Raw genomic sequence first — 115343 nt, forward strand, 5'->3', positions numbered from 1 at the left:
GGCCGTTCCGGGTCGAGCCCGTCGGTCACCGCCCGGTACGGGTCGACCAGGCCGGCTCCGTACGCGGTGCTGTGCCGCCCGCCGCGGGCCGGGTCCGCCGTCGCGACCAGCCGTCGGGCGACCTCGGGCGCGGTGAGCCGCGGCCAGGCGGCGCGCACGAGCGCCGCCGTCGCGGACACGAACGGCACGGCGAAGCTGGTGCCGTCCACGTAGGTGTGGCCGTCGACCCTGGTGGCGGCCAGCACCTTGGCCCCCGGCGCGACGATGTCCACGTACCGGCCGACCTGGGAGCCGGACATCCGCGCGCCGTCGATGTCCACCGCGCCGACCCCGAGCACGCCGTCGTACGCCGCCGGGTAGGACGGCAGCTCGACGGCGTCGTCCCGCTGGCCGTTGCCCGCGGCGGCCACCACCAGCGCGTCCTTGGCCACGGCGTACGCCACCGCGTCCCGGACGGCGGGCTGGTCGTCGTAGCCCGCGAGCGACAGGTTGACCACCTTCGCGCCCTCGTCCACCGCGTAGCGGATGCCGTCGGCGAGCACCTGCGGGTCGATCCGCAGCGACTCGCCCCGGTCGCCGACGTCCCGTTCGCTGATCCGCACCGGCAGGATCGCCGCGTCCGGCGCGATGCCGTGGAAACCGACGTCGGGCACGGGGTCGGCGGCGATGATGCCCGCCACGCCGGTGCCGTGCGACACGCAGTCGAACGCGCCCGGCGACCCACCGGGCCGCACGAAGTCCCGGCCCCCGCGCACCTTCCCGGCCCGGCCGAGCTGCGGGTGGTCGGCGTCCACCCCGGAGTCCACCACCGCGACCAGCACGCCCGCGCCCTTGCTGCGCGGCCACACCCGCCGCGGGTCCAGGAGTTGTTGCGCCCACGGTTCCTCGTGCACCCTCGGGTGTGCGGGCAGCGGGTCGTGGCATGCGCCGGCGGGCGGCGCGGCGTTCGCCGTGCCGATGACCTGGAAAGCCGTCGCGGCCAGCACGGCGGCGACCGCGAACGCGCGATGTCGTCTCATCGCCCGCCATCCTCCGACGGACCCGAGAGCCCAGCGCCCGGGTGGCCGCAAGTGGCCACGCCATGTCGTCGGGCGGGCGTGAAGTGGCGTGCATGGGCCGGAAGGCGCCTTGTCCCGTCGGACGGGCGTGAGGTGGCGTGCAACGGCCGGAGGCGTCGGCGGGCGTGAGGTGGCGTGTGTCGGCCGGAAGGCGTCCTGTCCGGCTCGTGGCGGGTGGACGTACCGTACGGCGCATGTCGACGCGTTCCCGGCTGCTGTGGGCTGCCGCCGCCCTGGTGCTGGTCGTGTCGGCGGTAGTCGTGCTGTCCCGGCTGAATGAGCCCGACCTGATCCCCGTCGACCCGTCGGCGGGTGACGTGACCATCGCCGGCCGTCTCTCCGTCGAACCCGCCACGCCCGCCGCCGGCGGCAAGGTCGTCGTCCGCGCCACGATCAGCGCGGACCGGGTCGTGGTCCTGCCCAGGTTGGCGGTCCGGGTCCGCGACGAGGCGGGCACGTTCCACGACTTCCCCGAACTGGTGGACGTCGAACTCGGCACGGCGCCCCGGGAGGTCGAGTCGTCGCGCCGGTTCCCCGCGCCCGGCTCCTACACCTACTACCTGGCCTACCAGCTCGACGGCGGGTGGGTCGACCTGCCGCCGTGGCAACGGTTCACGGTGCGCTGACCGGCAGGGTCAGCTCGAAGATCGCGCCGCCTTCGTCGGCGTTGTAGACGGCGAGCCTGCCGCCGTGCGCCTGGGCCACCCAGCGGACGATGGACAGCCCGAGCCCGGAGGACCCGCCGGTGCTGGAGAACCGGTCGAACGCGTTTTCGGCGAGGGTGGCGTCGATGCCGGGTCCGTGGTCGGCCACGGTGACGGTGCCGCCGGCCACGGTGATGTGCACGATCGCCTGCTCGCCGGGCAGCCGCCCGTACCGCAGGGCGTTGCCGAGCAGGTTCCCGATGGCCCGCTGGAGCAGGGCCGGGTCGGCGTGCACCTTGGTCGGCGCGGCGGTCACGGTGACCTGCGCGCCCTCGGTCGGCGTCTCCTCGACGACCCCGGTCACCAACTGGTCGAGCCACACCGGCTGGATGGCGAGCTGTTCGACGCCCGCCGCGAGCCGGGCGCGGACCAGCAGCCCGTCGATGATCCCGCCCATCCGGGCCGCCAGCCGCACCGTGCGCGGCAGCAGGTCGGCCCGTTGGGTGGGGTTGTCCAGCGCGGTCTCGGCGAGGGCGCGCAGTGCGGCCACCGGGGTGCGCAGGTCGTGCGCGGTCTCCGCGAGCAGCACTTCCTGCTGTTGCAACGCGGCCGTCGCGGGCCGGATCGCGCGGCCGGACAACACGTGACCGGCCACGCCCAGGCCGCCGACCAGCACCACGCAGCCGCCGATCACCAGCAGCACCAGGCGGTTGTGCTCCCGCTGCCGGGGGCCGGTGTCGGCGACCGCGACCACCGCGCCGATGTGCTTTCGGTCCCGGTTGAGCAGGGGCTCCACCCGCACCCGGACGAGTTGGCCGCCGGCGCCCCGCTGGTAGCCGGTGACGATCCGGTCGCCGCGCACGGCGGCCGAGGCCAGCGCGCTGAGCACCGCGTTGTCCATCGGCACGCAGGTCCGCCTGGACACGTGCGCCTGGAACGCGGGCGCGCCGCCGGGCATGATCGCGAACTGCGGGCAGCCGTCGTTCAGCTCGTCGGTGTTGACCAGGCTGAAGTTCACGACCTCCTCGTAGCTCACCAGCCTGCTCACCGCCGACGTGACGCGGTGCAGCTCGGCGTCGGTGCGCGCCAGGGCCTGCTCGGCGTCGTCCTGGACCACCCACCACGCGAAGGCCACCAGCGCGATGGTGTTGGTGACGGTGAACAGCGCGGTCAGCACCCAGCGCAGCCTGCGCAGCCGGTCGGCGGAGGAGGAGCCGGTCACGGCGTGCCCAGCAGGTAGCCGCGCCCGCGCAGGGTGTGGATCAGCTCCGGCTCGCGCAGCTTGCGGCGCAGCCGCTTGACCACCACGTCCACCACGTTGGACATGGGGTCGGCGCCGGAGTCCCAGCAGTGCTCGATCAGCTCCGCCCGCCCCACCGCGTGGTCGGCGCGGGCCAAGAGGTACTCCAACACCGCGAACTCCTTGTCCGACAAGGTGAGCAGCACGCCGTCCCGGCGCACCTCGCGCCGGGCGCAGTCCATCTCCAGGTCCGCGTGCCGAAGCACCGACGGCCGCCCGCCGGACCGGCGGCACAGGTTCGCCACCCGGGCCGACAGCTCGGCCACCGAGAACGGCTTGACCAGGTAGTCGTCTCCGCCGTGCTCGAACCCGGCCACCCGGTCGGCGAGGCTGTCCCGCGCGGTGAGGAACAGCACCGGCACGCCCCAGCCCTGGAGGCGGCGGGCGCGCACGTAGTCGATCGCGTCGCCGTCGGGCAGCATCCGGTCGAACACCACGCAGTCGTAGTGGCCGCCGCGCAGCGCGTCGTCGGCGGTCGCGATGTCGTGCGCGGCGTCGACCCGCAGGCCCTCGGCGCGCAGCTTCGCGGCCACCGCCACCCGCAGGTCCTCGTCGTCCTCGACGACCATCACCCGTGTCATCGAAACCTCATGTGTGCCGGCGGACAGTTGGCTCGTGTCGTTGCTGTTCCCGGTCGGTCGGAGTGCTCCGGCGGTGGGCCTGCTGCTGGACGCTAACGCGCCGGTGAGCATAAACCACGTGATCGGCGGGATCTGGCAGGAACCGGCCGCGCGGTGCGCGGTCTGTCCACTGTGGACGTTGTTGGAGGGGGTAGTGGTGATGGACACGCGGCAATCCGGCAGGCTGAGCCTGGTCAAGGGCGGGAACCGGGACGCGGGGGACGCGGGGGTCGACGCGCTCCTCGCGTCGGCGGCCCGGGAGGTGCTGGTGCTGTGCTCCGGCGGGGGCGTCGGGCCGATCGGCGCGTTCAGCCGGATCGACCGCGCCAACCTGCGGCGCGGGGTGCGGTACCGCGTGCTGTTCCCCGACTCGGCGCGCCTGTCCGGCCGGCTCACCGGCCTGTCGCTGGCCGGCGCGGAGGTGCGCACCGAGACCGAGGTCCCGATGGACGCCGTGGTGGTCGACGGGACCACCGCGCTGCTGCCGGCGGTCCGGGACGGCGTGGCGTTGTTCCGGCTGCCCAGCGTGGTTGCCGCGACGACCGCGCTGTTCGAGCGGATCTGGCCCGCGGCGGTGCCTTTGACGCCTGCGGAGCCGTCCGACGACGAGCACGCCTCGCCGCTCAGCCGCCGGGAACGCGACCTGCTCGCCCTGCTCTGCTCGGGCAGCACCGACGAGTCGGCCGCCGCGCGGTTGGGCATCTCGGTCCGCACGGTTCGGCGGACGGTCGCCGACATCATGAACCGGCTCGGCGCGCGCAGCAGGTTCCAGGCCGGGGTCAAGGCGGCGGACCGGGGCTGGCTGATGGACCGGGCGAGCTGACGCCACCGCGGACGCCCCGAACCCCGCGGCGCGCACTAACGTTCGGCGGTGTGCGGGTGTTGATGACCGAGGACGACGAGAACCTCCGAGTGGCGCTGGAAGCCGCCTTGCGGGCGGCCGGGTTCGCGGTGGACACGGTGGGGGATCTGCCGGCTGCCGACGAGGCGTTGTTCGTGAACTCTTACGACTGCGCGGTCTTCGACCGGATGCTGCCCGCCGGTGACGCCTTGCGGTACGTGCACGCGCGGCGGCAGGATGGGTGGCAGGTTCCGGTGCTGTTCCTGACCGCTCGGGACAGTGAGGCGGATCGGGTCGACGGGTTGCGGCTCGGCGGTGACGACTACCTCGTGAAGCCCTTCGCCGTGCCGGAGTTGGTGGCCCGGGTGCGCAGTCTGTGCCGGCGCAGTGCGGTCGGGCGGCCGGCGGTGTTGCGCTGCGCCGATGTCGAGTTGGACGGCGGTCGGCACCGGGTTACCCGGGCCGGGGTGTTGCTCACGTTGGCGCGCAAGGAGCTGCTGGTCCTGGAGCGGCTGATGTCCACGCCCGGCCTGCCGGTGTCCCGGCAGGAGTTGCTGTCCTACGCCTGGGACGAGATGGCGGATCCGGCTTCCAACGTGCTGGATGTCGTGATCGCCCAGTTGCGTCGCAAGCTGCACGATCCGCCGCTGATCCATACCGTGCGCGGGGTCGGGTACCTGATCAGCGGTTAGCGGGCGCCGATCGGCAGCGTGGCGGCCAAGCCGTCGGTGTGCTCGCCGTCCAGGCGTTCCAGGTCGACACCGCGTTCACGGGCCAGTCGTGCCAGCTCGGTTGCGGCGTTCTCCAGTGCCACCGGGTGTGCGGTCGCGATGCGCAGCACGGCCTCCACCTGGGAGCCGGCGGGCGTTCGCCGGGCGGTGACGGACACGGTCACGGCGGCCTGGGGTGCGGCGGTGAGCAGCCGGCGCAGCAGTTGCGGCGCCACCGCTGTCGGCAGCCGGTCCCAGCCGTCCAGCCGGAACGTCGCCTGGGTGATCGGCCCGCTCCACCAGTGGCGCCACTGCTCGCGGACGCGGTGCCGGCCGGCGTTGACGTGGGCGAGTGCCGCGAGGGTGCCCAGGGTCTCGTGTTCGGTGAGCGGCCTGGTCGGCAGGCCCTCCCGGCGGAGCCTGCGTCGCACCCGGCGGACGGCGTTGCCGAGTGCCCGTCGGACGTCGTCGTCCCGGTGCAGTTCGACGGTGCGCAGCACCTGGAGGGCGATCCAGACCCGGGGTGGACGGGTCCGGTCCAGGCCGGCTTGGTGGACGACCTGCACGGCCAGTGCCAGTGCTCGTTCGTCGGGTGCGGGCAGCAGTTCCTGAGGAGCGGGCATCGACTTGGTCAGGTCGCGGGTCGTGGACGACGGGTGCAGCACGGCGGTGATGCCGGCCGCGCGGCTGACCATGCACACCGGCTCGTCGTTGACGTCGGTGGTGCCGGCGGTCGCTTCCGGAGAGATCAGGCTGAGCAGTGCCTGGCCGGGGTGGTCGCCGGGCAGGCTCCGGTCCCGGTTGCGCAGCAGGTACTTCGCCGACAGGACCGCCCATTCGGACAGCCATCGGCTGCGGACGCGCACGGCGGTGAACGCCACCACCACGACGGCCGCCGTCGCCACCGCGGTGATCGTGGGCCAGGGCTCGTCCAGGACCAGGATCACGGCGACCAGGGCCAGTTGCCAGCAGGTGATCCGGGGCACGCCGACCCCGCGGAGTGGGCGGCGGACCGGTTTCGGCGCGGGCGGTGGTGGCTTCCACGGCTGTCGTCGGGCGGCGGTGAGGATCGGGGTGGTTGCGGCGAAGGGCGCGGCGGTCGGGCGGGTGTCCCACGTCGGCGGTGTGGTCGGGCGGGTGTCCCACGTCGGCGGTGCGGTCGGTGCGGCGACTGGGCCGTCGGGTCGGGGCACGCCGAAACTGGTCACCGTGGTGTCCTCCTCGCCGGGGTCGTCCGGCCGGAGTCTTCCCGGCGCACATGAGGTTTCGATGACACGTCGGGTGATCGCTCCGCCGGGTGCGCTCCGCCGGGTGGATGATTCCCGGCAGGATGCGGTCAAGGCCGCCATGGCGGCATCGGCGGGTGCTAGCGTCCCGAATTATGGGTCTCATCCGGATGATGGACGCAATCCCGGCTGCCCGCAGGCCGGGTCGGACGGCTTCCCGCGGCCCGGTCAGGAGTGCGGTGTGACCACGAACCCGGTCGGCGCGAGGCCGTCCCGCGGGCCCGCGCTCAGCGCCGTGTCCCGGACGCGGGTGATGATCGCCGCGCTCGTGGCGGGCTGTGTCGGGCTCGTCGGCGTGGCCGTGGCCGGGCAGGGTCCGATCGCGCCCGGCCTCCAGTTCATCCAGGTGGGCCACTGGGTCTACAGCACCGCGTTCCAGTCCGCGTACCACGTCGACGGGTCGACCGGCCAGGTGGACGCGCGGGTCGCGCTGCCCGGTGTCGAGCAGGGCAGCCAGGTCGTGCAGGGTGAGAAGTCCGGTTACGTGGTCGAGCGCTCGCGCATCACGGTGTTCGGCAAGTCCACCCTCAGCGTCGAGAACACCGTGACGCCCCCCGCCACCGAACACCCGGTCGTGCTGGAGGTCGCGGGCGGCCCGTACCTGGTCTACCGCAACGCGGGCCAGGTGGTCCGGCTCGGCGACCCGATGGCGACGGTGCCGGCGGGAGGTCCGCTGTCCGAGCCGACCGCGACCGCCGACGGAAGCGTGTGGCTGCACCGGATCGACACCGGCTCGCTGTGCGAGCTGCCCCGCGACGCCACCCGCATGTCCTGCCCCGCGCAGCTCGAACCGGGCCACACCGGTTCGCTGACCGTCGTGGACGACCGGCCCGTGCTGGTCGACACCACCACGGACTCGTTGCGCACGTTCGGCGAGGACGGGTTCGGCGAGTCGGTCGCCCTCGGGCTCGACCTGCCGGCGTCCGCCCAGGTCGCGAGCAGCACCGCGGACGGGCGGCTGGCCGTGGTGGACCCGGACCGCAAGCGGCTGCACCTGGTCGACACCGCCGGGCTGCGCAAGCGCCCGGTGGCCAAGCCGGTCGAGGTCGAGCTGCCCGCGGAGGGCCGATTCGCGGGGCCGGTCGCCGTCGCGCAGGTCGTCACGCTGGTCGACCAGAACCGCGACGAGCTGCTGACCTACGACAGCAGCGGCTCGCGCAAGAGCGTCACGAAGGTGCCGGGCGCCGGCGGACCGCCGAGGCTCGCCCGCGGCGAGGACGAGCGGGTCTACGTCGAGCGGCCGGACGGTTCGCACGTCCTGGTCGTGGACGGCCGGCAGGGTTCGGTGGCCCACGTGGAAGTCGGGAAGGACCTGGCCGAGTCCGCCTCGCAGTCCGCGAGCGCCACGTCGACCACGGCCTCGACCACCGCGTCGACCACAATCTCGACCACGGTGCCACCGCCGACCGGCGAGCAACCACCCGCGGACGACGAGACGAGGTCCCCGCGCACGTTGGCCACGAAGCCCGCCGCGCCGCCGGTCGCCGCCGCGACCCCGCCCGGCGCGCCCGGCGACGTCGGCGCGGTCGCGGGGGACGGCTCCGCCGCGGTGACGTGGTCGCCCGCCGCCGCGAACGGTGCCCCGGTCACCGCGTACCACCTGCTCTGGTCCGGCGGGTCCACCAGCGTGGACGGGTCGGCGGTCAGCGCCACCGTGCACGGCCTGGCGAACGGCGTCGCGGTCGCCGTCACCGTGGTCGCCGAGAACAGCGCGGGCCGCGGTCCCGGCGCGAGCGCGCCGCCGGTCATCCCGCTGCGCGCCGCCGCCGCGCCCGAGGTCACCGCCACCACCGGCCCCGGCGGGAACGTCGACGTGACGTGGAACCAGCCGGACCTCGGCGGCGGCACGCTCGTCCACTACCTGGTGAGCGCGGCCGGCCAGGCGGACCGCGAGGTCACCGGCACGTCGACCCAGTTCTGGGCGGTCGGCGGCATCACCGGCCTGGTCACCGTCCGCGCGATCACCAGGTTCGGCCCGCCCGGCTCGCCGACCGTCACCGGACTGCCGGGCACCGACGTGATTCCGACCCCGTTCGGCTACCCGATCGTGAAGATCCTCAAGGTCACGCGGACCGGCCCGGAGTCGGTGACCGCGACCGTCGACGTCAACACCAGCGGCACGGACACCACCTGCGAGGCGAGCATCTTCAACCTCGGCGGCGTGCCCACCACCACGGTCCCGTGCGCCGGGGTGCAGGACATCGTCGTGCACGGCGCCCCCACCGACCCGGCGGCCCAGGTCCAGGTCATGGTGTACGCCCGCAACGCCACCGGGCAGGGCCAGCCGGCCACCTGGATGGACGTGCCCGCACCGGCCTCCGGGCCGACCGGGGGAGCCGGGGGAGCACCGCCGCGTCGGACGGGGCTGTTCGGCGCGATGGCGGCACGGTGACGCGACGGCATTCGGATCCGAGGAAAGGCAGCACGTCATGACGCCCACGCCCGGCGCGGCGTACGACCTCATCGCGGACAACGTGCAGCTTGTCGTGCGCGGCAAGCCGGACACCGTCCGCCTCGCCGTGGCGGCCCTGTTCGCGGAGGGCCACCTGCTGATCGAGGACGTGCCGGGGGTCGGCAAGACGACCCTCGCGCGGTGCGTCGCCGCCAGCGTCGGCGGCCGGTGGCAGCGCATCCAGTTCACGCCGGACCTGCTGCCCGGCGACATCACCGGCGTGATGGTCTACCACCAGGGCGCGGAGGCGTTCCGCTTCCACCCCGGCGGGATCTTCGCCAACGTGGTGCTCGCCGACGAGATCAACCGGGGCACGCCGAAGACCCAGTCCGCGCTGCTGGAGGTGATGGAGGAGCGCCGGGTGACGGTCGACTCGGTGAGCCACGACGTGCCGCGGCCGTTCCTGGTGGTGGCGACGCAGAACCCGATCGAGATGGAGGGCACCTACCGGCTGCCCGAGGCGCAGCTCGACCGGTTCCTGATGCGGCTGTCCGTCGGCTACCCCGACCACGACGCCGAGGTGATGGTGGTGCTGGGCGACCGCGCCGGGGTGAGCCCGGACGAGCTGCGCCCGGTGCTCGACCTCGCCGACCTGCAACAGGTGATCGCCGAGGTGCGCAAGTGCCGGGTGGCCCCGGAGATCGTGTCCTATGCGGTGCGGCTGGCGGCGTCGAGCCGGCGCCACCCGGCGGTCCGGCACGGCGTCAGCCCGCGCGGCAGCATCGCCCTGATCCGGGCGGCGCAGGCGTTCGCCGCCACGCACGGCCGTGACTACGTGGTGCCGGACGACGTGAAGGACGTGGCCCACCCGGTGATGTGCCACCGCCTGGTGCTCACCCCCGACGCGGAGCTGGGCAGGCGGCAGACCGGCCACGTGGTGGACGAGCTGCTGGCGGACACCGCCGCGCCCACGGCCGCGATCGGGGGATGAGCGTGCGGCTCACCCGCCGCGGCGTCGCCGTGCTCGCCGGGGCCGTCTGCTGCTACGCGTTCGGCGTGACGGCCGGCTACCCGTTCTTCCTCGTGCTGGCCGGTGGCGCGGTCGGCAGCGTGCTCGCCGCCGCGGTGACCACGACGGTCCGGCCGAAGGTCGAGATCAGCCGCACCGTCCACCCCGACCGGGTGGAGCGCGGCAAGCCCGCCCTCGCCTCGCTGGTGGTCCGCAACACCACCGCGCGCCGGCAGCCCGGCTTCACCGCCGGCGACCGGGTCGGCGTGGATGTCCGGACGGTCGGGGTCCGGCCGTTCGGGTCCGGCGTGGACGTCCGGACGGTGCGGGTTCGGCCGCTCGCGCCCGGCGCGGAGGCCACCTACCACTACGAGCTGCCGACCTCCGTGCGCGGCCGGCTGCGGGTGGGGCCGTTCGCGGTGCACCGGTTCGACCCGTTCGACCTCGTGCGCGGGCACCCGACGGTGGGCGACTCCCGGAGCCTGTGGGTGCACCCGCGCACGCACCCGGCGCGGCTGGCGCAGGTCGGGCACCCCCGGCACCACTACGACGGGCCGCTGTCCGATCCGCCGCTGCACGGCTCGTCGGACCTGCGTGCGGTGCGCGAGTACGTGATCGGCGACGAGGTGCGCCACCTGCACTGGAAGGCGACCGCCAAGACCGGGCGGCTGATGGTGCGCGAGTACGTCGACCCGGCCCGGACCAGGTGCGCCGTGGTGCTCGACACCAGGCGGTCCGCGATGGGGCCGGCGGTGTTCGAGGAGGCCGTGGAAGTGGCGGCCTCGCTGGTGTACGCGTCGGCGTCGGCCGGTCAGCAGCTCCGGCTGATCACGCCCGGCGGCGACACCCCGGTCGACGGCGGCCTGCGCGCGGCCCGGCCGCTGCTGGACGAGCTGTGCCTGATCGGGCAGGACGCGGCGGACGACGTGCCGTTGACGCCGAAGTCCGTGACGGCCCGGCCGGGCGGCGCGCTGGTCGTGATCACGGGACCGGTCGCCGACCTCGGCGCGGTCGGCGGGTGGCGGCCGGACGCGGTGATCCGGCTCGGCGGCACCGGTCCGTCGTCCGCCGGGCTGATCGTCGCGGCGGACGCGGTCGAGGCCGTGGCCCGCTGGAACGCGCTGCGGGACGGCCGCTCGTGACCGCGCCCGTCGATCGGCTGGCGGTGGTCGGCCTGCTGGGCTCGACAGCCGTCGCGGGCCTGCTGTTCGCGCCGGTCTTCGGCTTGGCCGCCTTGCTGGTGCCGGTCCTGGTGGTGGTCCTCGTGGGGTACGGCTGTGTCGAGCTGTGCGCGCGTCGGCCGCGGTTGACGCCGTACCGGCCGGTCCTGCTGCTGTTCACGGGTGTGCTCGGGCTGATCGAGGCGGTGCTGTTCCCGACGACCGTCGCGGGGCTGCCCACGGCGGCGTCGCTGCGCGGCATCCAGCGCGGGCTGACCGAGGGCTGGCTGCTCACCCTCCAGTCCACGTGGCCCGCGCGCCCGGATCCCGACCAGCTCCTGTTCGTCCCGCTGGCGGTGCTGCTCGCGACGGTGCTCGGCGTCGAGATCCTGCTCCGGCTGCGCACCCCGGCGGTGGCGTTGCTGCCCGGTCTGGCGGTGGCCGGGCTCGCGCAGGCCTACCAGGCGTCGACCGGTGGCACGGCGCTGCTGGCGGCGGCCTGCTACGCGGGGCCCGCCGCACTGCTGCTGTGGGCGGACCGCCCGAGCCGGACCGGTCCGCGCGGCACCGGCACGAGGCCCGGCCTCCCGAGTCCGACCGGCTCAGGTGACACCGGCCCGAGATCCGGCCGCCCGGGTCCGACCGGTCCGCGCGGCACCGGTCGGCGATTGTCCGATGTGGACATTCGGTCGGCGTCGGCCACGGTGGTCGCGGTCGTGGTGTGCGGGATCGTGGTGGGCGGCTTCGACCCGGTCGGGCGGGAGCCGTACCGCGTCAAGGACGACCAGGCCGTGCCGTTGCGGCAGCAGCGGGTCGGCAACCCGTTGCAGGAGATCGCGCAGCGGCTGGCCGATCCGGAGCGGGAGGTGTTCCGGTACCGCGCCGACGCGCCGGTGGACCGGTGGAGCCTGGTCGTGCTGGACGGGTTCGACGGCGTGAACTGGTCCGCCGACACGAGGTTGAGCCGGCTGGGCGCGCGTCGGGACGGGGCGGCGGGCAGCGTCACCCGGACGGCCGACGTGGTGGTGGAGGACCTGCCGGGCCCGTGGCTGCCGAGCCAGGCGATCCCGTTGGGCGTGGACGGGCTCGCCCCGCTCGTGGACCAGTCCGACGGCACCCTCCTGCTGGCCGGGCCGGGGGACCGGCGGTACCGGCTGACCTGGTCGGAGCCCGAGATCGACGCCGCGGCGCTCGGCGTCGGCCCGGTCGACCCGGAGGCGGGCGGGCTGGACGGGCTCGGCGTCGTGCCCGCCGAGATCGGCCCACTGGCCCGCGACGCGGTGCGCGGCCTGCGCCCGACGTTCCAGTCCGCCCTGCAACTGGAGCGCTACCTCGCCCGGAACTACCGGCTGGCGGTCGGCGACGACCTCCCGACCGGGCACGGGTGGCCGCAGCTACGGCACTTCCTGACCGAGAGCAGGCGCGGCACGAGCGAGCAGTTCGCCGCCGCGTACGTGGCGCTGGCGAGGATGAACGGCATCCCGGCCCGGCTGGTCGTCGGCTATCGGGGCGGCGTCGCACGGGACGGCTCCTACGTGGTGCGCAACCGCGACGTGCTGGCGTGGCCGGAAGTGGCGGTGGCCGGCGTGGGCTGGGTGCCGATGGACCCGACGGCGGCGGCCGGGGAAGGCCGGTCCGGTCCCGCGCCGTCCGGACTCGCGAAGGCCGCCGCGCAGGCCCGTGAGCAACTGCCGCCCGAGCACGAGCTGCGCCCGCCGGAGCAGCCGAAGCGGGCGTCCTCGGAGACCCCGGCGGCCGATGTCGACCTGTGGTTCGCGGCCGTGGCGGCGGCCGTGGCGCTGCTGGGGCTGCTGATCTGCTGGCTGGTCGGCGTGCCGGTGGCGAAGGCACTCCGGGCCGGGCGGCGTCGTCGGCGGACCGGGGCCGAGGGCGTGATCGCGGCCTGGGCGGAGCTGTGCGACCGGCTGCGGGCCCACGGCGTGCCGTTCCGGATCGGGATGACGCCGCGCGACCTGGCCGAGTCGGCGGCCCCGGTGATCGGCGAGCCGGCCGCGCAGGCGATTGCCCGGCTCGGGCGGGTGCTGGACATGGCGCTGTGGTCCGGCGTGCCGGTGGCGGACGGTTCCGTGCGGCGCGCTTGGGAAGAGGAGCGCGCGGTCCGTCGCGGTCTGGCGGGACGGCCGTTGTCCGCTCGACTGCGCGCGGCGGTGGATCCGCGCCCGCTGTTGCGCCCGTCCGTGGACCCGCGCTCGTTGCTGTTGCTGGTGAGCCGCGTGTCCTGATCAGAGTCCGCATTCCGCGCCGCGGACGGGCACCGGCTCGCTGGTGTAGATGTGGCGGCCGTCCGTGGCGCGGACCTGGAAGCAGTAGCGGCGGGTCGGGTCCACCGGCACCCGCAGGTTGTGCTGCCGGTGGGCGGTCAACACCATGGTGTCGATGAACTCGCCCGCGACGACGACGGCGAAGTCCAGGTCGCCGTCCGCGCGCCAGGACAGCTCGACGTGGCTGCCCCGGTCGGTGGGCGGGTCCAGCACGAGGTTGATCCGGCCGGGTGCGGCCGAGAGCGTCCCCGGTGGTGGCTGGGGTTCTTCGGCGGCGGTGGCGGGGCTGGTGGGTTGCGTCTGGCCGTCCTGCCCGATGACCAGCGGCACGGTGATCAAGCCTGCTACGAATGCTGCGCCTAGACCCGTCCACACGGCGGTTCGTCGGCGGGTGGACCGGGTGGTCGGTGCGGTCGCGTCCGTGCTGTGGACGAGGGTGCGGCCGGTGGCCGGCGTCGGCGGCTTGGGCTGCGAGGCGAAAGCGTCGAAGTCGAAGTCGCCGGGATCGCTCGTGTCGGAGTCGTCCGTCTCGGGAGCAGCTCCCTGCACTGGCACGGATTCGTGAGTCGGTGCCGGGGCGGGGACCGGTGGGAGCGGCGCGGTCGGCGGCACCGCGTGCGGGTTCGTCATCCGGAGCAGGTGTTCGAACAGGCGCGCCACGCCGTCCGCGTCCGGAGGTCTGGCCGCCGGGTCCTTGGCGAGCAGCCGACCGACCACATCGGACAGTTCGGCCGGCACGCCCGCGCCCCGGACCGGTGGCACCTGCTCGCGCAGCACCCGCAGGATCCGCTCACCGGGCGGCTCACCGGTGCGTCGGGGGAACGGCGGCGCGCCCGTCAACGCGGCGTGCAGCACCGCGCCCAGCCCGTACAGGTCGGACGCCGCGGACCGGGTGTCGTCGCGGAGGGTTTCGGGCGAGGTGTACTCCAGCGCGTGCGTCGGGTCGCGGGGGAACGGCTCGCGCAGCGCCAGGCCGAAGTCCGCGACGACCAGTTCGCCGGACCGCCGGTACAGCACGTTGTGCGGGGTCACGCCGCCGTGCACGACGCCCGCCCGATGTGCCGCCGCGAGCGCCCCGGCGATCACCCACCCGATGCCGAACACGTCGCGCACGGTGGGCTTCCCGACCGCGAGCGCCTGGGCGAGCGAGCCCCGGCACAGCTCCATCCGCACGCCCGACCGGCCGTCCGGCAGGTCCACCAGGCCGTCGACGGGCAGGATCGTCCGCACCGGCACGGCGGCCAGCGCCTGGCGTTCCCGGTCGAGCCACGCGGTGGTGTCGCGGTCGAACCGGTCGGCGAACACCTTCACCGCGATCTCGGCTCCGGTGGCCGCCAGCCGGGCCGCGTACACCGTGGCGACGGGACCGGCGGCGAGCACCCTCGGGTCGACGACCGCGCCACCCGCGTCCACGCCCATGAGCCCATACCCCCGCCCGCGGGTGTCCGCGGTCTCCGCCGTCGGCAGTCGCACGCGCCCAGCGTAGGAACGCCGGTCGGCCGCCGGCGCCGTGCGGCAGGTTCCTGCCTGTGCGGCCCGCGGCCGGGCGGGCCGGCCGAAACTCGTCCCATGCAGATTACCGGCCTGGTCAGGATCACCGTGGCCACTCCGCACCGGCGGATCGACATGGCGCTGCCGGAACACGCCGCAGTCGCCGAGGTGCTGCCCGGCCTGCTGGCGCGGGCGGGTGAGGGCTTGGCCGACGACGGCGTGGCGGACGGCGGCTGGCTGCTCCGCCGCGCCGACGGGACGGCGTTCGAACCGGACCGCACGCTGGCCTCGCACCGGGTGCGCGACGGGGAGATCCTGCACCTCACCCCGCGCCACCTGGACTGGCCGGAACTGGAGTACGACGACCTGGTGGACGCCATCGCCACCGGCTCCGGTCGGGCCGGCCGGGCGTGGGGGCCGCGCCACACCCGGCGGGCCGGGCTCGCGGCGGGCGGCGCGGCGCTGCTGCTCGGCCTGGTCGCCGTGCTGCGGGCCGGGCCTCCGTGGACGACGCCCGCGCTGTGGGCCCTCGGCGTGGCGGCGGTCCTGCTGGTCGTCGCCGTGGTGCTGGCCCGTGCGGTCGGCGACGCGGGTGCGGGTGCGGTGCTCGCGGCGGTCGCGCTGCCGTTCGCCTTCGCCGGCGGCGGCCTGCTGCTCGCGGGCGACCGGCCGCTGAACCTGGCCGGCCTGCTCTCCGCCGGCGACCGGTCGCCGACGCCAGGCGGGCTGCCCTCCGGCGACCGGTCGCCGACCCCTGGTGGCCTGCTGCCCGGCGAGGACGGGCTGCCGGCCGGTCACCTGCTGCCGGTCGGCGAACACGCGCTGTCCGCCGGTCACCTGCTGCTCGCCGGGGCGGTGCTGCTGCTGGTCGCGCTGGTCGGCCACCTCGGGGTGACGGCCGCTCCCGCGCTGTCCGCCGGCGCGGTCACGGTCGGCGCGCTGTGCGTGATCGGCGGCTGGCTGGGGACGGGCGCGTGGGCGGCCCACGAGTCGGCGGCCGTCGTGAGCGGAGGTCTGCTGGTCCTGTCGACGGCGTTCGCCCCACTGGCGTTGCGGCTCGGCCGGGTGCCGATGCCGGTGCTGCCCCGTTCCACCGCCGACCTGCTCCGCGACGAGCCGCAACCGCCGCTCGCGCTGGTGCACGCGGCGGTGGTCCGGGCGGACGCCCTGCTCACCGGGATGCTCGCCGGGTCGTCCGTGGTGGTCATGTGCTGCCAGGTGGTGCTGGTGCGCAGCGACAGCACGGCGGCGGTGGTGCTGGTCGCGGTGCTCTCCGCGGGCTTGCTGTTGCGCGCCAGGCTCTACCCGATCCTGCGTCAACGGCTGCCGCTGCTGGTGGCGGGCGTGTTCGGGGTCGGCTGCCTGGTCGCGGGGCCGGCCATGGCCGACCGGGACGCGCTGCTGGTGGTCACCGGGCCGGTGTTGCTCGTGGTGGCGGCCGGTGCGATCGCGGCCGGCATCGTGTCGAGCACCCGGGCGCCCAACCCGTACCTGGGCCGGTTCGCCGAGTACGCCGAGATCCTGGTGATGCTCGCCGTCGTGCCGGTGGTGTGCTGGGCGCTCGGCCTGTTCGGCTACGTGCGCGGACTGGGGGGCTGACCCCGTGGCGTCCAAGCGCGATCAGCTCCAGGCGTACCAATTCTCCGTCCAGCGGGCGACGTCGGCGCTGGTCACCGGGGAGACCGATCCGGAGCAGCCGCCGTTCCGCCGCCCGGTAGGGGCGTCCTTCGCCGGCGTCGCACTGGCGCTCGTCGCGCTCGCCTGCGTAGGCGTCTACGGGATGGTCGTGCCGGGCGGCAACAACGCCTGGCGCAAGGACGACGCGGTGATCGTGGAGAAGGAGACCGGCACCCGGTACGTCTACTTGAACGAACGCCTGCACCCTGTCGCCAACTACGCGTCCGCCCTGCTCCTGATCGGCGGGCACGGCCGTACCGAGCGGGTGTCGCGGGACTCGCTGGTCGGCGTCCCGCGCGGTCCCCGGCTGGGCATCGCGGACGCGCCCGACGCGCTGCCCGGCCCCGACCGGCTGCTGTCCGGGTCGTGGTCGCTGTGCTCGGCCCCGGCGGGCGACGCGGCCGGCCACCGGGTCGAGGAGTCGGTGCTGCTGGTCGGCGTGGCGCCCGGACACGGCGTCGGGCTCGGCGAGCGGGCCCTGCTGGTGGAGTCGACGCCGACCGGCGAGCGGTTCCTCGTCTGGCGCGGCCACCGGCACCGGATCGAGGACTACGGCGCGGTGGGCACCGGCTTGGCGCTGACCACGCAGCCGTGGGCCAAGGTGGGCCGGTCGTGGCTGGACGTGCTGCCGGACGGAGCGCCGATCGGGCCGATCGGGGTGCCCCGCGCCGGGGAGCCGTCCACGGCGGTGCCCGGCCGGCCCGACCTGCTTGTCGGGACGCTGCTGGTGGTGCGCACCTCGGGCGGCGGGCTCCAGCACTACCTGGCCGAGCCGGAGTCGTTGCGGCCGATCACCGAATTGCAGTACGACATCCAGCGGGCGTACGCGCCGAGCCTGGCCGCCTACCCCGGCGGCGAGCCGTCGGCGGTTCCGCTGGCACCGGCGTTGGCCGCCGGGGCACGGCGGCAGGAGCCCGCCGCCGCCGAGCACGCCGCTCCCGCCGCCCGGCCCGGTATCGCCCGGCTGCCGGACCGGGAGGTCGCGGTGTGCGCCACGGTCGAGCCGGGGCAGGCGGTGCCGCACCTGGTCGTCGGGGCCACGCTGCCGCCGGCGGACCCGCTGACCACGACCACCCGCCGGGACGAGCGGGGCACGCCGCTCGCGGACCGCGTGCACGTGCCGCCGGGTTGGGCCGCCGTGGTGGAGGCGATGCCGTCGGCGGACGCCCCGGTGGGCACCTTCACCGTGGTCACCGACCTGGGCCGGCGCTATCCGGTGGCGCGGCCCGAGGTGCTGGGGATGCTCGGCTACGCCGCGGCACGTCCGGTGCGGCTGCCCGCCGGGCTGGTCGTGCGGCTGCCGGAAGGCCCCGGACTCGACCCGGACGCCGCCGCACGCCAGCCGTCGGGCGGGTGACGGCGGCGTCCCCGCGCGGTGTCACGACGGCGACAGGGCGTCCATGACGAGCGTGACGATGTCGCCGTACAGGTCGGTGCGGACGATGCCCGGCTCCATCACGTGCTGGAGCGCCAGACCGAGGAAGATGCCGTTCAGCCCCAGCGCCATGTCCTCGGCCGACATGTCGGACCGGAACGTGCCGCTGTCCAACTCGTGCTGCATGAGCGCGGCCATCATCGCGCGGATCGTGCGCGCCCCTTCGGAGAATCGGGCGCGGATCTCGGGATCGCGGGCGGCGGCGAACAGGAACTCCATGTGCAGCAGGAACCACTCGGGGTGCTCCCGCAGGTCGACCATCGACCACTCGGTGACCGCCCGCATCCGCTCCCGCAGCGAACCCTCGGCGGCGACGAACACCCCGGCGATCGCCTCGGCCCGCCGGCTCGTGGTCCGCTCGTACAGCGCGAAGTACAGGTCCTGCTTGTTGCGGAACTGCGAGTAGACCGCGCCGTGGGTGTACCCGGCCTCCTCCGCGATGTCGCCGACCGACGCCCCGGAGTACCCCTTGCGCGCGAACACCCGTGCCGCGGCCTCCAGCAGCTCGTCACGCGTCTGCGCGGCCCGTTCCGCACGGGTCGGACGGTTCGGTGGCACTACGTTCCAAATCTGGCTTGTGGACGCGATCCGGGCGAGTGGTGGCTACACGATAACCCAACCCCGACACCGCGTCGCGTGATCGCGCGACCGTCGCCGGCGGTGCGCGACGCGGTCGGGTGCAACATTCTCGGAGGGGCCGGCGATGTGAGACGCGAGTGGCGGTCGTCGTCGGGACGACCTCCTCGTTCGGGAGGCGTTGATGGGCGTGCGAGCCGGGGCCGCTTCCGACGTCGGCCTGGTGCGGCTGTCCAACGAGGACAGTCTGCTGGTCGGCTCCGCGCTGTTCGCCGTCTCGGACGGGATGGGCGGGCACGCCGCCGGCGAGGTGGCCAGCGCCATGGCCGTCGACCACCTCCGGGCGCTCGACGAGCGGGCGGACTTGCGGCCGGACGACATCCGGGCGACGTTGTGGGAGGCCAACACCGCCATTCGCGGCGCCGGGGCGGCGAACCCCGAGCAGGCCGGGATGGGCGCGACGGTCACCGGGATCGGGTTGGTGCAGTTCGCCGGGTCGCCGCGGTGGGTGGTGTTCAACCTCGGCGACTCGCGGGTCTACCGGTACGCCGACGGCGTGCTCACGCTGCTGACGGTGGACCACTCCGAGGCGGCCGAGCTGGTGGCGTCCGGCACGCTGACCGTCGAAGAGGCGCGGTACTCGCGGTACCGGAACGTGATCACCCGGGCGTTGGGCGTCCACCCGGCGGTCGATCCCGACCAGTGGGTGTTCCCGCCGGTCGCGGGCGAGCGGTTCGTGATCTGCTCGGACGGGTTGACGGGCGAGTTGGAGGACGTGGAGATCGCCGACGTGCTGCGGGACGTGTCCGATGCGGAGCCCGCCGCCGCGGAACTGGTGCGGCGGGCCGTCGCCGCCGGCGGGCGGGACAATGTCACCGTGGTGGTGGTGGATTACGGCGTGGGTGACGTCGAGCTGGAGGAAACCTTGTCGCGGAGTGCCCGGTGACCGTTTACACGCCCGGTGCGGCGGTTGCCGTGGTGGCCGACGGGACTTGGCTGTTGCTCGGTGTCGCGCCCGGATCGGGTGTGGTTCGGCGGTGTTGGGCACTCGTGCGCGACGGGGCCGGGTTGGATGACGTGGTTCGCGTCATCGCGGAGGAGGGCGACCGCGCGGTCGGGAGTTTCGCGCTCGTGCGGTGGAGCGAGGCCGAGCGGCGGGTGGTGCTGCGGGGCGACGCGGTGGTCGGCGTGGTCGGGCCGGACGGCGTGCTGCTCGAACTGAGGGACGACCGGGTGGCCGCGTGGGTCGACACCGGGCTGCCGGACGTGGTCGCCGAGCTTCGGCTGGCGGTCGGCGTCGGCGGGGGCGCCGAGCTGCCGGTGGAGCGCGGAGTGGTGCTGGCCTGCCGACTGGCGGCGCGGTTGGCGGACGTACCGGCGGTGGTCTCGCCAGTGCTCGCCGAGCCGGTGCTCGCCGAGGCGGTGGCGGTGGCGGTCGATCCGGTGCCGGCGGTGGTCGAGCCGGTGTCTGTGCCGGTGGTGGTGCCGGAGCCGGTGGCGGTTGAGCCGGTGTCCGTGGTGGCCGAGGGCGTGACGGCGGTGATCGCGATGCCCTCGCCTGCGGAAGGTGTGACGACGGTGATTTCCGTGCCCTCGCCGGAAGTCGACGAGACGATGCTCCGCCGCAACTCCTCGCCCGAGGACACGCGGCACGTCACGGCGGGCACGCCGAAGGTGCGGGCGATCGCCTGTCCGGCAAGGCACCTCAACCCCGAGCACGCCGTCGCCTGCCGCGTCTGCGGACAACGCCTTGCCCCACAAGAAGCCTTCGTCGCGCCACGCCCGCTGCTCGGCATCCTGCGGCTGTCCACGGGCGAGGTGGTCCCGCTGGACCGCGGCGTCGTCCTCGGCCGCGACCCCCAAGTGGCCGACCGCGGTCTGCGTGCCATCCGCTTCGCCAACCACGGCAACGACATCTCCCGCAGCCACGTCGAAGTCCGCCTGAACGGCTGGGACGTCCTGGTGGTCGACCTCGGCTCCAAGAACGGCACGACGGTCATCGCGCCGGGCTGGTCGCCGCAGGCGCTGGCGGGGCTCATCCCGGCCATCCTCGCGCCCGGCTCCCGGGTGATGCTCGGCGAGGGAGCGTTCTTCACCTACGACGTGACCGCCTGACACCGGACAGGGCGGCTGCCGACCTGGATGAGTCGACAGCCGCCCCGTCAGGCGATCAGGTGTTCAGGTGATCAGCAGGCGCCCTGGTCCGCCCACACGGCCCAGGAGCCGGGTGCGCCCGGCTCCGCGCCGGTCGAGTACCAGGTGGACTTCCACTTGTGCGAGTTGTACGAGACCTCGTCGTTCGGCACGTAGGCCGTGGTCGCGCTCCACTCGGGAACGCCACCGCAGCCGCCACCGCCGTCACCGGTCACCGTCAGGGTGTAGGTGGCGGTGTGGTTGGTGTCCGTGCCGGTGGCCGTCACCGTGATGGTGTAGGTGCCTTCCGGCGTGGTCGCCGACGTGGCGATGGCCAGCGTGGACGACTCGCCGGACTCCACCGACAGCGGGGTGAAGGTGGCCGTCGCGCCGTCCGGCAGGCCGGACGCCGCGAAGTGCACCTTGTGCGGCGAACCGGCGGTGGTCCGGGTGCTCAGCGTCGTCGTCGCCGAGCTGCCCGCCTGGACGCTGCCGCTCTCCGGGCTCAGGGTCACCGCGAAGTCGTTCGCCGGGGGCTCCCCGCCGACCCGCAACGTGTACGTCGCCGAGTGCGTCGCGTCCCCTCCGGTGCCGGTGACGGTCACCGTGTAGCTGCCGGCCGGGGTCGAGGCGGAGGTGGCGAGAGTCAGCTTCGAGGACTCGCCGGCCGCCAGGGTGGACGGGTCGAACGTCGCCGTCGTGCCCGTGGGCAGGCCGGACGCGGTGAGCGAGACCTTCTGCGACTCACCGGACGTGACGGTCGTGCCGACGGTGGTCGTCAGCGTGCCGCCGGGGTTCGTGTCGCCGCTGTTGGGGTTCAGGGCGAGGGAGAAGTCGTTGGCCGGCGGCTGGCTGCCGACGGTCAGGTTGTACGTCACCGTGTGCGTGGCGGTGCCCGTGCCCCGCACGGTGATCGGGTAGGTGCCCGGCGCGACACCGGCCGTGGTGGACACGGTCAGCGTGGACGACTGGCCCGAGGTGACCGACTCCGGGCTGAACCGGACGGTCACGCCGGCCGGCTGGCCGGTCGCGGTCAGCGCCACGGCGTGCGGGCTGCCGCTCACCGTGGTGGTGGTGATGGACGTGGTCGCCTGGCCGCCCGCCTGGACGGTGCCCGAGGCCGGGTTCAGCTCCAGGCTGAAGTCGTTGGCCGGGGTGTTGGTGCAGGTCGGCTCGCCGGACTGGGCCGGGAGGCTGATCGCCTGCCAGGCCGCCTTCACCGCGTTGAACTGCGCGCACGTCGGGTCGAGCGCCTTCGCCGCCGTCAGGGTCGCGATGCGGTACTTGAAGTGCGTCATACCGGACGTCTTGAGCAGCATGGCGTTGTAGAACACGCGGCCCGCCGCCTGGATGCCGATGCCGCGCACGGTCGAGCCGTCGCAGGTCGGGCTGGCCGCCGAGCCTTCGGCGAGCAGGTAGAACCAGTGGTTGAGCGGACCGGCCGCCGCGTGCACCTCGGTGCCCGGGATGGCGCTGGACCAGCAGTTCGGGTGTCCGCTGACCGCCTGCGGGTTGGCCATGTTCCGGATCGGGCCGCGCCCGACCAGGTTGACCGACTCGCCGACGAGGTAGTCCGGGGTGTCGAACGGGGCCGGCTCGTTGGCGTACGCCTCGGTCAGCGCGCCCATGATGTCGCCGGTGGCCTCGCCCAGACCGGCCTCACGACCGGCGCCGCCGGGGGTGTACTGGTCGAGGGCGTGCCCGTGCTCGTGGCCGACCACGTCCATGGACGCGATCCACTGGTTGGCGTTGTTGCGGCCGATCTCGATGTGCTGGCCGGTCCAGTACGCGTTGACCCGGTCCAGGCCGACCTTGACCGTGACGCCGCGGCCGTTGCCGTCGATGCCGTTGCGGCCCAGCCAGTTCTTCAGCATGTCCCACTGCTTCTGCGTCGACCACAGGGTGTCGGCGCAGCCGGTCTCCTTGCTGGTGGCCTTGCCCGTGCCGAACGAGTTGGACGGCTTGCTGAACGGCTGGTTGGTCGCGTAGTCCACGCACCGCAGGCCGGGCCGGGTGTCGTCCACCGTGCTGTTGTTGCTGGTGTCGATGGACAGCGGGTTCGGGCCGTTCCACTCGCTGTTGCCGGTGCCCGCCTTCACGTCGTCCACGAGGTCCTCGACCACGCCGGTCTGCGCGTTCACGTAGACGTGCAGCCGGCTCGGGTCGCCGGCGCGCTGACCGGTGACGATCACCTCGTACACGAGCTTGCCGTGCTCTTCGGCGAGCACGGACAGCGTGCCGCCCTCGACCTTGTCCACAGTGGTCATCTGGGCGCGCGCGATGGACTTCGCCCGCTGGACGCCGATTCTGGCCCTGGTGTCGACCGCGAGGCCGCCTTCGTTGGCGGCGACGGTCTCCAGGACCTTGCCGGCCGAGTCGGTGGCCACGACCGCGTCGCCGCCGATGACCGGGAGGCCCTTGTAGGTGCGGTCGTAGGAGACGTAGAAGAGGTCCTTTCTGCCCGGGATGCCGCCGGTGTAGACGGCCTTCCGGTGGAACTGCTCGTCGGGGCCCTTGGCCAGGGCGTCCAGGCCGGACGCTGCGGCCTGGTCGGCCGCGTTGGTGGCCAAGGTGATCGGACTGGCCGGCGCGGCCGGCGCCGCTTGCGCGACGCTTGACGCGGTCTGGACCGACAGGGCGGCCAGGCACGCGGCCAGGTAGACGCCGATACTGCGTTTCATGCCAGCTCCTCAGGCACGCAGGGAATACCGAGGACTCGGACGAGAATGTCCCAGTCACGAAGTGGGCGGCCTCGTTTTAAGCAGTCCCTGTGTAACGCGCATGGCGTAACCCATCGAGGATTAACCGTTGCCAGAACCTTCCGGTTGATCTGTTCGGGTCAATGCCCATGACCAGGCGACGGCCTGGTCATACGACCTGATCTATGGGTTTTCGATATACCTCCGAATGGTCGCACGCAGTTGCCTCGAATTCACTTCGCGACGGCACCGGCCGACGGTATCGGTATTTGTCCGGATCACGACACCGCCCGCTCGGGCCGAGTCCGCCGCGGGCGCCTGACGGCCATGCCGTGCCCGGTGCGTCCGCACCCCTCGTGCCGGGTCGGTGAACCGCGGGTCGCGGTGGGGTCACGACCTCTTGTGCTCGTTGTCCACGGCTTGTATACATCTCGTCCATGAGCAGTTCACAACTGTCCGGCGGGTCCGCCCAGGACACCACCTACCGGTGGCTCAAGCAGCACATCGCCACGCTGCCGCCGGACGACGGGACGTTCCTCACCGAGTCCGGCGTGGCACAGGCGGCGGGCACGTCGCGCACGCCGGTCCGGGAGGCGCTGCTGCGCCTGGAGGCCGAGGGCTTCCTGCGGATCATGCCCAAGAAGGGCGCGTTCGTGCCGCCGATCTCGGACGCCGAGGTGCGCGCGGTGATGGAGGCGCGGGCGTTGGTGGAGGACTGGTGCGTGCGCCGGGCCGTGCCCGCCGAGGAGTCGTTCACCGCCGAGCTGGACCAACTCGTGGCCGACCAGGAGGCCGCGATCACCGACCCGCTCGGGTTCATCGAGCGGGACCGCGTGTTCCACCGCACCATCGTGCGGCGGGCGGGCAACCCGGTGCTCGCCGACTTCTACGAGACGCTGCGCGAGCGCCAGGTCCGGATGGGCCTGCGGGCGGTGTCCACCAGCGCCGACCGGTCCCGCCGGGTGCTGGACGAGCACGCCGCGATAGTGGCCGCCCTGCGCACCGGAGACCCCGAGGAGGCGGGCCGCGCGGTGGCCGCCCACCTGATGAGCACGTTGACCGCGCTGCACCTGTCCGACGCTAGGAGCACGTGATGCGCACTGGAGCCGAATACCTGGCCTCGTTGAAGGACAACCGTCGGGTCTACGTGGACGGTGTGGCGGTGGACGACGTCGCGCACCACCCGGCGTTCGCGCCGGTCGCGAAGACCATCGCCGAGCTGTTCGACCTCGTCGACGAGCGGTTCGCGGTGGGCGGGGTGAACCGGCTGTTCGTCCCGCCCCGCAGCCGGGAGGACCTGACCGCGTTCCGCGCCGCCGCGACGGTGTGGGCCGAGCACACGCACGGCTGGGTCGGTCGGAGCCCGGATCACGTGGGCGCGTTCGCCGCCGCGTTCGCCGCGCACCCGGAGGCGTTCTCCGAGAACCTGGCGACGAACGTGGTCGCGTTCCAGCGTCGTATCGCCGAGCAGAGCCTGTACGTCTCGTACGCGATCATCCCGCCGCAGGTGTCCCGTGCGACGACCGCGCACGAGTGGGACGGTGAGTTCGTCCAGGTCGGCGTCGTGGAGGAACGCGCCGACGGGATCGTGGTCCGGGGTGCGCAGATGTTGGCGACCGGTGGTGCGGTGGCGGATGAGATCCTGGTGTCCTGCATCAAGCCGCTGACCGCCGAGGACGCGGACTTCGCGATCAGTTTCGCGGTGCCGGTGGGTGCGGAGGGGCTGAAGTTGTTGTGTCGCAGGCCTTATGCGCCGGCCGCGACGAGTCGGTACGACTACCCGCTCACGACCAGGTTCGATGAGACGGACGCCTTGCTGGTGTTCGATGACGTGTTCATCCCGTGGGAGCGGGTGTTCGTCTATCGCGATGTGGCGGGTCTTCGGCGTCAGTTTTTCGACACCGGTGCGCATGTGCTGGGGAACTGGCAGGCGCAGATCAGGTTCGCGGTGAAGTTGCGGTTCCTGGCCGGTCTGGCGCGGAAGGTCGCGGCGGTCAACGGCGTCGACAAGTTCCCTGGTGTCGTGGAGAAGCTGGGGGAGCTGGCGTCACTGACATCGCTGGTCGAGTCGGCGGTGCTGGCCGCCGAGTACGCCGCGAAGCCCGATGCCCAGGGGATGTGGCGGCCGGATGCCCAGGCGCTGTACGGCGTGATGGGGTTGCAGGCCGAGTTGTACCCGAGGGTGTTGGCGATCCTGCGGGACTTGGTCGGTGGGGGTGTGCTGCAAGTGCCGTCGAGCGTGGCGGACATGACCAGTCCTGAGACTCGGCCGGATATCGATCGGTACGTGCACAGTCCCGGTGTGTCCGCCGAAGAACGCGTGAAGCTGTTCAAGTTGGTGTGGGACGCGGTGGGCAGCGAGTTCGCCGGTCGTCACCACCAGTACGAGATGTTCTACGCCGGAGCGCCGTTCGTGGCCAAGGGCCACGCGTTCCGCAACTACGACTTCGACACCGCGCTCGCGGAGGTCGATGCGTTCCTCGCCTCCTACGGCATGGAGTCACCGTGAGCAAACCCGAACACGAGTTCTTCCCGGTCACCGAGGTCGGCTTCACCGTCTGCCCCGGCGACGACCCCGCCATCACCGAACGGGTCCTGGCCCGCGACGACGAAACCGGTGTGGCGACCAGGATCCTGCGCTACGAGCCGGGCGCCGACTCGTCCGCGATGGGCGTGCAGCGGCACGACTTCTGGGAGGAGGTCTACATCCTGGAGGGCTCGTTCACCGACCTGACGCTGGGGCGGACCTTCACCAAGGGCATGTACGCCTGCCGCCCGCCGGGCATGCCGCACGGGCCGTGGCGCACCGACGAGGGGGTCCTGACATTCGAGGTCCGCTACCGGACCTGAGCACCCTGGAGGATCGGATGATCCCGGCAACCACACCCGTCGAACCGTCGACCATGCGCCGCACGATGGGCCGCTTCGCCACCGGCGTGGCCGTGGTGACCACCCGCGCCGCCGACGGCGCGCCGCACGGCATGACCGTCAACTCGCTCACCTCCGTCTCGCTCGAACCGCCCCTCCTGCTGGTGTGCCTCACCATCGGCGCGCGCAGCACCGAGGCCGTGATCTCGGCCGGCCGGTTCGCCGTCAACATCCTGTCCAGCCGCCAGGAACACCTGGCGCTGCGCTTCGCCCGCCGGGGCGAGGACCACTTCGCGGGCCTCGACGTGACCCACGGCCGGCACCGCGTCCCGGTGATCCCGGACGCCTTCGCCCACCTCGAATGCGATGTCGAGCGCCACTTCACCGCGGGCGACCACATCGTCGTCATCGGGCACGTGCGGGACGTGTGCGAGCGCGACGGCGAGCCGTTGGGCTTCCTGCGCGGCCGGTTCAGCGACGTGCTGGACCGGGGCCACGCGCCGGCGCCCTGGATCTCCTGACCTGGACCGGCGATGCGCCCTGGATCTCCTGACCCGGACCGGGGATGCGCCCTGGATCTCCTGACCTGGATCTGACCTGGACCGGGACAACGCCCTCGATCGCCTGACCCCAGGTCTCCCCGGACTCCCCTCGAAGCGAGGTTTCTTCGCCATGCCCGAAAACCCGAACCTGCCGCCGCCCCAGCGGCTCGACATCCCGATGAGCGACGGCGCGGTGCTGTCCGCGCTGCGCTATCCGGGCGGCGCGACGCCGTCCCCGGTCGTCGTCACGATCACGCCGTACCGCAAGGAAGCCGCCCAGAACGCCGACCTCGTCGCGGCCGTGCTGGACGCCGGCTACGACGTGGTGGTCGCCGACGTGCGCGGATTCGGCGGCTCGACCGGCCCGTACCACGGCGTGCTGTCCGAACGCGAGGCGCAGGACAGCGCCGAGCTGCTGGAGTGGTTGGCGGACCAGGACTTCTGCGACGGCCGCACGGCCATGGTCGGCGGGTCGTACTGCGGGATCAACCAGTTGCTGGCCGCTGTGCGACGGCCGCGCGGACTCCGTTGCATCGCACCGTGGATCGCGCCGACCGACACCTACCGGGACATGTGGAAGCGCGGTGGCATCCCCTCGCACACCGCGTGGGGCGCCCGGACGTTCCTCAACTCCTCGCGCGAGCAGACCCGCCGGGACGGGTTGCGGCACTTCTACTCCGAGCTGGTGGACGAGCCGTTCGACACGGAGTTGTTCCACCGCGCCGACTTCACGGCCCTGGACGTGCCCGCCCTGTTCATCGGCGGCTGGCAGGACTACTTCCTGCGCGGCACGGTGCGCGGCTTCCGGCAGGCCGCCGGTCCGAAGCGCCTGCTGGTCGGCAACTGGAGCCACGAGCCGTTCCTGGGCCCGGAGCTGCGCGCCGAACTCGTCGGCTGGCTGGACCTCTGGTTGCGGGACCAGGGCGACCACTCCGCGGACAACGTGCGGCTGGCGGTCTTCGGCGCCGACGAGTGGACCTCGCACCGGGGTTGGCCCGAGCCGTCCTGGACCCGCTGGGAGCCGGTGGCCGAGCCCACGACCGTCGACGTCGCCGCGAGCCTGCTCAGCGTGCCGCCCGCGCCGCCCACGCCGGTGAACGTGCTGGTGGACCTGGCCACCGAGTCCGGGATGCGGCTGTGGGGCGAGTCCGCGACCTTCGACCTGCCGGTCGACCGGCCGACCGAGCTGCTGGGCAACGTGGGCCTGACGGCCGTGCTGTCCGTGGCGGGCTGCGCCGACGTCGACCTGCACGCGCGGATCTCGGTGGTCCGGGCCGGCGGTGAGGTCCAGCAGGTCACCGAAGGCCGGTTGCGCGCGTCGCACCGGGCCGTGGACGCCGAGCGCAGCGAGCCCGCCGCGCCGTGGCACCCGCACGACCGGGCGGAAGAGCTGCCGCAGGGCGAGCCCGTCACGCTCGACGTGGAGGTCTACCCCGTGCACCTGCGCCTGGCGCCGGGTGACGCGGTGCGGCTGGGCGTGACCGTGACCCGGGCCGACGAGTCGGGGTCGCCCGCTACCGTGACGTTCCTGCCCGGCACGACCGTGCTGCTACCCGGGACGCGGTGATGCTCCGCCTGGTCGGCGGCCGGCTGCTGTGGTCGGTCCCGCTGCTGGTCGTCCTGTCCGCCTTGACGTTCCTGCTGGCGTGGCTGACGCCCGGCGACGCCGCGCGGGTGGTCCTGGGCACGAACACCGATCCCGCCGCGTACGAGCAGGTCCGGTCCCAGCTCGGGCTGGACCGGCCGCTGCCGGAGCAGTACGGGACGTGGCTGTCCGGCGCGGTGCGCGGCGACCTCGGCCGCTCGCTGTTCACCGGCGAGTCCGTGTCGGCGATCGTCGACTCGCGGCTGGCGGTGAGCCTGTCGCTGCTCCTGTTGTCCGCCTTGGTGATCGCCGTCGTGGGCGTCGCGCTCGGGATGTTCGGCGCGCTGCGCGGCGGGGTCGCGGGGCGGGTGCTGGACGGCCTGTCGGTGGTCGCGATGAGCGTGCCGACGCCGTGGCTCGGGCTGGTGCTGGTGGTGGTGTTCGCGGTGAACCTGGCGTGGTTCCCGGTCACCGGGTACGTGCCGGCGGCGCAGTCGCCGGACGGGTGGGCGTTGTCGCTCGCGCTGCCGGTGGTGTGCCTGGCGGTGGGCGGGATCGCGGTGATCGCCAAGCAGGTGCGGGGCGCGGTGGTGGAGGTGCTGGGGCGGCCCTACGTCCGGGCGTTGCGCGCCAACGGGTTGCCCGCGCGGCGGATCATCTTCCGGCACGTCGCCAAGAACGCCGCCCTTCCCGTGGTCGCGGTGTTCGGCGTGGTGCTGATCGGTCTGCTCGGCGGGTCGGTCGTGGTGGAGCAGCTATTCGCGCTGCCGGGCCTCGGCCAGCTCACCGTCACCGCCGCGGCGCAGCACGACCTGCCGGTCCTGCAAGGGGTCGTGCTGTGCTTCACGGTCCTGGTGGTGATCGTCAACCTGCTGGTCGACCTGGTCACCGGCTGGCTGAGCCCGAACGCGGTGACCCGGTGAACGCGTGGCGCGCGGTCGTGAGCCGACCGCTCGGCGCGACCTGCCTGGCGTGGCTGGGACTGGTCGTCCTGGCCTGCGTGTCGGCCGACCTCATCGCGCCTTACGACCCGCAGGAGCAAGACCTCGCTTCTGTCTACAGTGGACCGACGTGGGCGCACTGGCTGGGCACCGACCAGCTTGGCCGGGACATCCTCAGCCGCGTGCTGCACGGCGGGCAGGTGAGCCTGCTGGTGGTGGGCCAGGCGCTGGCCGCGTACCTGCTGCTGGGCTGCGCGGCGGGCGTGCTCGCGGGCTACCGGCGCGGCCTGCTGGACCGGATCGTGCTGCGGGTGAGCGATCTGGCGCTCGCCATGCCCGCCGTGGTGATTCTGCTGGTCGTGCTGGCGATCTTCCCGCACGACGAGTCCGCCGCCATGATCACGCTCGGCGTGCTGTCCGCCGCCGGCCTGGCCAGGGTGGTGCGGGCGTCCACGGTCGCGGTGCGCGACGAGCCGTTCGTCGCCGCCGCCCGGGTCGCGGGCCTGACCACGCCCCGAATCCTCGGTCGGCACGTGCTGCCCTCGGTCATCGGCCCGGTCATCTCGCTGGTCGCCCTGGTCGCCGGCTCGGCGCTGCTGGTGGAGGCCTCACTGGGGTTCCTCGGCCTGGGCGTGCAGCCGCCCGAGCCGAGCTGGGGCGGGCTGATCGCCGAGGCGTCCCAGGCGATCTACCGGCAACCGTGGCTGCTGGTGCCCAGCGGTGGCGTGGTGGCGTCGACGGCCATCGCGTGCGCGGTCCTCGGTGACGTCGTGCGTGCCGCCACCGACGACCGCACGAGCCGGGAACCGTTGTCCTGGAGGCGGATGCGCACGAGCGTCACCCGGAAGGCGGGTGCGCCGCCGGACGACACGGCGGTGCTGTCGGTGCGCGGGCTGTCCGTGCGGCTGGACGACGGCACGACCCTCGTCGACGACGTGAGCTTCGACCTGCACCCCGGCTCCGCACTGGGACTGGTCGGGGAATCGGGCTGTGGCAAGACGATGACCGTGTCCGCCGTGCTGCGCCTGCTGCCGCCCGGCGCGGTGGTCGACGCGGCCGAGGTGCGGTTCGCCGGGCAGGACCTGCTGTCGCTGGACGAACGCGGCATGGCCCTGGTGCGGGGCGGCGGCATCGCCTACATCGCCCAGGACCCGGTGGCCAGCCTGGACCCGCTGTTCACGGTGGGCGACCAGCTCACCGAGGCGGTGCGCCACCACCACCGGGGCGCGACCCGGGCGGAGGTGCTGCGGCGGGCGGTCGAGCTGTTGGAGTCCGTCCACCTGCCCGACCCGCCCGGTGTGCTGGCCAAGTACCCGCACCAGCTATCCGGCGGGATGGCGCAACGGGTGGCGATCGCGCGTGCGCTCGCGGGCGAGCCGCGGGTGCTGATCGCGGACGAGCCGACGACCGCGCTCGACGTGACCGTGCAGGCCGAGATCCTGGACCTGTTGCGGGAGTTGCGGGACGGCACCGGCATGGCCCTGGTCCTGGTCACCCACGACTGGGGTGTCGTCGCCGACACCTGCGACACGGCCGTGGTCATGTACGCCGGCCAGGTCGTGGAGCAGACCGACGTGCGACGGGTGTTCGACGCGCCCCGGCACCCGTACACGGAGGCGTTGCTGGCCGCCGATCCGAGCGCGGCGCCACCAGGTGCCCGACTGCCCGTGCTACCCGGCTCCGTGCCCTCACCCGGCCACTGGCCCGACGGCTGCCGCTTCGCGCCGCGCTGCGCGTTCGCGACCGCGGAGTGCGCGGCTCCGGTGGCCGTCACCGCCGAGCCGGCCCGCGGCAGCTACCGCTGTGTCCATCCCCGGCACGGCACGACGACGGGAGTCGGGCGATGAGGGCGTTGGTCGGCACGACGGGAGCAGGGCGATGAAGGCGTTGTTCTGCAGAGCGACGGGAGTCGGACGATGAGGGCGTTGCTCGACATCGCGGACCTCGATGTGCGGTACGGCGACCAGGTCGCGCTCACCGACGTCTCGCTGACCGTCCAGCCCGGCCAGACCGTCGGCCTGGTGGGCGAGTCCGGCTCCGGCAAGACGACCCTCGGCAAGGCCGTGCTCGGCCTCGTGCCGGTGTCCGGCGGCACGATCCGCCTGGACGGCCGGGAGATCACCGACCTGCGGCCGAAGGAGCGCCGTGCGCTGAGCGGCCGGCTCCAGGTGGTGTTCCAGAACCCCTACCTGTCGTTCAACCCCCGCCGCACCATCGGCCAGGCCGTCGCGGAGACCCTGCCGCCCGGCACCGGCCGGGACGAGGCACGGGACCGGGTGGGCGCGATGCTCGACCGCGTGGGTGTCGACCGGGGCGCCGCGGGCCGCTATCCCGGCCAGTTCTCCGGCGGCCAGCTCCAGCGGATCGCCATCGCCCGTGCCCTGATGCCCGACCCGAGCCTGCTGATCTGTGACGAGGCGGTCAGCGCGCTGGACCTGTCCGTGCAGGCCCACGTGCTGAACCTGCTCGCCGACCTGCGGGCCGAGCGCGGCCTGTCCTACCTGTTCATCACCCACGACCTCGCTGTGGTCCGGCACCTCGCGGACCGCGTCGTGGTGCTGCGCCGCGGCCGGGTCGTGGAGGCGGGCCGCGTGGACGACGTCTGCGAGACCCCGCGCCACCCGTACACGCGGGCACTGCTCGCCGCCGCGCCCGTGCCGGACCCGTCCGCACAGGCCCGCCGACGGGCCGAACGCCGTGCCCTCGCCTGAGAAAGGACCTGTCGGATGAGACGACTCCCAGCCCTGCTGGCGGCGTTCGCGCTGCTGGCCGCCGGCTGTGCCGGCACCTCGGCCGCCGCCGACGACACCCTCGTCATCGCGCTGCCCGCCCCACCGGAAAGCCTCGACCCCGCGCAGAACGGTTCCGGTGTCCAGGGCATCGTGCACTGGCTGACCTACGAGCCGCTGATCCGGGCCAACTCGGACGGCACGTTCAGCGCGGCGATCGCGTCGGACTGGAAGTACGTCGGCCCCGGCAACACGCGGTTCGAGATGACCATCCGGCCGGACGTGCGCTTCGCCGACGGCACCCCGGTCGACCCGGCGGCCGTGGTCGCGACGCTCAAGTACTACCTCGCCAGTCCCGGCCCGATGAAGCCGTTCCTGACCGGGATCAGCGACGTGACCAGCGAGGGCCCGATCGTCCGGGTCGAGCTGACCACGCCGAACCCGATCCTGCCGTACGTGTTCAGCCAACTGGTGAACTGGGGCGACGTGATCAGCCCCGCCGGCCTCGCCCAGCCCGACAAGCTGACGGCCAAGACGTTCGGCGCGGGCGCGTACATGCTCGACACGTCGGCCACGATCGCGGGCGACCACTACACGTTCGTCAAGAACCCCAACTACTACCGGCCCGAGTCGCAGCGGTTCACCAAGGTCGAGGTGCGCGTGATCCCCGACCCGAACTCGGCGGTGCAGGCGTTGGCGAGCGGCCAGGTCGACGTGAACCTCAACGCCACGGCCACATCGGCCGACCAGGCACGGGCGAGCGGCGCGTCGGTGCTGGAGGGCAACCCCGGAGTGCTGGCGCTGTACCTGATCGACCGGGCCGGCCAGACCACACCCGCGATGGGCGACGTCCGGGTGCGGCAGGCGCTCAACCACGCCGTGGACCGTGACGCGATCGCCAAGGCGCTGGGCGCGGGGTACCAGGCGGTGGGCCAACTCGCCGCCGCCGGCACCGACGGCCACGACCAGTCGCTGGAAGCGGTCTACCCGTACGACCCGGAGAAGGCCCGGCGGCTGCTCGCCGAGGCCGGCTACCAGAACGGTTTCTCGTTCGAGCTGGTGGACCTGCTGACGTTCGGCATGAACACGACATCGCAGGCGGTGGCCGCGCAATTGGCGAAGGTCGGCGTGACGGCGACCATCCAAACGGACGGCAACGACCTCAACCGGTACGTCGCCGACCTGACGTCGCGAAGGTTCTCCGCCACCACGTTCCGGCTCAACACGCCGTTGTTCGCGAGCGCGCTGTTCAACATCACCGGGGCGACCTCACCGCTGAACCCGTTCCAGAGCACGGACCCCGACATCGACCGGGCATTCGGAACCCTGGCCGCCGCCTCGGAGACGGAGCAGGACGGGGCCGCGAAGGCGTTCCACCGCACGGTGGTGGACGAGGCGTGGTTCCTGCCGGTGGCGACGATCCAGAACTACGTGTTCGCCAAGGGCGTCGCCGACCTGGGCGCATTCGCCCCGAACGGCGCACTGGACGTGCTCTCCTGGGCACCACAGGGAAAGCCGTGAAACCGTGCTCCAGGCCGGAAGAGAAAAATTTCAGCTCTTTACGCAGCTTGACGGCAGAAGAGTGACCACAACGGCGGGGTGACCAGAACCTACGCAGGTCTGGGCTCAAGCTGGGAACAGCACGCAACGGGACCACATCATCGGTAGCCCTAAAGGCTGCCTGGGGACCGGTGTCAGCGCAACACGCCGCCCGCAGAGCAACCCGCCCAGCCAACCGACTCGCGTACTCAAAAGCAGAACGCGACCTGGCAGCCGCAAGTGCGCGTTCCGTAGCGCGCGTGGCGTTCCAGCCGTCCCTGGCGGCTTCAGGGGCTTATCGATGATGTGGTGCCGCTGCTTAGCGTTCCCGGCTTGAGACCAGACCTGCGTAGGTACTGGTCGCCTTGCGTTGTGGTTCCTCTGCGGTGGTGCAGTTTTTTAATGATTGGGGAATCGCATGAAGATCGCACTGGTTCAAGTGGCCAGCCCTCCTGAGGAAACACCTGATGCACGCCGTGCGCGTGTTGGTCGGATGGTCGCTGAAGCAAGCGGCGCGGATCTGGTGGTATTGCCTGAACTGTGGGCGGCTGGCTACTTCGCGTTCGACACCTACTCGGAGCGCTCCGAGCCCTTGCACGGGCCGACCGTCGAGGCGGCGCGTCAGTGGGCCGTCGACCTGGGTGCGCACGTCCACTTGGGCAGCATTGTCGAGCGCGATGATCAGGGTCGGCTGTTCAACACCGCCGTGATCATCGCGCCGGACGGGCGGATCGTGCACACCTACCGCAAGGTGCACGTGTTCGGTTACGCCTCAAGGGAAGCCTCGCTGCTCACGCCGGGCGACAAGCTGGACGTGGCGGACACCGCGCTGGGGCCGGTCGGCGCGACCACGTGCTACGACCTCAGGTTCCCGGAACTCTGGCGAGGCCTGGTGGACCGGGGCGCGGAGACGGTCATCGTGCCGGCGGCCTGGCCTGCCGCACGGAGCCGGCACTGGCGGCTGTTCACCGAATGCCGGGCGGTCGAGGAGCAGGTGTTGCTGGTCGCGTGCAACGCGGTCGGCGTGCAGGACGGGGTCGAGCTGGCCGGTGGGAGCCGGGTGGTGGACCCGTGGGGGACGGTGTTGGCCGAGGCCGGCGCCGATGAAGGCGTCACGGTCTGCGAGTACGACCTGGCGGCCGTGGCGAAGGCGCGTGCCGAGTTCCCCGTGCTCGCCGACCGGCGCTGGGGGCGGTCATGACGCTGACGCTGCATGTCACGGGCTCGAAAGAGCAGTTGACGCTGACGCCGGCACGGCTGGTCGTCGCCGGGTACACGGCGCGGGACATCGCCTCGGTCGAGGCGCACATCGAGGAGTTGGCCGCGATCGGGGTGCCGCGCCCGGCGAGCGTGCCGGCGTTCTACGACCTCGATCCGGCCCTGCTGACCACGGACGCGATCGTGGAGGTCGGGGGACCGGCGACGTCCGGTGAGGTCGAACCGGTGGTGATCCGGTCGGGTGGGCGGCACTTCCTGGGCGTCGGCTCCGACCACACCGACCGGGACCTGGAGCGCGCCGACATCGCGGCGTCCAAGGCCGCGTGCCCCAAACCGCTGGGGGCGCAGGTGGTGGAGATCGACCTCGCCGACCTCGGATGGGACAACCTGATCGCCGAGTCCAGTGTGGACGGATGGCAGTACCAACGAGGTCGGGTGGCCACCCTGCGGCACCCGGTCGACACCTTGGACCGGATGGCACGGGCGCTCGGTGACGTCGAGGGCGATCTCGTGCTGTTCTGCGGCACGTTGCCATTGTTGGCGGGGGAGTTCAGCTACGGCAGCTACTGGCGGGTGCACCTCGAAGTGCCCGGTGGCCCGCTGCTGACCCACGCCTACGAAACCAAGCAGAGGAGCACGTGATGCGGACTGGAGCCGAGTACCTGGCCTCCTTGAAGGACAATCGTCGGGTCTACGTGGACGGTGTGGTGGTGGACGACGTCGCGCACCACCCGGCGTTCGCGCCGGTCGCGAAGACGATCGCGGAACTGTTCGACATCGCCGCTGATCCCTCGTCCGGAATGACGATCGAACAAGGCGGCCGGACGGTGAACCGGCTGTTCACCACCCCGCGCAGCCGGGAGGACCTGACCGCGTTCCGTGCCGCCGCTAAGGTGTGGGCCGAACACACGCATGGGTGGGTGGGCCGCAGCCCGGATCACGTGGGCGCGTTCGTCGCCGCGTTCGCCGCGCACCCGGAGGCGTTCGCCGACAATCTGGCAACGAACGTGGTGGCGTTCCAGCAACGCGTGCAAACAGAGAACCTGTATGTCTCGTACGCGATCATCCCGCCGCAGGTGTCCCGTGCGACGACCGCGCACGAGTGGGACGGCGACTTCGTCCAGGTCGGTGTCGCTGAAGAGCGGCCCGACGGCATCGTCGTGCGGGGCGCGCAGATGTTGGCGACCGGTGGTGCGGTGGCGGATGAGATCCTGGTGTCCTGCATCAAGCCGCTGAGCCCGGACGACACGGATTTCGCGATCAGTTTCGCGGTGCCAGTAGGTGCCGAGGGGCTGAAGCTGTTGTGCCGCCGGCCTTATGCGCCGGCCGCGACGAGTCGGTACGACTACCCGCTCACGACCAGGTTCGATGAGACGGACGCCTTGCTGGTGTTCGATGACGTGTTCATCCCGTGGGAGCGGGTGTTCGTCTATCGCGATGTGGCGGGTCTCCGGCGTCAGTTCTTTGATACCGGTGCGCATGTGCTGGGGAACTGGCAGGCGCAGCTCAGGTTCGCGGTGAAGTTGCGGTTCCTGGCCGGTCTGGCGAGGAAGGTCGCAGCGGTCAACGGGGTGGACAAGTTCCCCGGTGTGGTCGAGAAGCTGGGGGAGCTGGCGTCACTGACGTCGCTGGTCGAGTCGGCGGTGCTGGCGGCCGAGCACACGGCGGAACCGGACGCGCAAGGCCTGTGGCGACCGGGCGCGCGAGCCCTGTACGGCGTGATGGGGCTGCAATCCGAGTTGTACCCGAGGGTGTTGGCGATCCTCCGAGACCTGGTCGGCGGTGGTGTGCTGCAAGTGCCGTCGAGCGTGGCGGACATGACCAGTACTGAGACTCGGCCGGATATCGATCGGTATGTGCACAGTCCGGGTGTGTCCGCCGAGGAGCGGGTGAAGTTGTTCAAGTTGGTGTGGGACGCGGTGGGCAGCGAGTTCGCCGGTCGTCACCACCAGTACGAGATGTTCTACGCCGGAGCGCCGTTCGTGGCCAAGGGCTACGCGTTCCGCAACTACGGCTTCGAGCAGGCGACCGCCGCCGTCGAGTCCTTCCTCAGCAGCTACGAACTCTGATCCACGGAGGTCGACGATGACCGACACCGTCTCCCCGCAACGGAAAACGCACAAGAGCCTGCCGCTGATCGCCGGATCGAGCCTCGCCGGCACCGCTGTGGAGTGGTACGACTTCTTCCTCTACGGCACCGCTTCGGCGTTGGTGTTCAACAAGCTGTTCTTCCCGGACTCCGACCCGCTGGTCGGCACCATGCTGGCGTTCGCGACCTACGCGGTGGGCTTCATCGCCCGCCCGGTCGGGGCCGTCGTGCTGGGCCACTACGGCGACCGGAAAGGCCGCCGTGCCACGCTGATCGCCAGCCTGGTGCTGATGGGCGCGTCGACGTGCCTGATCGCCCTGATCCCGCCGTACGCGATGATCGGCGCGGCGGCCCCGGCGCTGCTGGTGCTGCTCCGCCTGGTGCAGGGCTTCGCGCTCGGCGGCGAGTGGGGCGGTGCGGTGCTGCTGGTGTCCGAGCACGGCGACAGCTCGCGGCGCGCGTTCTGGTCGTCGTGGCCGAACGTGGGGCCACCGCTGGGGAACCTGCTCGCGGCGGCGGCGCTGGCCGGGCTCGGCGCGGTGATGTCACCCGAGGCGTTCCTGTCCTGGGGCTGGCGGATCGCGTTCGGGCTGTCGGCGGTGCTGGTGCTGATCGGCCTGTGGCTGCGGCTCCACGTCGCCGAGACACCGCTGTTCGAGCAGGCCAAGGCGCCGGTCGGGCTGCCCGCCGGCGTGGTCGTCCGGCGGCACTGGCGGAAGGTCGTGCTGGCCGCCGCGACCCGGTTCGGGGAGAACGCCGGCTTCTACATCTACTCGCTGCTGGTCATCACGTACGTGACGAAGATGCTGGGGTTGAGCCAATCCGTGGCGCTCACCGCCGTGATGGTCGGCCAGGGCGTCGCCGTGCTCACCATCCCGCTGTTCGCGATCCTCGCCGACCGGATCGGCCGCCGGCCGATCTACCTGGCGGCGTCGGCGGCGACGATCGTGTGGGCGTTCGTGTTCTTCGGCCTGCTGGACACCGGGAACACGTTCGCGATCATCCTCGCCGTGTCCGGCGGCCTGCTGATCTTCGCCGCGTACAGCTCGGTCATCGGCGCGTTCTTCTCCGAGTTGTTCCCGACCGAGATCCGGTACTCCGGGGTGTCCCTGGCGTACAACCTCGCGTCGGTGCTGGCCGGATCGCTCGCGCCGATCATCGCCATCGGCCTGTACGCGAAGTTCGGCACGGGCTACGCGATCGCCGCGTACCTGGCGGGGATGGGCGCGGTGTCCCTGGTGGCGGCCCTGATCGCCAAGGAGACGCGGACGGTCGACCTCGCGGGTGTCCGGTAGGTTCTGGTCACGGTGAGGTCACGGATGCACTACGGTCGCCTTCGTCAGCGTTGATCAGTGACGGGGGAGTGTGCATTGAGGCTGCTCAAAAGCAGGATGTCGACCTTCACGGTGGTGGCGGCCGTGGCCGGTGCGATGGCGACCGCGCCCGGCACGGCCGCCGCCGGCCCCGCCGAACGGCTCGCCGAGGCCGTGCGGCAGGCGATCGTGGCGCAGGACTTCAAGAACGTGATCGACCTGACGCCGCCGGAGGGTCCGGCGGTGTCCCGGTCCGGCGCGGCGGAGAAGTACGACGCGACACCCGTGGAACTGGCGGAACGGGTCACGCTCGCGGCGGGCAAGCCGCTGCACCAGACGCCGAACATGGACGTCGCGGTGATCGAGCTGGACCGGGCGGGGCGGCCGGTCGCGATGGCCGACGTGCTGCTCAGCCCGCAGTACCCGGACGGCCTCGTGGTGCCCGTGAACCGCAGGACGCTGTCCACCGACCAGATCCGCTACCGGTGGTGGGACGACACCGAGTGGGACGTCAACGGGGGCCGGGGAACCCGGGACGTGCTGGCCGGTCGGGAGAACGCGCCGATCGACTTCTCGTCGCCCTACCCGGCGTCGGTGCTCAAGCTGATGGTGGGCTTCGGCGTGCTGCGCCTGGTCGACCAGGGCCGGGTGGCGCTGGACGGGAACTACGCCTACCAGCCGGTGACGCCGCACCCGGTGTGCGGCGGGCCGTCCACCAAGACCGTGCGGCGGTACTTCGACGAGATGATCACGAAGTCGCAGAACGAGTCCACCTGCGCGCTGATCAAGATGCTGCACGACCTGAACGCGATGGACGAGCTGAACCGGTCGTTCGTGGACCTGGGCCTGCCGACGCTGATGATCACCGGCACCAACCCCGGCAACGGCGGCCGGTGGATCGGCTCCAACATGAGCGGCATCGACACCGCGAAGCTGCTGCTGCTGGTGAACGGCGGTCCCGGCCCGCTGTGGACCACGGACACCGGCAAGCACGTCACGCGGGACGTGCTCAGCCACCCGTCCCGCCGGTTCTTCCTGAAGACCCTGGGCGACCAGGGCCACAACGAGATGCTGTCCACCACCAACTGGTGCGGGCGCGCCTACCCCGCGCCGGGCATCCCGCAGGTCACGCCTCCGCGTTGGGTGAACCCGGCGGACGGCACGGTGACCGTCGGCGGCGCGGTGTACGGGCAGGACGTTCGCCCGTGCGACGAGGCGGCCGAGGTCACCTACGCGCACAAGAACGGCTGGGTCGACACCACCGGCAGCGACGCCGGCATCGTGCACTCCCTGCCGGGCAAGGAGAAGCGGAACTACATCGTGGTGGTGTTCTGCAACCTGGGCACCGACTACATCGACGTGAACCGCCCGGCCGACCCGCCCGGCGTGTACCCCGTGCCGTACACCGAGAAGTACGGCAAGCTCGGCGCGGCCATCGACAAGATCGTCACCGGCCTGCGTTGACCGTCGATCGCCGGCTGGTCCTCGAAACGCGCTTCCCTCCTTGGGCAGAATGGAAGGTTGTGCGAGGGGGGAGTGGATGGAAGTCAGGCTGTTCGATCCCGAACGGGATGATGTTTCTGGGTTTGCGCACGTCAGTGTGGCTGCGCGAGGGGATGGGCGACCCTACTGGCCGGAGGTTACCGAAGAGGTTGTCCGGTTTCGGTTGCGGCATCCGTTTGTTGGGCTTGGGCCGGCGGTGTACTGGGCGGCGTATCTCGACGGTCGGATTGTCGGACATGCGTACGCCCAGTTTCCCGAGTCGGAGAGCGCCCACTTGGCCCTGAGCGAGGTCACGGTGCATCCCGACGTGCGTCGCCGGGGGCGTGGGGCCATCAACGACGTGGGAGGGGGCTCGGAGTGGCGATGAAGGCTTACATGCTGGGGTGGGTGGTGGCCGAGCGGCCGGAGTTGTCACGTGTTCTCACCATGACGGCGGCGGACAACGTTCACATGATCCGGGTCAACCACGCGCTCGGGTACGCCACCGTCGAGTCGATGGTCGGGGTAGCCGGGAGTGTGGACTTGCTGGCGTCCCGGATCGGGGGGACGCGGTGAGTCCGGCGGGGTTGGAAGTGGTGGCGCTCGATCCGCACCGTGCCTCGCGGGACTCGTTGGCGGAGTACGTGCGGATTCGGCAGGCCGAGGTCGATCCCGAGGATGAGCCGGTCGACTTCGACAGCGTGGTCGAGCGGATGCGGAATCCGTTTCCCGGGCTTGGCGAGGCGGCGTACCGGTTGGTGCGCACTGCCGAGGACGGTGTGGTCGGTGTCGTCTACCTGCGGTTCCCCGAGGACGAGAACAGCCACCTCGTGTTGACCGAAGTGGTGGTTCACCCGGACCATCGGCGGCGGGGGATCGGCACCGCTGTGTTGCGGTCCTTGTTGCCTTCGTTGCGGGCACGTGGGCGGCGGGTGATCGAGGGTTGGTTGGTGGTCGAGGGCGGGCCCGGTGATCTCTGGGCCAAGTCGCTCGGCTCCCGGACCGTGCGGTCGGTTGTCCGGCTGGGTTTGTCGTTCGCGTCCGCCGACCGGTCGTTGTGGGACGTTCCGGCTGGAGCGGTGGGTCGGGGCGGCTCCCGAGGAGTTGTTGGCGTCGTACGCCGAGGCGCGCAGCGCGATCCACGACGCGCCCACCGGGCAGACCGAGTTCCGGCAGCCGGACTGGACGCCGGCGCGGGTTCGGGAAGTCGAGGCGGAGGCCCGTGCGGACGGGGTCGACCAGCGGGTCGTGGTGGCGGTGCACGGGGACACCGTGGTCGGGTTGACCGAGGTCATCCGGTTGCCCCGGCGTCCGGACGAGTACTACCAAGGGGACACGGCCGTGCTCTCCGCGCACCGGGGGCGGCGGATCGGGTGGTGGCTCAAGGGGGAGATGGCGCGGTGGCTGGTCGATGACCAGCCTGGGCTCGTGCGCATCACGACCGCGACCAACAGCGACAACGACCACATGATCCGGGTCAACCGGGAGATGGGGTTCCAGCCGATGAAGACCGCGTTGGTGGTCGCGCACGACATCGCGGCGTTGGCCGGGGAGTAGCCGACCGCGCGGGCGGTGTGGGGACCGCCCGCGCGATCGCTCCGGTCAGTCCAACCGGCCCGGGAGAGGAGCCAGTTTGTAGACCTTCCAGAAGAACGCGTCCGCCGCGTGCTGGTCGGCGGCGAAGTTGACGGCCTCCACGATCTTCCGGTGGCGGATGCGGAAGGCCAGGGTCCACAGGATGTCGAGGCCGTTCGGCTGGGTGCTCCAGCCCCGGTGCAGGTCGACCACCCACTCGCCGTCGGCGGCGAGGAAGATCGGCTCGGCGCGGAAGCCCGCCTTGTTCAGCTCGCGGAAGAACGCGAGCACCTCCTCCACGCCCTGCTTGGCGCCCGACAGCGGGTGGTGGCCGGGGATGGTCCACTTGATGTCGTGCGCGAAGAAGCGCCGCAGCTTGGCCGGGTTCCCTTCGCCGTAAGTGGCGTAGTAGTCCTTGATCAGGCGGACGTTCGGGTGCTCCGGTGAGCCTTGCGCCTGCGCCGTCGCCGTGCCGCCACCCAGCAGCGTGCCGGTGGCGGCCACGGCCGCGGTCAGTCCCAGGCCGCGCAGCACATCCGATCGGGACACGCCTGCCTGGTCTTCAGAGGTCGTCATGCTCACTCCTGGTTGAGGGTCGCGGATCGCCTGGGCAAGGTCGGTGGCGGGAATCCGTCGGCACCCCCGAACGTATTGTCGCCGAGCGTGACAGGTCCAATACTTGCCGCGATTACCTATCGGCATTGGTTTCGGGCATAAGCCACAGGACGCCCATAGGGGGCAGGCTCAGGCCGGCGGACGCGGGCCTGCCGTGGAAGCTCTGGTCCTCGGCGATGACCTCGCCCTGGTTTCCCACGCCGGAACCGTGGTACGCCGTGCTGTCGGTGTTGATCACCTCCCGCCACGTGCCGGCGTGGGGCAGGCCGATCCGGTAGTCGTGCCGAGGGGTGGCGCTGAAGTTCGCCACACAGGCGAGCGTTCCCCGTTCGCCGTGCCGCAGGAACGCCAGGACACTGCCGGTCGCGTCGATCCAGTCGAAACCGTCCGGCGTGGTGTCCTTGTCGTGCAACGCGTTGGTGGTGCGGTAGCGGTGGTTCAGGTCGGCGACGAGTCGCTGGACGCCCGCGTGCGCCGGGTTGTCCAGCAGGTGCCAGTCCAAGCCGAACTCCGACCACTCGGCCTGCTGGCCGAACTCGTCCCCCATGAACAGGAGCTGTTTGCCGGGGTGCGCCCACATGAAGGCCAGGAGCGCCCGTAGGCCCGCTGCTTTCCGCCAGTCGTCGCCGGGCATCCGCTGCCACAGCGATCCCTTGCCGTGCACCACTTCGTCGTGGGAGAGGGGAAGGACGTAGTTCTCGCTCCAGGCGTAACCGAGGGAGAACGTGATCTCCCCCGTCCACGGTTCCCGCTCGTCGCGCCCGAAGTAGCGCAGGGTGTCGTGCATCCAGCCCATGTTCCACTTGAAGCCGAAGCCCAGGCCGCCGTCGTGCGTCGGCCTGGTGACGCCCGGCCAGGTGGTGGACTCCTCGGCGATCATCAGGACGCCGGGGTGGTGCTTGTACGTGGTGGCGTTGAGTTCCTGGAGGAAGCGCACGGCGTCCAGGTTCTCCCGACCGCCGTGGACGTTCGGGGTCCACTGGCCGTCCGGGCGCGAGTAGTCCAGGTAGAGCATCGACGCCACGGCGTCCACCCGCAGGCCGTCGACGTGGTACTCCTCAAGCCAGAACAGCGCGTTGGCCACCAGGAAGTTCCGCACCTCGGGGCGGCCGAAGTCGAAGATCAGCGTGCCCCAGTCGGGGTGTTCGCCCCGGTGCGGGTCGGCGTGCTCGTAGAGCGGGCCGCCGTCGAACTTCGCCAAAGCCCAGTCGTCCTTGGGGAAGTGCGCCGGAACCCAGTCGACCAGGACGCCGATGCCCTTGCCGTGCAGCACGTCCACGAAGTGGCGGAACTCGTCGGGTGAGCCGAACCGGGCGGTGGGGGCGTAGTACGACGTGACCTGGTAGCCCCACGATCCGCCGTACGGGTGCTCGGCCACCGGCAGCAGTTCGACGTGCGTGAACCCCTGCCTGGTGACGTAGTCGCCGAGCTGTTCGGCCAGTTGCCGGTAGTCCAGGCCGGGACGCCAGGAACCGAGGTGGACCTCGTAGACGCTGACCGGGGCACGGCTCCAGTCCGTGGCGTCCCTGGTGGCCACCCACGCTTCGTCGTGCCAGACGTGATCCGACTCGTGCACCACGGAGGCCGGCAGCGCGGTCGCGAACGCCATCGGGTCCGCCTTCTCCCGCCACTGGCCGTCCTCGCCGAGAATCCGGAACCGGTAACGGGTTCCGGGGGCCACGCCGGGCACGAAGAGTTCCCACACGCCGGCGTCGAGCAGTCGCATCGGCAGCCCCAGCACCTGGACGGCCCGCGCTTTCGGCGCCCAGACGGTGAAGGACGTGCCGGAGACGTCCCCGACCCGGCGGGGATGCGCGCCCAGCACCTCCCACAGCCGCTCGTGACGGCCCTCGCCGATCAGGTACAGGTCCAGCTCGCCGATGGTCGGCAGCCAGCGGTACGGGTCGTCCACCAGTTCGGTGCGGTCCGGGTAGCCGACCTCGAACCGGTAGTCCGTCAGCCGCAACGGGACCACGCCGGAGAACAGCCCGCCCCGGACCGCGGACAGCTCGAAGCGGCCGTCCGCTGTCACGACCGCCACGGTGTCCGCGCCCGGCTTCATCGCGCGCACCACCGCGCCGCTCGGCCGGGGATGGCTGCCCAGCACCTGGTGCGGGTTGCGGTGCGTGCCCGACAGCAGGCGGTCGACCTGGACATCGTGTGGTGCGCCGGTATCCACAATGGACAGTGTCATGACTCTCCCACCAGCCGCCGCACGGCCCGCAGCGGAATGTCCACCCAGTCGGGCCGGTTGCGGGTCTCGTACACGGTCTCGTAAACCGCCTTCTCCAGTTCGAACGCGGTCAGCAACGCCTGCTGTGCCGAGGGGTCGAAGCCCGCGACCTCGGCGTACCCGGCGCAGAACGCGGCCCGGTTGTGCGCGGCCCACTGGCGTGCCCGCCGCCATAGCTGCCCGGACGGGCCGGTGAACAGCCGCACCTGGTGCTGTGCGGCGTAGTCGAACGACCGCAGCATCCCCGCCACGTCCCGCAACGGTGACTGGAGCGCGATCCGTTCCGCGATCGGCGCGGCCGGCTCGCCCTCGAAGTCGATCAGCAGCCACGTTCTCGGTGTCCGCAACACCTGCCCGAGGTGCAGGTCGCCGTGGATCCGCTGCACGGGAACCCGGCCTTCGAGGGCCCGAAGCGCGGCCCGCACGCGGTCGGCGTAGGGCGCGAGCGCCGGCACGGTGGTGAGCGAGGCGTCCAGACGTGCCACCATGTCCGCGCTCAGGTCGCGGGCGTCCACCTGCCCGGTGCCCAGTTCCCGCGCCAGGTCCGCGTGCACGGCCGCCACCGCGTTGCCGAGCCGACGTGCCTCGGCCGCGAAGTCCGCGCCCGCCGTGTCCGGTGCGGTATCGGGCGCCGCGAACAGGTCTCGGACGCTGGTCAGCGCCATCTCCCAGCCTTCGGCCGAGCCGGCGGCGAAGGACTGCAACATGCCGAAGGTGGCGGGCGCGTCACCCAGAGTTCCCTCCACCGCGCCCAACAAGGCCGCGATGTGCGGGGACCGTGCCCGCCGCAGTGCGCGATGGGCGTCCAGGTCCGGGTTCACGCCCTCGGCGATCCGGCGGTACAGCTTGAGGATGTACCGGTCGCCGAACACGATGGACGTGTTGGACTGCTCGACCCCGATGGTCCGCCCGACCAGGCCGCGCCGGCTCGCGCCGCTGAACCCGCTGCCCGGCTCCGGGACGAAGTGCAGGGTGTCCCGGTGCGCGTGCTGCCCGATCAGCCGCAGCAGCAACGAGTTCAGCTCGGTGTCGCCGGTCGCGTCGTACACCACGCATCCGTCGAAGCCGGCGAGTACGGCTGGGGCGAGTCGGTCGGGCAGGGTGGTGCGCACGCCGACGGGGACCTGGTAGCGCTCGATGCCGCCGTCCGTGAATCGCACCTCGGCGACGGTGAGCAGGCCCAAGGGTCCGCCGGAGGCGCGTTGGTCGACCAGTTCGACGGCTTGCACGACGGCCACGCTGTCGACCGGCCGTCCTTTGCCGCCGAACCAGCGTTGCCACGGCAGCCACGCGGTCAGCGCGCGTTCGAGCCGTGGGCGCAGCTCGCTCATCGGACTCCTCCCATCCGGTGGATGGCGAACCAGTAGAAACCGTGGCCGGGCAGGGTGAGCCGGTACGGGGTGGCTTCGACGGGCGCGAACACCACGCCGCCGGTCAACTCCACGGGCAGGCTGCCCGCGAAGTCCGAGAGGTCGAACGCAGCCTGCTGCGGGAAGCGGGACAGGTTGTTGACGCACAACAGGATGTCGCCGTCCTGTTCCCGCAGGTACGCCAGCACGCTGGGGTTGGCGCACGTCAGCTCGGTGAATGTGCCGGTGCCGAACGCCGGGTGTTCCCGCCGCACGGCCAGCATCCGCCTGGTCCAGTGCAACAGCGACGACGAGGTGTTCAGTTGCGCCTCGACGTTCACGCTGCGGTACCCGTACACCGGGTCGGCGATCACCGGCAGGTACAGGCGCCCGGGGTCGGACGAGGAGAATCCCGCGTTGCGGTCGGGAGTCCACTGCATGGGTGTGCGGACGCCGTCCCGGTCGCCGAGCCAGATGTTGTCCCCCATGCCGATTTCGTCGCCGTAGTACAGGACGGGGGAGCCGGGCAGGGACAGCAGCATGGCGGTGAACAGTTCGAGCTGGTTGCGGTCGTTCTCCAGCAGCGGAGCGAGCCGCCGGCGGATGCCGATGTTCGCCTTCATGCGCGGGTCTCTGGCGTATTCCGCGTACATGTAGTCGCGTTCTTCGTCGGTGACCATTTCGAGCGTCAGCTCGTCGTGGTTGCGCAGGAAGATGCCCCACTGCGCGCCCGAGGGGATTTCCGGTGTCCGGGCCAGGATCTCGGAGATCGGCAGGCGCGATTCCCGCCGCACGGCCATGAAGATCCGGGGCATCAACGGGAAGTGGAACGCCATGTGGCACTCGTCGCCGCCCACGGCGGGGTCGCCGAAGTACGCCACCACGTCGGACGGCCACTGGTTCGCCTCGGCGAGCAGCACCCGGCCCGGGTACTCGTCGTCCACGACCTTCCGGCACAGCCGCAGGAACTCGTGGGTGCGCGGCAGGTTCTCGCCGTTCGTGCCCTCTTCCTCGAACAGGTAGGGCACGGCGTCGAGCCGGAAGCCGTCGATGCCGAGGTCCAGCCAGAACCGCAGCACGTCCAGCATCGCCTCCTGCACGGCCGGGTTCTCGTAGTTCAGGTCCGGCTGGTGGGAGAAGAAGCGGTGCCAGAAGAACTGGCCGCGCACCGGGTCGTAGGTCCAGTTCGACGTTTCGGTGTCGACGAAGATGATGCGGGCGTCGGCGTACTTCGAGTCGTCGTCGCTCCACACGTAGTAGTCGCCGAACGGCCCGGCCGGGTCCGTGCGCGAGGCCTGGAACCACGGGTGCGCGTCCGACGTGTGGTTCATGACCAGGTCGGTGATCACCCGGATGCCCCGGCTGTGCGCCTCGTCCAGCAGGTGGACGAAGTCCTCCACCGTGCCGAACTCCGGCAGCACGGCGCGGAAGTCGGCGATGTCGTAGCCGCCGTCACGCAGCGGTGAGGCGTAGAACGGCGGCAGCCACAGGCAGTCCACGCCGAGCCACTGGAGGTAGTCCAGCTTCCCCGCGAGGCCACGCAGGTCGCCTGTGCCGTCGTTGTCGTCGTCGTTGAACGCGCGGACCAGGACTTCGTAGAACACCGCGTGCTTGAACCAGTCCGGGTCCACCGGGAGCGGCTGTGCGGACCTCACCGGTCACCTGCCGAGACGATGTGCGCGACCGCCCGGTGCGGGTCGAGCTTGACGTAGTTGGTCCTGCCCCACACGAACACCTCGCCGCTCACCTCGTCGTGCGCACGGAAACCCTCGTCGAGCCCCAACGCCTCCAGGTCGAGCGTCACCGTCCCGTCCTGCACTCGGTCGGGATCGAGCGTGACCACGCAGATCACCGAACGCCCGGTGTCCGGGTCGGTCTTCGAGTACGCGATAAGCGCGTCGTTGTCCGTCCGGTGGAACCGCAGGGTGCGCAACTGCCGGAGTGCCGGGTGCGCGCGGCGGATCTCGTTGAGCCGGGTCAGCCACGGCCGCAACGGCGCGCTGTCGAGATCCCTGGGCCGCAGCTCGTACTTCTCCGAGTCCAGGTACTCCTCGCTGCCTTCCCGCACGGCCTGGTGCTCGTACAGCTCGTACCCGGAGTACACGCCCCAGGACGGCGAGAGGGTCGCGGCCAGCGCCGCCCGCAGCGCGAACATCGCCGGACCGCCGTGCTGCAACGACTCGTGCAGGATGTCCGGGGTGTTCACGAACAGGTTGGGCGTGCCCTCGTCGGCGTGCTCGACCAGGCTCGCGCCGAACTCCTCCAGCTCCGCTTTGGCGGTCCGCCAGGTGAAGTACGTGTAGTGCTGGGTGAAACCCAAGCGGGACAGGCCGTGCAGCCGGGCCGGGCGGGTGAACGACTCGGACAGGAACAACACCTCCGGATGCGCCTCCTTGACCTGCCAGATCAGCCAGTGCCAGAAGTCCGGCGGCTTGGTGTGCGGGTTGTCGACCCGGAAGATCCGCACCCCCTGGTCGATCCAGTGCCGCACCACCCGCAGCACCTCGGCGTACAGACCGGCCGGGTCGTTGTCGAAGTTGAGCGGGTAGATGTCCTCGTACCGCTTGGGCGGGTTCTCGGCGAACGCGATCGTGCCGTCCGGCAGGGTGGTGAACCACTCCGGGTGCTCGGCGACCCACGGGTGGTCCGGCGCGCACTGCAACGCCAGGTCCAGCGCGACTTCGAGGCCGAGCGCGTCGGCCTGCCGCACGAACCGCCGGAAGTCGGCCGGCGTGCCCAGGTCGGGGTGGACGGCGTCGTGCCCGCCCGCGGCCGACCCGATCGCCCACGGCGAGCCGACATCGCCGGGCTCGGCGACCACGCTGTTGTTGCGGCCCTTGCGGTGCACCTCGCCGATCGGGTGGATCGGCGGCAGGTACACCACGTCGAAACCCATGTCCTTGATCCGGGGCAGCTCGCGCGCCGCGGTGGCGAACGTGCCGTGGACGGGCCTGCCGTCCGCGTCCCGGCCGCCCGTGGAGCGGGGGAACAGCTCGTACCAGGCGGAGAACCGCGCCCGTTCCCGGTCGACCCACACCTGGTGCGTGCTGCCGCGGCTGACCAGCTCCCGCACCGGGAACCGGCGCATGACCTGGTGCACCACGTCCGACAGCGCGGACACGACCCGCTCGGACAGCGGCGATTCCTCGTCCCGCAGAGCGGCGGCGGCGACCTTCAGCAACGGCCGTTCGGTGCCGCGGCTGAGTTTCCGGGCCGCCCGGTCGAGCAGCCGCGCGCCCGCCGCCAGGTCGTTCGCCAGCTCGTCGGCACGCTGTCCGGCGGCGAGCTTCGCCCGCACCGCGTGCCGCCACGTCGCCCACGGGTCGCTCCACGCGTCGATCCGGAACGTCCACGCGCCCTCGCGGTCCGGCACGACCGTGGCGTGCCAGCGGTCCAGGCCCTCGTCGGACGGCCGCATGTGGATCTCCCGGCCGGCGCCGTCCGGACCGCGCCACACCACGGTCGCGGCCACCGCGTCGTGCCCTTCCCGCCACACCGTCGCCGAGACCGGGATGTGCTCCCCCACCACGGCCTTCGCCGGGTGGCGGCCCGAGCTGACGGCGGGCGACACCTCGTCGACCACCAGACGCCCGCTCATCGTCCTGTACCCCTTTCGCTGAAAACCGGCCGCTCAGGCGAACAGCGCACGCACGACCTCCGGGGCGAGCAGGTCACGCGCCAGGGCCTGCGGGGTGCGGCCGAGGTGGTCGGCCACGTCCGGACGGGCCCCCGACTCCAGCAGCACACGGGCAGCCTCGGCGTTGCCGTGGCGGATCGCGATGTGCAGCGGGGTCTGACCGGTCGTCGCAACCGGTGCGTCCACAATGGACCCGGCGCGGACGAGGGCGCGGACGATGTCCGTGCTGCCGTTCTCCACGGCCTTGTGCAACGCGGTCTGGCCGGAATGCTCGGTCACGAGCACGTCCGCGCCGCCGGACAGGAGCGTGCGGACCATGGTGTCGTCGCCACGGGCGGCGGCGGCCATCAGGGGCGTCAGGCCGCTCTCGTCGTGCCGGTTGGGGTCGCCGCCGAAGCCCAGCAGCTCCTGGGCCTCCTTGGCGTCACCGCGCGCGGCGGCAGCGTACAGGCGCTGCTCGCGGTCCGCGTTGAACGCGTTGACCTCGGTGTTCGGGTCGAAGTAGACCTTCCAGTGGGTGATCTTGCCGTGCTCGGACAACACCACCTTGTGCATGTCCTCGATCTCGAACAGCACCTTCGTGCGGGTGTGGCGGCCCTTGGTGTAGACGACGGCGCACGCCGTGTTGCCGTCCACGAACAGGCCGCGCAGCCCGTAGTCGAGCACCTCGGTGGTCTCGGCGCGGATGCGGAACGCCTCCGCCACCTCGTTGAGGCCGACGTGCGTGCCGAGGTACGGGATGACCGCGTTCCACTGGTCCTGCGGCAGCTCCAGCACCACGGAGGGGGACAGGCCGGCCGTGATCTCGGCCATGTCGCCGCGGCCGATCGCGCCGTACCAGTTGTCCACGATCCTTCGGGTGTCCATGGTTTTCCTTTCGGCAGAAGGGGAATCTCCCCTGCCTCCAGGCTGGCAGCGATCCACCGCGGACACGAGGAACGGCGTGCTACTCCGCAGACTGAACGAAAACGTCCCCGGGAACGACGAAACCCCGCCGTGGTGAACGGCGGGGCCCGGCGGATGGCCTCGTGCTAGCTGTAGCGCCCGATGACGTCCTGGATCAGGCCGTCCCGGACCAGGAACTCGTAGTAGAAGACCTCACTGCCGCCACCGCCCGTGGTGAACTTGTAGTCCACCACGTACCGGTCGCCGTTCCACCGGGTGCCGGTGACCTCGTACTTGCCGCCCGCCTCGATCACCTCCGGGTCGAGGAAGCGGTCCATGATGTCCTTGCGGGACGGGTAGATCCGCCCCACGCTGTCGAACCGGGCGTTCTCCGCGAAGGTGGCCGCCACGGCCGCGGAGTCGCCCGCGTTGGCCGCGTCCACGAACTTCTGCGTCAGGTCGGGCGCGGCGGCGCGGTCCTCCTCGGACAGCGGCAGGGACACGGCAGGGGAAGTGGCCACGGTCGTCCCTCCGGCAGGCTGGGTCGTGCTCTGCGACGGCGTGCTGCACGCGACGGCGAACAGCAGTAATCCGATCGCGCCTATTCGCTGGTACATCCGCATTTCAGGTTCCTTCACTGGTCGGGGCCAAGGGGGTGATCCCTCGGCCCGGAGGCCTGGGGGGCCTCCGGGCCGAAGCCGGGAACGGCGCACGGTGCGGGGAACGTGTGCGCCTGGCTGCCGCGCCTCCTCGGGGGTCGGGAGGCCGCGCGGAAGCCCCCGAGCCAGGTGGTCTCTCAGGTGCGGCGCGGGCCGCGCATCACGACGGTGATGACGACGATCCCGAGCAGCAGCACGGCGACGGCCGCGAGGTAGGCCGCGTGGTAGCCGTCGAGCAGGCCTTGGGGGGTGTCGGCGAAGCCGAGCGACGCGGCCAGCGTCACCAGGGCGGCGACGCCGACGCTGCCGCCGAGCTGCTGCGCCGTCACGTTCAGGCCGCCCGCCACGCCGTGCTCGTGCTGTGGCACACCGGTCAGCGACGCGGCGGTCAACCCGGCGAACGCCACGCCCTGACCGACGCTCATCACCGCGACGGCGGGGAAGATGTGCAGCCAGTAGTCGGCGTCCAACGGGGTCACCGCCCACAGCCCGACGCCGGCGGCGATGAGGAGGAGTCCGAGGATCAGCAGGGGCTTCTGGCCGACCCGGGCCATCATCCGGCCCGCGATGTTCGAGCTGACCACCACGATCATGCCCATCGGCAGGATGGCCAGGCCGGACTGGAGCGGCGTGTAGCCGAGCAGGCCCTGCAGGTAGATCGGCGCGAAGAACAACACCGCCAGCACGGCCGTGAAGAACGCGACCGCCGCGACCGTCGCCGCCGTCACGGTGGGCAGCCGGAAGATCGCCAAGGACAGCAACGGGTTCGCGGCCCGGCGCTCCCACCACACGAAGCCCACCAACAGGATCGCCGACAACACCAGCGGAACGTAGGTCAGCGGCGTCCCCCAGCCCGCGTGACTGGCCTGGCTCAACCCGAACACGGCGAGCAGCAGACCACCCGTCACGGCGGTCGCGCCCACGAGGTCCAGCGGCTGCCGGCTCCGCCTGCCCTCGGGCAGCACGGACTTGATCGCCAGCAGCACGGCCAGCCCGATGACGACGTTGAACACGAACACCGCGCGCCAGCTCAAGAAGTCGGTCAGCACTCCACCGATCACCACGCCCGCGCTGAAGCTCGAAGCACCGACGGACGTGTACACGGCCAGCGCCTTGTTGCGCCGCGGCCCCTCGGGGAACATCTCGGTCAGCAACGCCAGCGACGACGGCCCGGACAGCGCGGCGCCGACGCCTTGCAGCGCACGGGCAACGATCAGCACCGACGCGACGGGCGCGACGGCGGCGGCGATCGTGGCGAGCGTGAACAGCCCGACGCCGAGCGCGAACACCCGGCGACGGCCCAGCACATCGGCCGCCCGGCCGCCGAACAGCAGGAAGCCCGCGAACGTCACGGCGTACGACGTCATCATCCACTGGAGATCGGCACTGCCGATCCCGAGGTCCTGCCCGATCACCGGCAGGGCGGCGTTGACCACCGCGACACCGCCGGCGTCCAGGGCGAGCGCGGCGGCCAGCACGACGACGGCCAGCCAGCGAGGGTTCTCCGACTCGGCGGCGGGCAGGCCCGCGCCGACCGAGTCGACATGGGTAGACATGATGTGGTTCTCCAAAGTCATGGCGCGGCGCGGAGCCGCGTGAGGGGCCCCGACCCGGAGGGGGTCAAGGGGCGATGTCCGTGGCCAGCGACGTCGGCTGCCACGTGGTGAGTTCGGTGTGCAGGGTGGCCAGGCGGCTCGCGATCGCGTCGTACGCGTCGAGGCCCAGCGGGAGGCGCAGCGGGGTGTGCTCGGCGTCCAGCGCGGCCAGGATCGCGGCGGCGGCCTTGGCCGGGTCTCCCGGCTGGGTGCCGTCCATGTCGCGGATCAGCGCGCGGATCGGGTCGAGCACCTCGCGGTAGTCGGGGATGGGCGCGCCGAAGCGCAGCGGAGCGCCCGCGAAGCCGGTCCGGAACGCGCCGGGCTCGGCGATGAGCACCTTGATGCCCAGCGGGGCGACCTCGGCGGCCAGGCCTTCGGAGTACCCCTCCAGGGCGAACTTCGCCGCGCAGTACGCGGAGAAGCCGGGCCACACGACCTGGCCGCCCATGCTGGACATCTGCACGATCGCGCCGGTGCGCCGCGACCTCATGTGCGGCAGCACGGCGCGGGTGAGCGCCACCGGACCGTGCAGGTGCACTTCGAGCATCTCGCGCAGCTCGGCCTCCGGCGTCTCCTCGGCCGCGCCGACGAAGCCGTGACCGGCGTTGTTCACCAGCACGTCGATCTGCCCGTGCCAGGTGATGGCATCCTGCACGGCGTTCGCGATGTCGGCGCCGCTCGTGACGTCGAGTCGCAGGGGTGTCACCCGATCCGGAGCCAGCGCCGTCAGGTCGGCGAGGGAGTCCACCTTGCGCGCGGTGGCCACGACGGTGTCGCCGACGGCGAGCGCCTGCTCCGCGATGGCCCGACCGAAACCTGAAGAGGTGCCGGTGATGAACCACACTCGGGATGGCGCGGCGCCGTTCGGAACGGGTAGACGGTTGACGCTCATGGAGGTCCTCCTGGTCCTGGACCGGTGTGCCCTGCACGATCAAGAAGACACTCGGACTTCACCGAAGTCCAAGACTCGTACCAATACGCTGGTGGCATAGATCGCGCACCGAGGGGGCCCAACTCATGGACGTCGACACTCGCGTCCTGCGCTATTTCGTCGCGGTGGCGGAACAACTCAGCTTCACCCGCGCCGCCGAACGCCTATTCGTCTCCCAACCCGCTCTGAGCAGGCAAATCCGCCAGCTTGAAGCTGATTTGAAAATCACCCTGTTCGAACGCACGAGCCGGGAGGTGCGCCTCACCTCGGCCGGTGAGGCGCTGCTCCCGGTGGCCAAAGGCCTGATCGCGGACTGGCAGGCGGCACAACGCACGGCACGCGGCGTCGCGGCGGTGGAATCGAGGATTCTTCGCATTGGTTTCGAAGCGACCGGCGCGGGCCCGTTGACCACGAAAGCCCGCACCACCTTCGCGGCCCGCCACCCGGACGTCACCATCGAGCCGAAGCGGTTCGACTGGGGCGGCGAGGTGGCCGCGCTGCGCGACGGCCTGGTCGACACGGCGTTCCTGTGGCTGCCCGCCGACACCACCGGCCTGCACACCGAGATCGTGGCGGTCGAGCAACGCCTGGTCGGCTTCTCGGCGGCGCACCACTTGGCGGCGCAGGAGACCGTGCGGATCCTGGACCTGCGCGACGAGCCGCTGATGTGGACCAGGAAAGCCCCGAAGCACTGGGTGGACTGGTGGGCGGTGAACCCGCGCCCGGACGGGTCCGAGCCGGTCTGGGGCCCGGAGAACGACAACGTGGAGGAGATGCTGGAGCACGTGGCGGCGGGCGCGGCGGTGTGCATAGGCCCGCAGTCCATGGCCGCCTACTACGCCCGGCCCGACCTGGTGTGGCGGCCGATCACCGACATCCCGCCACTGCGCATCGCCCTCGCCCGCCCGGCGACCAGCACGAACCCGCTGGTCGCCGCGTTCGCCGAGGTGGTGCGAGGACTGTCCGAAGTGGACTGAACCCGGCGAGGGCGGACTACTCTTCCGCCTCCGGGTGAGGACTACGAACTCCAGCGGGTGCTGGCCCCAGCCGTGACATCGAGGATCGTGCCGGAGACGTACCGGGCCCGAGGTGAAGCGAGGAAGACGATGGCATCGGCCACGTCCTCCGGCTCGATCAGCCCGACCGGCTGGGTGTTGTACCCGCGCAAGGCCTTCTCCAGATCGGCCGGCCCGGTGCCGCCCGCCCACCGGTAAGTGGCCTCGTTGAGCACCAAAGGCGTCCGCACCCCGGTCGGCGCGACGCCACTGACCCGCACCCCGGCCGGCCCGACCTCCGTCGCGACACCCTTGACCAGCCCGATCACCCCCCACTTCGCGGCCTGGTAGTGCGCGAGCTGCGGCGCACCGTGCCGTCCTTCGCTGGAGGACACCACGATGATCGCCCCGGCCTTGCGCGCCACCAGGTGCGGGATGACGGCGCGCATGGTGTTGGCGACGCCGGTCAGGTTCACGTCGATGACGTCCGCGAACTGCTGCGCCGGCATGTCCGCCAACGGCGCGTAGGTGTTGATGCCCGCGTTGGGCACCGCGATGTCGAGCCGGCCGAACTCGCGCACCGCCTGACGGGCGATCTCCTGCATCCGACCGGCGTCCCGCACATCCGCCTTGACGGTGAGGACGCGCCGACCCGCCGCCCGCACACCGTGCGCGGTCTCGTTCAGCTCCGCCTCCGAGCCGAGCGGGTAGTCGACCCGGATCGCGCTCGGCGACGCGATGTCCACCGCCACGATGTGCGCACCCGCCTTGGCCAGCGCCAGGCACGTGGCCCGGCCGATGCCCCGCGCCGCGCCGGTCACCAACGCGACCTGCCCGCGCAGTTCCCCACCGCCGCCACCCTGCGCTTCGGTGTCCTGCGCCGCGGGATCGGCGGACGCCGTGCCCGTCGCCGCCATGCCCGCCGCCGCCGCGCCTGCCAGCAGAGCGGCCCGCCTGCTCACCTTGCCCTGGTCCGTCATGGCTGAGATGGTGCTGAGCCACCCGTGCGGTGTCCAAGACCCGCGACGATGCCGTTTGGTAATGGCCATCGCGCACCGCGTGAAGTTGGGCTAGTCGTCCGCCGCCCCTTGTCGATCATCGTCGCGCGCCGGTTGACTGGGTCTCGTTCCGGAGCGCTTCTCTTGGCACACAAGGGGATTCCGCGCTCAGACACCTATCCTGGGAGAACTGCCATGAGTGACGCCGCGCGCACTCTGCTGCTCAACGCGGTCCGCCGCGACGACCTGCACGAGGTCCGTGGCCTGCTGCGCAACGGGGTCGACCTGAACGCCCGCGGCTCGGACGGCCTCACCGCGCTGATGGTCGCGGCGGGCAAGGGGAACGCCGAGCTGGTCCGGGTGCTGATCGACGCCGGGGCCGACGTCTTCACGGCGGACAGCGCCGCGGGCGGCACCGCGCTGCACAAGGCCGTCCAGGGCGGCGACCTGGACACGGTGAAGCTGCTCGTGGAGGCGGGCGCGTTCGTCGACGCGGTGGCCACCTCGACCGGCCACACCCCGCTGCTGGACGCGTTCTGGTACAAGCGCCCGGACATCGTCGGCTACCTGCTGGACCGCAACGCGGGCCTCAACCTGGCCACGCACTACGGCTTCTCGATGCGCGACCACTTCGAGTACGCGCTGAACGTCAACACCCTCGGGCAGGAGAAACTGCTCGCCGCGGAAGCGTTGTTGAAGCGGCGCATCGAGAACGACCAGCGGGCGGTCGAGCGCCAGAAGCTGATGGCGGCCACCGCCGCCGGCGACCTGATCACCGTGCAGGTGCTGCTGGCCAACGGCGCCGAGGTGGACGCCCGGTACCCGGTTCTCAACGGCTTCAACGACTTCCACACGCCGCTGCTGGTCGCCGCGCGCGACGGGCACACCGAGATCGTGCGCGCCCTGATCGCGGCGGGCGCGGACGTCAACGCCACCGAGCCGACGTTCGGCGCGGTGCCGTTGCACAAGGCCGTCTACAACGGACACGCCGACATCACGAAGATCCTCGTCGACACGTCCGGTGTGGACATCGACTTCCAGGGCGCCACCAACGGCTACACGCCGCTGCACGACGCGCTCTGGCACGGATTCGAGGACTGCGCGCGGATCCTGCTCGACGCGGGCGCGCGGCTGGACCTCGTCGGCCACGACGGCCTGACGCCGTACGAGCTGGCCGTCGACGTCTTCGGCCCCACGCACGCCCTCACCCAAGACCTCGCGAAGTAGAAGGGACCGACCATGCTGTTCTACTGCCAGATGCGGTGGAACCACGAAGGCCGCATCAGCCTGGACGAGCTGTGGGAGATCGAGGAGGAGGAGACCCGGCACGCCGAGGAGACGCTGAACTCGGGCTACTGCATCGGGTTGTGGAAGGTGGCCGGCCAGAAGCGGGTCATCGCGGTGGTGGACGCCGAGTCCGCCGAGGAGCTGGACCGCTCGGTGTTCCGGCTGCCGATGCGCGAGTACCTGGAGTTCGAGGTCATCTGGCCGCTGCGGGACTACCTCGGGTTCGCCGAGGACGTGCAGAACCGCTACCGGCCGACCGAAGCCGAGGTAGCGCCGTGATCCACCAGTTGATCTTCGCCTACCCCCGGCCGGGGATGAGCGAGCGCGAGTTCCACCGCTACTGGGTGGAGGAGCACGCCGTCCGGTACGCCGCCAAGATCCCGCAGATCCGCCAGTACTGCGTGGACACCCGGGTCGAGCTGTCCTACGACGAGCCCGAGCCGCTGTGGAGCGGGGTCGCCGAGATCTGGCTGGCCAACGAGGAGGAGCAGCTCGCCTCCTTGCAGACGCCCGAATTCCTGGAGGGCGCACGGCTGGACGAGCCGCGCTGGGCCGCGTTCTGGCGCACCCTCGTGCTGGACACCGACGCGCACATCGTGCTGCCGGGCGACCGGGAGACGCCGGGCGTCAAGCTGTTCGTGCTCGTCAAGCGCGAGGAAGGCATGCCGCTCACCGAGTTCCGGCAGTACAGCCGGGACGCGCACGCCCCGCTGATGAGCAAGGTCCCCGGCCTGCGCCGGTACTACCAGAACCACACCAGGGACGGCGCCTACGGCATCGGCGAGGCGACCCTGGACTGCGCCTACCAGCTCTGGTTCGACGACGCCAACGCGCTGCGCAATGCCATGCGCAGCACCGAGTACCAGCGCGCGATGGCCGACCTGGCGACCTTCACCGAGCCCCGCTACGTGCACACCCTCGCGGTGCGCGAGAACTGGATCATCGGGCCGAACCAGGCCTGACAACCCTTGAGAGGAAACACCATGACCAAGCGCATGCTGGTCGTCCTGTCCGAGTACGGCTACTGGGGAGAGGAGCTGGTCGGCCCGATCGAGGCGTTCGACGCCGCGGGCTACCGCGTCACCTTCCTCACGCCCACCGGCAAGCGGCCCCAGGCCCTCCCGCCGAGCCTCGACTCCGAGTACCTCGACCCGCCCCTGGGCCGTTCGGTCACCACGCCGGACATGGCGCGCCGGGCCCGTGAGCTGGACGCGTCCCCCCGGCTGGACAACCCGCTGAGCCTGGCGGACCTCATCCCCGAGCGGCCGTACTACAGCTCGGTGAACCACCTGCGGGAGGTGGAGGAGTACCACCGCAGGCTGGACGGCGCGGTGTCCGACCTCGTCACCAGCTTCGACGCGCTGACCATCGTCGGCGGCTCCGGCCCGATCGTCGACCTGGCCAACAACGAGCGGCTGCACGAGCTGGTGCTGGGCTTCGTGAACGCCGACAAGGCGATCCTCGCCGAGTGCTACGGCGTCGCGGTGCTCGCGTTCGCCCGCGACCTGGAGAGCCGCGAGAGCATCATCCAGAACAAGCACGTCACCGGTCACCCCAAGGAGTACGACTACAAGGACGGCACCGGCTTCATCGGCGTCGAGTTCAACATGGGGCCGCCGCCGTACCCGCTGGAGTACATCCTCCGCGACGCCACCGGTCCGGTCGGCCGCTTCCACGGCAACGTCGGCAAGGAGACCTCGGTCATCGTCGACTACCCGTTCATCACGGCCCGGTCGACGCCGGACTCGATCCTCGCCGGCGAGCTGCTCGTGCAGGCGCTGGAAAACGGCCTCCGCCGGTACGGCTGGTAGCCATGACCAGCAGGCCAGGAAAGGTCGCCATCTTCGAGCAGTTCGCGGCCGACGGCATCGAGTACATGTTCGGCAACCCGGGCACCGTCGAGCAGGGCTTCCTGGACGCGGGCGGCGAGTTCGACATCGACTACCTGCTCTCGCTGCACGAGGGCGCGGCGGTGGGCATGGCCGACGGCTACGCCCGCGCCGCCCAGCGGCCCGCCCTGGTCCAGTTGCACAGCGGGGTCGGGTTGGGCAACGGCATCGGGATGCTCTACCAGGCCAAGCGCGGCGGCTCGCCGCTGGTGGTCGTGGTGGGCGAGGCGGGCGTCAAGTACGACGCCATGGACGGGCAGATGGCGGCCGACCTGGTCGCCATGGCCGAGCCGGTCACCAAGTTCGCCACCAGGGTGATCGACCCGTCGTCGGTGCTGCGGGTGCTGCGCCGGGCGGTGAAGATCGCCATGACGCCGCCGCGCGGCCCGGTGGTGGTCGTGCTGCCGGCGGACGTGCTGGACGAGCTGACCGCCGAGCCGGCCGTGCGCACCTCGATCCCCGCCACCCGGGTCCTGCCGGAGCCCTCGCTGGTGGCCGAGGCCGCCACCACGCTGCTCGCCGGCCCACGCCGGCTGGTGCTGATGGGCGACGGCGTCGCCACCAGCGGGGCCCAGCGGGAGCTGACGGCGGTCGCGGAGGCGCTGGGGGCCGAGGTGTGGGGCGTGAACTCGTCGGAGTTCAACTTCGACGCCACGCACCGGCTCTACGGCGGGCAGCTCGGCCACATGTTCGGCGCGGACAGCGCCCGCGTGGTGGGCGGGGCGGACTCGGTCCTGATCGTCGGGACCTACGTCTTCCCCGAGGTCTTCCCCTCGCTGGACAGCCCGTTCAAGCCCGACGCCCGGATCGTGCACGTCGACCTGGACAGCTACGAGATCGCCAAGAACTTCCCGGTCGACGTGGGCATCGTGGCCGATCCCAAGCTCACGCTCGCCGCGCTGGGCAAGGAGATCAACCGCCAGCGGCCCGGCCTCGCGCCGAGCACGCCGATCGAGACCTCACGCGCGCGCCCGGTGCACCCGGAGCCCGCGCTGGAGGACGACACGGTGCTGGACCGGTTCGTGCGGCGGCTCGCCGGCCGCGCGCCGGAGGACCTGGTGGTGTTCGACGAGGCGCTGACCGCGTCCGCGCCACTGGCGAAATACCTGCCGCCGCAACAGCCCGGCCGGTTCTTCCAGACCCGTGGCGGCTCACTGGGTGTCGGCATCCCCGGCGCGCTGGGCGTCAAGCTCGCCGCGCCGGAGCTGCCGGTGGTCGCGTTCACCGGCGACGGCGGCAGCATGTACACGATCCAAGCGCTGTGGACCGCGGCCCGGTACGACATCGGCGCGAAGTTCGTGATCTGCAACAACCGCCGGTACCACCTGCTCGACCTGAACCTTGAGCAGTACTGGCGGGAGCTGGGCATCGGGCCGCGCCCGCTGCCGGCCGCGTTCGACCTGTCCACACCGGACATCGGCTTCACCGGGATCGCCGCGGCACTGGGCGTTCCGGGTCGCCGGGTCGAGAAGCTCTACGAGGTGGACACCGCCGTGGAGGCGATGCTCTCGCACGACGGGCCCTACCTCATCGACCTCGTCATCGACTAGGTCACGACACGACAGGAGGTGCGGGAAGACATGGGGGACGTTGACCGGCCGATCACGGAGGCCGCGGTCCGGGGGCTGGTGCAGGACTGGTTCGCCGCGCTGGACCGGCACGACGACGTGGAGGCGCTACTGAACCTGTTGGCGCCGACGGGTCTCGTGCTGCACCTGCCGCAGGCCACCGTGCGCAGCCACGACGACTTCCGGTCCTGGTACCAGGGCATGGTCGCCACCTATTTCGACGAGGTGCACGAGGTGCTGGACCTCCGGGTCCAAGCCACGTCGCCGCTGCACGCCGAGGTGGCGCTGAAGGTGAACTGGCAGTCCCGGATGTGGGCCCCGCCGTCGGCCAACAGCGTGTGGGTCGGCGTGGACACCGCGGAGCACTGGTCGGTCGTGCTGCGGGACGGCCGGCCGAGGATCCGCACCTGCACCGTCGGGGGCTTGACCCCCATGCCGGGATCCGCCGCGCCGCGCGCGACCGAGTCCGCTCGCGAGAGCGCCGCGGCGTAGCGCGTCGATCCCCGCCACCGTCGGCGCGCGGGGCGCGAACGGTGGCCGTCCGCTCCGGGCCGGGAGCCCCGGGTTCCCGGCCCGGAGCGGGCTTTTCCGCAAGATCCGACGACGCGAGCAAAGGCAAGGACATGACCACTGAAGTGCAGGGCACCGGCAGGCTCGTGGGCCGGCGTATCGGGATCCTGATGGAGAGCGACTACGTCGAGGCCGAGATCGCCTACTACCGGATGCGGTTCGAGGAGGAGGGCGCCGAGGTCGAGCTGCTGACCCGGTTGTGGGGCAGCGAATCCCTCACGTTCACCGGGCACGAGCAGCGCGCGCCGATCGAGGTGTCGGGCGACCTGGAGAGGCTGGACTACGACGAGCTGTCGCGGTTCTCGGCGTTGATCGTGCCGTCCGGCATGGTCGCGGACCGCTTGCGGTACACCGACAACGTGCAGCGGCTCGCGCCCGCCGTGGAGGTGATGCGCCGGGCGTTCCGGCTGCCGAACCTGGTCAAGGCGTTCTCCTGCCACGGTCTGCTGCTGCTGTCGGCGGTGCCGGAGCTGATCCGGGACCGCGCGGTGACGTGCCACAACAACCTGGTCGGCGACGTGCGCAACATGGGCGCGGTGTACACCGACCGGGACGTGGTGGTGGACGGCGACCTCGTCACCTCCCGCACGGTCGAGCAGTGCAACCTCCTGGCGCGCACCGTGATCGAGCAGCTCGTCGCCCGGCAGCGCTGACATGCACCCGTTCTCCGACACCACGTTCGGCTATCTGCAGTCCTTTGAGGATGGACGTTTCCGGTTACGCACGGTGGACGGTCAGGTCGTCACGATCGACCTGACCGACACCACGTCCGCGCAGGTGGTGCGCAACCTCGGCGAGCCGTACCGGGACGTCACCGGTCGGCTCGCCGACTTCCTCCGCACGCCGGGGCGGCTGGTGTTCAACTACGGGCCGATCTACCCCGACGGCCGCCACCAGGCCACGCAGGTGACGTTCGTCGGCGAGGGGCCCGCCGAGCACGCGTTCGAGCGCCCCGGCTGGTGGACCGACCAGCTTCGCGAGCTGGCCCGCTTCTACCGCCGCGCCCAGTTCGGCGCGGGCGAGGTGGACTACGCCGACTACCGGACGCAGATCCGGCTGGGCGGCGACAAGAACGGGCGGCACGTCCAGGAGACCGACACCGTCTCGCGCCTGGTCTACGGCATGGCGACGGCGTTCATGCTGACCGGCGAGGAGGACTTCCTCACCGTCGCCGACCGGGGCTCGCAGTACCTGCGCGACCACATGCGCTTCGTCGACACCGACGAGGACGTCACCTACTGGTACCACGGCATCGACGTGGACGGTGGCCGCGAGCGCAAGCTGTTCACCTCCGAGTTCGATGACGACTACCGTGCCATCCCGGCCTACGAGCAGATCTACGCGCTGGCCGGCCTGGTGCAGAACTACCGCCTGACCGGCGACCCGGCGATCAAGGCCGACATCGACGGCACCATGCGGTTGTTCGAGAAGTTCTTCGCCGATCCGGCGCGGGGCGGGTACTTCTCGCACATCGACCCGGTGGAGCTGAGCCCGCACAGCCACGCGCTCGGCGCGAACCGGTCGCGGAAGAACTGGAACTCGGTCGGCGACCACGCGCCCGCGTACCTGTTCAACCTCTACCTCGCCACCGGCGACGAGCGGCACCTGCGCATGTTGGAGCACACCTTCGACATGATCGTGTCGCACTTCCCGGACCGCGCGACCCCGTTCGTGCAGGAGCGGTTCCACGCCGACTGGTCGCCGGACCGGTCGTGGGGCTGGCAGCAGGACCGGGCGGTGGTGGGGCACAACCTCAAGATCGCCTGGAACCTGACCCGGATGAACGCGGCCCTGCCCAAGTACGACTACCAGCGGCTGGCCGACCGACTCGCGCGCTCGATGCCCGACGTGGGCCGCGATCCGCGCCGGGGCGGCTGGTACGACCTGGTGCAGCGGCAGGCGCCGCACGACTTCGTCTGGCACGACCGCAAGGCGTGGTGGCAGCAGGAGCAGGCGATCCTGGCCTACCTGGTGCTGGCCGGGCACCGGGGAGGGCCGGACTTCCTGGCGCACGCCCGGGAGGCGGAGGCGTTCTACAACGCGTTCTTCCTGGACCACGACGAAGGCGGCGTGTACTTCAACGTGCTGGCCAACGGGATTCCCTACCTGGTCGGCACCGAGCGGCTCAAGGGCAGCCACTCGATGAGCATGTACCACTCGGCGGAGCTGTGCTACCTGGCGACCGTCTACAACGGACTGCTGGTCCACGGGGAGCCGCTGGACCTGTGGTTCCGGCCGCTGCCGGACGCGGACTTCCCGGACCGGGTGTTGCGGGTCGCGCCGGACGTGCTGCCGGCGGGCCGGGTGAAGCTGGACGGGGTGCTGGTGGACGGCGAGCCGTTCACCGACTTCGACGCCGGGGCGATGGCGATCCGGTTGCCCCGCAGCGCCGCACCGCTGACCGTGCGGGCCCGGCTGACCCCGGTGGAGCGGCCGTGACCCGCTGGCTGGACGGTTTCCGGGTCGGGCCGGGCCTGCCCGCGCTCGGCGCGACCGTGCGCGACGACGGGATCTCGTTCGCGGTGCGGTCCGGCAGCGCCGACCGGATGTGGTTGGCGCTGCTGGACCCCGAGCGCGGCGACGTGCTGACCGAGCTGCCGTTCCCGGACGAGTACCGGGTCGGCGACGTGTTCACCATGACCGTGCTCGGCCTGGACCCGGACCTGGTGCACTACGCGTTCCGCGTGGACGGCACCGACGACCTGCTGCTCGACCCCTACGCGAAAGCGCTGGCGGGCGGGGAGACCTGGGGCGCGCGACCGCGCTACCGGTCCCGCGTGCCGCGCGACTCGTTCGACTGGGGTGAGGACCGGCCGCCCGGCATCCCGGCCGAGGACCTGGTGGTGTACGAGCTGAACGTGCGCGGCTTCACGCGGCACCCGTCCTCGGGCGTCGCGGAACCGGGCACGGTGGCCGGGCTGCGGGAGAAGATCCCGTACCTGCGCGAGCTGGGCGTGAACTGCGTCGAGCTGCTGCCGGTGTTCGAGTTCGACGAGACCGACATCGCGGGCGGCCCGCCCCGGCTGAACACCTGGGGCTACCACACCGTGGGCTTCTTCGCCCCCAAGGCTTCCTACGGCTCGCCGCGCGAGTTCAAGGAGCTGGTGCGGGACCTGCACGCGGCCGGCATCGAGGTCGTCCTGGACGTGGTGTTCAACCACACCGGCGAGGGCGACCACCGGGGGCCGACGCAGTCCTTCCGCGGCTTGGACAACGGGACGTACTACCTGTTGACGCCGGACGGCGACTACTACAACTTCAGCGGCACCGGGAACACGGTGAACTGCAACCACCCCGTGGTGCGCGAGTTCATCCTGGACTGCCTGCGGCACTGGGTGGTCGAGTACCACGTCGACGGGTTCCGGTTCGACCTGGCGTCGATCCTGACCCGCGGCGAGGACGGCGCGCCGCTGGCGAACCCGCCGCTGCTGGAGGAGATGGCGCACGACCCGGTGCTGGCCGACCGCAAGCTGATCGCGGAGGCGTGGGACGCGGGCGGGCTGTACCAGGTGGGGTCGTTCCCGGACTACGGGCGCTGGCTGGAGTGGAACGGGCAGTACCGCGACGCGTTGCGCCGGTTCCTCGTCGCACGGCCGGGTTCGGCGGGTGAGCTGGCCACCAGGCTGGTCGGCTCGCCGGACCTGTACGCGGGCCGGGGGACCAGGGCGTCGGTGAACTTCGTGACCTGTCACGACGGGTTCACGCTCGCGGACCTGGTGTCCTACAACGAGAAGCACAACGAGGCCAACGGCGAGGGCAACCGGGACGGGCACGACGCCAACGAGAGCTGGAACTGCGGTTGGGAGGGGCCGACCGACTCGCCCGAGGTGCTCGCCCTGCGGGCGCGGCAGGTGCGCAACGCGCTGGCGCTGCTGCTGGTGAGCCACGGGGTGCCGATGCTGCTCGCGGGCGACGAGTTCGGGCGCACGCAGCAGGGCAACAACAACGCGTACTGCCAGGACAACGACCTCACGTGGGTGGACTGGGCGCTGGCCGGGAAGAACGCCGGGCTGGTGGCGTTCGTGCGGCGGCTCGTGGAGTTCCGGCGGCGGCACCCGGTGCTGCGGCGGGCCTCCCACCCCGGTGAGGACGGGGTGCGCTGGCACGGCGTCGAGCCGGGGATGCCGGACTGGTCGGCGGAGTCGCGGCTGCTGGCGGCGGAGCTGCGCGGCGAGGGCGACACGGTGTTCGTGGCCGCCAACACGGACCTCGCCCCGGTGGCCGTGCGGCTGCCCGACCCGCCCGAGGGCGCGCGCTGGCACGTGTTCGCCGACACCGCGCACCCTGCGGACGAGCCGGGCGCTGAGGGTGAGCCGGGCGCTGAGGGCGAGTCAGGTCCTGAGGGCGGGCTCGGCCCCGAGCGCGCGTCGGGCGGCGAGGGCGTGACGGGGCTGGTCCTGGCGGGCAAATCCGTCGTCGTGCTGGAGGCACGGACGAGTGAAGGAGGAGTGCGATGAGCTTCGAGGCGTACCTGGGGTTCACCGGGCGCACCGGGACGGTGTTCCTCACCGGCGAGCTGGACGCGGACACCGCGCCGGTGTTCCGCTCGCTGGTGGAGCAGGCGGCGCAGCGGCCACTGGACCGGCTGGTGCTTGATCTGACCGGATTGTCCACAATGTCGTCGGCGGGCGTTCGGGTTTTGGCGTTCGCGCAGCAGAAGCTGCCGCCGAGCGCGGTGATCATCGTCGTCGGCGCACGTCCGGAAGTCGTGGAGATCATCCGGTTGGCCGGGTTCGACCAGGCGGTCACCATCGCCGAGCGAGTTTCTTGATCGATTAGTCGGGCGCCGCCCGGAAATCGATCACAAAGGACCGGTGGCGTGCTGAAACGCCGGCCGGGCGGCGTCCCTGATCGCTCGTCGGCTATCGACCCGTTATCGGTCGGCCGGGGTATTACCGGGCAGGCATTTTCAACAGCCGTTGAACTTGCGTGATCAAGCAGGTTGCGATGAGTGGCCGGCCGGAGCGCGCGGGTGTCACCCGTATGTACCAACCTTTGGTCCGTCCGGCTAACGTCTCAACTGGTCACGCTGGGTGAACAAGGCGTCGGTCGAGCATAGTTCGCGAGGGGCTTCGCCGCTGTTGGCGTCGCCGTTAAAGCAGACACAAGGATAACTCGCAAACCCGGTCCACTACGAAGAGTGAGCACAGGTTTATGCATTCGTCGAAGCTCTTACCTGCGGACCTCACGAGATCGTCGCCACTTGGGCGAGTAGTGCTTGCCGAGCACGTTCCCCATATGGAGTATCGATTGTGTACGGTTAGTAGCACTTTCGGGGGTCGATGGTGGTCGAGGACAGTCTCCGCACTGCTCTTTCGCTTGCCAAGAATGATGAGGTGACACACTTCGCACAGGCCAAGTTTGGCTCATTACCGCGCTCTGACCAGCGCCGATGGGCTGAAGTCTACCTCAGGGGGCTGTTACTTGGACGTGGTCGGAAGTCTGTCCGGAGGATTGCCGAGGAGGTTCTGGAGTTACCTGTTTCGCAGTCGTTACAACAATTCATCAACCAGAGTCCGTGGGATTGGCGTGAAGTCCGGGCGCAAATCGCCGAAGAAGCCGAACGACTGCTCGCGCCGAGGGCCTGGGTGATCGCCGACACGATTATTCCGAAACGCGGCGACCATTCGGTGGGAGTAGAACGTAGATTTGTGCCGAGTGTCGGCCGGGCGATCAACTGCCAACTCGGCACCGGCCTTTTCCTCGCCGGTGACCTGGCGAGCATTCCAGTCGACTGGCGAATCCAGTTGACGCAACGGTGGACCGACGACGACCGCCGCCGCGACCGGGCTTACATCCCGACGTCGGTGCGGGCGCAGCCGGCGTGGCAGTACGCGCTGGACATGGTCGAGGAGGTCGCCGACTGGGGGATCGGCCGCGCGCCCGTCGTGGGCGACCTGCGGCACACGCCGGGCGCGGACCGGCTCATGGGCAGGCTGTCCGAACTGGGGTCGGACTTCGTGTTCGAGGTGTCGGACACACTGCCCGTGGCGCCCGGCCCGCACCTGGCGCCGGTGCGGGCCGGGCTCGGTCCGCACCGCGGGCCACACGTGGTGCGGGCACGGGACTGCCTGCGCGGCGCGGACGTCAAACACCGCCAGGTCGTCACCTGGACACCGGGTGCGGACGGCAAGCACCGCGCCACCCACGCCGTTTCCGTGCCGGTGCGGCTGCCCACGGGACCGGGCAGCCGAGGCGCGGCGACACTGCAACTGGTCGGCGCGACCTCCCGCGGCGGGCGGCCGAAGCTCTGGCTGACCAACCGGACCGACCTGCGGGCGGCGGAGGTCATCTCACTGGGGGCACTGGTCGAGCGGACCAACGCGGACCTGCAGGACCTGCGGGCCGACTTCGGGCTGCTCGACTTCGAAGGACGTTCGTACCGGGGCTGGCACCACCACATGACACTCGTGTCAGCGGCCTACACCTTCGCCAAGCTGACCGCGGTCCCCCGGCAACGGGAACGCCGGCCGTCCTGAGCCATCGGGTGCGCATGTCCCGACGACGTGACATGCGCACCCGGCGGCAAGCCCGCCGCGCCCGGCCGGTCCGACGGGCCACCATGGGCCGGTGATCACCTGCACACTCAAAACCGTTGGCGCGCAACGTTCGCCTACACGCAGCTCGTCGCTGGTGGATCTCGTCCGGCTCGGACACGGCGTCGACCCGGTGGCGCACCACCTGGCCCGGCTGCCCGAGCGCGGAGCCGTCGAGGGCTTGGTGGACCTGCGTCCGGCGTCCGGTGGGTGGTTCGCGGGTGGGCGACTGATCGGGTCGTGGTCTGTGCCATGCTCTTCCCCGCACTCTTGGGGGAGGAGCCACGGTGGAGGCGAACCACTTGAGGCCGCCACGGGCGGCGGACGCGGCGGAGTTCGTCGCGGCGATGCGGGAGCTGCGGGTGCGTTCGGGGTACAGCTTCCGGCAGTTGGAACGGCGTTCGGCGCGGGTGGGCGAGGTCCTGCCGTCCTCGACGCTGAGTTCGGCGCTGACCAGGTCGACGTTGCCGAGGGAGCAGATCGTCACGGCGCTGGTCCGGGCGTGCGGCGGCGACGAGGACACCGCGGCGGCCTGGGCCCTGGTCCGCGCCGACCTCGCGGCGGCGGCGGTCGAAGCTGCCGAGCCCGAGGCTGTGGAGCTTGAAGCTGCGGAGCCCGAAACTGCCGAGATCGACGCGGCCGAGCGTGAGACCCAGCAGCCGAACCCGCCCGAGTACGCCCCAACCGAACCGACCCGGCGCAGCAGCCACTACCGCTGGCTGGCGCTGGCGGCAGTCGCAGCGGCCATCGTCCTGGTGGCGGTCCTGCCCAACATCCCCAAAGCCGCCGACCAACCCGGCGCGGCCCCGACCAGCACGACGACCACCACCACCGACGCGACCACTGCCGAGACGACCACCACCGCCGAGGCCGCGACCTCCGCCGGAGCCGCCCCGGTGGTGCAGAACCCGAACCCGACCGCCCAGCCCGCACCCACGACCACCGCCCCACCCCAGCAGCAACCCCAGCCGCCGCCCGTCGGCGCGCCCGGCGACGGCATCCAGCGCATCCGCCTCGGCCACACCGGGCTCTGCGTGGGCGAAGGCCAGGAGAAGTTCACCTCAGCCCCCAGAACCGTGCTGGGCCAACACGACTGCGCCACCGCCTCCCCGCCCACCGGACTGGAACGCCTCCCCGACGGCGCCTTCCGCATCAAGCTCCACCACCCGGAGTTCGGGGTCGGCTGCGCGACCGTCGACTACGGCGGCACCGATCCCGGCGTCCTGCTGGCGGGCGACAACTGCGGCGACCGGCCCGAGCAGAAGTTCACGCTCGAACCGCTCGCCACCGGTTACCGGCTGCGGTCCGTGCCCGGCGCGGCCTACTGCATCGGCGTCTACCACGGCAGTCGCGAGGTGGGCGTCCAGTTGATCCAGGACCGGTGCGAAGACGGCCCGCACCAGGTCTTCGCGCTGGGCGGGTGACCTTCAGCGCGCTTCCCTGGTGCGCCACAGCACCAGCACGAAGTACGGCGTCCCGACCAGCGCGATGACCAGCCCGGCGGGCACCTGCGCGGGTGCGATCACGGTGCGGCCCAGTGTGTCCGCCGCGCTCACCAGCACCGCGCCGATGGCCGCCGCGACCGGGACGACGCGCGAGTGCCGACCGCCGACGAGCGACCGCGCCACGTGCGGCGCGACCAGTCCGACGAACGCCACCACGCCGATCGCCGACACGGCCGTGGCCGCCAGGATCCCGGCCGCCGCCAGGATCACCAGCCGGGACCGCTCGACGCGCATCCCCAGCACGCGCGGGGTGTCGTCGTCGAGGCTGTGCAGGTCCAGTTCCCGGTGCCACGCCCACAGCAGCGGCGTCAGCAGCGCCAGCGCCAGCCCGACCGGCAGCACCTGCTCCAGCGTCCGCCCGTAGGTCGAGCCGGACAGCCAGGTCAACGCCTTCGCGGTGTTCCACGGGTCCGACGTCACGATCAGCAGGGTGATCAGCGCCATCCCGCCGGACCACATCGCGATGCCGATGATCACCAACCGGTCCGGTTCCAGGCCCGAGCGCCACGCCAGGCCGTAGACCAGACCGAACGCCGCCATCGCGCCGAGACCCGCCGCGCCGGCGATGTGCCACGCCCCGGCCAGCGGCACGATCGTGATCAGCGTGATCGCACCCACCCCCGCTCCGGCGGTGATGCCGAGCAAACCGGGCTCCGCCAACGGGTTCCGGCTCACCGACTGGATGCCGCAGCCCGACACGGCCAGCGCCGCGCCCGCCGCCAGCGCGGCCAGCACGCGCGGGAGTCGTTGGTCCAGCACGAAGGTCAGCGCCGTGCCGGTCTGCCCGGTGAACCAGTTCGCGAGGTCCCCCAGCAGCACCAGGCGATCGCCGAGCAGCAGCCCGACCACGGGCGCGGCGACCAGCAGCGCACCCAGCGCCACGCCGACCGCCACCAGCCTGCCCCGCGACCCGGCCACGCCGACCCGCCCGGCCGGCGCCTGCCGCCCCGCCCGCCCCGACGAACGGCCCCGCCGCGCCAGCCAGATCAGCACGGCCGCGCCCAGGATCGTCGTGGTGACGCCGGTCGGCACGCGCAGCGCCTCGGCCGAGCCCATGACCGCCCGCAGCAGCACGTCCGCGCCGAGCACCAGCAGCACACCCACCAGCCCGGACACCGGCAGCAGCACCCGGTGCTTGCCGAGCCCCGGAGCCAGCGGGATGAGCAGCCGCGTGATCACCGGCGCGCACAGGCCCACGAACCCGACCGGCCCGGCGACCGTCACGCCCGCCGCCGTCAGCGCCACGGTCAGCAGCACCGCGCCGATCCTGGTCCGCCGCACGCGCAACCCGAGCACGGTCGCGCTGTCGTCGCCCAGCGCGAGGATGTCCAGCGACCGCCCCATCGCGATCAGCGCCACCACCGCGACCACCACGACGGGCGTCATCTGCGTGGTGGCGTCCAGGTCGCTGACGGTCAACGAGCCGCTGCCCCACCCGAACAGCCCGGTCGTCTCCTGCTCGTACATCAGCAGCAGCAGGATGGTCAGCGACTGCAGCGTCAGCGCGACCGCCGAACCGACCAGCACCAGCCGGGGACTGGCCGAACCACCGCCGGAGAGCCCCAGCACCACCGCGGTCGCGCCGAGCCCGCCGACGAACGCGGTGGCCCCGGCGGGCAGCGTCGGCAGGCTCACGCCGAACGCCGCGATCGCCACGACGGCGAGGTGCGCGCCGGCGTTGACCGCGAGCGTGTCCGGCGACGCCAACGGGTTGCGCGCCACCGACTGCATGCCCGCGCCCGCCACGCCGAGCGCGACCCCGAGCAGCAGCGCGGTCAGCAGGCGGGGCACGCGGGAGCCGGCCAGCACGGCGAGCGTCTCCGCGTCGCCTTGTCCGACAACGGCTTTGAGCACGTCGAGCACACCGGTCGCGGACGTGCCCTGGGTGAGGTGGACGGCGGAGAGCGCGGCGATGAGCACCACGATCCCCGCCGTCACGGCGGTGGTCCGGAACACGTCAGGCGGTGACGGCCTTGGCGAGCTGGTCGGCGACGTGGCCGACCGTCCGGGGGCCGCCGAACGTCCAGGTGCCGGGCGCGAGCTTGGTGATCTTCTTCGAGGTCACGAACGGCAGCCGCTGCCACACCGGGTTCTGCGCGAGACCGGTGGTGAACACGTCGTCCTCGGACGCGCTGTAGAACAGCACGGTCTTCGGGTCGGTCAGCGTGGTCAGCCCCTCGACGTCGGTCTGCCCCAGGCCCCACAGCGGGTCGACCTGGCCGGTCCACGCGTTCTTCAGACCGACCTGCTCGGCGATGTCGGACACCAGCGAGCCCTTGCCGAACGGCCGGATGTTGACCGTGCTGCCCTCCAGCCAGCCGTCGACCATCAGGAACGGCGTGCCGGCCGCGCCCTTGGCGTCCACGGCCTTCCTGCCCTCGGCGAGCTTGGCGTCCATGTCGGACAGCAGCTTGTCGCCCTCGGCGGACTTGCCGACCGCCTTGGCGATCAGCTTGGTGTCCTCGCGGAGCCGGTCGAGGTTGCGCGTGGCGTCACTGGCCTGGGTCACGACGACCGGGACGTACTTCTCCAGTTGCGACACGAGCGTCGTGTCCCGCCCGGACGCCATGATGATCACGTCGGGGCTGAGCGCGACGATGGCGTCCACGCTGGGCTCGTTCCGCTTGCCGACGTCCTTGACCGAATCGTCAAGCGGCGCAACGGAATCCCACGTCTTGTAGCCGGCGGCGTCGGCGACGCCGACCGGCATGACGCCGAGCGCCGCGAGGGTCTCGGTCTCGGCCCACTCCAACGTGACGACCCGCTGGGCGGCGGCCTTCAGCTCGACCGCCTTGCCCCGCGCGTCGGTCACCGTCACCGGGCCGCCCGCCGCGGCGGTCTCGCTCGGCGAGGAGGTGCTTTCCGTTGTGCCGCAAGCGGACAGCAGGATCGCGGCAGCCGCGACCAGGGTGGGGATGCGCATGGTTCTCCGTTGTTCCTTCAGACGGGGCGAGGCGTGTGCCTGCCGAGGGGGCGGCAGTGGATCGCGCCGGTGACCGGGTCGTTGGCGACGTGCACCGTGATGCCGTAGGCCTGGGTGAGGTGCCCGGTGGTGAGCACGTCGCCGACGGCGCCGCTGGCGACCACGCGGCCTTCGCTCAGCAGCGCGACCCGGTCGGCGATGATCGCGGCGTGGTCGAGGTCGTGCAGCACCACGCCGACGGCGACCTGGTGGTCGTCGGCCAGGTCGCGGACGACGTCGAGGATCTCGACCTGGTAGCGCAGGTCGAGGTGGTTGGTCGGCTCGTCCAGCAGCAGCACCGAGGTCTGCTGGGCCAGGCAGGACGCCAGCCAGACCCGCTGGAGCTCGCCGCCGGACAGCTCGTCGACGCCGCGCTCGGCCATCGCGCCGACGCCCGTCAACGCCATGGCGCGGTCGATGGCGGCGGCCCCGTCGACGTCCGCGCCCCGCCACCCGGACCGGTAGGGGTACCGGCCGTAGGCGACCACGTCGCGCACCGAGACGCCGGACGGCGTCGGCCGCTGCTGGGTGAGCAGGGTGACGTTGCGGGCGAACTCCTTGCCGGACAGCGCGGACCCGTGCCACACCTGCCGGTCGCCGAGGTGGACGTCGCCGCCCTTGGGCTTGTGCAGCCGCGCCAGCGACCGGAGCACCGTCGACTTGCCGGAGCCGTTGGGCCCGACCAGCGCGGTGACCGTGCCTTGGCGCAGTTCGAGCGACACGCCGTGCACGACGGTCCGGTCGTGGTGCGCGAGCACCAACCCTCGGCCGGCCAGCAAAGCGCCCTCGCCCGTAGACATGTAGGGGAGCCTAACCTAACGAACCGCTTAACCCATCCGGGCGTGATCCACTGCACTCAACGGCGGAGTCGATCAGTCACACACCGTGTGAATACCCGCAGCGGCGCACGTTGGGCCACTGGAGGGAAGCGACTGCCCGAACGTGTGGAACCGGGGCTGGAGGGCTTGGCCGATGCCTCCCGCGACTGGTTGCGTGCACCGGTAACCACTGAGAGGAAGGTGCCGGCCGATGCAGCCGTTCCAGTTGCCGGAGTTCTACCTGCCCTACCCGGCGCGGCTGAACCCCAACCTGGAGCGGGCCCGCACGCACAGCCGCGCGTGGGCGCACCGGATGGACTTCATCGACGTCCCGCAGCACGGCACGGTGATCTGGACGGACGCCGACCTCACCGCGCACGACTACGCGCTGTTGTGCGCGTACACCCACCCGGATGCCACGGCGGACGATCTCGACCTGGTCACCGACTGGTACGTGTGGGTCTTCTACTTCGACGACCACTTCGTGGAGCTGTACAAGCGCAACCCGGACGACATCCAGGGCGCCAAGTCCTACCTGGACCGGCTGCCGCTGTTCATGCCGGTCGACGGGGTGATCACCGAGGAACCCGCGAACCCGGTCGAGAAGGGCCTCAAGGACCTGTGGGAGCGCACGGTCCCGGCGCACTCCCCGGACTGGCGCGCGCGGTTCGCCGACAACACCAAGCACCTGCTGGACGAGTCCATGTGGGAGCTGCTGAACATCTCCGAAGGGCGCCTCGCCAACCCGATCGAGTACATCGAGATGCGCCGCAAGGTGGGCGGCGCGCCGTGGAGCGCGAACCTGGTGGAGCACGTCACCGGCCTGGAGGTGCCCGCGCGGATCGCGTCGACCCGCCCGCTGGCCGTGCTGCGCGACACGTTCGCCGACGCCGTGCACCTGCGCAACGACCTGTTCTCCTACGAACGCGAGGTGTTGGACGAGGGCGAGCTGAGCAACGGCGTGCTGGTGCTGGAGAAGTTCCTCGACCTCTCCACGCAGGAGGCCGCCGAGGCGGTGAACGACCTGCTCACGTCCCGCCTGCACCAGTTCGAGCACACCGCGCTCACCGAGGTCCCGGCGCTGCTGGACGAGAACGGTGTCGACCCGGCCGGGCGGCTCGCCGTCATGGCGTACGTGAAGGGCCTCCAGGACTGGCAGTCCGGCGGCCACGAGTGGCACCTGCGGTCCAGCCGCTACATGAACAAGGGCGCGCTGGACGCGAACCCGGTGCTGGGCGGCCCGACCGGGCTCGGCACGCAAGCCGTGACGTCGCTGCTCAACACCGCTCCGCAGCGCCTGCGGGGCTTCACCCACGTCCCGTTCGCCACGGTCCCGCCGCTGCCGAAGCCCGCGCTGGACATGCCGTTCCCGCTGTCGGTGAGCCCGCACGTCGGGGACGCCCAGGCGGCGAGCGTGGCGTGGGCCAGGGAGATGGGCATCCTCGACGAAGGCGTGTGGACCGAGGAGAAGGCCTGGGACTACGACCTCGCGCTGTGCTCGGGTGGCATCGACCCGGACGCCACGCCCGAGGAGCTGGAGGTCTCGACGCTCTGGCTGACCTGGGGCACCTACGGTGACGACTACTACCCGCGGGTGTTCGCCAGGTCGGGTGACATGCCGGCGGCGAAGCTGACCACCGCGCGCCTGAAGGACCTGATGCCCGTCGAGGGCCCCGCGCCGATCAGCCCGGTGAGCCCGCTGGAACGCGGCCTGGCGGACATCTGGGCGCGTACCACCGCCGACATGCCGCGCGCGAACCGCGAGCAGTTCCGCGCCGCGGTGGACGCGATGCTGGATAGCTGGCTGTGGGAGCTGAAGAACCAGCACGAGCACCGCGTGCCGGACCCCGTCGACTACATCGAGGTGCGCCGCCAGACGTTCGGCTCCGACCTGACCATGAGCATGGCCCGCCTCGGGCACGGTGAGCTGGTGCCGCCGGAGATCTACCGGACCCGTGCGATCCGCAACATCGAGAACTCCGCGATCGACTACGCGACCCTGTTGAACGACCTCTACTCGTACCGGAAGGAAATCCAGTACGAGGGCGAGCTGCACAACATGGTGCTGGTGGCGCAGAACTTCCTCGACGTGGACGTCGAGCGGGCGTACGCGATCGTGGTGGACCTGGCGAACCAGCGGCTGCGGCAGTTCCGGCACTCGGTGGCGCAGGAGCTGCCCGCGCTGTTCGCGGAGTTCGCCCTGGACCAGGACGCGCGGGACGCGCTCACCCGGTACGCGGTGGAGTTGCAGGACTGGCTGGCGGGCATCCTGAACTGGCACGAAAAGGTGCGGCGGTACGACCAGGAGAGCCTGGACCGGCACTTCGGCGGCCGGGAAACGCTTACCCCGCGAGCGTTCCGCGGGCCGACCGGGCTCGGCACCGGTTCCACGCGGATCTTGGTGAACAAGGGGTAGCGAAAACCTCAACGAGCATTTCTCCTGTCCGAACAGGGGATCGGGTGTCGGCCGGGGAGTGCGTGGAGCCGGCCGGCGAGCTGGGTCTGGTGGCGCTCGCCGACCGTGCCCGACGCCTGTTCCCGGCCTGGCCCGTCAGAGGTCAAGCTGGAAGCCCGACGCCCCGAACTCGGCCTCGATGATCTTGTCGAGGACCGGGAGGGACACCCAGTCGTTGTTGGTGTGGACGGCCAGCGTGTGCTTGCCGTCGGCAGTGCCCATGACCAAGGTGCACGTTCCCGGACCCTGACCGGTTCCGCCGCGCAGCTTCAGGCCGTTGGACAGGGTCAGCTCGTACAGCCCCAGGCCGTAGCGGGTGTTCGCCAGCCAGTGCGCGCCCTCGGTGGAGACCGTGGTCCACATCCGGCGGTGCTGGTCGGCCGGCAGCAGGCTGCCGGTGATCATCGCGTTGACGAACACGATCAGCTCGTCCAGCGGCGCCACGACGTTGGCCGCTCCCCAGCCCCATGACGAATTGGACTCGGTGGTGTCCATGGGCGGGAGGCTCGGGTCCTCCATCATGGAGGGCCAGTTGTCCGCGGTGAGGTCTTCGGGACGCACGCCTTCCTTGAGGTACACCTTCGAGTAGGCCCGGGGGTGACGGCCCCGGTAGCCGGTCTCCTGGCGGGGACGCGCGAACGTGTGCGTCAGCCCCAGCGGTCGCACGATGGTCCGGTCGACCTCGGACTCGAAGCTGTTGCCGGTGACCTTCTCCACGATCGCCGCGGCGAACGCGAAACCGCCGTTGGAGTACAGGAACGCCTCTCCCGGCTGGTAGACCGGCGGTTGCGACAGGGCGATCTTCAGCACGTCTTCGGGCTGGTACACGTCGAAGCGGTGCTCGGCGAACGCGGAGCGGATGTTGATCCGGCGCTGCAACTCCAGCGCCATGCCGGTGGCGAACAGGCCGCTGGTGTTGGACAGCAGGTGCCGGATGGTGACCCTGGCGCCGTCGTAGCCGTTCTCGGCCATCGCGCCCGGCAGCCAGTCGTCCACCGTGTCCTCGATGCTCAACCGGCCCTCGGCCTCCAGCCGCAGCACGGTCGCGGCGGTGAACGCCTTGGAGATGCTGCCGGAGTGCAACTGCTCACCCGGCACCCGCCGGGCGCCGGTGACGGTGTCGGCCAGTCCGGCGGAGCCGAACCAGGTCCCGTCGTCGTCCTGGACCTGGACGACGACGCTGGGAGCGCCCATGTCGCCCACCGCCGAATCCATGGCTTCGCGCACCTTCTGGCGCCCTGGGCTCTCGACAACTGCCATGTCGGTTCCTCTCGAATCGGAACCGCCCGGACGCAATAGCCGGACAGTCACCCGTTGTCTCGTTCGACCCAACGGTGCTCGTCCGCGATGACATCCGTCTTATATGGCGCTTACAGAGACGGGATCGGCGTGTAAGGCCGGGTCGCACAGGAGTCCAAGCGGGCGATCGCGTCGGGCCGGGCCAGCCGCGCGCCCGCGCGGTACGCCGCTTCGTAGTCGTGCCGGCCGAGCTGTCGGGTGAGTTCGGCGGCCAGCTCCCGCAGCTCCGGGTCGCCGTTGTCGAAGACGCCGCGAATGGCCTCGCTCATACCGAGCGCGTTCGCCGCGCCGGACAGGTCGGCTTCGAGGAACAGCAGCCGGGCCAGTTGCTGCGCGGCCGAGGCGGGGTCGCCGGCGGCCTGGGCCGCCGTGATCGCGGCGGGCAGCAACTCGCGGGCTCGCGTGGCGTCCCCGGTCGCCAGCCGGAGCGCCATCCGGGCCGGCGCCAGCGAGTCCTCCAGGTTCGGGAACCGCAACCGGCGGACCAGCTCCGCCAGCCGATCCAGGGCCCGCTCCGCCCGTACCGGATCGCCGGCGCGGCGGTGCATCTCGGTGCGACCCCTCAGCACCTCGACCTCCTCCGCGTACCGCCGCCCGCGCGCCCGCGCCAGCCGCTCGGCGGCGTCGATGTCGCGCCGGGCGCCGTCCAGGTCGCCGGCACGCATCCGCACAGTGGCCAGTCCCACCAGGTACGAGACCTCGTCCTGCGAGCCGGACCCGGCGGTCAGCGCGATGCTGCGCTCCAGGCCGGTGATCGCCGCGTCGTGATCGCCCCGGACGGAATGGACCTCGGCCAGGATGGCCAGTGACGCGGCCGTCCACAGTCGATCGCCGGTGTCGGCCAGCTCACGGGCGGCCCGCGCGGGTGCGGTGGTGATGGCCGCCCAGTCTCCGCGATCCCTGGCGACGACGCCCTCCAGCAGCGCCATGCAGGCGCGGGCCCAGCCGTCCGGGCGGCTCCGCACCCGGTGGATCTCGGCTTCGACCAGCTCGTCCAGACCCAGTTGGTGTGCGATGGGCAGCGTCACCATCAGCAGCAGCGGGTACCGCTCCAAGGCCCCGGTGTCCGAGCAGTCGGCGATCAGGGCGCGCACCCGTTCGGTGTCGGTGGTCGGAGCGCTGTTGCCGATCAGAGCGTCGATCGCGGCGAATCCGGCACGGGCGTCGCCGGGGAGCGCGTCGCCGAACGCGAGCGCTTCGGCGGTGAACGACTCCGCACGGGCGTCGTAGCGCACCACGTACCAGTACCAGTGCAGCAGGCCGAGCAGCCGCACCGCCGCCGCCGGGTCGCGGCCGTCGAGCGCCGACCGCAGCGCGAACACCAGGTTGTCGTATTCGGCCGCGAGCAGCATCAGCGACGACGGCTGCTCGTGGGATCGCACCAGCGGCTCGTGCTCGGCGGCCAGCGCGGCGTAGTAGTCCGTGAACCGGCCGCGGACCGTCTCCCGCTCGCCGGCCCGCGACAGCTCGTCGGCCGCGAAGGCGCGAATGCTCTCCAGCATCCGATAGCCGTCCCCGCTCTGCTCCACAAGGGATTTGTCCACGAGTGAGCCGAGCACGTAGACGACATCGCCGGGCGCCAACAGTCGTCCGTCCGCGCAGACCGCCTCGATCGCGTCGACCACGGTGGTGGCGGGGAAGATCGCCAGCCGCCGGGCCAGCACCCGTTCCCGGTCGGTCAGCAGCTCCCAGCTCCACTCCACCACCGCGCGCAGGGTGCGCTGCCGGGGCTGCGCCGCGCGGTTGCCGGTGGACAGCAGCCGGAACCGGTCGTCCAGCCGCCGGGCGATCTGGCCGATGCTCATCGAGCGCAATCGCGCCGCGGCCAGTTCCAGGGCGAGCGGCAGGCCGTCCAAGCGGCGCACCACGTCCACCACATCGTCCACAGTGGACTCATCGAGCGGGAAACCGGGCCGGACGGCGACCGCGCGATTCAGGAACAGCCGAACCGCGGCCGACTCGGCGACGCCGGCGGGGTCCGCGCCCTCGGGCGGGACGTCGAGCGGGCCGAGACGGGCCAACGCCTCACCCATGACCTCCAGCGATTCCCGGCTGGTGGCCAGGATGGTCAGCCGTGGCCGCGCCTCCAGCAGCCGCTGGGCGGTCCGCGCCACCTCGGCGACGAGATGCTCGCAATTGTCCAGGACGAGCACGGCGTCGCCCCCGCCGAGCAGCTCGGCCACGCGGTCCAGCGGCTCGGCGGCGCCGCCCGCGTGCTGACCGGCGCCCGCGCTGAGCGCCCCGAGGATCGCGCCGACCACCCCTTGCGGGCGCTCGACCCCGGCCAGCGGGACGAGCCACAGCCGACCGCCGCGATACGCCCGGTGCCGGGACGCCGCCTCCACGGCCAGCCGAGTCTTCCCCACTCCGCCGGGACCGACCACGGTAACCAGCCGGGAACTCTCCATCAGCTCGGCCAGCAGGCCCAGCTCGTCGGCACGGCCGACGAACGACGTCAACCGCGCCGGCAGCCGACCCGGCGCGGCACCGGCCCGGACCACCGGCCGATCCAACTCACCGCGCAGCACCGCCAGGTGGGTCTGCCGCAGATCGGCGGACGGATCAACCCCCAACTCGTCGGCGAGCCTGCTCCTGATGTCCTCGTAGACAGCGAGCGCGTCCGACTGGCGGCCTGCCGCATGAAGAGCCCGCATCCGCAACGCGGCCAGGCGTTCCCGCAGAGGGTTGTCCGCGTACGCCGCCTCCAGGTCGGGCAGCACCTCGGCGTGCCGCCCCAGGCGCAGTTCCGCGTCGAAGCGACCCTCGCGGGCCGCTGCCCGCAGCTCCTCCAGCCGCACACCGGCCGGCCCGGCGTACGGAGCCGCGAGCACGTCCGCGAACGCGGCCCCGCGCCACAGCGTGAGCGCGCCCCCGAGCGTCGCCGCCGCCCGTTCGGGCTCACCCGCCGCCAGCTCACGCCTGCCCCGCGCGGCCAGCACCTCGAACCGGTGCGCGTCCACGCTGTCGGCCGGCAGCGCGAGCCGGTAGCCCACGGCCGGCGACTCCACCACCCCCGCGTCCGGCAGCGCCCGCCGCAGTCGGTGCACCAGCGCGTGCAACGTGTTCGCGGTGCCGGCCGGTTCCGCTCCCCAGATGTCCTCGATGAGCGCGTCGGACGACACCGCCTTGCCCGCGGACAGCGCGAGCCGGCCCAGCAGCATGCGCAGCCTCGTGCCGGAGAGCTGGACCGGTTCGCCGTCGTCGCCGAGGACCCGCACCGGGCCCAGCACTTCCACGCGCATGTTTCAGCCCAGCCCTGTCGTGCCTACTTCCGGCGTTGGAGGAAGGAGGTCCAGGCGGTCTCCGGGAAGGCTAGCTGTGGGCCGGTGGGGTGCTTGGAGTCGCGCACGGCGACCGGGCCGGCGGAGGGGAAGCGGACGGAGACACAGCTACCGTTGTCGGCGCTATAGCTGCTGGTACGCCACATATCGGACTCCTAGGTGATCAAGGATTCGATCAGAGCCGTGCTCTCGGTGGGCGACAGCGCGACTCGTTCCAGGCTTTGCGTACTCAGCGTATAGGTGCGAACCCGTCGGGCCTCCTCCACGAACACTGCGGCATCTTGGATCTCGATGTACACGATGGGCCGAGCGTCGGCGAAGTCCAGCAGCATGAACTGGCCGGTGCTGGCCGCATGGGGCCCTGCCTCGGGCAGCATCACCTGCAGGGCCACATTGGGCAGCTTCCCGAGCTTGAGCAGGTGGCGATACTGCTCGTTCATGATCTCCCGGTCGCCCACGCTCAGCCGCAAGGCTTGAAGGTTGATCACCGCGTGGAGGTCGAGTGGGTCTTCCTTCAGCAGGAGACGGTTGCGCTCCATCCGGAACTCCACCAGCCTCCCGGCCGTATCGGTGGACACTCGCGGCGAGGCGTTGGTCAGGGCGCTCGCGTAGGCCTCGGTTTGCAGGAGGCCCGGCAGGACGATCGGCTCGAAGACGAACTCCTTCCGCGCCAAGGACTCCAGCCCGACCATCGTGCGCAGCCAGTCCGACACCACATCGGTCCACGGCCCGATCCACGACGCCTCATCCGACCGGCTGCCCAACTGCACCAGTCGATCGATGTCCTCGGTCGGCACGGCACAGGCCCGGAGGATCTTCCGGATGTCGGCGGGGTACTGTGCGACCCGGCCGGTTTCCAGGTGGCTGAGCTTGGGCTTGCCGATCCCGCACACCGCAGCCAGTTGGGCGAGCGACAAATTCGCCTCGTTGCGATAACGCGCGAGTTCGATACCGATCAACCACTGGAGTGCCGAAGGTGCGGCCAACTCGAACATGTCACCACGGTATCGGAACCGTCTAGCTAAACGTATCACTCAATCGAGCGATTCCGATGGCTATACGTCTAGGTCTACGTTTGTCGCATGGAATTGGTCACTTACATGGAAATCGAGCGCGACACCAAGATCACCTACGAGCTGAACGCCGACCGCACCCTCATCCTCTCGGTCGGCCGCAGCGCGCACGGCCTGGGCCTGAGCGAAGGCCTCTCACTCCTGCTCGGCGAATCGGCCATGACCCAACTCATCGACAAGCTCACCGAAGGCCTGACCGAAATCCGCTCCGAAGTCAGCCGCTGACACACCCGATCCACGACGAGTTCGATCCGGTCCCCAACCCGGCGCAACACCACCGAGTGCCACCCGCGCGAGCCAGGCGCGACTCCCGCTCTTTCCCGACTTTCCCGTGAAGCCGCTTCCTCCCGGCTCCACGGGAACGCCTCCGCCGACCTGCGAATCCGAAAATCCCGGCCGATGGGGGGCATCGGCCGGGATTTTCGGACCCCCAGAAGGACGGGACTGTGGGAACTCCCGCCCTGGACAGCATCGGTCCGCGGTCCGGTCACCACTCTGCGCGCGTGATCATGCATCGACCTAGGATGAACCTTGAACCGGCAGGTCAAGGGGGCTGGCATGGACTTCGGGCTGCTCGGGGCGGTGGAAGCGCACGAAGGTGGGCGGCCGGTCGACGTCGGGCACACCCGGCAGCGGGCGGTGCTGGCGGCGTTGCTGCTGGAAGACGGGCGTCCGGTGCCGGTGGACCGGCTGGTCGACCGGGTGTGGGGCGATCTGCCGCCGTTGCGGGCGCGGGACACGTTGTACGGGTACGTGTCGAGGCTGCGGGCCAAGATCGGGATCTCCCGCCATCCGGCCGGGTACGTGCTGGAGACCACGTCGACGGACCTGCACGAGTTCCGCGACCTGGTCAAACAGGCCCGGAACGCGCCGCCCGCCGAAGCCGCGCCGCTCTACGACCGCGCGTTGGGCCTGTGGCGGGGCGAAGCGCTGGCGGGCCTGGAGTCGCCGTGGTTCGCCGCGACCAGGGAGGCCCTGCACGCCGAGCGCAACGCCGTCCGGCTGGACCGCAACGACGTCGTGCTCGACCTGGGCCGCCACACCGCCCTGCTGCCGGAGATCCAGGCGCAGGCCCAGGACGACCCGCTGGACGAACGCCTCGCGAGCCAGTTGATCAAGGCCCTGCACCGTGCCGGGCGGACGTCGGAGGCGCTCCAGCACTACGAGCACCTGCGCCGGCTGCTGGCGGAGGAGCTGGGCACCGATCCCGGCCCGGCGCTGCGGGACCTGCACCTCGAACTGCTCGGGCCGAAACCGGCGGTGCCCCGGCAGCTACCCGCGCCGCAACGGTGGTTCACCGGCCGCACCGAGGAGGTCCGGGCGCTCACCGAGCCGAGTTCGACGGTCGCCATCACCGCGATCGGCGGCGCGGGCGGCGTCGGGAAGTCCGCGCTGGTCCTGCACTGGGCGCACCTGCACGCCAAGGACTTCCCGGACGGCCAGCTCTACGTGAACCTGCGCGGCTTCGACCCGGCCGGCGAGCCGGTGACGCCGGCCGCCGCGTTGCGCGGGTTCCTGGAAGCCCTCGGGGTGCCCGACCCTCCGCAGGACGTGGACGCGCAGGCCGCCCTGTACCGGAGCCTGGTGGCGGACAAGAAGATCCTCGTGGTGCTGGACGACGCCCGTGACACGGCGCAGGTCACGCCGCTGCTGCCGGGTGGGCCGGGGTGCACCGCCCTGATCACCAGCCGCCGGCAGCTACTGGGCCTGATCAGCGCGCACGGGGCCAAGTCGATCTCGCTGAACGTCCTGGACGAAGCCGACGCCCGCGCGTTCCTGACCGCCCGGCTGGGGCGGGAGCGGGTCGCGGCCGAGCCGGCCGTGGTGGACGCGCTGCTCGACCTGTGCGGCGGGCTGCCGCTGGCGTTGGGCATCATCGCGGCCCGTGCGGTCACCCAGCCGGACCTGCCGCTCGCGGCGTTGGCCGAGGAGCTGGCCGAGCACCGGCTGGACGCGTTGGACGACCTGAGTTCCAGTCTCCGCACGGTGTTCGCCTCGTCGTTACGGGTGCTGGCCCCGGCGGCGGCGGAGCTGTTCGGGCTGCTCGGCCTGCCCACGGCGGCCGACCTGAGCCTGCGGTCGATCGCCGCGCTGGCCGACCTTCCCCCCGCGCGGGCCAGGGTTGTGTTGCGGGACCTGGAAACCGCGCACCTGGTGCAGCAGCACGTCCTCGGGCGGTACCGGATGCACGACCTGGTCCGGCTGTACGCGGCGGAGGTCGCGCCCGCCGACGACGGGCCGCTGCGCCGGTTCGTGGGCTACTTCGCCGCGACCGCGCACGCCGGCGACATGCTGATCGAGCCGCACCGGCCGCCGGTCGACGCGCCGGCCGGCGAGGTGGTCCCACTGGCCGACGCCTCGGCGGCGATGAGCTGGTTCGACGGCGAGTACGAGGCTTTGCTGGCCGCGCAACGCCAGGCCGTCGGCCGGGGGTGCCACGACCTCGTGTGGGTGATGGCCTGGACGTTGACGAACTACCACCTGCGGCGCGGTCACGCGGCCGAGGACCTGGCGGTGTGGCGGGCGGCGCTGGCGGCGGCCGAGGCGTTGGGGGACCGGTCCAAGCAGGTGGCGGCGCACCGGTACGTCGGGATGGCGCTGACCGAGTTCGGTGTGCACGAGGAGGGTCGGCACCACCTGGGCCGGGCGCTGGAGCTGGTGGAGGACGACTACGGCAAGGCCGGGGCGCATCGGGCGATGGCGTGGGCGTTGGAACGGCAGGGAGACCTGGCAGGTGCGCTCGCCCACGCCGACGCGCAACTCGTCCTGTTCCGCGGGCTGGGAATTCCGGTGCGGGTCGCGGAGGCGCTGAACGACGTCGGGTACCGGGCGGCGAAGCTCGGGGACTACGCGCGGGCGGAGGCGTGTTGCGCGGAAGCGTTGGCGCTCAACAAGGAACTCGGGCACCGCGAGGGCGAGGCGGCGACGTCGGACAGCCTCGGCTTCATCGCCCACCACCACGGCCGGGACACCGACGCCGTGCGGCACTACCACCACACGCTGGACCTGTACCGCGAGCTGGACAACAGCTACGAGGAGGCCAGCGTGTTGCGGCACCTCGGTGATGTGCACGCGGCGCTGGGCGACGGGGAGCAGGCCCGGACGTGCTGGCGGCAGGCGTTGACGCTGTTCGAGGCGCAGGGGCGGGTCGAGGACATCGAGGCGGCCACGGCGCTCCTGCGGTCGACCTAGCACCGGTCCGGCGTCGCGTCCGCTCTCGCCGAGCCTGCCGGGTGGCTCGGGTCTGACAGCGGGTTCGCGGCCGAAGGCTCCCCTACCGAGGGCGGCCCGTCACCAGCACACCGGTTCCGGCCACCACGAGGGCGGTCAGGACGGCGACCCCGATGCGGAACCCGGTGTCGCCGTTCCCGGCGAAACCGGCTGCCAGAGCGGCGATCGCGGGGCCGACGGTCGTGCCGACCATCCGCCCGGTGGCGCTGATGCCGCCCGCCGCGCCCTCCATCCCCTCCGGCGCGACGGACATCACCAGCGTGTTGATCGCGGCGTTGAACAGTCCCTGCCCCACCCCGATGACGGCCAGCCGCCAGCTCAGGTCCAGCAGACTCCCGATGGGCGGCAACAGGGTCAGCAGTCCGAGCACGGTCACCACCGCGCCGGCCACCGCCACCAGCCAGGGCCCGTAGCGGTCGGCCAGGTTCCCGGCCACCGCGGACAGCGCGCCGACACCGGCCACGAACACCAGCAGCGCGACGCCGACGTCCTCCGGAGTGCCGCCCAGCACGTCCGAGACGAAGTACGGCACCAGGAAGAACAGCAGCCCGCCCAGCGTCGCGACCAGCATCAGCGCCGCCATCGGCAACCCGAACGCCGGCCGCCGCGCCAGCCGCAGCACCGGGCGCGACGCCGGCAGCTTGCCCCACCACACCGCGAGCACCACGCCGACCGCGACCAGCCACGCCCGGTCCTGGAACGCCAGCAGCACGGCCGTGATCGCGCCACCCAGCAGCACCGCCTCCAGCAGCAGCCCGCGGTCCGGCAGCGGCAGCCCGCGCCCGTCCCCGCGCAGCCCGCGGAACACCATCAGCAGCACCGCGACCAGCAGCGGCAGCTTCATCAGGAACACCGACCGCCACCCGACCGCGCCCGCCACGAACCCGCCCAGCGGAGCGCCCGCCATCCCGCCGATGGTCATGATCGTCATCACGTACCCGACCGCCCGGCCGCGCTGCGCGGGCCCGACCGCCGCCACCACGATCGGCATGTACCCGGCCAGCACCAGCGACGCGGCGACACCCTGCAACGCCCGTCCGACCAGCAGCACCCAGAACGCGGGCGCGACCGCCGTGAGCACGCTCGCCACGCCGACGCCGGCCATCGCGAGCAGGAACGCGAGCCGCACGTCCGTCCGGTCCACCCACCGCCCCGCCGGGATCGCGATCGCCGCCATCGGCAGCGTGTAGGCGAGCAGCACCCACGCCGTCGCGCCCGGCCCCACGCCCAGTTCGGCGCCCATGCTGGGCAGCGTGACGGCGGCCACGGTCATCTCGGTGGTCACCACCAGCATGGCCAACGCGAGCGCCACCACGGGCGTCCAACGCGTCTTGACCTGCGCTTCCTGTGTCATGGGCCGAACTTATGGGCGGGTGCCGGCCAGTCGAATCCGTCAGGTGACCAGTCGCGTGACAGATGCCCGCCGGCGTCCCCAGTTCGTAGCTTGGGGCCATGTCCGAGGGAGGGAACAACGTGATCAAGCTGGCGATCATCATCGGGAGCACCCGCAAGGGCCGGTTCGGGCCCGTGGTGGCGAACTGGTTCGTCGACCAGGCCAAGCAGCGCGCGGACCTGGACGTCGACGTGCTGGACCTGGCCGACGTGGGGCTGCCCGACGTGCTGCACGGGTTCGGCGAGGAGCCCGCGGAGGAGGTCAAGCTGGTGTCGCCGAGGCTGGCGGACGCGGACGCGTTCGTCGTCGTCACGCCGGAGTACAACCACAGCTTCCCCGCGCCGCTGAAGAGCGCCATCGACTGGCACTTCACCGAGTGGCAGGCCAAGCCCGTCGGGTTCGTGTCGTACGGCGGGGTCGGCGGCGGGCTGCGGGCCGTGGAGCAGCTCCGGCAGGTGTTCGCCGAGCTGCACGCCGTCACGGTGCGCGACACGGTCAGCTTCCACGGCGCGTGGTCGAGGTTCGACGGCGCGGGCGAGCCGGTGGACGCCGAGGGCGTGAACGGGGCCGCGAAGACCATGCTCGACCAGCTCGTCTGGTGGGGCTCCGCGCTGAACGAGGCGCGTGCCAAGCGCCCGTACGGAGCCTGACGTGCACGCTGTCCGTCTGCACCGGTTCGGGTCGCCCGCCGAGCTGCGGTACGAGGAGGCGCAGGTCCCCGAGCCGGGGCCCGGCCAGGTCCGGATCGCGGTGCGCGCCGCCGGCGTGCACCTGGTGGACACGGTGATCCGGCGCGGCTGCGCGGAATGGCTGCCGCTGCCGGACCTGCCCGTGGTGCCCGGCAGCGAGGTCGCCGGGGTGGTCGACGCCGTGGGTCCGGGGGTGCCCGACACGTGGCTGGGCGAGCGGGTCGTGACGCAGCTCGGCCTGGCCAGCGGGGGGTACGCGGAGCTGGCCGTGCGGGAGGTCGGTGCGCTGCACCTCATCCCGGACGTGCTCGGGTTCGAGGCCGCCGTGACCATGGTCTGCACCGGCAGCACGGCCGTGGGGGTGCTGGCGGTGGCGGCGTTGGAGCCGGACGACGTGGTGCTGGTCACGGCGGCGGCCGGGGCGGTGGGGAACCTGCTGGTGCAGGGCGCGTCGCGGATGGGGGCGCACGTGGTCGGGGTCGCGGGGTGCGACGAGAAGCGGAAGACCGTGCTGAGGTCGGGCGCGTCCGTCGCGGTCGACTACCGGCGGGCGGGGTGGCCGGACGAGGTGCGGTCGGCGTTGGGCGGCCGGGAGGTGAGCGTGGTGCTGGACGGCGTGGGCGGCGCGTACGGGCGCGGGGCGCTGGAGCTGGTGGGGCCCGGCGGCCGGGTGATCATGTTCGGGACGTCGTCGGGGGAGCCGACCGAGGTGTCCACTTCGGACCTGTTCGAACGGGGTCTGAGCGTGACGGTGGCCGTGGGCCCGCACGTGGCCAAGCGGGCCGGCGGACTGCGGGCGTTGGAGGCGCGGGCGTTGGCGGATGCGGCTGCGGGCCGGTTCACGCCCGTGCTGCACCGCTTCCCGCTGTCGTCGGCCGCCGAGGCGCACGAGGCCTTGGAGAGCCGCCGCACGGTCGGCAAAGTCGTCCTCGTCCCGGACGCCGGCTAGGGTCGTGGACATGCTGCACGGACGGTCCTCGGAAATCGCGGTGGTCGATCGGCTCCTCGCCGACGCCCGCGCGGGGCGCAGCGGCGTGCTCGTCGTGCGCGGCGAGGCGGGCATCGGCAAGTCGGCCCTGCTCGACCACGCGGCGGCGGACGGCTTCCGCGTGCTGCGGGGCGTCGCCGTCGAGTCCGAGTCGGTGGTGCCGTTCGCGGGGTTGAACCTGCTGCTGGGCCGGGTCGTGGACCAGGCCGGGTCGCTGCCCGCGAACCAGGCGGCGGCGCTGCGTTCCGCGCTGGGCCTGGCCCCATCCGACGGGGGCGACAGCCACCTGGTGGGGCTGGCGGTGCTGACGCTGCTCGCCGACCTCGCCGAACAGCGGCCGGTGGTGTGCCTGGTGGACGACGCGCACTGGCTCGACCCCGGCTCGGCGGACGCGCTGCTGTTCGCCGCCCGGCGGCTGGAGGCGGAGGGGGTCGTGATGATCTTCGCGGCCCGGGACCTGCACGCTCCGCCGTTCCCCGCCCCCGGCCTGCCGGAACTGCGGTTGACCGGTCTGTCCACGGAGGACGCCACGGCGCTGCTCGACCAGCACGCCTCCGACCTGCCCCGGTACGTGCGGGACCAGATCGCGGCGGAGGCGCGCGGGAACCCGTTGGCGTTGCTGGAACTACCTGCCGCGCAACGCGAGGGCCACCTGCCCGCGGCACACGCCTACCGGGTCGGCTCGCTGCCCACGCACAGCCGTATCCAGCAGACGTTCGCCGACCGCATCGGGACGCTGCCCGCCGGCACCCGGGACCTGCTGCTGGTGGCCGCCGCCGACGACACGGGCGATCCGGGCGTGGTGTTCAAGGCCGCCGCGTTGCTCGGGGCCGGGCCGGCCGACCTGGAGGCGGCGGAACAGCGTCAGCTCCTGCGTTCCGACCAGGGCAGGCTGACGTTCCGCCACCCGCTGATCCGTGCGGCGGCGTACCAGGGCGCGCCCCTCTCGCGGCGGCTGGCCGTGCACAAGGCGCTGTCCGAGGTGTCGGGGGACACCTACCGCAGCGCCCTGCACCTCGCCGCAGCGACGACCGCTCCGGACGAGGACGTCGCGCGGGCCTTGGCGCGTTCGGCGGAGGACGCCCGCCGGCGGAGCGGCTACGTGGCGGTCGCGGCGGCCTACCAGCGTGCCGCCGAACTCAGTCCCGACGTGGTGCGCCGCGGTCAGCGCCTCACCGCGGCGGCCGGCGCGGCGTTGGAGGCGGGCCAGTTCGACCGGGCCGGTGTGCTCGCCGACCAGGCCGGGGACCTCCTCGACCAACCGCTGGAGTTGGCGCAGGTGGCGCGTATCAGGGCGACGCTGGCCAGCGAGCAGGGGCGGTACGGCGAGGCCGCGGCGGAGCTGTCGCGGGCCGCGCGGTGCGCCGTGCACGAGGATCGCCCGCTGGCCGTGGAACTGCTCTTCGCGGCGGCGCAAAGCGCTTGGACGGCAAGGGATCTGCCCGCCGTCCGGCAGATCGCCGCCCAGGTCGACGGGTTGCCCGGCGCGTCCGACGTGCAGGCGCTGGCCCGTGCGGCGCTCGGTCTGGAAGGTGGCGACGTCGCGGACGCCCTCGCGGCCCTCCGGGAGCTGCTGGCGGCGGAACGCGAGGGCTGGCAGGGCAACGCCGTGGTCGCCTGGTGGCTGTTGCTGCTGGGCGAGGACCAGGCGGCGTTCGACTGGGCGGTGGCGCTGGAGCGCGCGTGCCGGACGGCCGGGGCGCTGGGTGTGCTGCCCCGGGCGTTGGCCTACCTGGCACGGGGCAGGCTGCACCTGGGGCAGCACCACGACGCCCGCGCCACCGCCGAGGAGGGCCTGCGGATCGCGTCCGACATCGGCCAGGTGTTCAGCGCCGGGTTCCTGCGCAGTGTGCTGGCGGAGCTGGCGGCGATCGAGGGGGACGAGGAGCGCTGCGCGGAGATGGCGGCGCACCTGGCCGGCGGACCGACGAGCGCCATCCGCGCGGCGTGCGCGCTGGCACTGCTGGACCTGGGGATGGGCCGGCACGAGGCGGTGCTGGAGCGGCTGTCCGAGGTGGCGGCGGGGGAGTACCGGCTGTACGCGATCGGGAGCCTGCCGGACCTGGTCGAGGCCGCCGTCCGGGTCGGCCGTCCGTCCATGGCCGCGGATTCGGCGGCCTGGTACGGCGAATGGGCCGAGCACACCGGCCGGCCGTGGGCGCGGGCGGTCGCCCTGCGCTGCCGGGCACTGCTCACCGACGAGGAGCGCTGGTTCACCGAGGCCGTGGAACTGCACCGGACCTCCGGTCGTCCGTTCGAACGCGCCCGCACCGAACTCCTGTACGGCGAGTGGCTGCGCCGGGCCCGTCGGCGCAACGACGCCCGGACGCACCTGCGTTCCGCGCTGGACGCGTTCGACCGCCTCGGGGCCACCCCGTGGGCGACCCGTGCCCGCACCGAGCTGCGGGCGACCGGCGAGAGCCGCGCCCAACCGGGCCCTGACCCGTTGAGCACCCTGACGCCGCAGGAACTCCAGGTCGTGCGGCTGGCGGCGGGCGGCCTGAGCAACCGCGACATCGGCGCGCAGCTCTTCCTGAGCCCCCGCACGGTCGGCTACCACCTGTACAAGGCGTACCCGAAGCTCGGTGTGGCGTCACGGGTGGAGCTGGGCAGGCTCGACCTCTCGGGATAGTCGTCGCTCGGGGGAACTACCGGCGAGTGGTCTAGACCCATTGACATTACCGCGCACGGGTACGCACGCTTGACCCCGGAGGCCGCCGCCTGCCCCGGAGGAGGTCCAACGATGAAACTCCAAGCAAGGGTGGCGCGCGCGCTCGCCGTCCTGGTGCTGCTGCTCGGCGCGACCGTCGTGTGGAACGTCAGCTCCAACCCGATCACCGCGACCGCGGCCGAACCCCTCCAGAGCCTCGTGCCGGTGCCGGTGTCCGTCCAGGCGGTCTCCGGGGCGGCGCACACGCTCGGCGCCACCACCAAGATCTACACGGCGCCGGCGGCCCACGGCGTCGGCGACTACCTGGCGGGCCTCCTCAAGCCGTCCACCGGCTACCCGTTCCCGGTCGAGGACACGACCGGCACGCCGACGGACGGGATCGCCCTGCTGCTGAGCGGTGCGCCGACGACGGTCGGCGACCAGGGCTACCAGCTCGGCGTCACCACGGCCGCGATCACGATCCGCGCCAACACGGCGGCCGGGCTGTTCGCGGGCGTGCAGACGCTGCGGCAGTTGCTGCCGGGCAAGGTGGACAGCGCCACCCCGCAGACCGGACCGTGGACGGTGCCGGGCGCGAACATCACCGACTACCCGCGGTTCCAGCACCGGGGCGCGATGCTGGACGTGGCACGGCACTTCCACCCGGTCGCCACGGTGAAGCGGTACCTCGACCAGCTCGCCCTGTACAAGGTCAACTACTTCCACCTGCACCTGACGGACGACCAGGGGTGGCGGATCGTCATCGACTCCTGGCCCCGGCTGGCCACGCACGGCGGCAGCACCCAGGTCGGCGGCGGGCCCGGCGGCTACTACACCAAGGCGCAGTACCAGGAGATCGTCGCCCACGCGGCGGCACGGCACATCACGGTCATCCCCGAGGTCGACCTGCCGGGCCACACGAACGCGGCGCTCGCGTCGTACGCCGAGCTCAACTGCAACGGGGTCGCCCCGGCGCTGCGCACGGACATCGCGGTCGGCTACAGCTCGCTGTGCGTCGGCAAGGACGTCACGTACAAGTTCGTCGAGGACGTGATCCGCGAGATCGCCGAGATCACCCCCGGGCCGTACTTCCACATCGGCGGTGACGAGGCCAGCGCCACCACGGACCAGGACTACCAGACGTTCATGAACAAGACCCTGCCGCTGGTGGCCAAGTACGGCAAGAAGGCCATGGGCTGGCACGAGTTCATCAAGACCACCACCGACACCTCCGCCGTCCCCCAGTACTGGGGCACCACGACGTCCAACGCGATCGTCCAGGCCGCCGCGGCGCGCGGCGCGAAGGTGCTGATGTCCCCGGCCAACAAGGCGTACCTGGACATGAAGTACAACTCCAGCACGCCGCTCGGCCTGTCCTGGGCCGGGTTCATCGAGGTGCAGGACGCCTACAACTGGAACCCCGGCACGCACCTCAGCGGCGTGCCCGAGTCGGCCGTCCGGGGCGTCGAGGCTCCACTGTGGACGGAGACGATCGTGACCCCGGCGCACATCGACTTCATGGCGTTCCCCCGCCTGGCGGTGATCTCGGAGCTGGGCTGGTCGCCGTGGTCGACGCACAACTGGGACGCCTTCAAGGTCCGCCTCGGCGCGCAGGCGCCCCGGTGGACCGCTCTGGGCGTCAACTTCTACCGTTCGGCCCAAGTCCCCTGGGACAACGGGGGAACGTCCACGGGCACAACCACCACAACGACCTCTGGCGTGCCGTCGGGTGGCTGGGCACCATGGATCACGTACCCGATCGACGTGACGGTCACCTTCGACGGCGTCGCCTACAAGTGCCGCCAACCGCACACCTCGCAGCCAGGCTGGGAACCGCCCAACGTCCCGGCACTCTGGCAGCGCGCCTAACCCACCCAGCCGGAAGGCGTGCACCGCGCGCCTTCCGGCCCACCGAGGAGGCACTCACCGATGCGTGCCCTGCTGGTCGCCCTGCTCATGCTGGTCGCACCCACCGCGACCGCCGACCCCGTGCCCCGGATCATCGGCGGAGGCCCCGCCTCCCAGGCGTATTCCTTCGTCGCTTCCCTGCAGAACACCAACGGCGGCCACCTCTGCGGCGGCGCCCTGGTCCAGTCGGGCTGGGTACTCACCGCCAAGCACTGCGTCACCGGCACGAGCCCGTCGAACCTCCGGGTCCGGGTCGGCTCGGTGAACCGCACTTCCGGCGGCACCCTGGAGCTGGTCACCCAGTTCGTGCAGCACCCGGGTTCCGACGTGGCGCTGCTGCGACTGCGCGCCCCGGTCACCCACCAACCGGTGCAGATCGCGGTGTCGGTGCCGATCGGCTCGACGGTCCGCCTGCTCGGCTGGGGCAGGACGTGCGCGACCTGCACCGACCCCCTGCCGCTCGGTCTGCGCGAGGTGGACGCCCCCGTGCTGCCCGACAGCCGGTGCGGCACCGGCCCGGCCGAGCTGTGCGTCGGCGGCGACGGCCGGGGCGCGTGCCAAGGCGACTCCGGCAGCCCGGCGATCCTCAAGGTCGGCACGGTCTGGCACCTGGCGGGCGCGGCGTCCCGGGGCACCACGGCGGTCTGCGGCCAAGGCCCGTGGATCTACTCGGACGCCTCCGCGCACCGCACGTGGATCCGGAACATCACCGGCCTCTAGCCACAGATCACCGAGGCCATCCGAAAGCGCTCGTGGAGCAACGGCACCACCGCGGCCGATCCGCCGTCAGACGATCCTGGCGGCGGACACCGGCCGTTGCGCGAGCGGGTATGCGCCGCCCGACGAGGTGTTCACGCTCCACCGGTACCGGGTGAACCCACCGGTCCGGTCGGAGGCGTAGAACATCATGTGCCCGAAGCCCGCCCCGCCGGTCCGCGCGGTGGAGTTGAAGATCCGGCTGTCCGGGAACGCGAAGTAGCTGCCGACCCCGTGCACGCCGTGCGGCTCGGCGGTGCAGTCCACCACCTCCACGGCGTACTGCGTCTCACCGGGGAAGTTCAGGCTCGCCACGGGCGCCACGTAGGTGCCCCGCACCGAGCGGACCATGACGATGTGGCCGGTGTTGGTGTCCTGGTCGTTGCGGTAGTCGATGGCGATCAGGTCGCCCGGCCGCAGGTCGGCGACCCGGCGCACACGGCGGAAGTGCGGGATGCGCGAGTGCTCGAACGCCGCCCGGTAGTCCCGGGCGAACGGGCTGGCCAGGCCGAAGTGCCTGCTGAAGAACCCCGAAGTGGCCCACGGGTAGGTCCGCTTGAGCACCGCCGTCTGGAACGAGGCGCACTGGCTCTGGTTGAACCAGGTCGTCGCGTCGCCGGGGGAGCCCCAGGTCACGATGTTCGGCTGGGCCGGGCTCTTGTAGGTGTTGTTGGCCAGCGGGCAGGTGGGCAGCGACAGGTAGCCGACCAGTTGCTCGGCCTGGAGCAGGTGCGGGGTGGCCGCCCGGTGCGGGTGGGACTCGCCGAACGCGGTCGTCCCGAGGGGCGCGGCGACCTCCTCCGCGACGGCGGTCCCCCCGGAGAACGATCTGCGGGACAGGTCCATCGTGCGAATCCCCCTTCGATACGGGCCCGCACACCGTAGTCGAAGGGGCTCCGCCGCACCTGTCTCGTCAGCGGGTGTAGAACAGGACGAGTGTGGTCAGGACCGTGCAACCGGCCAGCACCGTGGCGAGCCCGGTCATGGCCGCGCCGGCCGACACGACCACGCGGGTCAGCAGGCCGAGCACGCGGCGCAGCAGCCGAGCGAGGCCCAGTACCAGCGCCATCGCGCCCATCAGGATGACCACCACGAGCGGCGTCCACTCGGTGGTCTCGGACGATTGAGCTAAAGCGGCAAGCGTGTTCATGGCAACCCCCGGATGGCTTCCTGGGTGAACTTCACTTAGCTCACTGAAGTTGAGTAAACCTCAGCGAGCTTCAGAGTAAGGTGCCTGTATGAACCTGGCAAGGGTGTTCAGGGGTTATCGGGTCGATGATTTGGCCCGACTTCGTGTATGTTGCCCTCTTCAGCTTGTATGCTGAAGTTAACTGAAGGGCGCGGCGACGTGGTCGGACCGGATGACTCCTTTGCGCTGGCGCACCGCCTGCGGGCGCTGCGTGAAGAGCACTGGCCGGATCGAATGATCACGCAGAGCGATCTCGCTGCTGCGTTCAGTGCCGAGAAGTCGACCAGCGTGCCGCTGCTGTCGTCGTGGGAGAGCCGCACGCACCCGAAGGCGCCGCCGGTCGGCAGGCTCGCCGCGTACGCCACGTTCTTCGCGACGAGGCGCTCGGTGGCCCGCAAGCCGTACCGGCTGCTGCCGCTGGACGAGCTGACCCCGGAGGAGCTCCAGCACCGCGAGGACCTGCTCGCCGAGCTGACCGCGCTGCGGGAGGCCGGGCAGCCCGACGCGGGTGCGGTGGCCGACGTGGACCGCAACGGCCGCCGCGACTTCTGGTACTTCCCGGACCGCAACAACATCACCATCGTCGTCGCCCAGTTGCCCAAGTCGATGCGCGACAAGATGCCGTACGCCGATCCGACGCAGCCGGACTACGTCGAGCTGTACACGTACGCGGACCTGGACGCGCTGATCGAGCTGCACGGCCACATCCGGGCGCTCAACCCGCGCAGCCGGGTGGCGTTCCGGATCGCCTCCGAACTCGCCCCGGACGACTACACCTCGCACCTGGTGCTGCTCGGCGGCGTCGACTGGAACGTCGTCACCCGCGAGCTGCTGGACCGGGTCGACCTGCCGGTCAGCCAGGTCACCCGGCACGTCGAGGCCGAGTCGGGCGGGTTCGTCGTCGGGCAGGGCGACGCCAAGCGGATCTTCGCGCCGAAGCTCGGCCGGCTCGACGACCACGAAGTCCTCCACGAGGACATCGCGCACTTCTACCGCGGACCGAACCCGTTCAACCACAAGCGGACGGTGACGATCTGCAACGGCATGTACGGCCGGGGAACCCTCGGCGCGGTGCGTGCGCTCACCGACGAGCGGTTCCGGGACCGCAACGCGGAGTACCTCCGGAGGACCTTCGCCGGGTTGGCCGCCTACAGCGTGCTCACCAGGGTCTCCGTCGTGAACGGGCAGGTGGTCACACCGGACTGGAACCTGCCCGAGTCCCGCCTCTACGAATGGCCGGAGGGCCAGGGTTGAACGCCACCACGTCGGTGACCGTCGAGCACCACGAGTCACACGACAACCTGTTGACCCCCGTCGACACCGCCCGGTGCGCCACGGCGGGGATCGACGCCATCATCGTGCCGACCAACCGTCCGACGCCGTTCCTCACCGAGGCCGTGTCGCTGGCGCGGACCCTGGAGTCCACGCTCGTCGTGCTGTGCAGCGGGCAGGCGTCGGTGGCCGAGACGGTGGCCCTCGCCTCGCACGTCGACCTGATCGCGGTGGACGTGGACCGCCTGCCGTCGACCGTGCTGCCCAGGTTCGCCACGACGGAGCTGCTGCGCGGCACCGACTTCGACCGCCGCACCGACACCAGCCTCAAGCGCAACCTCGGCCTGGTCATCGCCAGGCTGATGGACTGGGAGCACGTGGCGTTCCTGGACGACGACATCACCGTGCCCGCGCCCGCCGACCTGGAGGTGGCGGCGGGCCTGCTGTCGGCGTCCATCGCGGCCGTGGGCCTGGCCGTGCGCGGGTTCCCGGACAACTCGGTGGTGTGCCACGCCCACCGGGAGACCGGCGGCGACCAGGGCACGTTCATCGGCGGCGGGGCGCTGGTGATCGGGCGGGAGTCGACCGAGTCGTTCTTCCCGACCATCTACAACGAGGACTGGTTCTTCCTGCTGGACGACTACGGGCTGCGCGGCTCGGCGGTCACCGGGCGGGTGATCCAGAAGCCTTACGACCCGTTCGCGAGCGACGCGCGGGCCCAGGTGGAGGAGTTCGGGGACTGCCTCGCCGAGGGCGTGTTCGCGCTGCTGGACGAAGGCCGCTATGCCGAGGCCCGCGCGGTGGGGTACTGGGAGAAGTACCTGGCCGGGCGGCTGGCGCTGATCGACAGCATCCTCGGCAAGGTCCGGGACGGGGTGCGCGGCGACGACGAGGCGCACCGGATGGAGATGGCGCTGCTCGGGGCGCGGAAGCGGTGCGAGGCCATCCGGCCGGTGCTGTGCGTCCAGTACCTGGAGGCGCTGGCCGAGGACCGGCGGCGGTGGGCGACGTTCGTGCGGCGGATCGGCGCGCGGCACGCGTGGCGCATCTCCGGGGCGCGCCACGTGCTGGACGTCCTCGGGTTGGCCGACTACGCCGAATACGTGCCGGTCGGCGGCTGAGGGCCCGCCCGGACGGTCTCCCATGTGGCGGAACGCTCAACCTCGGCTCACTGGCGGCGATTACGCTCGGCAGGCTGGGTAGGAGCGAGTTCCGGAGGCTGTTGGGATGACGAGCACCGATGGTCGGCAGAAGTGGCTGACCGTCGCCGACGAGGTGGCCGCGGCGCTGCGGGTGGACGCCGCCGAGCGTGACCGGCTCGGGGCCGAGCCGGTGGCCGAGGTCGGCGCGTTGCGGCGGTCCGGGTTGCTGGCGGTCGCCGACTGGGGCACCCAGCAGGCCGTGACCAGGGTGGTCGCGGCGGCGGACGCCAACATCGGGCACCTGCTCGGGTACCACTACCTCCAGGTGTGGCGGCAGGGGCTGTTCGGCGGCGGCCGAGCCGAGGACGGGGGCGACCTGTTCTGGGCCGGGGTCAGCAACCCGTTGGACGCGGCGCTCCGGCTGACACCGGTGGCCGGCGGGTTCGAGGTGAGCGGGCGGAAGACGTTCGCCACCGGCGCGTCCGTGGCCGACCGCCTCGTGGTCAGCGCCACCCGCACCGACGACGGCCGGAAGGTCACCTTCACGCTGGACGCCCGTGCCGAGGGCATCGGCTACGCGGGCGACTGGGACAACATCGGGCAACGGCTCACCGCGAGCGGCGGCGTGACGTTCGCGGACGTGTTCGTGCCGGCCGAACGGGTGCTCGGCGAGCACGACGAGACCAGCCCCCGCCAGTCGCTGGCCGCGCTCGGCTTCCAGGTCGCGCTCGCCCAGATCTACGTGGGTCTGGCCGAAGGCGCCCTCGCCGAAGCCGCCCAGTACACCCGCAACACGACCCGCCCCTGGTTCCTGTCCGGCGTCGACTCGGCCACCGCCGACCCGTACGTCCTGGCGACCTACGGCGAACTGGTCGCCGACGTCGAAGCCGCCGGCCTGCTGACCGACCACGCCGCCGCCGCGCTGGGCGAGGCGAGCGACCGGGGCGACGACCTGACCGTCGAGCAACGGGCCGCGACCGCCGCGCTGATCTCGTCCGCCAAGGTCGTCTCCACGAAGGTCGCGAACCAGACCACGAGCAAGGTGTTCGAGCTGTGCGGGGCCCGCGCGACCGCCGGCGGCTATGCCTTCGACCGGTTCTGGCGCAACGCCCGCACGCTCACCCTCCACGACCCCGTGTCGTACAAGGCGCGCGAGGTCGGCGCGTACTTCCTCACCGGCGAGCACGCCCCGTTCACCGGGTATAGCTGATGGAACCGGTCCTCGCGCACAGCGTCCGGCTCGCCGACGACGGCGTGCACATCCTGGACCGGCGGAACTTCCCGTTCGACCGGGTGTGGGTGCGCTGCGCGACCGTCGCCGAGGTCGCCAAGGCCATCGAGGACATGGTCACCCAGTCCTCCGGCCCGTACTTCGCGGCGTTGTGGGGCATGGTGCTGGCCGCGCGGGAGGCCCGCGGGCTGCCGGGGGACGAGGGCCGGGCCTACCTGGAGCGGGCCGGCCGGATGCTGGTCGAGACCCGGCGCACCAACAACCACCTGCGCAAGGCGGTCGCCGCGGTGCTGGCGGGCGTGGCCGCGTCCGACGACCTCGAAGCGGGCGCGCTGGCCGGCGCGCTGGCCGGTGACGAGCGGTACCGGAGCCGGAGCCGGGCGCTCGGCGAGCACACCGCCGCGCTGCTGCCCGCCGAGGGCACGGTGCTCACGCACTGCTGGGCCGACCTGTACCTGATCGAGGCGGTGCGGGCGGCGACCGCGCGGGGCAAGCGCTTGCGGTTCTTCTGCACGGAGACCCGGCCCTACCTCCAGGGCGCGCGGCTGACCGCCGAGACGCTGGCCGAGATGGGTGTGGACACCACGGTCGTCACCGACGGGATGGGCGCGGTGGCGTTCAGCTCCGGCGAGGTCGACGTGCTGCTGACCGCCGCCGACCGGGTCACCATGGACGGGCACGTCGTGAACAAGGTCGGCACGCTCGGCCTCGCGGTGGCCGCGTCCGCGTTCGCCGTGCCGTTCCTGGCCATGGTGCAGGCGCCGGACCGGCTCGCGCCCACCGCCGCCGACGTGCCGATCGAGTTCCGGCCCGGCGACGACGTGCTGCACACGCTGGGCATGCGCACCGCGAGCGACCGCGGAAAGGGGTGGTACCCGGCGTTCGACGTGACACCGCCCCGGTTCGTGTCGTCGGTGGTGACGGACCGGGGCGCGTACGATCCCGGCCGCTTGTCCGAGTACTACGACGGCGAGGAAGTCCATGACTGAATGGGTCGTGCTCGACATCGAGGGCACGCTGTCCGCCACCGACCAGGTGCTGGTCGTGCTGTACGACTACGCCCGCCCCAGGCTGGGTCCGTGGATCGACGCCCACGGCGACGACCCGGTGGTCGCGGAGGCGGTCCGGCAGGTCCGGGAGCTGTCCGGTGTGGACGGCGGGACGGACGAGCTGGTGCGCGTGCTGCACGGCTGGATGGACGCCGACCGGAAGGCCACGCCGCTGAAGACGTTGCAGGGCTTGATCTGGCAGCAGGGGTACGCGGACGGCGACCTGGTGGCGGAGTTCTTCCCGGACGTGGTCCCGGCGCTGCGCAAGTGGCACGACGACGGCGTGAGGCTGGCCGTGTTCTCGTCCGGCTCGGTGGCCGGGCAGGTCGCCTTCTTCGGCCACACCGCGGAGGGTGACCTGCGCGGGCTGTTCGAGCACCACTTCGACACCGTCAACGCGGGGCCGAAGCGGGAGGCTTCCTCTTACCGCGCAATCGCTTCCGTGCTCGGGTCGGACGACATCACGTTCTACTCCGACGTGCCCGCCGAGCTGCACGCGGCGGCGGAGGCGGGGTGGCGGACGGTCGGCGTGGCACGGCCCGGTGAGCCTTACGGCGACGCGGACTTCAGTCCGCACAGGACGGTGACTGCGCTGTGACCTCCGGCGAGGCGTTGGCGGCGGAGTGCGCCCGGTACGCCGCGATGGGCTGGATGCGCGGCACGTCCGGCAACCTCTCGGTCGTGGTGGAACGGGATCCGCTGCGGCTGGCGGTGACGGTCAGCGGCCGGGACAAGGGCGAGCTGACCGCCGACGACGTGGTGGTCGTCGACGCCGAGGGGCGCACCGACGACCCGGTGCGCGTGCCGTCCGCCGAAGCCGGGCTGCACGGGCGGATCGCGGCCGTGTCCGGCGCGGGCGCGGTGGTCCACGTGCACGCGCTCGCCCCGGTCGTGGCCGCCGAGCACTGGCCTGACGGCGTCGAGCTGCGCGACCTGGAAATGCTGAAGGGCTTCGGCCGACGGGCGCACGACGACCTCGTCGTCGTGCCGGTCGTGCCGAACGACCAGGACATGCGGGCGCTCGGCGACGCGTTCGAAGCCGGTTTCCGCAAGGACGTGCCGGCCTTGATCGTGGCCCGGCACGGGGTGTACGTGTGGGGTGACGACCTGCGCCAGGCACGTCACCGGCTGGAGTGCCTGGAATGGCTGCTGCGCTTCAAGGTCGAGACGAGGAGGGACTCGCGATGACATTGCTGACCGTGTGGCCGGACACCGGGCCCGGGACCGTGGTGGTGCGCACCGCCGATCCCGTCGAGATCGCGGACGAGCTGAAGCAGCTCGGCGTGCGTTACGAGCAGTGGCCGGTGATCCCCGGTGTCACCAGGGAGAACGCGCTGGAGGCGTACCGCGCGCAGGTCGACCGGGTCACGGAGACCGAGGGGTACGTCATGGTCGACGCCATGGAGATGACCCCGTCGGACGACCCGGCGTGGCTGGAGTCGGCGGGTGAGGCACGGTTGAAGTTCCTCGCCGAGCACACCCACGACGACGACGAGGACCGGTTCTTCGCACGCGGCGCGGGGGTGTTCTACCTGCACGTGGAGTCACGCGTGTACGCCGTGCTGTGCGAGGCGGGCGACCTGCTGAGCGTGCCGAAGAACACCACGCACTGGTTCGACATGGGCACCCGGCCGGACTACGTGTCGATCCGGTTCTTCCACGACGACGACGGCTGGGTCGGCAACTTCACCGGCAGCGAGATCGCCAAGTCGTTCCCCACGTTCGACACGCTCATGGCCGGCCGCTGAGGGCCGCCAACTCGGCGGCGAGGTTGAGCTTGGCGCGCGACTCCCAGCGGTCGCGCGCTCGGGCCGTGGCGTAGAGCGGATCGCGTTCCACCAGGCCCCGCAGCACGGCGGAACGCCCGACCCGCCAGGCCTCCTCGGACACGTGCGCGTACTCCGCGCGAACAGCCAAGCGGTACCGCTCGTAGTCCTCCGGCGCGGCGCCGAGAACCGCCAGGTCCGCGTCCAGCAACAGGGCGGTCAGCTCGTCCGAGGCCGTGTGGTCGATCGTGGCCAGGACCAGGGCCACGACCTCGCGGGCATCGACGCCGGCCTCGTGGAGCCGTTCTCCGACCCACTTCGCACTCGAACGCTCGTCGTCACCGGGCGCGCCGTCGTAGACCACGTCGTGCGCGAGCGCGGCCAACGTCAGAACCGCCCGCTCTTGTTCGGTGCGGTGCGCGGCCAGGTCCACGACATCGCGGACGACAGCGAGGACGTGATCCGTGTTGTGGTAGCCGCGATGAGGCTCGGCATACCTCGCGCTCAGGTCACCGGCCGTGCCCGGCCGCCCACCCAACACCCGGACGGCCTTGTCCCACAACGCTTCCAACATGGGCCAACGGTACGGTGCAGGCAGCCCCGCCGGCGAAGACCGCGATCAGATCCTCAACCGTGTTCGAGCCCGGTAAATATCGACCGCAAGCTGCCAACACCGACCGAACAGCTCCCGAAGCTCGATCCAGTACGCCAGCTCATCGGCGGGATACGCGCCGGCCACCACCTCCCGGACCAGCAGGGAACTGCGGGCGGCACAGGCAACGTCCCAACCGACCGGCCCGAGCCAGGCGTCCTCGAAGTCGTTCCACACGGGACCACGGTCAGTGAGCAGCACGTTGCGCGGATGAGCGTCCCCGTGCAACGCCTGGACAGGCAACTCAGGCCACCGCGCCGACAACTCGTCCCGAGCCGAGACCAACTCGGACGGACCACCGGCCAGTTCGAGCACGGCGTCGATATCGCGCAGCGGCCCGGCGACAGGAAGGTCCCCGGGGAAGTGCCGAAGCTCGGCGTGCAACTCGGCAACCATCGAGGCGAAGGAAGCGGAGTCCGGCCGCCACCCAGGATCGTGCTCGACATACGAGGCAAACGAGACAACAAGCCCGTCCCACCGCACCGGCCCGACACCCACCGGCTCAACCACGGGCACACCCCGCGAGGAAAGAAAGCGGGAAACCTCGTCAGCCCGCCTGAAGTGCTCGAACACGTCCCCACGCACCATCGCGGTGACCGTGCCGACCCGAGCAACCACAGGCGCCGGCCGCAAGTGGACCAAGAGGTTGCTACCCCTCTTCAGCACCCACGGCCGTTCGGTGGGAAACCCCTCCCGAGCAGCTAACGCGAGAACTTTTCGGAAAACCCCACGCACAACACGATCGTCCCAGCACACCTCACAGCGGCATAACGAATTAGTAGCAACCCGCATCTGCCAAACGCCGTAACTCGATAGAGGGACATTCGGCCGAGTTAAATCCCACCGTCCGTCCCCACCCTTGCCTGGAGCACCCCCATGCGCCTAACGGCCCGCCGCCTGTTCGGAGCAGCCGCCGTCCTAGCGGTGACCGCACTGACCACCGCCGCCCCAGCGTCGGCAGAGCCCGGAAAAACCCACGAGGCCGGCGACCCCCGAGCCACCGTGCACGAGGGCAACATCGACATCGGGCAGAAGAACGACGCCTGCGACGCACTGGGCCTACCCGGCGACGAACTGAAGCCGACCAGCGGCTACAGCGTCGAAGGCACGAACATCGACATCACCGCGAACCCGACCGGCTACGAGATCACGGCGGTAGTGGTCAAGGGCAGCTCGGCCTACAACATCTACTACGCCACGCCACCGGCCAACGTAGTGCCACTAGGCGAACTGCCCTGGCTGGACCTACACCCACCCCTCAACGCAAGCGACGAGCCCGCCGGCATCAGCCACTGGTTCGTCTGCGCGGAAAAGGCGGAAACGCCACCCACCTCAACCCAATCCAGCACAACCCGACCGAACGACAACACGAGCACCACACCCCCCAACAGCCAAACCCAGCCGGCCCCCGCCACCACCATCACCACGTCCCCAGCCGCAGCCGCCCCCGGCACAAACGGAGACCTGGCCAACACCGGCTTCGGCTCCCTGTGGCTACTGTCCATCGGCCTGGCCCTGGTAGCAGCCGGCGCGGCCTTCGTGGCATCCCCCAACCTCCGCCGCCTACTCCGCCGCTAACCGCGCTCTCAGCCGTGGCGAGCTTCGCGCTCTTGCCGTGGCGCGCTTCACGCTCTTCGCAGTCGGCGCGCGCAGCGCGCACTCCTGTCGGTGGGCTGCGTGTCATCCCCGTATGGCCTGCCCGCAGGGGACCGCGCTTGGGTGGGGAGTGCAAGCACGCTTTTCGCTTGCGCTCCCCACCCAAGGGTGGTGGTCTTTGACCAGGCCATACGGGGATGGCACGACGCCCGACTCCTGCCCTTGTGATCATCCTTGGCGGCCAGCCCAGCGGCGAGCGCGCTCTTCGACCAAGCACCCGACGAGACCACCGCTCTTCGACCAAGCACCCGAAGCGACGCTTGAACGCTCTTCGACCCAGAGCCAGCGCGACACAAGCACGCCCAACATCGAGGGCCGACCACGAGCGCCCCCACAACAGCGCCCCCACAACACTGTGAGCTGCGCTACCTCCCTTGATCCAGGACCCAGCCCAGCCGCACCCCCCAGAACCACCCCGTCTACGATCCGATGAGCCAAGGTGGCCAGCCACCCCAGGCAACGCCAGAACCAGACAGTGCAGGAGGCACCGTGACGGCCGTAGCCCCGCAGCCGATCGCAACGCGGCCCTTCGGGACTCGCGAGGCGGTCAAGGGTTCGTTCCTGCTGCGGATGTTCCGCACCACGGACCACAAGCAGATCGGCATCCTCTACCTGGTCACGAGCTTCGCCTTCTTCATGGTCGGCGGCGCGATGGCCATGCTGATGAGGACCGAGCTGGCCCGGCCGGGTATGCAGTTCCTCAGCCAGGAGCAGTTCAACCAGCTCTTCACCATGCACGGCACGGTGATGCTGCTGCTCTACGCGACCCCGATCGTGTTCGGCTTCGCGAACTTCATCCTGCCGCTCCAGATCGGCTCGCCGGACGTGGCGTTCCCGCGCCTGAACGCGTTCTCGTACTGGCTGTACCTGTTCGGCGGTCTGATCGTGATGTCGGGCTTCCTCACGCCCGGCGGCGCGGCCGACTTCGGCTGGTTCGCGTACACGCCGCTGTCCAACGCCATCCACTCGCCCGGCGTCGGCGCCGACCTGTGGATCTCCGGCCTGGTCATCGGTGGTCTGGGCACCATCCTCGGCGCGGTCAACATGATCACCACCGTGGTCTGCCTGCGGGCGCCCGGCATGACCATGTTCCGGATGCCGATCTTCACCTGGAACATCCTGGTCACCAGCGTGCTGGTGCTGCTGGCGTTCCCGATCCTGACCGCCGCGCTGCTCGGCCTGCTCGCCGACCGCCACCTCGGGGCCCACGTGTTCGACCCCGCCAACGGCGGTGTGATCCTCTGGCAGCACCTGTTCTGGTTCTTCGGGCACCCCGAGGTCTACATCGTCGCCTTGCCGTTCTTCGGCATCGTCAGCGAGATCTTCCCGGTGTTCAGCCGCAAGCCGATCTTCGGCTACAACGGCCTGGTCTACGCCACCCTCGGCATCGCCGCGCTGAGCGTCGCCGTGTGGGCGCACCACATGTACGCCACGGGCGCGGTGCTGCTGCCGTTCTTCGCGTTCATGACGTTCCTCATCGCCGTGCCGACCGGCATCAAGTTCTTCAACTGGATCGGCACGATGTGGAAGGGGCAGCTCACCTTCGAGACGCCCATGCTGTTCAGCATCGGCTTCATCGTGACGTTCCTCTTCGGCGGTCTGTCCGGTGTGCTCCTCGCTGCCCCGGCCATCGACTTCCACGTGTCGGACACCTACTTCGTGGTCGCGCACTTCCACTACGTGCTGTACGGCACGATCGTGTTCGCCACGTTCGCCGGCATCTACTTCTGGTTCCCCAAGATCACCGGGCGGATGCTGGACGAGCCGCTGGGCAAGCTGCACTTCTGGACCACGTTCCTGGGCTTCCACGCGACGTTCCTGGTGCAGCACTGGCTGGGCAACGAGGGCATGCCGCGCCGGTACGCGGACTACCTGCCGTCCGACGGCTTCACCACGCTGAACACGATCTCCACGATCGGCGCGTACATCCTGGGCGCGTCCACGCTGCCGTTCATCTGGAACGTCTTCAAGTCCTACCGCTACGGCGAGACCGTGCACGTGGACGACCCGTGGGGCTTCGGCAACTCGCTGGAGTGGGCCACGAGCTGCCCGCCGCCGCGGCACAACTTCACCGAGCTGCCCCGCATCCGCTCCGTGCGCCCGGCCTTCGAGCTGCACTACCCGCACATGATCGAGCGGCTGCACGAAGAGGCGCACGTCACGTTCACCGGCAAGGCCATCCCGCACGACCAGGCCAAGCCCGCGCCCTCGGAACTCGCCGGGAAGGCTGTGCAGTCCGGCACAGCGTCGGAGTCCAGCGACCCCGACCACAAGTAACCTGAGCGCAGGTTCAACGACGAGCCCCGACCGCCCGCCGGCGTCGGGGCTCGTCGCTGTCTGGCAGAGGAGCACCAGTGAGCAAGCCCAGCGCCGCCGGCAAGACCAGCGCCACCCACAGCCCCACCGCCACGCCCGTGCTCGTCACGGTCACCGGCCCGGACAAGCCGGGCGTGTCCTCGGTCCTGTTCGCGGTGCTGACCCGGCACGGCGTGGACGTGCTCGACGTCGAGCAGGTCGTCATCCGGGGTCGGCTGGTGCTCGGCGTGCTGGTCGCCGCCGCCCACGACCCGGAGGGGTTGCAGGAGTCCGTCGAGCAGGCCATGGCGACGGTGTCCATGCACGTCGAGGTGGAGATCGGGGCGGACTCCAAGCGCACCGCGCGGCTGGAGTCGAGCCACGTCGTCATCCTGCTCGGCCGGCCGGTGACCGCGCGGGGGTTCACCGAGGTGGCTCGTCGGCTGGCTTCGCTGGGGGTCAACATAGACGCCATCCGGGGCGTGGCGGACTACCCGGTCACCGGCCTGGAACTGCGGGTCTCCGTCGCCGCCGACACGGCGGACGCGGACGCGGCGTTGCGCGAGGCGCTGGCCGAGGTGTCGGTGCGGGTCGACCTGGACATCGCGGTGGAGCGCGCCGGGTTGACGCGGCGGGCCAAGCGGCTGGTCGTGTTCGACGTGGACTCGACGCTCATCCAGGGTGAGGTGATCGAGATGCTGGCGGCGCACGTCGGCGTCGAGCCGCAGGTCCGGGAGATCACCGACGCCGCGATGCGCGGGGAGCTGGACTTCGCCGAGTCGCTGCGGCGGCGGGTGGCGCTGCTGGAGGGCCTGGACGAGTCCGTGCTGGACGAGGTCGCCCGGTCGCTGGAACTCACGGCCGGCGCGCGGACGACCGTGCGGACGTTGAAGCGGCTCGGGTTCCGGTGCGGGGTGGTGTCCGGCGGGTTCACCCGGGTGATCCAGTCCCTGGTGGACGAGCTGGGGCTGGACTTCTGCGCGGCCAACGAGCTGGAGGTCGTGGGCGGTCGGCTGACCGGGCGGGTGCTGGGTGACATCGTGGACCGCCCCGGCAAGGCGGTGGCGCTGCGGCGGTTCGCCGAGCAGGAGGGCGTGCCGCTCGCGCAGACCGTGGCCGTCGGGGACGGGGCCAACGACATCGACATGCTGGGCGCGGCCGGGCTGGGTATCGCGTTCAACGCAAAGCCCGCGTTGCGGGAGGTCGCCGACACCGCGTTGTCGCACCCGTTCCTGGATGCGGTGCTGTTCGTGCTGGGGGTCACCCGGGCCGAGGTGGAAGCCGCGGACGCGGCTGACGGGTTGGAGTCGGTGCGGCCGTGAACCCCCTGCTGGAGATGTTGGTGGATCGGCGGTACTCCGCCGACTCGGAGGATCCCGCCGCTGTGCGGGCCATGCCTCTGGTGATGCGGATTCCGCGGGTCGATCCGCCTTGCCGGACGGATGTGCTGGAGGCCGCTGCCGCCGCGGCGGTCGCGGTGTGCCTGGACCCCCGGGGCTTGCCCGGTGGGGAGTGGCACGCCGAACTGGTGGCCTGGGTCCGCGGGCGTATCCGGAAGGTGGCCCGGCGGGCTCGTGGGGCACATTGGGAGGCTGTGCAGGGGTTGCCCGGTGTGACGGTTTCGGTCGGGCAGGCCTCGGTCCGGGCGTTCGTGCCCGGGTTGGTGGCGGAGTTGCCCAAGGAGCTGTCCCGGTTGCAGATCTCCGGCAGCGAGTTGCCGGTGGATTCTCCCGGCCCGGTGCCTTCGGGGGCTCGTCTGCTGTGGTTGAACCCTCGGGTGGAGATGACGGCCGGCAAGGCCGCCGCCCAGGTCGGGCATGCCTCCATGCTGCTTGCTCCCACGTTGTCCGAATTGGAGCTGAAGGAGTGGGCAGCGCTGGATTACCGGTGTGCTGTGCGGACGCCCTCCTCGGCCGAGTGGGATGCGTTGGTGGCTCGTTCCGACGCGGTCGTGGTGCGGGATGCCGGATACACCGAGGTCGCGCCTGGGACGGCTACGGTGGCTGTTCGCCGCTGAGGTTCTCGGCTGTCGGTATCAGTCGGCTGCTGCGTCCAGGCGTTTCAGGGCTGCCCTCACGACCTCAGGGTCGTAGGTCGTCCAGAACGGGGGCAGGGAAGCCCGTAGGAAGCCTCCGTAGCGGGCCGTGGCCAGTCTCGGGTCGAGGATGGCCACTACGCCCTTGTCGTTCATCGAGCGGAGCAGGCGCCCTGCTCCCTGCGCCAGCAGCAGGGCCGCGTGGGTCGCCGCCACGGTGAGGAAGCCGTTGCCTCCCCTGGACTCCACTGCTTTCTGCCGGGCCGATGCCAGCGGGTCGTCCGGGCGGGGGAAGGGAATCCTGTCCATGACCACCAGTTGCAGGGCGGGGCCCGGGACGTCCACTCCCTGCCAGAGGGACAGGGTGCCGAAGAGGCAGGTTTTCGCGTCTTCGGCGAACCGTTTGACCAGTTGTCCGGTGGCGTCGTCGCCTTGGCAGAGGACCGGGTAGTCGAGTTTGCCGCGCAGTGCTTCCGCTGCCGCTTTGGCGGCTCGCATCGAGGAGAACAGACCGAGGGTCCGGCCTCCTGCCGCGTTGACCAAGCCCTCCAGCTCGTCCACATAGGACGGTGGCAGGCCGTCGCGCCCCGGTGGGGGCAGGTGCCTCGCCACGTAGAGGATTCCGCTGCTGCCGTGTTCGAACGGCGAGCCGACGTCCAGGCCGGACCAGCGGGGCTGGCCGGCGTCGGACGGGGGTTCCTTGTCGGTGGCCGTGCCTTCCGCTTTGCGGGCGTTGGAGGCCGCCGGCAGGCCCCATTGGCGGGCCAGGGTGTCGAAGGTGCCGCCCAGGGTCAGGGTTGCCGACGTGAGGACCGTGGTGCGTTTGGCGAACAGGCGTTCGCGCAGCAGGCCGCCTACGCCCAGTGGGGCGACTCGGAGTGACGGGGTCTTGTTGCGGTCCCCGAAGTCGCCGGAGACCCACACGACGTCGTGGTCGTCGTCGAAGGCGCTCAGGATCCGCGCTGCGCAGTCGTGGACCTCGTCCAACAGCGACAGGGCCAGTTTGCGGGACGTGGCGCCTTCCACGTCCTCCTTGCGGTCCGGGCCCAGGGACGTGATGCAGGCGTGTGCCGCGTCCTTCGTGGCACGCAGTGCGCCCTGGAGCGCGGGCGGCAGCTTGTCCAGGCGGCCTGCCGGGGCGTCTTCGAGGATCATGGCCAGGCCGTCGCTCGCTTCGGCCATGCGGTCCGCCACGCTCTGGTCGATCAGGCGTCCGCAGCGCCGGGCGGCGGTCGAGACCAGGGATGCGCTCAACTCCTCCGTCGCCACGGAGGTGACCCGGTCCACCAGGTCGTGTGCCTCGTCGATCACCACCACGTCGTGGTCCGGCAGGACCTGGTAGCCCTCCAGGGCGTCCACGGCCAGCATCGCGTGGTTCGTGACCACGATGTCCGCCCTGCCCGCCTCGGCTCTCGCGCGTTCCGCGAAGCAGTCGACGCCGATCGGGCACTTGGCCGCGCCCAGGCATTCGCGGGCGGTGACCGAGACCTGGCGCCAGGACTGGTCGGTGACGCCGGGGACCAGTTCGTCGCGGTCGCCGGTCTCGGTGTCGGAGGACCACTCGTGGAGGCGTTTCACCTCGCGGCCCAGGCGGGAGACCGTGAAGGGGTCGAAGAGGCCGGCTTCGTCCGGCTCGTCCGGCGCGCCGGTGTGGACCCGGTGCATGCACAGGTAGTTGCGGCGGCCTTTGAGGATCGCGAAGCGGGGTTCGCGGCCCAGCTCCTTGCGCAGCGCCTTCGCCAAGCGGGGCAGGTCGCGGTCCACTAGCTGGCGTTGCAGGGCGATGGTGGCCGTCGAGATGACCACCGTCGACTCCTCCACCACCGCGTGCCGGAGCGCGGGAACGAGGTACGCCAACGACTTGCCGGTGCCGGTGCCCGCCTGGACGGCCAGGTGCTCGCCGGTGCGGATGGCGCGTTCCACCGCCTCGGCCATGTCCACCTGGCCTTCGCGCTCGGCTCCGCCGACCGCCTCCACGGCTGCGGCGAGCAGGGACCTGGTGGCGGGGATCGCGGTGGTGGACGGCACGGCGAAGACGGTACCCGGAGGCACTGTCAAAACGCGGCCGGCACCCCGCCGTCCCGACTCCACCGCTGCCGGCCGGAGCGCGTCTTCCCCGACCCGGGTCTGATGACGGTCGCGCGGTACCCGATCAGCGGCTGCCGACCACGAGGTCCAGGTCGGACCCCGGCACGCGGTCGCCGAGCGTCGTGGAGCCCACGACGTGTGCGGCGGCGACCGGGCCGGGGGCCGTCCTGTCCGGTTGTGCCAGGTGGTCGGTCACTTGCGCTTGACGAGCGCCCACGCGGCCGGCAGCAGGCCCGCGGCCAGGGCGACCTTGATGGCGTCGCCGATCAGGAACGGCGTGACGCCGAGTGCCAGGGCCTTCGCGAAGCCCACGTTCGCCGCCGCCATCAGCCACGGCACGCCGAACGCGTAGATCACCAGGTTGCCCACGGCCATCGTGCCGACCGTGCGCAACGGCGTGCGGTCGCCGCCGCGGGATGCCAGGTGGCCGACCAGGGCGCCGGCGAACACGAAGCCCACCACGTAGCCGAGCGACGCGGGCATGCCGGACGACGCGCCTTGGAACCACGGCACCCCGGCGACACCGGCGATCAGGTACAGCACCATCGCCGCGCCGCCGCGCTGCCAGCCGAGGGCGGCGCCGACGAGCAGGGCGGCGAACGTCTGGCCGGTCAGCGGCACCGGGCTGCCCGGCACCGGCAGGGCCATCTGCGCGGCCAGCCCGGTCAGGCCGGCGCCCGCCACGACGAGGGCGATGTCGCGCGCCAGCGCGCCGGGGACCAGATCGGCCAGCACACGGCGACCGGGGACAGCGAGGACGGACACGGGGGACCTCCCAGGGATCGATTCGCCTCGGAGGTTAACGGGCGATCACTCGTGCGGTCTTTGTCGGAGTTCTACAAAGTCACCGAAGTCACGCCTGGCGGAGTCCGACGCGACGGTGCGCGAGCGCCGGCCCGCCGATGGCTCCACGACCACCGTGACGGCGGTCACCCGGTTGGGACGTCTGGTTCGGGGTGGACAAACGCCACTGAGCATTTCCTTCATCCGAGTGAGGCCACCCGATAGGGCTATCAAGTGATCATCGGCCCGTCGTCTGGTGATCCTCATTGCCGGATCGGGTGAGAATGTGAGGTTTCTTCGGTCTATGAGCCACTCTCGGTATCCGCAATTGGGCGGTTCGGGTGGACGGTGTCCCCCTTTACGGTCAGCAACCTTCAATACGCGGGAAGTGGCGCCGATGGGGGAAATTGCCCGACATACCTGGTCGCGCGACACAAGGAGCAAAGTGAAGGAAGTTCTGCTGCTCGCCGGCACCCGACCCGAGGCGGTGAAGATCGCGCCCGTGGCGCTCGCGCTGGCCGACCACCCCGTGCTGCGTCCCGTCATCGTCCACAGTGGACAGCACAAAGGCGTGGTCGAGCAGGCGTTGGACGCGTTCGACCTCGAACCCGACATCGTGCTGAGGACGCGCGCGACCGACCGCGAGGCCGAGCTGCTGGCCGCGCTGACGCCCGCGCTGGACCACGTGCTGCGGGTGCGCGCCCCCGCCGTCGTCCTCGTGCAGGGCGACACGACGACCGCGCTGGCCGGCGCGCTGGCCGCGTTCTGGCGCGGCATCCCGGTGGCCCACCTCGAAGCCGGCCTGCGCACCGGGGACCTCGCCGGGCCGTTCCCCGAAGAGGGCACGCGCCAAATGATCGCCCGGATCGCCGCCCTGCACCTCGCGCCCACCGACGACGCGGCCACGGCGCTGGTGGGGGAGGCGCTGCCGGACGCCGAGATCGTGGTCACCGGGAACACCGCGGTGGACGCGGTGCGGCGGGTCGCCGACGCCGACCTGCCGGTGCGCGACCAGGCGCTGGCGGCGCTGGAACGGGAACTCGACGCGGGCTCCGACCGGCTGGTGCTGGTCACCGTGCACCGCCGCGAGTCGTGGGGCGCGCCGCTGCACCGCGTGCTGCACGCGGTGCGGGCGCTCGCCGACCGGCACCGCGACGTGCGGGTGCTGCTGCCCGCGCACCCGAACCCGGCGGTGCGCTCGGCGGTGCGGTCGGTGCTGGGCGGTCACTCCCGGATTGTGGTGTCCGAGCCGTTGGGCTACCCCGACCTTGTGCGTGCCCTGCGCCGGGCGTGCCTGGTGCTGACCGACTCCGGCGGCATCCAGGAGGAGGCGCCGTCGTTCGGCGTGCCGGTGCTGGTGCTGCGCTCGGCGACGGACCGGATGCCCGCCGTGGACGCCGGCTACGCCTGGCTGGTGGGCACGGACACCACGCGGATCCTCGCCGAGGCCGGCTGGGTGCTCGGGTCGCGGCTGCGGCTGCCGTCGGGGCGCAACCCGTTCGGCGACGGGTGCGCCGCGGGACGGGTGCGCGGCGCGCTGGAACGGCTGGTCGGATTGCCCGCGCTGTTCTCCTCGGCGTTGCCGATGCGCATTCCTTCCTGATTGCACCGCAAAATGGGCACCCGATCGTGTGGTCAATTCCACCTCAAGGGTGATTTAGGGGTCACGGCACCCGGTGTCCCGCCGCGCGGCCACCGATTATTCCAAGGCAAAAGCACTACGAGGAGGGCATTCCATGAACCACATCCTCGCGCGCCGAGCCGGGGCGGTGGCCGCGGCGCTGGTGCTCGGGCTGACCGGCGTGCCGGCTCACGCGGCGAACCCGGCGGGCGTCGCGTCCGTCGGGTCGGCCGCTTTCGCCACATCCGGCCGGCAGGTCGTCGTGCCTGTTCAAGCGCGGTGCGCGGTCGAGGGGCCCACGTCCGCCACCTCCACGGCGGTGTCCGAGCCGGGCATCCGGTTCGGCGCGGGCACCTCGTCCTGCACCACGACCGTGGTCGACCCGGCGCACAACGTGACCGAGACGAAGTCCGTCGCGGAGGGCACCGACTTCGAATTTTCCGCGCTGATCTCGGCGGGCGGGCCGCGGCTGAAGGTCGGGAAGTGGCGGGTCTCCTGCACGGGCACCCAGAAAGGCACGTCCAGCGGTTGGGCGATGGACGCCCTGAGCGGCTTCGCGGACCTGCCGAAGGAAATCCCGGCGAACTACGTGCACGAGGTCAAGTCCACGGCCGGCAAGGTCCTGGCGAGGGTCACGTTCAGCGAGGTGATCCTGCCCGATCCCAACGACGGCAGCATGGCCATGAACCTCATCCGCTTCCGGTTCACCGAGGACTCGGGCATCACCGGCGACGTCGTCGTCGGCGCGGCAGCCTGCTCACCCACCCCGTAGATCGCACCCGACCCTGCCCGACCGAACCCTGGCCCTGCCCGACCGCGCCCGATCGCACCTGGCCCTGCCTGACCGCGCCCGACCCCGCCCATCCCGGCGGGCGGCAGCCGCACTCCCCGGCCTCGCCCCACACGGGCAAGGCCGGGGGCTTGGTCAGGCGACGTGCGGCGCGCCCTCCAGCGCCACCCCGGCCGAGCGCAGCCGGTCCAGCGCCGTGTCCACGGTCGCCCGCGACACCCCGGCCGTCAGACCCAGCAGGACGGTGGTCGAGAAACCCGCCGCGGCGGCGTCCAGCGCCGTCGCCCGGACGCAGTGGTCCGTCGCGATCCCGACCACGTCGACCCGGTCCACGCCCCGCGCCCGCAACCAGTCCGTCAACCGCTCGCCACCGCCCGATGAACCCTCGAACCCCGAGTACGCCGCCGCGTAGGCGCCCTTCGAGAACACCGCCTCCACCGCCGTCACGTCCAGCTCCGGGTGGAACGACGCGCCCGCCGTCCCAACCACGCAGTGCACCGGCCACGAGTCCACGAAATCGGGCGTCTCGCTGAAGTGCCCGCCCGGGTCGACGTGGTAGTCCCGCGTCGCCACCACGTGGTCGTAGTCGCCGCCGGCCACGTGCGACGAGATCGCCGCCGCGACCGCCGCGCCACCCGCGACCGCGAGCGACCCGCCCTCGCAGAAGTCGTTCTGCACGTCCACCACGATCAGCGCCTTGGTCATGAGCCCTCCTAGAGGAACGTCGTCAGAGGAACGTCGTCGGAATCGCGGGCTCGCCGCGGGACAGCTTCAAGCCCTCCCACGGCACGCTGACCAGCGCGGCCCGCAGCCGCTCCCGGCTCTCCGCCAGCGTGTCCAGCCCCTCCACCCGCTGTCCACCGCGGACCAGGGGCACGGGCAGCAACCGGTCGTGCGGGCCGGTTTCCGGGACCTCGGCGGAGGGGAACACGACCTCCTCCAACGCGGTCCCGGTGTCCTTGTGCCGCCGCAGCGCGTTCTTGCGCCCGCCCCGGGACTCCTTGAGCGAACTGCGTTTCGCCACCGGCCGGCCGTCGACCTCCACCAGCTTGTAGACCATGCCGGCGGTCGGCGCGCCCGACCCCGTGACCACGGACGTGCCGACACCGTAGGCGTCCACGGGCTCGGCCCGCAGCGCGGCGATCGAGTACTCGTCCAAGTCGCCGGACACCACGATCCGGGTGTTCTTCGCGCCCAGCGAGTCGAGCTGGTCCCGCGCCTGGCGCGCCAGCACACCGAGGTCGCCCGAGTCGATGCGCACCGCGCCCAGACCCGGCCCGGCGACCTCCACGGCCGTCTTGATGCCCGCCGTGATGTCGTAGGTGTCCACCAGGAGGGTCGTGTCCGCGCCCAGCGCCTCCACCTGGCTGCGGAACGCCGCTTCCTCGCTGTCGTGCAGCAGCGTGAACGCGTGCGCGCAGGTCCCCGCGGTCGGGATGCCGTGCCGCCGCGCGGCCTCCAGGTTCGACGTCGCCGTGAAGCCCGCCAGGTACGCGGCCCGCGCCGACGCCACGGCCGCGTCCTCGTGCGTCCGGCGCGACCCCATCTCGATCATCCGGCGGCCGTTCGCCGCGCCCACCATGCGGGCGGCGGCGGACGCGATCGCGCTGTCGTGGTTGAGGATCGACAGGGCCAGCGTCTCCAGCACCACGCCCACGCCGAACGGGGCGCGCACGGACAGGATCGGCGAGCCGGGGAAGTACAGCTCACCCTCCGGGTAGCCGTCCACGTCGCCGGTGAACCGGTAGTCCGCCAGCCAGTCCAGCGTCGCCCGGTCCACCACGTCGGTGCGTTCCAACAGCTCCAGCTCCGCCGGACCGAACCGGAACGCCTCGATCGCGTCCAGCAGTCGCCCGGTGCCCGCGACCACCCCGTACCGCCTGCCTTCGGGCAGCCTGCGGGCGAACACCTCGAACACGCACGGCCGGTCGGCGGTGCCGTCGCGCAACGCCGCGGCCAGCATCGTCAACTCGTAGTGATCCGTGAACAGCGACGTCGACATGAGGTCAAAGCCTAGGCTCGCCCGGCTCGTTGTCGCAGGAGGCGGCCCTATGGGCTCCGCCACGAACCGGAACATGACACCATTGGCGGTATGACCACGCCCGTCGAGCATGAGCGGACGCAGGTTGACCCGGCGCCCGTGGAGGTCCGCACCGAGGACCGTCCGTGGCAGACGCTGGTCTGGAACGACCCGGTGAACCTGATGTCCTACGTGACGTACGTGTTCCAGAAGCTGTTCGGCTACAGCCGTGACCACGCGACGAAGTTGATGCTGGACGTCCACCACAAGGGCAGGGCGATCGTGTCGTCCGGATCGAAGGACAAAGTGGAGGCCGACGTGGCCAAACTGCACGCGGCCGGGCTCTGGGCGACCATGCAGCGTTCGTCGTGAAGAAGTGGAGCCGCACCGGCGACACGGTGCTGGGCCGGTTCGACCGGCAGGAAGCCGCGGTGGTGCGCGGCCTGGTGAGCCAGATCCAGGACATGCTGCTGGCCCGTGCGGAGGAAGCGCCGCAGGACGAGCTGGCCGAGCTGACCGGCATCAGGACGGGCGCGTCGGCGCCGCCCGACGACCCGATCCTGGGCCGCCTGCTGCCCGACTTCCACCGCCTGGACCCGGACGCGCCCGACCCGGCCGAGGTCGACTCGGCGAACGCCCTGCGCTCCCTGCACGAGCCGGACCTGCTGGACCGGAAGACCGGGGTCGCGGCCGTGGTGCTGGAGACGTGCCCGCCGGACGGCGGCGAGGTGCGGCTGCGGATGGCCGAGGCCGAGGCGTGGCTGTCGGCGCTGAACGACGTGCGGCTCGCCCTCGGCACGGCGCTGGACGTGCAGGAGGACATGCCGGACGAACTCCCGCCGGACGACCCGCGCTCACCCCACCTGGGGGTCTACCACTGGCTGACGTGGGTGCAGGAGACCCTGGTCGAAGCGGTCATGGGCTGATGCTGGTCGGCCGCGCGCCCGGCGTGACGGTGGTGCTCGCGCCGGACGGGGCCGTGGCCGGCGTCGACACCCGCGGCGCGCCTTGGGGAACCCGCGAACTGGACCTGCTCGATCCGTCCGCACTGGTGCGGCGGGTGCACGCGGTCGTGCTGGCGGACGGCTTGGCCTCGGTGGACGGCGTGATGCGGTGGCTGTCCGAACACCACCACGGCTTCCCGGTGGGTTCCCGGCCGCACGAGGTCGTGCCCATCGTGCCCGCGGCGGCGGTCAGGTCCGGAGCGGTCGGGCCTGGGGCGGCGGACCTGGGCTATGCGGCGTGCGAAGCCGCCGTGGCCGAGGTCCCGGACGCCATGGTCGTGGTCGGGGAGACCGCCGCCGCACTCGTCGTGGTGGACGCCTCGCTGACCAAGGCCGAGTGCCGCCGGGTGGCCATGTCCGCCCACGACGGCCTGGTGCGGGCGGGCATCCGCGTCCCGGCGACGGTGTTCGCCCTGGCCACCGGCAACCCGACCGGCGCGGTCCTGAACGACCTGTGCACCGCGGCGGCGGACGCCGTGCGCGAAAGCGCAACTCGCGGCACGTGAGCGTGCGACCCACGGCGCGACCTGCGGCACGTGAGCGTGCGACCCACGGCGCGACCTGCGGTGCGTGAACGTGCGACCCGCCGGCGGTTTTGCGAGCCCCGTGGCGCGGTAACCGGGAACCATGAGCCGGTTGACGCGGGTGTTGCGGTGGGTCGAGGAGAGCAAGGGCCTGGACCGGGCCGCCGGGGCGCTGGCCGAGGCGATCCCTTCGGCGATCCGCAGCTCCAACCTGTTGCGCGGCACGGCGCTCGGGCACCCCGCGCACCCCGCCGTCGTGCTGCTCCCGATCGGC

The 115343-nt window shown here is 71.6% G+C and carries 100 protein-coding genes and 1 pseudogene (2 of these 101 running past the window's edge); 67 read left to right on the top strand and 34 right to left on the bottom strand.

The features are described from left to right. Window positions 1-1019, bottom strand: the 5' portion of a protein-coding gene (gene mycP, locus ACQPZF_RS05925; protein ID WP_433269068.1) for a type VII secretion-associated serine protease mycosin. Its footprint begins 259 nt before the window's first position; the window shows 1019 of its 1278 coding nt (coding positions 1-1019); it begins with the start codon at window positions 1017-1019; its stop codon lies off the left edge, out of view. Window positions 1020-1252: 233 nt separating this feature from the next. On the opposite strand from mycP, the gene ACQPZF_RS05930 reads away from it, so the two are divergent. After that, on the top strand, window positions 1253-1684 hold the full coding sequence (locus ACQPZF_RS05930; protein WP_433269070.1) for a hypothetical protein: 432 nt from the start codon (window positions 1253-1255) through the stop codon (window positions 1682-1684). Here the strand turns inward: ACQPZF_RS05930 and ACQPZF_RS05935 are convergent. Continuing rightward, window positions 1671-2924: a sensor histidine kinase gene (locus ACQPZF_RS05935; RefSeq protein ID WP_433269072.1), complete on the bottom strand. Its 1254-nt coding sequence runs from the start codon at window positions 2922-2924 to the stop codon at window positions 1671-1673. The genes ACQPZF_RS05930 and ACQPZF_RS05935 overlap by 14 nt on opposite strands. After that, window positions 2921-3583, bottom strand: a complete 663-nt coding sequence (locus ACQPZF_RS05940) for a response regulator transcription factor (RefSeq protein ID WP_433269074.1) — start codon at window positions 3581-3583, stop codon at window positions 2921-2923. The genes ACQPZF_RS05935 and ACQPZF_RS05940 overlap by 4 nt, the downstream gene beginning before the upstream one ends. Window positions 3584-3617: 34 nt before the next feature. On the opposite strand from ACQPZF_RS05940, the gene ACQPZF_RS05945 reads away from it, so the two are divergent. Further along, a complete protein-coding gene (locus ACQPZF_RS05945) occupies window positions 3618-4445 on the top strand; it encodes a helix-turn-helix transcriptional regulator (RefSeq protein WP_433269076.1) in 828 nt (275 codons plus the stop codon). 50 nt (window positions 4446-4495) lie between these two features. Then, window positions 4496-5155, top strand: coding sequence for a response regulator transcription factor (locus ACQPZF_RS05950; protein ID WP_433269078.1), 660 nt, complete (start codon window positions 4496-4498; stop codon window positions 5153-5155). Here the strand turns inward: ACQPZF_RS05950 and ACQPZF_RS05955 are convergent. After that, window positions 5152-6381, bottom strand: coding sequence for a type VII secretion protein EccE (locus ACQPZF_RS05955; RefSeq protein WP_433269080.1), 1230 nt, complete (start codon window positions 6379-6381; stop codon window positions 5152-5154). The two genes, ACQPZF_RS05950 and ACQPZF_RS05955, sit on opposite strands and share 4 nt — an antisense overlap. A gap of 259 nt (window positions 6382-6640) precedes the next feature. Between ACQPZF_RS05955 and ACQPZF_RS05960 the strand changes: the two genes are divergently transcribed. The 4 genes from ACQPZF_RS05960 to ACQPZF_RS05975 are packed head-to-tail and all read left to right on the top strand — an operon-like array spanning window position 6641 to window position 13263. After that, window positions 6641-8851 carry a fibronectin type III domain-containing protein gene (locus ACQPZF_RS05960; RefSeq protein WP_433269082.1) on the top strand — a complete coding sequence of 737 codons (2211 nt, stop codon included), beginning with the start codon at window positions 6641-6643 and terminating at the stop codon, window positions 8849-8851. Window positions 8852-8888: 37 nt separating this feature from the next. Further along, on the top strand, window positions 8889-9842 hold the full coding sequence (locus tag ACQPZF_RS05965; RefSeq protein ID WP_433269084.1) for an AAA family ATPase: 954 nt from the start codon (window positions 8889-8891) through the stop codon (window positions 9840-9842). A 2-nt stretch (window positions 9843-9844) separates the two neighbouring features. Continuing rightward, window positions 9845-11002, top strand: coding sequence for a DUF58 domain-containing protein (locus ACQPZF_RS05970; RefSeq protein WP_433274446.1), 1158 nt, complete (start codon window positions 9845-9847; stop codon window positions 11000-11002). Beyond that, the gene (locus ACQPZF_RS05975; RefSeq protein WP_433269086.1) at window positions 10999-13263 is read left to right on the top strand and encodes a transglutaminase TgpA family protein; all 2265 of its coding nucleotides are present in this window, start codon (window positions 10999-11001) and stop codon (window positions 13261-13263) included. The genes ACQPZF_RS05970 and ACQPZF_RS05975 overlap by 4 nt, the downstream gene beginning before the upstream one ends. Here ACQPZF_RS05975 and ACQPZF_RS05980 read toward each other — a convergent pair whose 3' ends face one another. Beyond that, on the bottom strand, window positions 13264-14775 hold the full coding sequence (locus ACQPZF_RS05980) for a serine/threonine protein kinase (protein ID WP_433269088.1): 1512 nt from the start codon (window positions 14773-14775) through the stop codon (window positions 13264-13266). Window positions 14776-14871: 96 nt separating this feature from the next. Between ACQPZF_RS05980 and eccD the strand changes: the two genes are divergently transcribed. Then, the gene (gene eccD / locus ACQPZF_RS05985; RefSeq protein ID WP_433269090.1) at window positions 14872-16392 is read left to right on the top strand and encodes a type VII secretion integral membrane protein EccD; all 1521 of its coding nucleotides are present in this window, start codon (window positions 14872-14874) and stop codon (window positions 16390-16392) included. Window positions 16393-16396: 4 nt separating this feature from the next. Next, window positions 16397-17827: a type VII secretion protein EccB gene (gene eccB / locus ACQPZF_RS05990; protein WP_433269092.1), complete on the top strand. Its 1431-nt coding sequence runs from the start codon at window positions 16397-16399 to the stop codon at window positions 17825-17827. Window positions 17828-17848: 21 nt separating this feature from the next. Here the strand turns inward: eccB and ACQPZF_RS05995 are convergent, their stop codons facing one another. Continuing rightward, a complete protein-coding gene (locus ACQPZF_RS05995; RefSeq protein WP_433269093.1) occupies window positions 17849-18463 on the bottom strand; it encodes a TetR/AcrR family transcriptional regulator in 615 nt (204 codons plus the stop codon). Window positions 18464-18665: 202 nt separating this feature from the next. Here ACQPZF_RS05995 and ACQPZF_RS06000 point away from each other — a divergent pair, with 202 nt between their 5' ends. Then, the gene (locus tag ACQPZF_RS06000) at window positions 18666-19427 is read left to right on the top strand and encodes a PP2C family protein-serine/threonine phosphatase (RefSeq protein WP_433269095.1); all 762 of its coding nucleotides are present in this window, start codon (window positions 18666-18668) and stop codon (window positions 19425-19427) included. Next, window positions 19424-20596, top strand: a complete 1173-nt coding sequence (locus ACQPZF_RS06005; RefSeq protein WP_433269097.1) for an FHA domain-containing protein — start codon at window positions 19424-19426, stop codon at window positions 20594-20596. Before ACQPZF_RS06000 ends, ACQPZF_RS06005 begins: the two co-directional genes overlap by 4 nt. Window positions 20597-20667: 71 nt before the next feature. On the opposite strand, the gene ACQPZF_RS06010 is transcribed toward ACQPZF_RS06005, so the two are convergent. Then, complete coding sequence (locus ACQPZF_RS06010) at window positions 20668-23295, bottom strand: M4 family metallopeptidase (RefSeq protein ID WP_433269099.1); 2628 nt, start codon at window positions 23293-23295, stop codon at window positions 20668-20670. Between the two features lie 455 nt (window positions 23296-23750). Here ACQPZF_RS06010 and ACQPZF_RS06015 point away from each other — a divergent pair, with 455 nt between their 5' ends. The 18 genes and pseudogenes from ACQPZF_RS06015 to ACQPZF_RS06100 all read left to right on the top strand — a co-directional run bounded on the left by ACQPZF_RS06015 (window position 23751) and on the right by ACQPZF_RS06100 (window position 41176). Further along, window positions 23751-24407 carry a GntR family transcriptional regulator gene (locus ACQPZF_RS06015; protein WP_433269101.1) on the top strand — a complete coding sequence of 219 codons (657 nt, stop codon included), beginning with the start codon at window positions 23751-23753 and terminating at the stop codon, window positions 24405-24407. Further along, entirely contained in the window at window positions 24407-25822 is a 1416-nt protein-coding gene (locus ACQPZF_RS06020) for a 4-hydroxyphenylacetate 3-hydroxylase family protein (protein WP_433269103.1), read from the top strand. The genes ACQPZF_RS06015 and ACQPZF_RS06020 overlap by 1 nt, the downstream gene beginning before the upstream one ends. Beyond that, a complete protein-coding gene (locus ACQPZF_RS06025; RefSeq protein ID WP_433269105.1) occupies window positions 25819-26163 on the top strand; it encodes a cupin domain-containing protein in 345 nt (114 codons plus the stop codon). The genes ACQPZF_RS06020 and ACQPZF_RS06025 overlap by 4 nt, the downstream gene beginning before the upstream one ends. A gap of 17 nt (window positions 26164-26180) precedes the next feature. Continuing rightward, on the top strand, window positions 26181-26702 hold the full coding sequence (locus ACQPZF_RS06030) for a flavin reductase family protein (protein ID WP_433269107.1): 522 nt from the start codon (window positions 26181-26183) through the stop codon (window positions 26700-26702). Window positions 26703-26853: 151 nt separating this feature from the next. Then, entirely contained in the window at window positions 26854-28290 is a 1437-nt protein-coding gene (locus tag ACQPZF_RS06035; RefSeq protein WP_433269109.1) for a CocE/NonD family hydrolase, read from the top strand. Continuing rightward, complete coding sequence (locus tag ACQPZF_RS06040) at window positions 28290-29231, top strand: ABC transporter permease (RefSeq protein ID WP_433269111.1); 942 nt, start codon at window positions 28290-28292, stop codon at window positions 29229-29231. The genes ACQPZF_RS06035 and ACQPZF_RS06040 overlap by 1 nt, the downstream gene beginning before the upstream one ends. After that, window positions 29228-31096 (top strand): dipeptide/oligopeptide/nickel ABC transporter permease/ATP-binding protein, encoded by a 1869-nt coding sequence (locus tag ACQPZF_RS06045; RefSeq protein ID WP_433269113.1) that lies wholly within the window; start codon window positions 29228-29230, stop codon window positions 31094-31096. Before ACQPZF_RS06040 ends, ACQPZF_RS06045 begins: the two co-directional genes overlap by 4 nt. A gap of 69 nt (window positions 31097-31165) precedes the next feature. Then, window positions 31166-31960 carry an ATP-binding cassette domain-containing protein gene (locus ACQPZF_RS06050; protein ID WP_433269115.1) on the top strand — a complete coding sequence of 265 codons (795 nt, stop codon included), beginning with the start codon at window positions 31166-31168 and terminating at the stop codon, window positions 31958-31960. 15 nt (window positions 31961-31975) lie between these two features. Then, window positions 31976-33499: an ABC transporter substrate-binding protein gene (locus tag ACQPZF_RS06055; RefSeq protein ID WP_433269117.1), complete on the top strand. Its 1524-nt coding sequence runs from the start codon at window positions 31976-31978 to the stop codon at window positions 33497-33499. 436 nt (window positions 33500-33935) lie between these two features. Continuing rightward, a complete protein-coding gene (locus ACQPZF_RS06060) occupies window positions 33936-34718 on the top strand; it encodes a carbon-nitrogen family hydrolase (RefSeq protein ID WP_433269119.1) in 783 nt (260 codons plus the stop codon). Further along, window positions 34715-35377 carry a DUF2848 family protein gene (locus tag ACQPZF_RS06065; RefSeq protein WP_433269121.1) on the top strand — a complete coding sequence of 221 codons (663 nt, stop codon included), beginning with the start codon at window positions 34715-34717 and terminating at the stop codon, window positions 35375-35377. The genes ACQPZF_RS06060 and ACQPZF_RS06065 overlap by 4 nt, the downstream gene beginning before the upstream one ends. Then, on the top strand, window positions 35377-36804 hold the full coding sequence (locus ACQPZF_RS06070; protein ID WP_433269122.1) for a 4-hydroxyphenylacetate 3-hydroxylase family protein: 1428 nt from the start codon (window positions 35377-35379) through the stop codon (window positions 36802-36804). Before ACQPZF_RS06065 ends, ACQPZF_RS06070 begins: the two co-directional genes overlap by 1 nt. A 16-nt stretch (window positions 36805-36820) precedes the next feature. After that, a complete protein-coding gene (locus ACQPZF_RS06075; protein WP_433269124.1) occupies window positions 36821-38119 on the top strand; it encodes an MFS transporter in 1299 nt (432 codons plus the stop codon). A gap of 75 nt (window positions 38120-38194) precedes the next feature. Further along, window positions 38195-39601 carry a serine hydrolase gene (locus tag ACQPZF_RS06080; RefSeq protein WP_433269126.1) on the top strand — a complete coding sequence of 469 codons (1407 nt, stop codon included), beginning with the start codon at window positions 38195-38197 and terminating at the stop codon, window positions 39599-39601. Between the two features lie 76 nt (window positions 39602-39677). Beyond that, entirely contained in the window at window positions 39678-40007 is a 330-nt protein-coding gene (locus ACQPZF_RS06085; protein ID WP_433269128.1) for a GNAT family N-acetyltransferase, read from the top strand. Next, complete coding sequence (locus tag ACQPZF_RS06090) at window positions 40004-40195, top strand: hypothetical protein (protein WP_433269130.1); 192 nt, start codon at window positions 40004-40006, stop codon at window positions 40193-40195. Before ACQPZF_RS06085 ends, ACQPZF_RS06090 begins: the two co-directional genes overlap by 4 nt. A 137-nt stretch (window positions 40196-40332) precedes the next feature. Next, window positions 40333-40545, top strand: a pseudogene (locus ACQPZF_RS06095) (GNAT family N-acetyltransferase); the annotation flags it as partial. 88 nt (window positions 40546-40633) lie between these two features. Next, the gene (locus ACQPZF_RS06100) at window positions 40634-41176 is read left to right on the top strand and encodes a GNAT family N-acetyltransferase (RefSeq protein ID WP_433269132.1); all 543 of its coding nucleotides are present in this window, start codon (window positions 40634-40636) and stop codon (window positions 41174-41176) included. 45 nt (window positions 41177-41221) lie between these two features. Here the strand turns inward: ACQPZF_RS06100 and ACQPZF_RS06105 are convergent, their stop codons facing one another. The 9 genes from ACQPZF_RS06105 to ACQPZF_RS06145 form a co-directional block, all read right to left on the bottom strand. Next, the gene (locus ACQPZF_RS06105; RefSeq protein WP_433269134.1) at window positions 41222-41770 is read right to left on the bottom strand and encodes a nuclear transport factor 2 family protein; all 549 of its coding nucleotides are present in this window, start codon (window positions 41768-41770) and stop codon (window positions 41222-41224) included. A gap of 112 nt (window positions 41771-41882) precedes the next feature. Then, window positions 41883-44003 (bottom strand): 1,4-alpha-glucan branching protein GlgB, encoded by a 2121-nt coding sequence (gene glgB / locus ACQPZF_RS06110; protein WP_433269136.1) that lies wholly within the window; start codon window positions 44001-44003, stop codon window positions 41883-41885. Next, a complete protein-coding gene (locus ACQPZF_RS06115; RefSeq protein WP_433269138.1) occupies window positions 44000-45373 on the bottom strand; it encodes a maltokinase N-terminal cap-like domain-containing protein in 1374 nt (457 codons plus the stop codon). Before ACQPZF_RS06115 ends, glgB begins: the two co-directional genes overlap by 4 nt. Beyond that, entirely contained in the window at window positions 45370-47046 is a 1677-nt protein-coding gene (gene treS / locus ACQPZF_RS06120) for a maltose alpha-D-glucosyltransferase (protein WP_433269140.1), read from the bottom strand. The genes ACQPZF_RS06115 and treS overlap by 4 nt, the downstream gene beginning before the upstream one ends. After that, window positions 47043-48989 carry a maltotransferase domain-containing protein gene (locus tag ACQPZF_RS06125; RefSeq protein ID WP_433269142.1) on the bottom strand — a complete coding sequence of 649 codons (1947 nt, stop codon included), beginning with the start codon at window positions 48987-48989 and terminating at the stop codon, window positions 47043-47045. The genes treS and ACQPZF_RS06125 overlap by 4 nt, the downstream gene beginning before the upstream one ends. A 33-nt stretch (window positions 48990-49022) precedes the next feature. Further along, window positions 49023-49895, bottom strand: coding sequence for an ankyrin repeat domain-containing protein (locus ACQPZF_RS06130; protein ID WP_433269144.1), 873 nt, complete (start codon window positions 49893-49895; stop codon window positions 49023-49025). Window positions 49896-50059: 164 nt separating this feature from the next. Then, window positions 50060-50536: a nuclear transport factor 2 family protein gene (locus tag ACQPZF_RS06135; protein ID WP_433269146.1), complete on the bottom strand. Its 477-nt coding sequence runs from the start codon at window positions 50534-50536 to the stop codon at window positions 50060-50062. A 173-nt stretch (window positions 50537-50709) separates the two neighbouring features. Next, window positions 50710-52128, bottom strand: coding sequence for an MFS transporter (locus ACQPZF_RS06140; RefSeq protein WP_433269148.1), 1419 nt, complete (start codon window positions 52126-52128; stop codon window positions 50710-50712). 64 nt (window positions 52129-52192) lie between these two features. Beyond that, a complete protein-coding gene (locus ACQPZF_RS06145; protein WP_433269150.1) occupies window positions 52193-53062 on the bottom strand; it encodes an oxidoreductase in 870 nt (289 codons plus the stop codon). A gap of 125 nt (window positions 53063-53187) precedes the next feature. Here ACQPZF_RS06145 and ACQPZF_RS06150 point away from each other — a divergent pair, with 125 nt between their 5' ends. Next, window positions 53188-54078, top strand: a complete 891-nt coding sequence (locus ACQPZF_RS06150; protein ID WP_433269152.1) for a LysR family transcriptional regulator — start codon at window positions 53188-53190, stop codon at window positions 54076-54078. A 41-nt stretch (window positions 54079-54119) separates the two neighbouring features. Here ACQPZF_RS06150 and ACQPZF_RS06155 read toward each other — a convergent pair whose 3' ends face one another. Then, the gene (locus ACQPZF_RS06155; RefSeq protein ID WP_433269154.1) at window positions 54120-55076 is read right to left on the bottom strand and encodes a mycofactocin-coupled SDR family oxidoreductase; all 957 of its coding nucleotides are present in this window, start codon (window positions 55074-55076) and stop codon (window positions 54120-54122) included. A gap of 213 nt (window positions 55077-55289) precedes the next feature. Between ACQPZF_RS06155 and ACQPZF_RS06160 the strand changes: the two genes are divergently transcribed. From ACQPZF_RS06160 to ACQPZF_RS06215, 12 genes are all read left to right on the top strand, one after another. After that, entirely contained in the window at window positions 55290-56321 is a 1032-nt protein-coding gene (locus tag ACQPZF_RS06160; protein ID WP_433269156.1) for an ankyrin repeat domain-containing protein, read from the top strand. Between the two features lie 12 nt (window positions 56322-56333). Further along, the gene (locus ACQPZF_RS06165; RefSeq protein WP_433269158.1) at window positions 56334-56660 is read left to right on the top strand and encodes a muconolactone Delta-isomerase family protein; all 327 of its coding nucleotides are present in this window, start codon (window positions 56334-56336) and stop codon (window positions 56658-56660) included. Further along, on the top strand, window positions 56657-57343 hold the full coding sequence (locus ACQPZF_RS06170; RefSeq protein WP_433269159.1) for an EthD family reductase: 687 nt from the start codon (window positions 56657-56659) through the stop codon (window positions 57341-57343). The genes ACQPZF_RS06165 and ACQPZF_RS06170 overlap by 4 nt, the downstream gene beginning before the upstream one ends. A gap of 21 nt (window positions 57344-57364) precedes the next feature. Continuing rightward, window positions 57365-58192, top strand: coding sequence for a type 1 glutamine amidotransferase domain-containing protein (locus tag ACQPZF_RS06175; RefSeq protein ID WP_433269161.1), 828 nt, complete (start codon window positions 57365-57367; stop codon window positions 58190-58192). Window positions 58193-58194: 2 nt separating this feature from the next. Then, the gene (locus tag ACQPZF_RS06180; protein ID WP_433269163.1) at window positions 58195-59820 is read left to right on the top strand and encodes a thiamine pyrophosphate-binding protein; all 1626 of its coding nucleotides are present in this window, start codon (window positions 58195-58197) and stop codon (window positions 59818-59820) included. Window positions 59821-59850: 30 nt separating this feature from the next. Continuing rightward, on the top strand, window positions 59851-60330 hold the full coding sequence (locus ACQPZF_RS06185; RefSeq protein WP_433269165.1) for a YybH family protein: 480 nt from the start codon (window positions 59851-59853) through the stop codon (window positions 60328-60330). 131 nt (window positions 60331-60461) lie between these two features. After that, on the top strand, window positions 60462-61061 hold the full coding sequence (locus ACQPZF_RS06190) for a DJ-1/PfpI family protein (RefSeq protein ID WP_433269166.1): 600 nt from the start codon (window positions 60462-60464) through the stop codon (window positions 61059-61061). 73 nt (window positions 61062-61134) lie between these two features. Further along, window positions 61135-62847, top strand: coding sequence for an AGE family epimerase/isomerase (locus ACQPZF_RS06195; protein ID WP_433269167.1), 1713 nt, complete (start codon window positions 61135-61137; stop codon window positions 62845-62847). After that, the gene (locus ACQPZF_RS06200; RefSeq protein ID WP_433269169.1) at window positions 62844-64865 is read left to right on the top strand and encodes a glycogen debranching protein; all 2022 of its coding nucleotides are present in this window, start codon (window positions 62844-62846) and stop codon (window positions 64863-64865) included. Before ACQPZF_RS06195 ends, ACQPZF_RS06200 begins: the two co-directional genes overlap by 4 nt. Next, the gene (locus tag ACQPZF_RS06205; protein ID WP_433269171.1) at window positions 64862-65179 is read left to right on the top strand and encodes an STAS domain-containing protein; all 318 of its coding nucleotides are present in this window, start codon (window positions 64862-64864) and stop codon (window positions 65177-65179) included. The genes ACQPZF_RS06200 and ACQPZF_RS06205 overlap by 4 nt, the downstream gene beginning before the upstream one ends. A gap of 511 nt (window positions 65180-65690) precedes the next feature. Beyond that, window positions 65691-66887: an IS701 family transposase gene (locus ACQPZF_RS06210; protein WP_433269173.1), complete on the top strand. Its 1197-nt coding sequence runs from the start codon at window positions 65691-65693 to the stop codon at window positions 66885-66887. A gap of 344 nt (window positions 66888-67231) precedes the next feature. Continuing rightward, window positions 67232-68368: a hypothetical protein gene (locus ACQPZF_RS06215; protein ID WP_433269175.1), complete on the top strand. Its 1137-nt coding sequence runs from the start codon at window positions 67232-67234 to the stop codon at window positions 68366-68368. A gap of 3 nt (window positions 68369-68371) precedes the next feature. Here the strand turns inward: ACQPZF_RS06215 and ACQPZF_RS06220 are convergent, their stop codons facing one another. The 3 genes from ACQPZF_RS06220 to ACQPZF_RS06230 are packed head-to-tail and all read right to left on the bottom strand — an operon-like array spanning window position 68372 to window position 72211. After that, entirely contained in the window at window positions 68372-70405 is a 2034-nt protein-coding gene (locus tag ACQPZF_RS06220; protein ID WP_433269176.1) for an iron ABC transporter permease, read from the bottom strand. A gap of 1 nt (window position 70406) precedes the next feature. Continuing rightward, window positions 70407-71372: an ABC transporter substrate-binding protein gene (locus ACQPZF_RS06225; RefSeq protein ID WP_433269178.1), complete on the bottom strand. Its 966-nt coding sequence runs from the start codon at window positions 71370-71372 to the stop codon at window positions 70407-70409. 17 nt (window positions 71373-71389) lie between these two features. Then, complete coding sequence (locus tag ACQPZF_RS06230) at window positions 71390-72211, bottom strand: ABC transporter ATP-binding protein (protein WP_433269180.1); 822 nt, start codon at window positions 72209-72211, stop codon at window positions 71390-71392. 229 nt (window positions 72212-72440) lie between these two features. Here ACQPZF_RS06230 and ACQPZF_RS06235 point away from each other — a divergent pair, with 229 nt between their 5' ends. Beyond that, the gene (locus tag ACQPZF_RS06235; RefSeq protein WP_433269182.1) at window positions 72441-74645 is read left to right on the top strand and encodes a terpene synthase family protein; all 2205 of its coding nucleotides are present in this window, start codon (window positions 72441-72443) and stop codon (window positions 74643-74645) included. Window positions 74646-74780: 135 nt separating this feature from the next. Here the strand turns inward: ACQPZF_RS06235 and ACQPZF_RS06240 are convergent, their stop codons facing one another. The 4 genes from ACQPZF_RS06240 to ACQPZF_RS06255 form a co-directional block, all read right to left on the bottom strand. Further along, window positions 74781-75944 carry a serine hydrolase domain-containing protein gene (locus ACQPZF_RS06240; RefSeq protein ID WP_433269184.1) on the bottom strand — a complete coding sequence of 388 codons (1164 nt, stop codon included), beginning with the start codon at window positions 75942-75944 and terminating at the stop codon, window positions 74781-74783. Between the two features lie 110 nt (window positions 75945-76054). After that, complete coding sequence (locus ACQPZF_RS06245) at window positions 76055-79225, bottom strand: BTAD domain-containing putative transcriptional regulator (protein ID WP_433269186.1); 3171 nt, start codon at window positions 79223-79225, stop codon at window positions 76055-76057. A 23-nt stretch (window positions 79226-79248) separates the two neighbouring features. Next, the gene (locus ACQPZF_RS06250; RefSeq protein WP_433269188.1) at window positions 79249-79410 is read right to left on the bottom strand and encodes a DUF397 domain-containing protein; all 162 of its coding nucleotides are present in this window, start codon (window positions 79408-79410) and stop codon (window positions 79249-79251) included. A 9-nt stretch (window positions 79411-79419) separates the two neighbouring features. Further along, complete coding sequence (locus tag ACQPZF_RS06255; protein WP_433269190.1) at window positions 79420-80259, bottom strand: helix-turn-helix domain-containing protein; 840 nt, start codon at window positions 80257-80259, stop codon at window positions 79420-79422. An 87-nt stretch (window positions 80260-80346) separates the two neighbouring features. On the opposite strand from ACQPZF_RS06255, the gene ACQPZF_RS06260 reads away from it, so the two are divergent. Together ACQPZF_RS06260 and ACQPZF_RS06265 are read left to right on the top strand one after the other, a co-directional pair. Then, a complete protein-coding gene (locus ACQPZF_RS06260; protein WP_433269192.1) occupies window positions 80347-80562 on the top strand; it encodes a hypothetical protein in 216 nt (71 codons plus the stop codon). Window positions 80563-80895: 333 nt separating this feature from the next. Then, on the top strand, window positions 80896-83529 hold the full coding sequence (locus ACQPZF_RS06265; protein WP_433269194.1) for a BTAD domain-containing putative transcriptional regulator: 2634 nt from the start codon (window positions 80896-80898) through the stop codon (window positions 83527-83529). A gap of 82 nt (window positions 83530-83611) precedes the next feature. Here ACQPZF_RS06265 and ACQPZF_RS06270 read toward each other — a convergent pair whose 3' ends face one another. Further along, the gene (locus ACQPZF_RS06270; protein ID WP_433269196.1) at window positions 83612-84922 is read right to left on the bottom strand and encodes an MFS transporter; all 1311 of its coding nucleotides are present in this window, start codon (window positions 84920-84922) and stop codon (window positions 83612-83614) included. A gap of 98 nt (window positions 84923-85020) precedes the next feature. On the opposite strand from ACQPZF_RS06270, the gene ACQPZF_RS06275 reads away from it, so the two are divergent. From ACQPZF_RS06275 to ACQPZF_RS06295, 5 genes are all read left to right on the top strand, one after another. After that, complete coding sequence (locus ACQPZF_RS06275; protein WP_433269197.1) at window positions 85021-85611, top strand: NADPH-dependent FMN reductase; 591 nt, start codon at window positions 85021-85023, stop codon at window positions 85609-85611. Window position 85612: 1 nt separating this feature from the next. Then, entirely contained in the window at window positions 85613-86599 is a 987-nt protein-coding gene (locus ACQPZF_RS06280; RefSeq protein ID WP_433269199.1) for a zinc-binding dehydrogenase, read from the top strand. Between the two features lie 10 nt (window positions 86600-86609). Beyond that, the gene (locus ACQPZF_RS06285) at window positions 86610-89270 is read left to right on the top strand and encodes an ATP-binding protein (protein ID WP_433269201.1); all 2661 of its coding nucleotides are present in this window, start codon (window positions 86610-86612) and stop codon (window positions 89268-89270) included. Between the two features lie 111 nt (window positions 89271-89381). Then, the gene (locus tag ACQPZF_RS06290) at window positions 89382-91157 is read left to right on the top strand and encodes a family 20 glycosylhydrolase (RefSeq protein WP_433269203.1); all 1776 of its coding nucleotides are present in this window, start codon (window positions 89382-89384) and stop codon (window positions 91155-91157) included. A gap of 60 nt (window positions 91158-91217) precedes the next feature. After that, complete coding sequence (locus tag ACQPZF_RS06295; RefSeq protein WP_433269205.1) at window positions 91218-91916, top strand: S1 family peptidase; 699 nt, start codon at window positions 91218-91220, stop codon at window positions 91914-91916. Between the two features lie 66 nt (window positions 91917-91982). Here the strand turns inward: ACQPZF_RS06295 and ACQPZF_RS06300 are convergent, their stop codons facing one another. Continuing rightward, window positions 91983-92798 (bottom strand): hypothetical protein, encoded by an 816-nt coding sequence (locus ACQPZF_RS06300; protein WP_433269207.1) that lies wholly within the window; start codon window positions 92796-92798, stop codon window positions 91983-91985. 67 nt (window positions 92799-92865) lie between these two features. Further along, window positions 92866-93102 (bottom strand): hypothetical protein, encoded by a 237-nt coding sequence (locus tag ACQPZF_RS06305; protein ID WP_433269209.1) that lies wholly within the window; start codon window positions 93100-93102, stop codon window positions 92866-92868. 168 nt (window positions 93103-93270) lie between these two features. Between ACQPZF_RS06305 and ACQPZF_RS06310 the strand changes: the two genes are divergently transcribed. From ACQPZF_RS06310 to ACQPZF_RS06340, 7 genes are all read left to right on the top strand, one after another. After that, on the top strand, window positions 93271-94395 hold the full coding sequence (locus ACQPZF_RS06310; RefSeq protein ID WP_433269211.1) for an XRE family transcriptional regulator: 1125 nt from the start codon (window positions 93271-93273) through the stop codon (window positions 94393-94395). Then, complete coding sequence (locus ACQPZF_RS06315) at window positions 94392-95534, top strand: hypothetical protein (RefSeq protein ID WP_433269213.1); 1143 nt, start codon at window positions 94392-94394, stop codon at window positions 95532-95534. The genes ACQPZF_RS06310 and ACQPZF_RS06315 overlap by 4 nt, the downstream gene beginning before the upstream one ends. Window positions 95535-95640: 106 nt before the next feature. Next, entirely contained in the window at window positions 95641-96765 is a 1125-nt protein-coding gene (locus ACQPZF_RS06320; protein WP_433269215.1) for an acyl-CoA dehydrogenase family protein, read from the top strand. Next, window positions 96765-97775, top strand: coding sequence for a methylthioribose-1-phosphate isomerase (locus ACQPZF_RS06325; protein WP_433269216.1), 1011 nt, complete (start codon window positions 96765-96767; stop codon window positions 97773-97775). Before ACQPZF_RS06320 ends, ACQPZF_RS06325 begins: the two co-directional genes overlap by 1 nt. Then, window positions 97768-98433, top strand: coding sequence for an acireductone synthase (gene mtnC, locus ACQPZF_RS06330; RefSeq protein WP_433269218.1), 666 nt, complete (start codon window positions 97768-97770; stop codon window positions 98431-98433). Before ACQPZF_RS06325 ends, mtnC begins: the two co-directional genes overlap by 8 nt. Beyond that, complete coding sequence (mtnB, locus tag ACQPZF_RS06335; RefSeq protein ID WP_433269220.1) at window positions 98430-99023, top strand: methylthioribulose 1-phosphate dehydratase; 594 nt, start codon at window positions 98430-98432, stop codon at window positions 99021-99023. The genes mtnC and mtnB overlap by 4 nt, the downstream gene beginning before the upstream one ends. Next, entirely contained in the window at window positions 99020-99583 is a 564-nt protein-coding gene (locus ACQPZF_RS06340; RefSeq protein ID WP_433269221.1) for a 1,2-dihydroxy-3-keto-5-methylthiopentene dioxygenase, read from the top strand. Before mtnB ends, ACQPZF_RS06340 begins: the two co-directional genes overlap by 4 nt. Here the strand turns inward: ACQPZF_RS06340 and ACQPZF_RS06345 are convergent. Together ACQPZF_RS06345 and ACQPZF_RS06350 are read right to left on the bottom strand one after the other, a co-directional pair. Then, window positions 99567-100175 (bottom strand): HD domain-containing protein, encoded by a 609-nt coding sequence (locus ACQPZF_RS06345; protein ID WP_433269223.1) that lies wholly within the window; start codon window positions 100173-100175, stop codon window positions 99567-99569. The two genes, ACQPZF_RS06340 and ACQPZF_RS06345, sit on opposite strands and share 17 nt — an antisense overlap. A gap of 45 nt (window positions 100176-100220) precedes the next feature. Continuing rightward, the gene (locus tag ACQPZF_RS06350) at window positions 100221-100826 is read right to left on the bottom strand and encodes a phosphotransferase family protein (RefSeq protein ID WP_433269225.1); all 606 of its coding nucleotides are present in this window, start codon (window positions 100824-100826) and stop codon (window positions 100221-100223) included. Between the two features lie 351 nt (window positions 100827-101177). Between ACQPZF_RS06350 and ACQPZF_RS06355 the strand changes: the two genes are divergently transcribed. The 4 genes from ACQPZF_RS06355 (at window position 101178) to ACQPZF_RS06370 (ending at window position 106221) form a co-directional block, all read left to right on the top strand. Beyond that, complete coding sequence (locus ACQPZF_RS06355) at window positions 101178-101831, top strand: hypothetical protein (protein WP_433269227.1); 654 nt, start codon at window positions 101178-101180, stop codon at window positions 101829-101831. Window positions 101832-102398: 567 nt separating this feature from the next. Further along, window positions 102399-104186, top strand: coding sequence for an aa3-type cytochrome oxidase subunit I (ctaD, locus tag ACQPZF_RS06360; RefSeq protein ID WP_433269229.1), 1788 nt, complete (start codon window positions 102399-102401; stop codon window positions 104184-104186). A gap of 77 nt (window positions 104187-104263) precedes the next feature. After that, window positions 104264-105526, top strand: a complete 1263-nt coding sequence (serB, locus tag ACQPZF_RS06365; protein ID WP_433269231.1) for a phosphoserine phosphatase SerB — start codon at window positions 104264-104266, stop codon at window positions 105524-105526. Between the two features lie 14 nt (window positions 105527-105540). Then, on the top strand, window positions 105541-106221 hold the full coding sequence (locus tag ACQPZF_RS06370; RefSeq protein WP_433274448.1) for a peptidyl-tRNA hydrolase: 681 nt from the start codon (window positions 105541-105543) through the stop codon (window positions 106219-106221). A gap of 18 nt (window positions 106222-106239) precedes the next feature. On the opposite strand, the gene ACQPZF_RS06375 is transcribed toward ACQPZF_RS06370, so the two are convergent. The 3 genes from ACQPZF_RS06375 to ACQPZF_RS06385 form a co-directional block, all read right to left on the bottom strand. Then, window positions 106240-108174, bottom strand: coding sequence for an ATP-dependent DNA helicase (locus ACQPZF_RS06375; RefSeq protein WP_433274450.1), 1935 nt, complete (start codon window positions 108172-108174; stop codon window positions 106240-106242). 217 nt (window positions 108175-108391) lie between these two features. Further along, window positions 108392-108523, bottom strand: a complete 132-nt coding sequence (locus ACQPZF_RS06380; RefSeq protein ID WP_433269233.1) for a nucleotidyltransferase domain-containing protein — start codon at window positions 108521-108523, stop codon at window positions 108392-108394. After that, entirely contained in the window at window positions 108520-109092 is a 573-nt protein-coding gene (locus ACQPZF_RS06385; RefSeq protein WP_433269235.1) for a biotin transporter BioY, read from the bottom strand. Before ACQPZF_RS06385 ends, ACQPZF_RS06380 begins: the two co-directional genes overlap by 4 nt. Before the next feature lie 463 nt (window positions 109093-109555). Here ACQPZF_RS06385 and wecB point away from each other — a divergent pair, with 463 nt between their 5' ends. Together wecB and ACQPZF_RS06395 are read left to right on the top strand one after the other, a co-directional pair. Next, window positions 109556-110713: a non-hydrolyzing UDP-N-acetylglucosamine 2-epimerase gene (gene wecB / locus ACQPZF_RS06390; protein WP_433269237.1), complete on the top strand. Its 1158-nt coding sequence runs from the start codon at window positions 109556-109558 to the stop codon at window positions 110711-110713. Between the two features lie 133 nt (window positions 110714-110846). After that, complete coding sequence (locus ACQPZF_RS06395; protein ID WP_433269239.1) at window positions 110847-111503, top strand: hypothetical protein; 657 nt, start codon at window positions 110847-110849, stop codon at window positions 111501-111503. 153 nt (window positions 111504-111656) lie between these two features. Here the strand turns inward: ACQPZF_RS06395 and ACQPZF_RS06400 are convergent, their stop codons facing one another. Continuing rightward, window positions 111657-112226, bottom strand: coding sequence for an isochorismatase family protein (locus ACQPZF_RS06400; protein WP_433269241.1), 570 nt, complete (start codon window positions 112224-112226; stop codon window positions 111657-111659). A 22-nt stretch (window positions 112227-112248) separates the two neighbouring features. Then, on the bottom strand, window positions 112249-113523 hold the full coding sequence (locus tag ACQPZF_RS06405; protein ID WP_433269243.1) for a nicotinate phosphoribosyltransferase: 1275 nt from the start codon (window positions 113521-113523) through the stop codon (window positions 112249-112251). Window positions 113524-113613: 90 nt separating this feature from the next. On the opposite strand from ACQPZF_RS06405, the gene clpS reads away from it, so the two are divergent. The 4 genes from clpS to ACQPZF_RS06425 all read left to right on the top strand — a co-directional run. Then, window positions 113614-113913 carry an ATP-dependent Clp protease adapter ClpS gene (gene clpS, locus ACQPZF_RS06410; RefSeq protein WP_433269245.1) on the top strand — a complete coding sequence of 100 codons (300 nt, stop codon included), beginning with the start codon at window positions 113614-113616 and terminating at the stop codon, window positions 113911-113913. After that, window positions 113910-114467 carry a DUF2017 domain-containing protein gene (locus tag ACQPZF_RS06415; protein ID WP_433269247.1) on the top strand — a complete coding sequence of 186 codons (558 nt, stop codon included), beginning with the start codon at window positions 113910-113912 and terminating at the stop codon, window positions 114465-114467. Before clpS ends, ACQPZF_RS06415 begins: the two co-directional genes overlap by 4 nt. Further along, window positions 114467-115051, top strand: a complete 585-nt coding sequence (locus ACQPZF_RS06420) for a P1 family peptidase (RefSeq protein ID WP_433269249.1) — start codon at window positions 114467-114469, stop codon at window positions 115049-115051. Before ACQPZF_RS06415 ends, ACQPZF_RS06420 begins: the two co-directional genes overlap by 1 nt. Window positions 115052-115172: 121 nt before the next feature. Then, window positions 115173-115343 carry the 5' portion of a DUF2231 domain-containing protein gene (locus ACQPZF_RS06425; RefSeq protein WP_433269251.1) on the top strand. 345 nt of this gene lie beyond the right edge of the window, so only the first 171 of its 516 coding nucleotides appear in the window; it begins with the start codon at window positions 115173-115175; its stop codon lies beyond the right edge, outside the window.

The organism is Actinosynnema sp. CS-041913 (genome assembly GCF_050942485.1).
Classification (GTDB): domain Bacteria; phylum Actinomycetota; class Actinomycetes; order Mycobacteriales; family Pseudonocardiaceae; genus Actinosynnema.

Excerpts from the sequence above, each read along its gene's own strand:
- glgB (WP_433269136.1), bottom strand. The coding sequence starts at position 44,003 with ATGACACTGTCCATTGTGGATACCGGCGCACCACACGATGTCCAGGTC.
- ACQPZF_RS06185 (WP_433269165.1), top strand. The coding sequence starts at position 59,851 with ATGGGGGACGTTGACCGGCCGATCACGGAGGCCGCGGTCCGGGGGCTG.
- ACQPZF_RS06420 (WP_433269249.1), top strand. The coding sequence starts at position 114,467 with ATGCTGGTCGGCCGCGCGCCCGGCGTGACGGTGGTGCTCGCGCCGGAC.
- ACQPZF_RS06260 (WP_433269192.1), top strand. The coding sequence starts at position 80,347 with ATGGAATTGGTCACTTACATGGAAATCGAGCGCGACACCAAGATCACC.
- ACQPZF_RS06225 (WP_433269178.1), bottom strand. The coding sequence starts at position 71,372 with ATGCGCATCCCCACCCTGGTCGCGGCTGCCGCGATCCTGCTGTCCGCT.
- eccD (WP_433269090.1), top strand. The coding sequence starts at position 14,872 with ATGCAGATTACCGGCCTGGTCAGGATCACCGTGGCCACTCCGCACCGG.
- ACQPZF_RS06265 (WP_433269194.1), top strand. The coding sequence starts at position 80,896 with ATGGACTTCGGGCTGCTCGGGGCGGTGGAAGCGCACGAAGGTGGGCGG.
- ACQPZF_RS05965 (WP_433269084.1), top strand. The coding sequence starts at position 8,889 with ATGACGCCCACGCCCGGCGCGGCGTACGACCTCATCGCGGACAACGTG.
- ACQPZF_RS06145 (WP_433269150.1), bottom strand. The coding sequence starts at position 53,062 with ATGAGCGTCAACCGTCTACCCGTTCCGAACGGCGCCGCGCCATCCCGA.
- ACQPZF_RS06235 (WP_433269182.1), top strand. The coding sequence starts at position 72,441 with ATGCAGCCGTTCCAGTTGCCGGAGTTCTACCTGCCCTACCCGGCGCGG.
- ACQPZF_RS06320 (WP_433269215.1), top strand. The coding sequence starts at position 95,641 with ATGACGAGCACCGATGGTCGGCAGAAGTGGCTGACCGTCGCCGACGAG.
- mtnC (WP_433269218.1), top strand. The coding sequence starts at position 97,768 with ATGACTGAATGGGTCGTGCTCGACATCGAGGGCACGCTGTCCGCCACC.
- ACQPZF_RS06245 (WP_433269186.1), bottom strand. The coding sequence starts at position 79,225 with ATGCGCGTGGAAGTGCTGGGCCCGGTGCGGGTCCTCGGCGACGACGGC.
- ACQPZF_RS06375 (WP_433274450.1), bottom strand. The coding sequence starts at position 108,174 with ATGGCCGAGGCGGTGGAACGCGCCATCCGCACCGGCGAGCACCTGGCC.
- ACQPZF_RS06015 (WP_433269101.1), top strand. The coding sequence starts at position 23,751 with ATGAGCAGTTCACAACTGTCCGGCGGGTCCGCCCAGGACACCACCTAC.
- ACQPZF_RS06090 (WP_433269130.1), top strand. The coding sequence starts at position 40,004 with ATGAAGGCTTACATGCTGGGGTGGGTGGTGGCCGAGCGGCCGGAGTTG.
- ACQPZF_RS06055 (WP_433269117.1), top strand. The coding sequence starts at position 31,976 with ATGAGACGACTCCCAGCCCTGCTGGCGGCGTTCGCGCTGCTGGCCGCC.
- ACQPZF_RS06310 (WP_433269211.1), top strand. The coding sequence starts at position 93,271 with ATGCTGAAGTTAACTGAAGGGCGCGGCGACGTGGTCGGACCGGATGAC.
- ACQPZF_RS06165 (WP_433269158.1), top strand. The coding sequence starts at position 56,334 with ATGCTGTTCTACTGCCAGATGCGGTGGAACCACGAAGGCCGCATCAGC.
- ACQPZF_RS05940 (WP_433269074.1), bottom strand. The coding sequence starts at position 3,583 with ATGACACGGGTGATGGTCGTCGAGGACGACGAGGACCTGCGGGTGGCG.
- ACQPZF_RS06290 (WP_433269203.1), top strand. The coding sequence starts at position 89,382 with ATGAAACTCCAAGCAAGGGTGGCGCGCGCGCTCGCCGTCCTGGTGCTG.
- ACQPZF_RS06070 (WP_433269122.1), top strand. The coding sequence starts at position 35,377 with ATGCGGACTGGAGCCGAGTACCTGGCCTCCTTGAAGGACAATCGTCGG.
- ACQPZF_RS06075 (WP_433269124.1), top strand. The coding sequence starts at position 36,821 with ATGACCGACACCGTCTCCCCGCAACGGAAAACGCACAAGAGCCTGCCG.
- ACQPZF_RS05930 (WP_433269070.1), top strand. The coding sequence starts at position 1,253 with ATGTCGACGCGTTCCCGGCTGCTGTGGGCTGCCGCCGCCCTGGTGCTG.
- ACQPZF_RS06205 (WP_433269171.1), top strand. The coding sequence starts at position 64,862 with ATGAGCTTCGAGGCGTACCTGGGGTTCACCGGGCGCACCGGGACGGTG.
- ACQPZF_RS06060 (WP_433269119.1), top strand. The coding sequence starts at position 33,936 with ATGAAGATCGCACTGGTTCAAGTGGCCAGCCCTCCTGAGGAAACACCT.
- ACQPZF_RS06295 (WP_433269205.1), top strand. The coding sequence starts at position 91,218 with ATGCGTGCCCTGCTGGTCGCCCTGCTCATGCTGGTCGCACCCACCGCG.
- ACQPZF_RS06135 (WP_433269146.1), bottom strand. The coding sequence starts at position 50,536 with ATGCGGATGTACCAGCGAATAGGCGCGATCGGATTACTGCTGTTCGCC.
- ACQPZF_RS06125 (WP_433269142.1), bottom strand. The coding sequence starts at position 48,989 with ATGAGCGGGCGTCTGGTGGTCGACGAGGTGTCGCCCGCCGTCAGCTCG.
- ACQPZF_RS06105 (WP_433269134.1), bottom strand. The coding sequence starts at position 41,770 with ATGACGACCTCTGAAGACCAGGCAGGCGTGTCCCGATCGGATGTGCTG.
- ACQPZF_RS06230 (WP_433269180.1), bottom strand. The coding sequence starts at position 72,211 with ATGTCTACGGGCGAGGGCGCTTTGCTGGCCGGCCGAGGGTTGGTGCTC.
- ACQPZF_RS06345 (WP_433269223.1), bottom strand. The coding sequence starts at position 100,175 with ATGTTGGAAGCGTTGTGGGACAAGGCCGTCCGGGTGTTGGGTGGGCGG.
- ACQPZF_RS06030 (WP_433269107.1), top strand. The coding sequence starts at position 26,181 with ATGATCCCGGCAACCACACCCGTCGAACCGTCGACCATGCGCCGCACG.
- ACQPZF_RS06175 (WP_433269161.1), top strand. The coding sequence starts at position 57,365 with ATGACCAAGCGCATGCTGGTCGTCCTGTCCGAGTACGGCTACTGGGGA.
- ACQPZF_RS06275 (WP_433269197.1), top strand. The coding sequence starts at position 85,021 with ATGTCCGAGGGAGGGAACAACGTGATCAAGCTGGCGATCATCATCGGG.
- clpS (WP_433269245.1), top strand. The coding sequence starts at position 113,614 with ATGACCACGCCCGTCGAGCATGAGCGGACGCAGGTTGACCCGGCGCCC.
- ACQPZF_RS06150 (WP_433269152.1), top strand. The coding sequence starts at position 53,188 with ATGGACGTCGACACTCGCGTCCTGCGCTATTTCGTCGCGGTGGCGGAA.
- ACQPZF_RS06210 (WP_433269173.1), top strand. The coding sequence starts at position 65,691 with ATGGTGGTCGAGGACAGTCTCCGCACTGCTCTTTCGCTTGCCAAGAAT.
- ACQPZF_RS06190 (WP_433269166.1), top strand. The coding sequence starts at position 60,462 with ATGACCACTGAAGTGCAGGGCACCGGCAGGCTCGTGGGCCGGCGTATC.
- ACQPZF_RS06250 (WP_433269188.1), bottom strand. The coding sequence starts at position 79,410 with ATGTGGCGTACCAGCAGCTATAGCGCCGACAACGGTAGCTGTGTCTCC.
- ACQPZF_RS06085 (WP_433269128.1), top strand. The coding sequence starts at position 39,678 with ATGGAAGTCAGGCTGTTCGATCCCGAACGGGATGATGTTTCTGGGTTT.
- ACQPZF_RS06155 (WP_433269154.1), bottom strand. The coding sequence starts at position 55,076 with ATGACGGACCAGGGCAAGGTGAGCAGGCGGGCCGCTCTGCTGGCAGGC.
- ACQPZF_RS06255 (WP_433269190.1), bottom strand. The coding sequence starts at position 80,259 with ATGTTCGAGTTGGCCGCACCTTCGGCACTCCAGTGGTTGATCGGTATC.
- ACQPZF_RS06010 (WP_433269099.1), bottom strand. The coding sequence starts at position 23,295 with ATGAAACGCAGTATCGGCGTCTACCTGGCCGCGTGCCTGGCCGCCCTG.
- ACQPZF_RS06395 (WP_433269239.1), top strand. The coding sequence starts at position 110,847 with ATGAACCACATCCTCGCGCGCCGAGCCGGGGCGGTGGCCGCGGCGCTG.
- ACQPZF_RS06040 (WP_433269111.1), top strand. The coding sequence starts at position 28,290 with ATGCTCCGCCTGGTCGGCGGCCGGCTGCTGTGGTCGGTCCCGCTGCTG.
- ACQPZF_RS06160 (WP_433269156.1), top strand. The coding sequence starts at position 55,290 with ATGAGTGACGCCGCGCGCACTCTGCTGCTCAACGCGGTCCGCCGCGAC.
- ACQPZF_RS06285 (WP_433269201.1), top strand. The coding sequence starts at position 86,610 with ATGCTGCACGGACGGTCCTCGGAAATCGCGGTGGTCGATCGGCTCCTC.
- ACQPZF_RS06140 (WP_433269148.1), bottom strand. The coding sequence starts at position 52,128 with ATGTCTACCCATGTCGACTCGGTCGGCGCGGGCCTGCCCGCCGCCGAG.
- ACQPZF_RS06300 (WP_433269207.1), bottom strand. The coding sequence starts at position 92,798 with ATGGACCTGTCCCGCAGATCGTTCTCCGGGGGGACCGCCGTCGCGGAG.
- ACQPZF_RS06370 (WP_433274448.1), top strand. The coding sequence starts at position 105,541 with ATGTTGGTGGATCGGCGGTACTCCGCCGACTCGGAGGATCCCGCCGCT.
- ACQPZF_RS06270 (WP_433269196.1), bottom strand. The coding sequence starts at position 84,922 with ATGACACAGGAAGCGCAGGTCAAGACGCGTTGGACGCCCGTGGTGGCG.
- ACQPZF_RS06020 (WP_433269103.1), top strand. The coding sequence starts at position 24,407 with ATGCGCACTGGAGCCGAATACCTGGCCTCGTTGAAGGACAACCGTCGG.
- ACQPZF_RS06130 (WP_433269144.1), bottom strand. The coding sequence starts at position 49,895 with ATGGACACCCGAAGGATCGTGGACAACTGGTACGGCGCGATCGGCCGC.
- ACQPZF_RS06400 (WP_433269241.1), bottom strand. The coding sequence starts at position 112,226 with ATGACCAAGGCGCTGATCGTGGTGGACGTGCAGAACGACTTCTGCGAG.
- ACQPZF_RS06035 (WP_433269109.1), top strand. The coding sequence starts at position 26,854 with ATGCCCGAAAACCCGAACCTGCCGCCGCCCCAGCGGCTCGACATCCCG.
- ACQPZF_RS06050 (WP_433269115.1), top strand. The coding sequence starts at position 31,166 with ATGAGGGCGTTGCTCGACATCGCGGACCTCGATGTGCGGTACGGCGAC.
- ACQPZF_RS06325 (WP_433269216.1), top strand. The coding sequence starts at position 96,765 with ATGGAACCGGTCCTCGCGCACAGCGTCCGGCTCGCCGACGACGGCGTG.
- ACQPZF_RS06065 (WP_433269121.1), top strand. The coding sequence starts at position 34,715 with ATGACGCTGACGCTGCATGTCACGGGCTCGAAAGAGCAGTTGACGCTG.
- ACQPZF_RS06180 (WP_433269163.1), top strand. The coding sequence starts at position 58,195 with ATGACCAGCAGGCCAGGAAAGGTCGCCATCTTCGAGCAGTTCGCGGCC.
- ACQPZF_RS06240 (WP_433269184.1), bottom strand. The coding sequence starts at position 75,944 with ATGGCAGTTGTCGAGAGCCCAGGGCGCCAGAAGGTGCGCGAAGCCATG.
- ACQPZF_RS06000 (WP_433269095.1), top strand. The coding sequence starts at position 18,666 with ATGGGCGTGCGAGCCGGGGCCGCTTCCGACGTCGGCCTGGTGCGGCTG.
- ACQPZF_RS06340 (WP_433269221.1), top strand. The coding sequence starts at position 99,020 with ATGACATTGCTGACCGTGTGGCCGGACACCGGGCCCGGGACCGTGGTG.
- ACQPZF_RS06405 (WP_433269243.1), bottom strand. The coding sequence starts at position 113,523 with ATGTCGACGTCGCTGTTCACGGATCACTACGAGTTGACGATGCTGGCC.
- ACQPZF_RS06305 (WP_433269209.1), bottom strand. The coding sequence starts at position 93,102 with ATGAACACGCTTGCCGCTTTAGCTCAATCGTCCGAGACCACCGAGTGG.
- ACQPZF_RS06115 (WP_433269138.1), bottom strand. The coding sequence starts at position 45,373 with ATGAGCGAGCTGCGCCCACGGCTCGAACGCGCGCTGACCGCGTGGCTG.